Origin of the sequence: Gordonia rubripertincta, from assembly GCF_038024875.1 — a bacterium.
GTDB classification, from domain to species: Bacteria; Actinomycetota; Actinomycetes; order Mycobacteriales; family Mycobacteriaceae; genus Gordonia; species Gordonia rubripertincta.
This window is the reverse complement of record NZ_CP136136.1, coordinates 2,355,963-2,471,305: the sequence shown is the minus strand read 5'-3', so window position 1 is coordinate 2,471,305 and position 115,343 is coordinate 2,355,963. Positions and strand designations below refer to the sequence as shown.

The following is a 115,343-nucleotide window of genomic DNA, read 5'->3' as shown; positions in this document are numbered from 1 at the left end:
CGACGCCGACCCGAGCACACCTGTCGCACAACTGATCTCGTCCGGCCTCCTGGCCCGCGTCGACAATCAGACCGTCGAACTCCCACCCATGGTCGGCGCGGTGATCCGCGACGAACCGGCCTGGCGCACCGACGATCTCACTCCCCCACCGCTGCACGAGGCCGGCCTCAAGCCACGTTTCCCGGCCAAGGCGGTCGACGCCGCCGCGGGCGGCGAGGCACTCGAACTCATCCGTCACCTCACCTCGCTGATCAACATCCTCGGCGCCACCCCCGCAACCGTCCTGCGGTCGGGGGCGCTCGGCGTCCGCGAACTCCGACGCCTGTCGAAGCTCTCCGGCATCGAGACGCAGCGCGTCGCGTTCCTGATCGAGCTCGCCGGCTACCTGCGGATCATCGACGCCGGGTTCCCGGAACCGCCGCCGCCCAACGATTCCGGCGAACAATCCTTCGCGCCGACCTCGACCGCGGACACCTGGCTACACCAGCCGCGCGAGCGTCAGTGGTTGTCCCTGGCCGACGCCTGGCTACACATGCCCCGACGCGCCTGGCAGGTCGGCGACCCCGACCGTGACGGAAATGCGATGGCCACTCTGTCCGCCGAGCTCCACGACGCCTACGCACCGATCCAACGGCAACTCATCCTGTCGACGCTGGCCCACGCCGACCCCGCGGTCGCGGTGACACCCGACGCGGTGCTGGCGAACCTGCACTGGCACCGTCCCCGCCAGATCCGCCGCTTCAGCAAGCGGCTCGTCGCCGAAACCCTGCGCGAGGCACGCGAAATCGGATTGGTCGCCCACGATGCGCTGACCACCGTCGGCCGGGCGTACACCGTCGAACCGCCTGCCGATGCCGATCCCGCCGACGCCGATGCGGCGGTCTTGGCCGCGATGCGCGCCGTGCTGCCCGAGCCGGTGGACCACTTCCTCACCCAGGCCGACCTCACCCTCACCGTGCCGGGCCCGATGACGCCGGAACTCGCGGAGCAGGTCGAGCTCGTCGCCGACCTCGAATCCGGTGGCGCGGCGTCGGTCTACCGGATCACGCCGGAGAGCGTGCGACGCGCACTCGACGCCGGGCGGAGCAGCAACGAGCTGCTGTCGATGTTCACCACGCACTCGAGAACACCGGTGCCGCAGTCGCTCTCGTATCTCATCGAGGACGTCGCCCGGAAACACGGGCAGCTCCGCGTCGGCGTGGCGTCTGCGTTCATCCGCTGCGAGGATCCGACGGTCCTGGCCGCGGTGCTGCGCAGTCCGGCCGCCGAGCCACTTGCGCTGCGGGCACTCGCCCCGACCGTGGCGATCTCACCCTCCGAGGTGCGCGAGGTGATCGATCAACTACGCGCCGCGGGTTTCGCTCCCGCAGGTGAGGATTCGACAGGCGCCGTCGTCGACCTCCGCGAACGCGGCAGCCGCGTCACCGTCTCGCGGGCCCGCCGTCAGGCCCAGCCGCGTCGCAGCGCGCCGTCGGAAGATCAGCTCCGCTCGGTGGTCGGCCGCATCCGCTCCACCGACCGCGCCGCCGCGGCCACCCCGGTCCGCACCACCTCGACGTCTACGACGCCCGTCCGCGCCACCGGCAGCGGCGAGTCGGCGACCGCACTCATCCAGCTCGCCCTGCGCGCCAACCGCCGGCTCCGCGTCGGCTACGTCGACGCCCAGGGATCGGCCAGCCGTCACGTAGTGACCCCGAAGGTGCTCGGTGCCGGGCAGCTGGTCGCCGTCGAAGAGGGCTCCGACACCGAGCAGCGGTTCTCGCTGCACCGCCTGACCAGCGTCGAACTCCTCGACGCCTAGCCTCCGAGGGCCGATCCTCCCCCGCTGCCTGACCAACCACCGGTCGACTTCAACCCGACCGGCAGACCTCGATCGACGTCTGCCGGTCGAGTTGAGGTTCGGCAGTCGGGATCACCTCCGCAATGACACGACCTGTGACATCCGTCTCACAATCTTGGTAGGCTCGCGAGTACTCCGCGCCGAGGAAAGCTGGCTCGTCATGACCGCTGTACGCCCCCTCGCCTCCGCCGACGTGCCCGACACCTATCAGCACGACCTCGTCCAGCGCATGACACCGCCGGCACGGCGCCGCCGCGTGAAACGTCCCGCCGACCTCGTCACCGTCATCGGCCCGACGCTGTCGGTCGCGAACGTGATCATGCAGTTGGCGAACCCGAAGGTCGGGTACGGCGTCCACGAAAGCCGCGTTCCACAGGGCAACGCCATCAAGCGTCCGGTCAAGCGGGCCCGCACGACCGGCACCTACCTGGCCGTCGCACTGATGGGAAGCGACTCCGACAAGGAGTACATCCACAACTGCGTCGGCCGCGTCCACGACCAGGTCTACTCGACCGAGACCAGCCCGGTGCGCTACAGCGCCAACGACTCGCGCCTGCAGCTGTGGGTTGCGGTATGCCTGCTCAAGTACTTCATCGACCAGTACGAACTGATCTACGGTCCACTCTCCGACGCGGAACGGCAGATGGTCTTGGACGACGCACATCCGCTCGGCACCGCACTCAACGTCCCTCGGGACAAGTGGCCGGCCACCTACGACGCACTCCTCGTCTACTGGAACAGCCAGCTGGCCGAACTGCGGATCGACGAGCCCGTGCGGCAGGAACTGAGCAGCCTCGCCGACCTCTCGTTCCTCGAGTTCCGCGCCGGTGTCGTCGGCACCCTCGCCCACAAGACCCTCGGCGGATTCCTCACCTACGCCATCAACGCCGGCCTGCCGCCGGAGTTCCGTTCCATGATGGGCTGGACGTGGACCGACGACGACGCCCGCCGCTACCAGGCGATGCTCTCCGCGCTGCGCGTCGTCGACCCGGTGGTGGCGCCCCTGCTGCGCGGCATCTTCCGACTGAACATCGTCGACCTGAGGGTGCGCCGCCGACTCGGCCTCCCCGTGTTCTGAACCACAAACAGGCCCGTCGCTGACAATCGGCGCTCCTATCTGGACAATGGAGCGGGTGACCGATGGACCCCTGATCGTGCAATCCGACAAGACCCTGCTGCTCGAGGTCGACCACCCCGACGCGCAGGCGGCTCGTCAGGCGATCGCACCTTTCGCCGAACTCGAACGTGCCCCCGAGCACGTCCACACCTACCGGGTCACCCCGCTCGCGCTGTGGAACGCCCGCGCCGCCGGTCACGACGCCGAACAGGTCGTCGACGCGCTGGTCACCTACTCGCGCTACGCCGTCCCCCAGCCGCTGCTGATGGACGTCGTCGACACGATGGGCCGCTTCGGCCGGCTGCAGCTGGTCAAGCATCCCGCACACGGACTGACCCTCGTCAGCCTCGACCGTGCCGTGCTGCTCGAGGTCATGCGGCACAAGAAGGTCGCCCCGATGCTCGGTGCACAGATCGACGACGACACCGTCATCGTGCATCCGTCCGAGCGCGGTCGCCTCAAGCAGGTGCTGCTGAAGGTCGGCTGGCCGGCCGAGGACCTCGCCGGGTACGTCGACGGCGAGGCGCACCCCATCGACCTGGACCAGGGCGACTGGCACCTGCGCGACTACCAGGAGATGGCGGCCGACTCGTTCTGGGCGGGCGGTTCCGGCGTCGTCGTGCTGCCGTGTGGTGCGGGCAAGACGATGGTCGGCGCGGCCGCGATGGCCAAGGCCGGTGCCACCACCCTGATCTTGGTCACCAACACCGTCGCCGGCCGGCAGTGGAAGCGCGAGCTCATCGCGCGCACCACGCTGACCGAGGAGGAGATCGGCGAGTACTCCGGCGAACGCAAGGAGATCCGCCCGGTCACCATCGCGACCTATCAGGTCATGACGCGAAAGTCGAAGGGCGAGTACCGGAATCTCGATCTCTTCGACTCCCGCGACTGGGGCCTGATCATCTACGACGAGGTGCACCTGCTGCCCGCACCGGTCTTCCGGATGACCGCCGATCTACAGTCACGACGACGCCTCGGCCTCACCGCGACGCTCGTCCGCGAGGACGGCCGCGAGGGTGACGTCTTCTCGCTCATCGGCCCCAAGCGGTACGACGCCCCGTGGAAGGACATCGAGGCACAGGGTTGGATCGCACCGGCCGAGTGCATCGAGGTCCGTGTGACCCTCACCGACGAGGAGCGCCTGCAGTACGCGGTCGCCGAGCCGGAGGAGAAGTACAAGCTCTGCTCCACCGCGCACACCAAGGTCAACGTGGTGAAGGCGATCCTGAACAAGCACCAGGGTCAGCAGACGCTGGTCATCGGCGCCTACATCGACCAGCTCGAGGAGCTCGGCCGCGAACTCGACTGCCCGGTCATCCAGGGGTCGACGAAGAACAAGGAGCGCGAGATCCTGTTCGACCGCTTCCGGTCCGGCGAGCTGCAGACCCTCGTCGTGTCGAAGGTCGCCAACTTCTCCATCGACCTTCCGGAGGCATCCGTCGCCGTCCAGGTGTCGGGCACCTTCGGTTCGCGCCAGGAGGAGGCCCAGCGCCTCGGTCGCCTGCTGCGGCCGAAACATGATGGCGGTCAGGCCCATTTCTACTCGGTCGTCTCGCGCGACACCCTCGACGCCGACTACGCCGCCCACCGGCAGCGGTTCCTCGCCGAGCAGGGTTACGCCTACCGCATCACCGACGCCGACGACCTCCTGGGCCCGACCATCGGGGACCCCACCTCGGCGGACTGAGCACTCTTCACACCTCCATCAGGCAGTACCCGATCGACTCGGGCTGGAGGAACGTCCAGCGGGCCTCGCCGGCAGCGCAGGTGACGGTCGACGCGCCTCGCCTGGTCACCTGCGCGAGCACCGTCCGCAACGCGGGTGCACTCGTGCACGGGACCTCGCGGTAGTCGGCCAGCGACCCGTCCTCCTTCGGGATCAGGTAGCAGAGTCCCTCGTAGAAGTTCGGGGTGAGGCACAGCTTCCGGGAGCTGTTCGGGAAGGTCAGCGTCGAATTCTGTTCGCTGACACAGGCAGTCGCAGTGGGGATGATCGACGCGGTGTAGAAGTTCAGGCCTGACGATTCGCAGTCCACCTTCGACGCCAGCACCGTCGTCGACGACCCGGCCTGCATGGCGATGTTGACGCACTCGCCGACCTGCACGTCGTCGGGACCCGTCACCGACAGTGGCGTCGAATCGGTCGTTCGCGCCGCGGGACCCCGACTCGGGGTGGTCGCCGCCGGCGCCGACGCGGTGGTCGACGTCCCCGAAGCGTCGGGCGTCGACGACACCTTGGTCGCCACGTAGACGACGCCGGCCACGATCGCGAGCACGAGGACCAGCGCCACCGCACCGAGCGCGACCAGAACCCCCGAGCCCTTCTTCTCGGACGACGGCGTCGGGTGGCCGGGTTGCGACGGATATCCCTGGTAGCCGCCGGGATACGTCCCCGGCGGGGGTTGTCCGAGCGGATAGCCCGGTGACCCGGGCGAAGAGGCCGCATACGACGGCCGGCCCCCATGCGGCGACTGCGGGGGTTGCGACGGTCGCGGCGGTGGGTTGGCTGCCGGCTGGTGATAGGGGGCACCCCGCGGCGCCGGTTGGGGCGCGGTCAGTGCACGTTCGAGCTCGACACCGAACTCGCGGCACGACGGGTAGCGACGATCGGGCTCTTTGGCGAGTGCGCGGCTGAACACCGCGTCGGCGGCGGGTGAGATCCCGGGACGCAGGCTCGACAGTCGCGGCGGCATCGACTGCAGATGGTGGGCGATGATCGACGCCGTGCTCGCGCCCTGGAACGGGGGCCGTCCGGTGAGGAGTTCGAAAACAGTGGCGGCCAGCGCGTATTGATCGGCGCGGGCGTCGACCGGATCTCCCAGTAGCTGCTCCGGCGCCGCGTACGCCACGGTGCCGAGAAAGACGTTGGTCGACGTCAGGTGGCTGACGTCCTGTTCGGACTTCGCGATCCCGAAGTCCGCGAGCAACACTCGCGGTTCCGAACCGTCGAGGCCCTGGAGCAGGATGTTGGCGGGTTTGACGTCACGGTGCAAAAGGCCGGTGGCGTGGGCACGGTCGAGGGCGGCGCCGACGGATCGGACGACGGCGATGACCGTCTGGGGGTCGAGGCCCTGCGGCGTCTTCCGCAGCAGTTCGAGTGCGTCGATGCCGTCGATGAACTCCATTGCGATCCACAGATGGCCGTCGTACTCGCCGGAGTTGAAAATCGTGACGATCGACGGGTGCACGACGCTCGAGGCGTGTTCGGCCTCTTTGACGAACCGCTGCCGGTACATCGGGTCGCGGCTGAGTTCCGCGGGCAGGACCTTCAGTGCCTCGTTGCGCGGCAGATGCGGGTGCCGGGCCAGGTAGATCTCGCCCATTCCGCCGCGGCCGATGAGTCGGATGATCGTGTAGCCGGCGAAGTGTTCGCCGGGATTCCGCGGCATCGCTCCTCCTTATCCTCCTCCGGGCAGGTTCGCTCAGTCTGCACCTCCGGATCGTGCGCGGCGACCACAACGTGTCCTCGCGTCGCTCAACTCCAACCACCCAGGGGTGGCCTGCTTCCGAGCGCGACGGTGTCAGGCACCCGACAGTGACGCCAGGCAGAACACGCGCGGTTCCGGCTTCTCGTAGGTGGCCTTGACCTGGTTTTCGGCACATTCCATCGACCCGTCACCGACCGTTTCGACGCGGTAGACCACGGACTCGGCGCCCGCTTCGGCGGTGCAGTCGACTTGTTTGAAGTCGACCAGCGACCCTCCCGCCGACTGCGGGATCTCGTAGCACTGGCCCTGGACGAAGTTCGGCATCAGACACAGGCGGTCAGAGGTGTCCGGGAAGGTCAGATAGTTCTCGAACGCGTCACACTCACCGGGAACGACCTGCGACGCGATGAAGGTCATCCCGTCGGCGTCACACTTGGCCTTCGTCGCCTCGACGTTCGCCTGGTCGCCGTCGGCCGACCTGACCTGCACGCACTGCCCGATCGCCACGTCGGTCGGCTTCGAGACGTTGTTGGTCACGCGGTCGACCGAGGAACACGCATCCAGGACGAACAGCGCCGCACACGCCACGATCGCGGCGACCACACCTACCGCGCGACCGTGCTGGTGAACCACTTCCGGCGCTGTCATGCGAGGGATCGTACGCTGCAACGACGTTGCAAAACGCGGGAATCGGGCAGCTCCGACCGAGTCCCGGTTCCACCCCGGGACCGGTGTGCCACCCTGGACGCATGTCATTCGAGAGCAGGACCGCAACCCGTTTGCGGCCGTTCATGACCACGATCTTCGCCGAGATGTCGGCCCTCGCCGTCGAGCACGACGCCATCAATCTGGGGCAGGGATTCCCCGACACCGACGGCCCGGAGTCGATGCTCGAGGCCGCCCGCCGCGCCATCACCGACGGCCACAACCAGTACCCACCCGGCATCGGTGTCCCCGAGCTGCGGCATGCGGTCGCCCGCCACCAGCAGGAGCACTACGGCCTCGACTACGACCCCAACCGGGAAGTACTCATCACCGTCGGCGCCACCGAGGCGATCGCCGGGGCCGTCGTCGGACTCATCGAGCCCGGCGACGAGGTCATCATGATCGAGCCCTACTACGACGCCTACGCGGCCGCCGCCGCGATGGCCGGAGGTGTACGACGCGTCGTGCCGCTCGTCCCCGACGGCGACGGTTTCCGCCTGGACCGCGAACGCCTCGCCGACGCCTTCGGCCCGAAGAGCGCAGTGTTCATGCTGAACACGCCCCACAACCCGACCGGCACCGTGCTCTCCGAGGACGATCTCGCCGAGATCGCGCGACTCTGTATCGAATTCGACGTGATCGTGGTCGCCGACGAGGTGTACGAACACCTGGTGTTCGACGGCCGCACCCACACCCCGATCGCGACCCTGCCCGGCATGAAGGAGCGCACGCTCCGGATCTCGAGTGCTGCCAAGACATTCAACTGCACCGGCTGGAAGGTCGGCTGGATCAGCGGACCGCCCGAACTGGTCGCCGCGACCAAGACCGCCAAGCAGTACATGTCCTACGTCGGGTCGGGCCCGTTCCAGCCGGCCGTCGCACACGCCCTCGACAACGAGCTCGGTTGGGTCCGGGCTTCGGCCGCCGCGCTGCAGAACAAGCGCGACATGATCACCGCCGCCCTCCTCGACGCGGGTTTTGACGTACACCGCAGCGAGGCAACCTATTTCGTCTGCGCCGACCCCCGCCCCCTCGGCGTCGACGACGGCATCGAGTTCTGCCGGTCGCTGCCGGAACGCATCGGCGTCGCCGCGGTGCCGATCAGCGTGTTCGCCGACGACCGCCAACCCTGGCATCACCTCATCCGCTTCGCCTTTGCCAAACGCGACGACGTCATCGCCGACGCCGCGGAGCGGTTGCGCAAGCTCTGACCCTGCGACTCGAGTAACGCCGGCGACGACTACCTCGCTCCCTCAGCGCAGCGCCGGCACCACGTGTTGTTCGAAGAGCTCGAGGTCCTCGCGATCGTGGGCGATGGTCGGGAAGTAGTAGATCCCGTAGGTCATCCCCGCCGCCTCGAGTCCGCGGAGGTTCTCGGCGACGGTCTCCGGTGTCCCGACCGCGGGCATCCCGCGGAAGGCGCCCATGCTGGCCGATGCCGCTTCGGGTCCGACGATCTTCGCGAGCCGCGCCTCGAGGTCCTCGAGCTTGCGCTGCACGTCGGCGTCGGTCTCGCCGAGGATGACGTTGTAGTTCGCCGATCGGACGATCGCGTCGAAGTCGCGTCCGAGGTCGGCGCAATGCTGTTGCAGCACCGATGATTTGTGGGCGAAGCCCTCCGGCGTGCCGTCGAAGTTGGTGTAGTCGGCGAACTGCGCCGCAATTCGCAGCGTCTTCTTCTCGCCGCCACCGGCGATCCACAGCGGCAGCCTCCCCGCGGCCGGCTGCGGCTGACAGATGGCGTCGTTGACGGTGTAGTGCTTGCCGTCGAGGGTGGCGCGGCCGGTCTCCCACGCCTGCTTCATGATCTGCACGCCCTCGTCGAGCCGGGCGAGACGCTCACCGGCCGAGGGGAACCCGTACCCGTAGGCGCGCCATTCGTGCTCGTACCAGCCGCCGCCGATACCCATCTGCACTCGTCCGCCGGAGATGAGGTCCGCGGTGGCCGCGACCTTCGCCAGATACATCGGGTTGCGGTAGCTCATCGCGGTGCACATCTGGCCGATGTCGACGCGGCTCGTCGTCGCGGCGAGCGCCGAGACGAGGGTCCACGCCTCGTGCGTGGCCTCGTCGGTCGGCAGCGGGACGGTGTGGAAGTGGTCGTAGACCCAGACCGAGTCCCAGCCGGCGGATTCGGCGCGGTTCGCGACCGACGACATCACCTCCCACTGGTTCGACGGGTCGATACCCACGAGATCAAGCCGCCAGCCCTGGGGAATGAAGAGTCCGAATCGCATGCCGTCGAACCTACCCCGCCCCGCAAACCCACCGCCTTTCCGTGTTTCCACCCTCCGCGCGCCGGGTGGGTTTACGGAGAACGGGTGGGTAGGCGATCCGGTTCACGACTTACAAGCAGTCCGGACTGTTTGTGTGTTACGCTCACCACTGTGACCGAGCCCACCAGCACCCCGCGACGGCGTACCCAGGCCGAGCGCACCGCGGCGACCCGCACCCGGGTCCTCGACGCCGCGGTCGACGCGCTGGTCGAGGTCGGCTATGCGGCCACCACCACCCAGGAGGTCAACCGGCGCGCGGGTGTCTCCCGCGGCGCGCTGCTGCACCACTTCCCCACCCGGGAATCCTTGGTCGTCGCGGCGGTCGCACACCTCGTCGACCGTCGCCTCGAAGAAATCCTTTCTCGTCCGCGCACCGGCGACGAGGGACTCGAGGTCCTGATCGAGGCGTTCAGCGGGCCGCTGTTCGACGCCGCACTCGAACTCTGGGTGGCCGCGCGCTGCGACGTCGGGCTGCGCACCGCGCTGATCCCGCTCGAGCAGCGGGTCTCCGACGCCCTCGCCGTGGGTTGCGCCGAGATCTTCGGCGACCGCTACACCCCGGCCGAACTCGAACTCTCCATCGAACTCGCACGCGGCCTCGCGGTGTCGCGCATCCTGCGATCCCCCGACGCCGACCGCGAATACCTCGACCGACTGCTGCCCATCTGGAAGGACCTGTTGAACCATGGCTGACATCTCGCTGCCCGACCACGTCGACGTTCTCGTCGTCGGCGTCGGATTCGGCGGCCTCGCCGCACTGCACCGGCTCCGCAAGGACCATCCCGGTCTGACGACCCTCGCGATCGAGCGCGCCGAGGGCGCCGGCGGGGTCTGGCGCGAGAACGACTATCCCGGCGCGGCCTGCGACGTCCCGACCTCGCTCTACTCGCTGTCGTTCGCGCCGAACCCGGACTGGTCCCACACCTACGGCCGGCGCCACGAGATCCACAACTACCTGCGTTCGGTCGCAGCCGATTACGAGGATCAGATCCGCTACAACTGCGCGCTGACCGCCGCTCGCTGGGATGGCGCCGCGCAGGAGTGGGTCGTCGACACGACACAGGGTCGGATCCGGACCCGCTTCCTCGTCGCCGCGCCGGGCGCATTGTCCGAGCCGGGCCTCCCCGAGGTTCCGGGTGCCGACGAGTTCACCGGGACGATGTTCCACTCCGCCCAGTGGGATCACACCCACGACCTGCGCGGACGCAAGGTCGCCATCGTCGGCACCGGCGCATCGGCGATCCAGATCGTGCCCGAGATCGTCGACACCGTCGGACATCTCACCGTCTTCCAGCGCACCCCCGCCTGGGTCGTGCCGCGCCTGGACCGCAACATCGGCCCGATGGAACGCGCCCTCTACAAGCGCGTCCCCGGCGTGCACCGCCTGGTCCGCAAGATGGTGTGGGCCTACCGCGAGGCCTACGTGCTGATGATGGCCCGCAACCCCAAGCTGCTGCCGATCGCGAAAACCCTTGCCCTGGTGCAACTCAGGGTCCAGGTCCGTGACCGCGCCCTGCGCAAGCGCCTCACCCCCGAGTACACCATCGGCTGCAAGCGGATGCTGTTGACCAACAAGTGGTTCCCCGCCCTGCAGCGCGACAACGCCACTGTGACCGGCGCCATCACCCGCCTCACCGCGAACGGCGCCGTCGACGATCAGGGTCGTGAGCACGAGGTCGACACCGTCGTCTTCGCCACCGGGTTCACCCCCACCCAGCCACCCATCGCGAAGGCCGTCACCGGCCGTGACGGCCGCACCCTGGCCGAGGCCTGGCAGGGATCGCCGCGCGCCTACCGCGGCGTCGAGGTCCACGGCTTCCCGAATCTCTTTTTCCTGTACGGCCCCAACACCAACCTGGGCCACAGCTCGATCGTGCTGATGCTCGAGCCGCAGGCGTACTACATGTCCCAGGCGATCGCCGAGGTCACCCGATCCGGGCACTCGACCTTCGAGGTCACCCAGGCCGCGCAGGACGCCTACAACGCCGACCTCGACCCCGAACTGGAACGCACCGTGTGGAATTCGGGCGGGTGCTCGAGCTGGTACCTCGACTCGACCGGCCGCAACTCGGTGATGTGGCCCAAGTTCACCAGCGACTTCCGCCGCCAGATGGCGTCCTTCGAAGCCGCCGACCACCGCTTCGACGACGCCATCCCGGCCGTTCCCGAAACCGTCGACGCCACCGCCACCGACACCGATCCCGAAAGGACCCTCGCCCAGTGAAACGACCCGGTCGCAACGACGTCGACCACTACGACGCCATCGTCATCGGTTCCGGATTCGGCGGCTCGGTGGCCGCACTCCGCCTGACCGAGAAGGGTTATCGAGTCGCGGTCATCGAGTCGGGCCGTCGGTTCGCCGACGCCGACCTGCCCAAGACCAGTTGGCGCCTCAGGGATTACGTGTGGGCCCCGGCCCTGGGCATGTTCGGCGTGCAGCGGATGCACCTGCTGCGCGACGTGCTGGTCATGGCCGGTGCCGGCGTCGGCGGCGGCTCGCTGAACTACGCGAACACGCTCTACCGACCTCTCCCCGCGTTCTTCGACGACCCGCACTGGGGTCGGATCACCGACTGGGCCGCCGAACTCGACCCCTACTACGACCAGGCATCCCGCATGCTCGGCGTGACCACCTACCCGAAGGTCACGCCCGCCGACCGCGTCATGCGCAAGGTCGCCGAGGACATGGGCGCCGGCGACACCTTCGTCCACACCCCCGTCGGCGTCTTCTTCGGCGAGCCGGGCAAGACCGTCGAGGACCCGTTCTTCGGCGGTGCCGGCCCCGCCCGCACCGGCTGCACGGACTGCGGCGCGTGCATGACCGGCTGCCCGGTCGGCGCGAAGAACACCCTGGTCAAGAACTATCTGTATCTCGCCGAACAGGCCGGTGCGACCGTCATCCCGATGACGACCGTCGACACCGTCCGCCCGCTGTCGGACGGCGGGTACACGGTCGGATCGCATCGAACCGGTCGACGCCGGTCGCGTCGAGGCCGCCGTTCGTTCACCGCCGATCACGTGGTGTTCGCGGCCGGCACGTACGGCACCAACAAGTTGCTGCTGAACATGCAGCAGAGTGGCAACCTGCCCGGCCTCTCGTCGCGTCTGGGCAAGGTGGTGCGCACCAACTCGGAGGCCGTCCTGGCGGCGACCGCCACCGACCTGAAGGTCGACTACACCGAGGGTGTGGCGATCACGTCGTCGTTCCATCCGAACGAGCACACGCACATCGAGCCGGTGCGATACGGCAAGGGCAGCAACCTGATCGGGCTGTTGCAGGCGATGCTCATCGACGGTGACGGCCGCCTGCCGCGCCCGCTCGCGGCGATCGTGGAGATGATCCGGCACCCGCTGGTCACCTTGCGTGGACTCTCGGTTCGACGCTGGTCGGAGCGCACGATCATCGCCCTGGTGATGCAGACCGCCGACAACTCCCTCGAACTGTTCGCCCGCCGTGGTCGTTTCGGTCCGATGCTGCGCAGCAAGCAGGGTGACGGCGATCCCCCGCCGACCTGGATCCCCGTCGGCCACGAAGCCGTCCGCAAGATGGCCGACGAGATCGACGGCGACGCCGGCGGTTCCGTCGTCGACTGGCTGAACATCCCGATGACCGCGCACTTCCTGGGCGGTTGCTCGATCGGGCGGTCCGCCGCCGACGGCGTCGTGGATCCGTATCACCGCGTGTTCAACCATCCGGGGCTGCACATCGTCGACGGTTCGACGGTGTCGGCGAACCTGGGCGTGAACCCGTCGCTGACGATCACCGCTCAGGCCGAACGGGCTCTCGCCATGTGGCCGAATGCCGGCGAGGCCGACCCGCGCCCAGAACTCGGGGCGTCCTACGAGCCGGTCGCCCCGGTACCGCCGGCCCGACCGACGGTGCCCGACCATGCGCCGGCCGCGCTGCGGTTGCCGATCACGCCGATCTCCAACGCCGGCTAGGGATTTCGTCGAGGTTGTGGGTATACGGCGTCCACAACGTCGACATCCCGAGTGCCGGTCACCACACCCCCGGCGGCCGCATCTGGATGCTGATCCGGGCGCCGACGCCGCGCACCTTGGGTACCGCATGTTCCCAGGTGCGCTGGCAGCTGCCGCCCATGACCAGCAGGTCACCGGACGACAGGGTGAACTTCAACGACTTCCCGCCGCCCCGCGGCCGCAGCATGAGCGGCCGCGGGGCGCCGAGGGAGATGATCGCGACCATCGTGTCGTGTGTCGACGCTCGGCCGATACGGTCCCCGTGCCAGGCGACGGAGTCGTTGCCGTCGCGGTACAGACTGATCCCGGCGGTCGCGAACCCTTCGGGCAGCTCGTCGCGGTAATACCGCGACAACGATGAGCGCATCTCGGTGATCAACCCATCCGGGAATGGATCGTCCTTCTGGTAGATCGAGACCAGCCGCGGGACGTCGACGACGCGGTCGTACATCTGCCGCCGCTCGGCCCGCCACGGGACATCGCGTCGAAGCCGATCGAACAACTCATCCGGACCGCTGATCCAGCCCGGGCACAGATCTACCCACGCGCCGTCGGTGAGCGGACGCCGCGTCACCGAGGTCGACAGGTCCGACAGGGCCGGCTCCGCGGCCGCCTCGGCGAACAACGATCCCTGGATGCCGATGGACATGCATCCCACCGTACACTCGAATCGAACGCACGTTCGATGATTCACTCCCCGAGTCTTTTCGCGCCGACCCTCGACGGTGAGCGCGAACGACCGAGTGAGCGATTCGCACCATTCGAATCCTTTTCACCAACGAGGCGTCCCTCACATTTTTCAGCAGCACCTCGCCGATCGTCGGCGCAGCTCAGGCCGTTCTCAGCCGGCCTCGGTGGTGGCCCGGCGCCCTTCCGGTCGCCACATGAGCGCTGGTTTGTGAAGTGGCCCACAGCAAGCGTTTCGAGTCGATGCTTTAATCATTCCGTTATAAATCGTTGCAAGGGGGAACTCGATGAAGCGCACCGGTATCGCCGGCCTGCTGGCTGCTGCCGCCATGCTGATCCCGATCGCTCCGGCGACCGCCGACCCGATCGGCGATCTGTTCGGTAGCGCCAGCGGCAGCCTGGACTCCGGAAGCTCGGCGTTCGGCTCGTCGGGCGACAAGGTCACCCACTACGGCAAGCTCGGCCGCCCCGACGCGCGCAACGGCGTGAAGTCCATCAACGTCTGGGTCTACAACCCGAAGGGCGCTCGCGAGATCACCCCGGGCACCTTCCCGAAGAACTCGCGTCTCGGCGTGCGCTGGAACTCCATCATCGACGCCGGCCCCATCGTCGACGGCAACGAGTGCCGCATGGAGGTCCGCCTCGCCGGACCCAAGGTGCCCAAGGAAGCCGCGCTGTACAAGACGCAGGACTGCACCGCGGTGAAGTCCTACTTCTTCAAGGGCGGCGGCAACTTCACCATCCGCGTCACCGACCTGGTCTCCGGCGCGTCGAACAGCATCGCCTTCTCGGTCGAGTAGTCACCGCGAACCCCCAGACACAAAGTGCGGGATGAGAGCCGTTTTCCGGCACTCATCCCGCACTTTCTGTCAGCAGGCGGTCAGCTTGCCGCCACGTCGAACTTCTCCCCGGTCAGCTTCTCCGACTCCGCCCACAGCGCCGCACGGAACTCCGCGTCATCGGCGGCTTTCTTGTACTTGTTCCGTCCGGGTGCGCCGTGCAGCCCGAAGAACTTGGTCGGTCCGTAGTACGTACCCGACGGCAGGCCCGACATTGTCGCGGCGTACAGCTGCGGCAGGGCTCCGTCGGCGGCCGGCTGCGCGATGGGCAGCTTGTTCGACAGCTTCGCCAGGACATCCATGAAGTTCTCGCTCCGGCCCTGCAATTCCGTTGCGGCATAACCGGGGTGGGCGATGAACGACTGCTTCGACGAGCCGGCCTCCGCCAACCGCTTGGCGAGTTCGAGTCCGAACATGAGGTTGGCCATCTTGGAATCACCGTAGGCCTGCCAGCGACGGTAACGACGCTTCTCCCAGTTGAGGTCGTCGAGCTGGATGTTGCCGATCTGGTGCACGCCCGACGACACGGTGACGACGCGGTCGGTGATCTTCGGCAGCAGCAGCGCGGTGAGCGCGAAGTGGCCCAGATGGTTTGTGCCGATCTGCATCTCGAAGCCGTCGGCGGTGCGTCGGAGCGGCACGGCCATGAGACCCGCATTGTTGATCAGGACGTCGGCGCCGGTGAAGCTCGACGCAAACGCACGGACGGACGACAGGTCCGCCAGATCGAGCTGGGCAACGGTCGCGTTGGGTCCCAGCTTCGACGCCACGGCATCGGCCTTGGCGGTGTTGCGACACGCCAGGATGACCGAGGCCCCGGCGCCGACCAGCGCTTTCGCCGTCTCCGCGCCGAGTCCGCTGTTGGCGCCGGTGACCACGACGGTGCGACCTGTCTGATCCGGAATGTTCGCTGACGTCCAACCGTTCATTCGCAGCCCCCTGAGATGGTGTGTGGCCCGGCGTCGTCGCCGAGACCCTGCGGTCCACGCTATTGACGGCCCCGAACGGCGTCAACGATTCGTCTCGAGCACGCGGCCTCGGCGACCTGGTCTCAGCCGCCGAAGAACGTCATGAGCCGGAGCGGGCCGGCGCCGACGATGCGCCGGGCCGGACGCAGCAACTCGGCGATCAGGTTGCGCGACGATGCGAGCCGTTCGACGAGTTCGGTGGGGGCGTAGAACTCGGTGGGCTGGGTGCGGCCACGCATGATGCGGCTGCCGAGGAGTTCCCATTCGTCGGCTTCCTCGGCGGCCGCGTCGATGGCGGCACCGCTGGCGAGGGCGGGGATGCGGCCGGTCTTGGCCATGTCGGACAGGCGGGCGCATTCGTTGACCGGGTCGCCGATGACGGTGTATTCGTAGCGTCGTTCGGCGCCGATGTTGCCGGCGAACACCTCACCGTAGGAGACGCCGATCCCCCATCGGATGTCGAGGCTCTTGGCGAGGCGGTCGGCGAGGTCGCGGGCGGCGGCGAGCGCATGTCCGGCCGGGTCGTCGAGTTCGACGGGTGCCCCGAAGACGGCGAGCGCGGCGTCGCCCTCGAATTTGTTGACGAAGCCGGAGTGCTGGTCGACCACGTCGAAGACGATGCTGAAGAACGCGTTGAGCAGTTCGGCGACGTCGTCGGGGCTGCGATTCTGAGACAGCCGCGTCGAGCCGACGATGTCGACGAAGAGGACACCGACCTCGGTGTTGGTGCCGTGCATGCCGACGCCGTCGTTGATGGCGAGTTCGGCGACCGTGTCGCCGACGTGCCGGGCGAAGATCTCGCGCATGCGGTCGCGTTCGGCGAGTCCCTGCACCATCACGTTGAATCCGTGTTGCAGCACACCGAGTTCCGAGGAGTCGTAGACGGGGACGCGGGCGTTGTAGTCGCCGTGGTCGACGCGGTGGACGGCCCGACGCATCTCGGTCAGCGGATCGGTGATGGCCTGTCCGACCAGGACGATGACGCGGGCGCCGGCGGCCAGTCCGACGACGGTGAGGATCACGGTGGTCCAGTCGACGGCGCCGTAGACGTCGGGCAGCATCCCGGTGAAGCGTCCGGCGTTCACGGTGAGCAGGCCGATCATGGGCACCGCCGAACTCACCGCCCACACCGCGAGCAGCCGGATGCGGACGCCGTTCATGACGTGGTTGGCCGGAAAGTCCTCGAGGACGACGATGGACAGGGGTCGGGCCGCGCGTTCGACGAACAGATAGGTCAGACACGCACTCGACAGGCCGGCGAGCGTGAACGCCACGGCGACACCGGCGACCGTCGCGACGCTGAGGTCGTCGGCGACGAACACATAGAACAGTGCGGCACTGAACCAGGCACCCACGGTGACGAGGAGCTCGAAGGCGGGGAGGCGTTGCACGGCCCGTCGACGCGCATGGTCGGCGGGCCGGCAGCTGACGAACCAGTCCAGCTGGGGACGGAGTACGAGCAGGCCGAGCAGCAGATTCACCACGATGCCGGTGACGATCGCGCCGACGACAGCCGGGAAGTTGGGGGCGCCGAGGGTCTCGGCGAAGGTGAGCTGGCCGCCGTTGAACGCGAGCTGCACGAGCAGGAAGGTCTCGACACCGACCAGCGCGTTGCTGACGACGACGGCGATCATCGCCGTGACGGTCGCGTGGCGGGCGATCCGGATCCGCATGTCCGGGCCGACCCGGGCCCACGCCCTCGGACTCGGCACCGTGGGCAGTCCCCACAGCATCCCGGCGGTGCGGCGTCGCAACCGCATCCACGGCACGACACGGCGGGTGCGGCGCCTGCGTCCCATGGGCTCTCCTGCCTCCTGGCGGTACCCGCAGCCTACCGAAGTCCGTGATGCCCGTGTCCCGGCAAAGGTCCCGATGTGGGTCGTCCTCCCGGCCCGACAAGAACAGACCGGCACCGACGCGGGGGATGCGTGGTGCCGGTCTGTGGGCCGTCCGGGCTCTGGGGTGTCGAGCCCGGCCGGGGGTCTGGGGAAGATCAGGCCTGGAGAGCCTCGATCTCGAGCGTGATGGTGATCTTGTCGCCGACGACGACGCCGCCACCCTCGAGCGGCATCTCGATGTCGATGCCGAAGTCCTTGCGGTTGATGACGGTCTTGGCGTCGAATCCGGCGACCACGCCCTGGCCCATGCCCGGGTTGGTGCCGTTGTACTCGAGTTCCAGGCTGACCGGCTTGGTGACGCCCTTCAGGGTGAAGTCACCGTCGAGGACGTAGTCGTCGCCGTTCTGGCGGACGCCGGTGGAGACGAAGGTGGCCTTGGGGAACTGCTCGGCGTCGAAGAAGTCGGCCGACTTGATGTGGCCGTCGCGCTGCTCGTTCTTGGTGTTGATCGAGGTCACGTCGATCTCGGCCTGCACGGCGGGGGTGCCGTCCTCGGACACGGTGATGGTGCCGGAGAAGGTGTCGAAGGTGCCGCGCACCTTGCTGACCATGAGGTGCTTGACGGAGAAGCCGACGGTGGAGTGGACGGCGTCGATGGTCCAGGTGCCGGCGGGGATCGGTGCCTTGACGGTGGTGGCTGCGGTCATGATTGCGTCCTTCCAGACGAGCGAGTGGTTCTCGGTTCGCGTGGGCCTGTTCGACCCATCGCTACTGTAAACGGACCGTGGTCCGTATTCATTCCCGGGTCTGGATTTTCTGACGTGATCCGCATCACCGCGCTGACCGCCGCGCTCCGGGCTCGAACCCTCGACACCGAAATCGCCGACAAGACGTATCGGCCAGATGAGTGCGGACCGGCTGACCGGACGGCGCCGTGGTGCCGCAGCCTCGCCCCACGCCGCACCCTGCCGAGGGTCTCCGGTGTGCGACGCTGCGGCGGCCTGGCAGAGCTGGACCACGGCATGAAGAATGCGGGTGCCCGGGCTGATGGTCCTCAGCCCGGGCATCCTCGGTCGTGGGTTTGGGGGGAAACCCCGACCGCCCGGTCGGGTATCGGGGGGAGGAACCCGACCGGATCATCTCTGTACCCGGTGCCGCGTCTCTCGAAACTCGCGCCGGTCAACTCGGTCGGGTCCGACCAGACCGGGTCGACGACGCCCGATCCGCTCACGTCGGGTAGGTGGTGTCCGACGCTGGCGGCTCAACGCCGGACACCCCGCCGGGCATCGCGACGTGAGTCAGGGGTGACCGGCTACGGGATCGGTACCCGGTACCGCGGGGGGCCGAAACCACCGATCCAGCGCCTACCCGCCACCGGAATGGGGGACCGTGGCGATCGGTGACCGGCCGCTACGAGGGCATATCCGCGCCCGATGACGAGCGCGGCCACCATGAAGGCGATCACGACGACGGAGATCGCACAGCCCAGCAGGACCTGGTTGCGTGTGGACATGGGCGCGTAGGGATCGTTGTACTCGTAGCGGTACACCACCTTCGCCGGTTCGATCGGCGGCGGCGCCGACCCCGGCGTCGCCGTCCGGTCACGTGAGCGGTCTCCGGCCGACGATTTCGCCGCTGTCTCCGCGTCAGCTGCCGTCTCCGACGAATGGGCGTTGTCCACGTCGGTAATCATGCCCAACCGGCGGGTGACCCGCCAGACAAATCCGTGTCGTCTGTTCAGCGGAAATCCTTGTCGCAGAGCGTATCTGAGAACAGTGAAGTCGAGATGGGACGATCGTACAGCTCGGTCAAATGTCCCGAATGGTGCCTATTTCCAGGCGAAGACGGGTTGCTCGAACTCGTCGACGCGGGTCGGGCGGTCCCGCAGCACGACCTCGGCGAACTGGTAGATCACCGCGGCGGTCGGCGCGTGGACCAGCGCATCGACGATCGGCAGCTGGATCACCGGGCGGTCCGACTGCGGGATCGTCAGGAATCGCGGCTCGACGGCCAGCTCGGCGAAGGTCACGAAGAACAGCTGCGCCACCTCGGCGGGATTCGGGGTCGGCTCCTGGTACTGCTCGGCCCAGCAGACGATCGGGGTGATCACGAACCCCGACCGCGTCGGATAGTCGTCGAGCATCCCGAGCACCGAGCTGGGCGGGAGCTGCACCCCGAGCTCCTCGTCGAGCTCGCGCAGGCCCGCGGTGACGGAGTCCTCCCCCGGGTCCAGCCGGCCGCCGGGAAGTGCGAACTGCGCGGCGTGGCGGCGCATCGTCGGCGGCCGTTTGCACAGCCAGATGCCCTGCTGACCGTCCTTCTCCGAGACCGCCAGCACGACGGCCGCGGCCGCCGCCCCGGGCTGGTCGACGGTTCGGTGTGCGAAGGCGTCGACGCGTGCGGCCGCCACGGCCCGTTCGAGGTGGGTCACACCCTCAGTTGATCACGGGTCCCGTTCGACGCCGTGACCGCCTGCCCGAGGTGGTAGCTGACCACACTGAGCGCGAACAGGCCGATCGCGAGGTTGAGCAGGGCTCCGAAGCCTTCCATCGCGAAGTCGACGAGCGCGTTGCTCAGCAGGAACACCAGCGCGGCGATGCGCAACGTCCGCAGCGGCCCGAGTCCGGCGGTCCCCCGCCGGCGGGCCAGCATGGCGGGCAACGCGAGCGTCAGCGTCGCGATCGCGCTGGCGAACAGGATCCAGGTGGCGATGCGGTTGTCGGCGAGCTCGATGTAGATGTCGAGGTCGTCGAAGCGGTCCTTGGTGAACACGAAACTCAGGGCGCCGACGACGACCCCGCCGGCCGAGGCCACCACGAGGAACCAGCCCACGATCGACACCCACCGCGGGCTGCGCAGGAAGTCCGGGATGAGGGCCACGGCCCGGTCGCGCAGGATCATCAGCCGGTCCGGGGTGTCCCTGCTCGACTCGAGCAGGGCACGGACGTTGCCGATGGTGTCGACGTCGAAGCCGTGGTGGGCGGCGGCAGCGAGGAACTCCTCGGCCTGGCGTCGACGACGCTCGGGGAGGCCGTGGGCGACACCGTCGGCGGCGATCGACGCCGCATTGGCCAGCGCCTCGGCGCCGGTGGGCGGCTTGACGTCCCGGACGATGCGGCTGATCAGCAGCACCAGCACGACGAGCACGTACATGATCTCCGCCGACGGCCCGTAGAAGTAGTCGTTGTCGCGGGTGACGAACTTGCCGACCTCGTCGAGGAACAACCCGAATCCGATGCCGCCCGCCACCACCGCCACCACCCGCGCGGTGGCGCCGAGGAACAACCAGCCGGTGACGAGGGCGACCATCATCAGCGCCCCACCCCACAGGGCGTGGGCGATGTGCAGGGTGCCGCCGCCGACCTGCGGGTAGCCGGTCAGCTGCAGATACAACCGGGTGAGGAGGATGGTGGCGATCGCGATGATGAGGAACCACTCGACGGCCGCGGTCCCGTAGGCACTGCGGACGATCACCGAGGTAGTGCGACTTCTCATGAGGTGAGTATTGCGGGTCGACGATCCGGCACCGCGGCAATCACTGTGCGCGGCACGAAACAGACGACACCGCAGCGCAATGAGCCGGCTCGCTCGGGGGCTCGTCGCGTGCGGTCGTCGATCTCACCTCTACGCCCCGATAAGGGGGCGCGGTCGCGGACCCACCATCGGGTCACGACGTGCCCGACCGACGAACCGGCCGACCGGATCGACCCGTCCGGTGCCGGCGATGGCCGCGAATCCGCTGTGTGCGTGCCGATCTCGTCCCTCGCCCCGCGCACGGGGCGGCGGGTGGTCGGCCACCACGACACCCATCGCCGGGTGCCGCGGACTCCCCCGGCGGGAACCGCGCACCCGCCGCATGCGTCTGAGTGTGGACCGACCGCCCCACCCACGACGTGTACGGAGGGATCGCCATCCCCGCACATCTGACCCCCCGCCGGCCCCGATGAGCCTCACCAAGTACCGGACGGCCACGGGCGCATCCCGCTGGCGGGTGACCTGGCGGCTGCCCGACGGGCGCAGCCGCAGCAAGGCATTCGGCACGCTGCGCGAGGCCCGCGCCTTCGAGGCCGAGGCGATCACCGCCCGCACCCGGGGCGTGGTGTTCGACCCCCGGCGCGGCGACACATTCACCGTCGCCGCGGTGTACGCGTCGTGGCTGGCCACCCGCCAGGATGTGACGCCCAAGGTGCGGCGCGGCTTCACCGACAACTGGCGGCTGCACGTGGCGCCGGCGTTCGGGACCTGGCCGGTGACCAAGGTCGACCGCGAGTCCATCCAGGAATGGGTGAACGCGATGGACTGCTCACCGCGGACCAAGCGGTGGCGGCATTCGCTGCTGCGGATGATCCTGGCGCATGCGGTGCTCGAGGGCCTGCTGGTGAAGAACCCGGCCGAGCGGACGGTGTTCCCGCCGCTGGATCTGGCCGAGCACCTCTATCTCACACACGCCGAGGTCGACGAGCTGGCGATCCGCTGCCGCGCGCAGGGCGACATCGTGCGCATCCTCGCCTACACGGGGCTGCGCTGGGGTGAGCTGACCGGGCTGAACGTGGCCGATGTGGACCTGGTCCGCCGGCGGATCTCGGTCCGCCGCTCGATGACCCAGGTCGGCGGCACCCTGACGACCGGGAAACCCAAGAGCCGGGCCGGGATTCGCACGGTGCCGCTCCCCCGGTCGCTGGTTGCGGTGCTGGCCGCCCGCGTCGACGGTCGGCCCCGTACCGCGCCGGCGGTCACCTCACCGCGCGGGGCGCGGTTGAGCCGGGAGAACTGGGTGCGTGCGGTGCGGTGGCGGGAGCAGGTCACCGCGTTGGGCTATCCGACGCTGCGGGTGCACGATCTGCGCCACACCTATGCGAGTCTGGCCCGCGCCGCCGGCGCCGATCTGCGGCTGCTGCAGGTGGCGATGGGTCATGCCTCGATCACGGTGACCGCACACACCTACGCGGACCTGTTCGACGGGGAGCTCGACGCGGTGGCCGACGCCCTGGATGCCCGCGTGGTGGAGATCACCGAGGGGGTTCCGGAGGACCCGTGACCGGCGTGGGCGCCACCGACCCGAGCTAGGAAACCAGAACAACCCCCCGGATCAACCGGGAGGTTTTCATGGTGGCCAGAGTCGGGATCGAACCGACGACCTTCCGCTTTTCAGGCGGACGCTCGTACCAACTGAGCTACCTGGCCCTAAGAGAACCGGCGCATCCGGTAGAACCGAATGCGCCGGTCATCTCTGGCGACCCTGACGGGACTCGAACCCGCGACCTCCGCCGTGACAGGGCGGCGCGCTAACCAACTGCGCCACAGGGCCTTGTTTAGTTGTTCTGTCCGACTCTCGTTTCCGAGTGCCGTCCAGGCGTACCCCCTACGGGATTCGAACCCGCGCTACCGCCTTGAAAGGGCGGCGTCCTAGGCCGCTAGACGAAGGGGGCCGGTCTCGCTTCTCCGCTGGGAGCTCGCATAGCTTATGACAGGTTTCGAGCAAACCACAAATCGTGTGGTCAGTGGGCTAAAACGGCCGTTGTGGCCCCCTGGTCAAGCCCCGAGTAGTGGTGTAACTCGTTTCTGATCCTTCGGGGGTCAGGCGGGTAGTTGCATCAGTGGATCGGTGGTCGCCTCCGTCGGTGTTGGGGTGTCGGTGGTCAGGGTAAGTCGGCAGCGGCTGAGGACTTCGAGTCCGAGGTAGCGGCGGCCTTCGGCCCATTCGTCGGTCTGTTCGGCCAGGACGGCGCCGATGAGGCGGATGATGGCGTCGCGGTTGGGGAAGATGCCCACAACGTCGGTGCGGCGGCGGATCTCGCGGTTGAGCCGTTCGGTGGGGTTGTTAGACCAGATCTGGCGCCACACGTCGTCGGGGAACCCGGTGAAGGCGAGCAGGTCCTCGCGGGCGTCGCCGAGGTGGTCGGCGACCTCGGGCAATCGGCCGTCGGTGTATTCGAGGAGCCGGTCGAACTGCTCGTGCACCGCGGTGGCGGTGGGCTGGTCATACACGCTGTGCAGCATCGCTTTTACCGCCGGCCACATGGACTTGGGGCACACTGCCATGAGGTTGGCGGCGTAGTGGGTGCGGCAGCGCTGCCATACCGCGCCGGGCAGGTTCGCTGCGATCGCCTCGATGAGCCCGGCATGAGCATCGGAGGTCACCAAGCGCACCCCGCCCAGGCCGCGGGCCACCAGGTCGGCGAAGAAGGTGTTCCACGATGCCTTGGTCTCACTGGTGGCCACCTGCATGCCCAACACCTCGCGGTGGCCGTCGCCATTGACGCCGGTCGCCAGCAGCACGACGGCCTTGACGACCTGCTTGTTCTCACGAACTTTGATCGTCAACGCATCGGCGGTGACGAAGGTGAACGGTCCGGCTTCGTCGAGGCGGCGGTGCCGGAATGCGGCGACCTGCTCGTCGAGGTCTTCGGCCATGCGTGAGACCTGCGACTTCGACAGTGAGTCGATGCCGAGTGTCTTGACCAGTTTGTCCATCCGGCGGGTCGATACACCGGCCAGGTAGCAGTCGGCCACGACGGTGATCAGCGCTGACTCGGCCCGCTTGCGACGTTCGAGGAGCCACTCGGGAAAGTAGCTGCCCGAGCGTAGCTTCGGAATGGCGACGTCGACGGTGCCGACCCGGGTGTCGAGGGGGCGGTGACGGTAGCCGTTGCGGCGGTTGGTGCGTTCGGAAGATCGTGCGTTCCATTCGGCACCGCACACGGCGTCGGCATCCGCCGAGAGCAGGGCGTTGATCATAGTCTGTAGCAGTTCGCGCATCAGATCCGGCGACGCGTCTGCGAGGGCTTGGCCGAGTAGGCCGGCAGGGTCGACAATATGGGGTGCGGTCATCGCGATGACTCCTCGAGGATTCTGTGGAAGGTTGACTCGAAGGATCACGCGGTGGCCGCTTTGCATCGGTCAACAACACAGCGTCAGACACGATCTCGGCCACCGAGTTACACCACTCTATGGGGCACTACTGGCCCCCTAGCTGCCTGAGGTGCGACCCCCCGCTGCCCGAGGTGCGAGGAGCGATAGCGACGAGCCACCAACCCCCCGCCGCCTGAGGTGCGAGGAGCGATAGCGACGAGCCACGAAGGCCTCGCAACAAGCCTCGAAACCAAGTGCCCTCACAGCCCCACCGGACACAGTCCCGCGGCCGGCTCGACACACCCACAGGCCCCCGTTCACCCCGTCGCAGCAAGCTGTAAACTAATCGACGCCCCGGCTCGCCGGGGTACGCCCCTATAGCTCAGTTGGTAGAGCTACGGACTTTTAATCCGCAGGTCCCAGGTTCGAGCCCTGGTGGGGGCACCTCTCTGATCAGGCGGAGCCGACAAGATGTTCCGCCCCCCGAAACGCCTTCGCACCCCTGCGGCAGTGATCATCCCAATGGTGGTCTAGTCGCGGACCACGCGCCGCTGTCGACGGAATCGGCTGTACGCATACCACGGAAACAGCACGGGTAGGTGCAGCCCAAGGCCGCCCATACGGGGACAACAGGACTGCTACCAACGCGAAACGACCTGGCAGGCAAGCCAGACCACCCACACAGAACGACGATTATCAGATCGATGAGCAGGCACCCAGCCCGGTGGGCAAGCTAACGACATGCACCGACTGCACTAGCGACTTGTCCCATGAGACTCCACTACTTGCGGTTGAATCTTAGTCGCCACGTTCCAGTCATGAGCGACAGTCTTCAGATCCATACGCGGAGCGCGCTGGATCCCCGCCACGAATCCCGCCGCCGAGAAGAGAAGCTCGCCAGCTGCGAGCCGACAGTACACGCGATGGGTAAATTGAAGCCCGGCGACACCTGAGGGCTAACGCCACTCCCCCTATATACAGCCGATACTAGGGCTAGCGGTAGCTGTAAGACCCGGGCAGGTTGTGAACGTGTAAGCGTTCGATCGGGGTGAGTCCGCCGATGCCGGTGTGGGCTCGGTGGTGATTGTAGTGGTGTAGCCAGTCGTCGTAGGTGGCTGCACGGGCGGTCTCTGAGCTGTAGAACTCGGCGTAGGCCCATTCCGAGGCCAGGGTGCGGTTGAATCGTTCGACCTTGCCGTTGGTTTGCGGACGGTAGGGACGGGTCTTCTTGTGCTTGATCTCGGCGCCGAGGGATTCTGCGAAAACCTTTGAGCGGTAACAGGCGCCGTTGTCGGTCATCACTCGTCTCACAGTGATCCCATGTTGGCTGAAGAAGGCGTTGGCGCGGTCCCAGAACTGCGCGGCGGTCTCTTTGCGTTCGTCGGTGAGGATCTCGGAGTATGCCAGCCGGGAATGGTCATCGACGGCGTGATGCAGATACGCGTACCCCGGGCGGTGTTTCTTGTTGTGCCGGTTGCCGATCGTGCGCCCGAGTTTGCGGTGGCCGCCGCCTTCAGGGATACGGCCGAGTTTCTTGATGTCGATGTGGATCAGGTCGCCGGGAGCGTCGTGTTCGTAGCGTCGTGGCGGTGTCCGGCGTACCGGAAGCCCGGTGGCCTGGTCGAGGTGACGCAACAGCGGCATCCGATACCGGCGCAACACCGCCTCAACGGTCGATTTCGCTAGCCGCAGGTGCGCAGCGATTCGTGCAGCGCCCCAGCGACGCAGGAACCGCAACTTGATGATTCGACGTTCCCGACGCACCGGGAGCTGATGGGGTGACCAGTAAGAGCGGCTGGACCGATCTGCCATGCCGGCCTCACCGGTCTGCCGGTAGCGGTCGGCCCACTTCTTGGCCGTGGCCGGTGAGCAGTTGAACCGTTCGGCGGCCCGTCGTAGAGGCCAACCCTGGTCGACGACGCACTGAGCCAAGGACAGACGGCCACGTTCGGTGAGAAAGGCATTACGGTGGGTCATGAGGGCCTCTTGGTGATCGGCGTGTGTGTGGTAACCACATCGATACCGGAGGCCCTCACCTGTTGACCGGCACCACGCCGTTCACAACCTCCCCAAGAGTTACAACTAGCACCCTAACCAGAAAATGAAACAGTTCTCGCCCAACATATGAGAACTCCTGGTCAGATTACGGACCGGAGGTCGCCGCAGGTGCCCAACCGTCTACATAGAGGTGGGCAGATCTCGCTTGCGGATAGCCGGAACACCCGCATAAAGACCATTTGGCTCACAATCTCGGATAACGACAGCACCAGCTGAAATTATGCATCCTTCACCGACCACTACCCCGGGAAGGATTATCGCACCGGCCCCAATCCAGCAGTAATCCCCGACGACAATCGGACGCCGACCCTCTCCAGCAGCTCGGGGCATCGGCGGTATTCCAACCTCGTGATCACTCGTAACAAACGAAACCCTCATACCTACCGAACACCGCCGGCCGATCGAGATAGGCGCCAACGAGTCAAAGAAGCAGCCATAGCTAACATAGGTTTCCTCACCTATCGAAACCCTAGTTGAACCGAAGAAAACAGACGATGCGATAGAAGACTTAGACACACCCATCCCGCTCGCCCTCAATGCTCGCCAGCGCAAGGGCTTAGGAAACAATCCCGACGCGAAAATTGTATTCAGTAGAACGTCGCGCCGATAGTTCCTAAAGAATCTGCGTACTTTACTGTCCATTCGAATCACCTATCCGTAAGCATCAGACGAGGCTGAAGGAGCGCCGAGACCCGACTTGCGTAGTCCGCATATCCCTCTGACGTCGGATGCAACCCGTCCTCGGTCAGCTCAATGGGCCAGCCAAGCGCCGAAGCGAAGAACGATCCGTGCACAGACGCAACGAGACGCAGACTGAGGTCGATGGCTGACGTACCGACGGCGTCGACTGACGGAACGACTACTGGGCCCACCACCAAATGATTGACTTCCTTTAAACCTTGGAGGACTTCAAATGCAGCGCCTGTCAAGTCACCGAGACCGACGTCATTTATTCCGCCAGCGACTACCACAACGTCCGGAGACATTCCAACCGCTCTTGAGACGCGTCCAGCGTAGCGGCTAGTTCCGCAATAGCCGCCGTTCAGATAGCCAGTTCGCCCCTCACCAAGAATCGCCACGCGAACGCCCAGAATCTTGGACATCACAATTGGCCAAGCGTCCTCCTTGGGTATACCAGCCCCCGTACCCAATGAGTATGAATCGCCGATTACCGCAACGAGCAACTTTCCGCTACCAAAGAAATCGAACTCGGCAGCGTCCGAGGTAGCTTGCTTACATCGATCGACCTTGGTACTCGGCTTCGTCTCGCGGTCACTAGCAGCGGGAGAGCAAGAGCTGACAATCACAATCAACAACGCCGCGGTCACTACAGCCACGAACCCCCTGGACGAAGACACCTTTCGCATCAAGTCACAGAACACTGTGAATCCGTCACACAACGACACCCATCCGCAACCAGATGAAGATTCCGAAAAACCAGCCGACTCAATTCTCCCAAGCGAGAAACCGCCCTAAACGAGTTCAGATTCCCGAGACTCGCCATAGTACGCGTAGCTATACGCACCTGATGATGATGAAGCATCGTTAAGAACCACCCCGATGGGCGTCGCGTTGGCTTTGCTCAGATTCTCGGTCGCCGCAGTAAGATTTGGTCGCGTGGTCCGCCCCGCACGCGCAACCAGGAGAACACCATCAGCCCACTGGGTGAGAACCACAGCGTCGGTAACCGGCAGGACTGGCGGTGAGTCGATCACCACATAGTCGTATATACTCGCCAACTCACTGAAACACAGGCCAGCACGCTGAGATCCCAGCAGCTCTGCCGGCGTCGGAGGAAGGCTACCGCTCGATAGAGCATCGAGGTCCGACATTCCAGTCTCTTGGACCAAATCGGAGAGCTGTGCAGATCCTGCAAGATACGTTGTGAGGCCAACCTCACCGTTCAAACTCAGTCTCAGTGCGAGCGTCGGACGACGCAAATCTGCATCAACAATCACAACACGATTTCCAGCCTCAGCGAGCGCAGCCGCGAGATTGATTGCGGTCGTGGTCTTCCCCTCGCCCGAACTGGGGCTAGTCACAATGATGACTTTAACCGGCGCATCGACGTTCGAGAAAGACAGGTTCGTTCGAAGGCTACGATATGCCTCCGCCGTCACCGACGAACCGACGGAGAAGTCTAGGGCACCCCGGCCTTCGAGGTCCGTGTCACGAGGTATCACACCGAGCGCTGGCAGTTCAAGGATCTCAAGGTCGTCTGTAGACCGTACCTTCGTATCAAACCGAGCCCTAGCGAGAATCAAAAGAACTCCCAGGAAAGCGCCCAGAAGAAAACCCAGCGCCACGTTTCGGTAGGTCCGCGGACTTACGGGTGACTCGGCAATTGATGCCGGGGTCACTACCGTAAGTTTTGCAAGAGGTACGCCGCCCGCGGCCGGCTCCTCAAGACTAGCTACATAGGCGACAAGAGAATCTGCTACGGCATTCGCCAGCACGTACGCGTGCTCACGATTGGTATCCCTGGCTTCCACGCTCAACAACACAGTGTCAGGGGTGCTGGAAGCAGCAACACGCCCTTGAGCCTCTTCAACCGACATCGGCAGAGATGACGACTCAAGAGCATCCGACAGCACAGAGTCCGATCGAACAAGCATCGCGTACGACGCAACCCGTTGCTGCGACGCAAGCGAGCCCTGCAGCGCAGAAACGGCGTTACCATCCGCTCCCGAGGTTACATACAAGGTCGCGGAAGATTGATAGACCGGGGACTGCATTAGACTAAATCCAAGGGCCAGCAGCGCTAAAACCAACGCACTGACTACAGCAAACCACCAATCCCGCTTTAGAACCGCCACCGATTCTCCGAAAGATCCCGAGCGACGTACAAACGCGTTCTTTGTGCTCATAATGACATTCCTCTCATACGATAGAGCCTAAGCTCCACCCCACACTTAATCGTCGCGGTCAATGCCACATCACCGTGACAAAGCCAACCAAAAACCCGCAGATCAGAGCGCCAATTCCAACTACCCAAACGTCCTTCCATTGTCTCATACTCAGCAGAAGCAGGAGCGCCGAAGAGATCTCGAGGACAATAAACAGGAGCGCCAGCAGAAAGACGTTCAGCTCCCCAGACGCAGAGAGTATAAACGCCAATCCACTTACGCACGCACAGGCCATGATCGTCAGCTTGCTAGACGATGCGGCAAGCGATTTCAACGCCACGCGCTGCACGCACGCGTTTATCGATGCGGCCGCGGCCCAAGCGATGACAAGCGGCATTAGCGGTAAGTACGCGCCACCGTCAGGCCTCCAAGCAAGAGATACAGCAGCTGTTACCGCCTCCGCAAGAAGGCAAAGTCCGACCACGTACCTGATAATTATGAAGGCGCCGGAAGTGTCTGCCCTGTCACGATGCACCAGGCGTGGAAGGACAGCGTTCACGCCGACCGCAACTACGCCGGCAACGAACTTCGCAGAGAACGAGAGCATAGATAGCGCGCTGGCCGGCAGCGCAGAGGCAACAGTCTGCAAAATGACGCCTGTCGAATAGCCTGCGCCGGAGCGGGCCGCAAACCAAGCGCTCTCAGAGGTGAGGTGCTGACGAAGCGAAACTGTATTTCGCCCGCCAAACAGTGACACCCGCTCCGTAAGCACTGCAATCGCCACGAAGCACACGTTTCCTAAAAACATGCACAACGACAGAATTATCGACTTGGCCGACTCACTGCTTAGAAACCAAGGCATTAGGGCGCACGCCAACACCGAGGTTGGAAGCGTCAGTGACGCCAGCAACATTGGGCGTCCAGCTGATGCTGCGCGGAGAGCCATCGCGAATCCGACGGTCGCGAGGGGAGCCGTCAGCAACGAAAAGAATATGATCCAAACGACCGCACCGAAATCGTACTCGCTAGGAACGTAGGCGAGCCGCCACCAGCCAATTCCACCAACAAGCAGCACTGAAGCAGAAGCCGCTAGCCAAGTAAACTGCCTCCCGCCGGCACCAGAACCTCGTGCACGCAACCAGATCGGGAATGCAACACCTTGCAAGATGATCTGACCGGAAACAAGGACCCAAGCCTGCATCAAGAACAACGTGTCGGAATAGTATCCGAATCCTGAACTTAGCCACAAGAAGCCATACTGAGCAAGACCAAGCGCCTGAGATACTGCGGCTACCGCAGGCGCCGCCAAATGCCTCCTCACAGGTGAGATGGAAATCTGGTCTATCCCCATCGGCACATCCAACGGTCAGCAAGCTCACGCCCGTCGTGATCACGGGGTAGCGAATCGAGAATTGATACCGCACGGCACGAACGGTCGAGCGCGCCAACGATTGCGCGCGAATAATCCGAAGCGGACGCATCACTTGGCAGCACGAAATGATCGTGTTCCCGCAACCAATCGGCCAGACCAGTGGAGTCCGAAGTAACAATCTCACAACCCATCGATAGCGCTTCAACGATAGGGAGACCGACCTGTTCCCTCCAATCGGTCGAGGTCCGAGATGGAAGCACAAGCACTGAAGCTTCGGCGAGGGCCGCGTAAATATCGTCACGTGGCGGGTCGATACACACACACGCGGTCGCCGTCTCCTGGCAATAACGAGAGACTTGTTCTGACAAATCGCCCTTACCGATAAAGATCAGCTTAGCATTTGCTGAAACATCTATTTCACGCCACGCATCCATTACGGTGTCGATGCCTTTTCTCAGCTCAAACGCGCCCAGGAAGACCACGACACGCTCCTTCTTTACATTCTGGAGCCGCGGCATATCCAACGCCGGAAATACCTTGTGACGAATCTTCGTCGACAACCCAGGAACATAATCCTTGTACATTCTGAGTGATGATTCGGTACCAAAGGCCACCCTATCTGCAACCCAGAATAGCCACCGACATGCGATCGACCAGAGGGGACGGACTACTGCATTCGGCAAGTGCGTTCGCAGCGAGATAGAGGGGACGGGATCCAGGTTTTCAATGGCATAGAAAACTAGCTGAGGCCGCGCGCCTATCCGTAGAGCACGCGTGAAACAAACCAAGAGCGAGACCGGAAATAATACCGACCATGCCCCGAGTACACCGGGTTCGTTGACCTCGATCACGCGCGGACGCAACCGAAGCACAGCTATCAACGACCCAATTCTGGAGCGCTGAATAACATTGGGGTGGAGGGCGATCTGGAAAGTCGTATGACCGCCGCCTATAAACGACAACTTGATCTAGCTTCGGGATAGCCAGCACCCGCTCGACGTGCGCGGTCCTCGCACGGTCGTACACTCGCAGGACCTCAGTCCTCGGAGCTAGTCGGAGAACACCACGTTCGAATTTGCCTCCGAGGCTACCTTTGCGGACCCGCACTAGACCGTTACCTCGGCATACAGACGCGAGAGCGCCGCTGTTTGCGCCCCACAATCCATGTCTGCCCGTCGCTCCGCCTCGAACACCGAGACCTCTCCCTTGTATGCCTCGTCGAGGAAGTACCGAGCTGCAATACCCCCCAGCTCAAGGGCCGAATCAAACGTCAAGTACCCCAACGAACCGGTCGTTCGGGTCCGCTGCATCATCACCGGTACTCCGTGGACCGACGCCTCAAGCGGCGCGATCGGCGCCCCTTCCCACCTAGCTGTGTGCACATACAAGGACGAACGACGAAGGATCGCACGTACATCCGCATTTGATTGCCATCCGAGTACCAGGACCCCCGCGGTCTCAAGCAGCGCCCGGAGCTCTGGGTCACCGTCGCCAACCCAAATCCAAGAGACATCGCTCGGTCCTCCGGACCGCTTGAAAGCTAGGTAACCTTCGGCGAATATTTCCGGACCCTTCTGGGCGCAGATACGTCCAACGGTCGCGACAGTTCTAGTTTCATCGTCACGCAACAAGCCTGCGACATTCTCGCTCGACGGCATTACATTAGGCAGCAATTCTACTCTGGCGTTTGATGAGATACGGCGCGCTACCGCAACTTCGTACTCACTAACACCAGCCACAACGTGCGGAATGTATCCACAGATCCGCTCGAACCACCGATACAGTAGACGACGAAGCCGAGGTTGGTCCAGCCTTTCGAACGAATAGCAGTGCGGAGTGTAGATGACCTTCCTGCATCTAAGCTTGGGGTGAAGGCGCAAAGCACCAGCAATACTGGAGTGCAGATGAATCACGTCCGCGCGAACATTGTTGACCAACTCTGGAGCGTTCGCGAGAAACTGTGCGACAGAATCTCCAGCTGAAACGAAACTCACGTTGGAGAACTGATCCAGTTCTCCAACGTCGTGCCCAGACCTTGCCCTCGCAATGATTGTATGCTTAGCCCAGGGCGAATTTTGAACATATTGCGCAATTGCAGTCTGGATACCTCCGCCAAAGGCCTCCGTCACATGAACGACATGGATCTTTGCACTAGATAACACCGGCTGCACTTTCCTTACCAATCCCGCCAGCAACAACATTAGACGCTTCAGAGTCAGAAACAACGCTTGGAGAAGCAGCAGTGTTCTTTCCCGGTTCTCGCTGAGGCACCTGCGGTAGCGCAAGAATCACCCACATCACTACGCCGATGTTCCAATCGAGCGGACTAAAGGCCAGCGTCGACCCGACCAGAAACAGCGCGCACGGAAAGCGGCTACGAGATCTGCGGAATACCCCAGATATGAACATCAGCAATAGGACCAGTCCTATTACTCCGGTCTTCGCGAGCGCCGACACCCACTGGTTATCGATGGCAAAGATTCCATTCTGTGCCAAGTAGTAGAACTCGGGACGAGTGCTTAGCTGATCCGGATTACCCCCAAAGACTAGCAAACTAACCGGAGCGTTTAGGAGCGCAAAGAACGCGTCCGCCGAGTCTGCTCGCTGATAATACGACGCTGTGTTATCGACGCCATAAAGGCCCAACGGCTCTAGAATCAAAGACTCAAAGGAGATAGCACTGACGAGTGCTAGTGCTACTGGCACGAAAACTGCTGCGATCTTCGCGGGAATCGCAATGTTTCTCCAACTGATAATCAGGATTGCGACACACGTTAGCGTCACGATTATTAACGCACTCCTCGTACCTGTGAAGACTATTCCCGCGATATAGAGAACAGCGAATATTGACCGCAGCACCCGCGACCGTCCGGATAGCTTTCCAAGCAGTACTACACAGAACGCGAGGAACCAGCCGCAGGCAAGAGGATGAGCAAGTGAGCCAGACCCACGGACAGTCAGCTGTTCAATAAGATTGTGAACCTGCCCCTCCGCGCCCAGCTCCTTACCTAAAATCCCCCACGGCAGGGGAAGAACCTCTAAGGCATTCGCGACTGCCCAAACCGCCTCGATAACCCCGATCCAACAGACTGTCCATAGCAACCGCTCCAAGCGCCGACCGTCCAGTTGAAGCAGGAAGGCAGCGATAGGGAAGACCGTGGCGATCTGGAGAGTTAACGATTGCACGCTCTGCATGGCGCCATAGCTGAGCGCTGAAACTAGCGCGTATATAAAGAAGCCGGCAAGAAAAGCGAGCGGTTTTCCTATCTGGTCCGGCAATCCGAACCGTGCGACAGACACCATCAACAGCGCTGCCAACACACCGGCAAGGGGCGCCTTTACCGATAGCGGAGCACCGAAGTTTGGAATGAGAACAACACCAACGATGCCAACGACTGCACCCACCTCGGCCAAAACATGACGTGGAACAAAGAATGCAAGGACGAGTACCGCATACAACCCAACCGCGGCTGTCCACGTTGTAACCGCTTGGCTTGGGGGAAGATAGCTCGCAATGAGGTAGACGTACGCCACAAACGAACTGAGTGCCAGAAGAACTAGAGGAACCGCGCTCCCTAGACCGTCAGTGAGTGGCGTACGCAATGCGGCTTTGTTCGTCCCACCTAGGCCAGCCATGACTCGACCGCCCGAGCCGCCACACGCTCTTCCCACAGGGTCCAGTTTGCGTCGTACAGCTCCCTACCGACCTTTGCTGCGTAACTCGGATCGGACAGGTATCGAACACACTCATCGATAAACAGATCATCTGAATCACAACCGGTCATATCGAACAATCCAGCGAGCGAGCCCCACCCCGTCGTTGTTGAAACTACGGGTAGTCCTACGCTTATCGCCTCAAGGATCTTCACACGAACGCCACCACCAACCGCAAGCGGCGCAACCATCGCGCGGCTGCTGCTCAACTCGGAAGACAGATCATCAACGAAGCCGGCTTCCTCGACGGACGGGGGGAAATGCCAGGGCCGCCCGTTCGGGTCTGGCTTTCCGATAATCTTCAATCGCGCCCCGGGTACCTGCAACTGGATTCGGGGCCATAGGTACGCCAGTCGCTCAATCGCTTGTCTATTCGGGGGCCATCGTTGGTCACCTACGAAGACCAGCTGCTTCTCGGTACCAGCGACCTTTGCTTTTTCCGCAGGACGCAACGTCAGTGGGAGAAACTGGACGTCCCGGAGGCCGGCCCTCTCATACCTCTGAATCTCGTCCCCGTCGAAGCACGCAATCCGCTTCGCTCGCCTTGCCACACGCAACTCGTCACGTAGAATCAGCGGCGCCATAACTCGTCCGCTAGTCTTCCCGCCGTTTCGGTACACGTCGGACTCGGAGACATGTGTATTTATGTAGAGATTGCGTTGCAGAACGCCTGAAGTCAATGCCGACTCGGCCATATAAGAGTGCTCGGCCACGTAGCTCTGGTCGGGCGATTGCTCAATGCGCCTTGATAAATTCGGTATATCAAATCTCGCATGAACAGGGCTTCGCAACTTTGTAGCCAGTTTGTAAGCGATCGACGTGAGAGAAGGCGGTGGCTTCGGAACCCCGTAAATGCCATTGTGGTTACCGAGCAGTTGAGGATCAACAGTCAAAGCCACCTGACTCACGCTGAAGGATTCAGCAGCCAGCTCCGTCACGAGCTTCGAAACAGTAGTGTCCCCCGTTGTGAACTCATGGGGATTCTTACTCAACAGAAAGCAGACTCTACGCATCTACTACCACCACGGCCTTTCCCGGAATTTGCCGAGGATCAGGACCCGTCTTGCTCTTTATGCCGTGCCAGAAACCTCTTAACGCACCTAAGAACGGATCACTATCTCGCCCGCGAATCGAGGCTCTGGCCGCGCCCCCCATTTTACAGCACAATGCAACCACAGTTCCGAAAAAGCTACTATAAGCCCGAGAGAACAATATCTGATTCCGGGTCTGATAATAGTGCGTGAAGTTTCCAGTCTGCTGGCCAAAGCGCGCAGCGGGCGCTAAGTGAATATCATATCCCGCCAGTCGAACCCTCTGACAAATGTCGTTGTCCTCGTAGTACAAGAAGTACTTTTCGTCAAGCCCGCCGATCTTTTCGAATACGTCCCGTTGAATCAGCATTACTGCGCCATCTACGTAATCGGGTCGTCTTCCGGCTTGCAAATCACCTGCGGAGAGATGCTTCGGGCGCGCACCGGTCAGATAACGTCCGCCGGCAGAATAGACCCTTGTACCCTCTTCGTTGTCCACGAGAAGTGGGCCGATGAGACCGTATCTCGGCGACTCCAAAGCCGCCTCCAATAGGCGCGAGACCGCACCTGGAAATATTTTTACCTCGTGGGTGAGCACCAAAAGAAATTTACTAGGACTTTCGATCGTTTCTGCCGCTCGATTGATTGCACTAGCGTATCCAGGATTATCTAACCGCAAGACATCAATCGGGATATCATGACGCCTCGCAACCCGGCCAGTGTCAAAGTCGCCGCTATTATCGGCCACTACGACACGCGCCGGAGATACTTCAAGTTTATTGATCGATTCCAGGAGGGAATAGATCCTACTATTCTTGTAGTGAACTATGACGATGTCATAATCTGGAAGCGCGCGAGGTGCATCGCTAGGACCTTCTTCGCCTCGCATAAACGACCGTACCCTTCTGCACTGTCTCGAGGAATACAATAAGCTTGTCTATCGGATAAATCGCCAACCCGCGTCACGCCATGCGCTGGCATCGAGGCAGTTCCTGCCGTCGATTACAGTTTTCCTGCGGACTTTCGCCGCGACGTCCGTAGGATCGAGGCGACGAAACTCCTCCCACTCTGTCAAGACCAGCACGATGTCTGCGCCCACACATGCTTCAGCGACGCTGTCTGCATACTCGAGCGTTGGGAACAAAGCCTGCGACGACTGCTTCGCTTTCGGGTCGTAGATGACTACCGATCCGCCTTGCAGTTGCAACTGTCCCGCTACGTTTAGGGCAGGAGAATCTCGAACATCGTCAGACTCGGGTTTGAAAGCGGCGCCAAGAACAGCCACCCTCGTGCCGAGCACTGACCCACCGCACGCCGTGCGAGCTAAATTGACCATGCGATTTCTCCTGCGCATGTTGACGTTGTCAACCTCGCGTAAGAAGGCCAGGGCTTCAGCTGCTCCAAGCTCGCCGGCTCGAGCCATAAATGCGCGGATGTCCTTCGGTAGACATCCGCCGCCAAATCCAAGGCCCGCATTTAGGAAGCGTCTTCCGATCCGATCATCGTACCCAATTGCATCGGCTACTGCCGTGACGTCGGCTCCTGCCACCTCACATACCTCCGCAATGGCGTTAATGAACGAAATCTTTGTCGCTAGAAACGAGTTAGCAGCAACCTTTACCATTTCCGCACTCGGATTATCCATTACCAGAAAAGGTGTGCCACACTCAATAAGTGGTGCGTAGATCTCTCGCACCACTTCCTCGGCGAGGCCATTCGGCTCGACACCTAAAACCAGCCGGTCAGGTCGCAGAGTGTCGTCAATCGCGTGCCCCTCCCGAAGGAACTCGGGATTCCAAGCGATCTCAACTTTAACTTCGTCCTTAGCTGAGTCGTCGATTAGGGTACTCAGACGCGTGGACGTACCTACTGGTACCGTCGATTTCCCAATTATTAGCGCATCTCTTGTCAGCAGCGGCACTAGAGTGCTTACCGCACCATCGACGTAGGAGAGGTCGGCCCCGTACTCGCCCTTTTTCTGTGGCGTCCCGACTGCAATAAAGAACACATCCGCCCATTCAGCAGCATCCTCGTATGAGCCAGATACTCTCAACTTGCCGCTAGTGATGTGCTTCAGAATGAGCTCACGTAGGCCCGGTTCGTAGAACGGTATTTCCCCATCGGCCAGCATGTTACGGCGCCGGTCGTCTAGTTCGATTCCCAAGACTTCGTGCCCGAGCTCCGCCATGCACGCAGCGTGCGTTGCGCCGAGGTAGCCAAGACCGATCACTACCATTTTCATCTAGTACGCACCATCTTTCGCCACTACTGCCTTGACCGTTCGCCATAGGATCAGCGCATCTTGCATGATTGACCAATTTTCAACATACGAAAGGTCGAGGCGCACAGACTCTTCCCACGACAGATCTGATCGTCCCGATACTTGCCACAAACCCGTCATTCCTGGTTTGACCAGCATCCGACGTGCGACCCTTCCGTCATATCGATCCACTTCGTCCGGCAGCGGAGGACGAGGACCAACAAGGCTCATAGTCCCACCCAGAACATTGAACAGCTGTGGCAGCTCGTCGATGCTGAATCTTCGGATGAATGTTCCAACCCGCGTCACCCGCGGATCGTCTCGAATCTTGAACAGAACGCCGGAACCCTCATTTTGTGCTCGGAGTTTGTCTTTCTGCGCGTCTGCATCCTGCACCATAGATCTAAATTTCCACATCGAGAAGGGCGCATTGTTCAGCCCGACTCTATTAGCGCGATAGAAGACAGGGCCAGGCGAATCTAACTTTATGGCTACCGCGACCGCCGCCAGTACAGGCGCTAGGCACGTCAGAATCAGTGCCGCACCAACTCGATCGACCAATGCCTTTCGAAATCGGTTTGCGCCCTCGTAACGAGGTTTGTCAATGTGAAGTAGCGGCAGACCCGCCACTGGTCGCACCATCACACGCGGTCCTGCAACGTCCGTAACGCCAGGAGATACCATCATGTCCACGTCGAGACCTTCTAGGTCCCAGGACAGCGCCTGCATCGCGTCGTGACCAAGTGCCTCTGCGGACGTAACCGCGACAGTTGTTGCTCCCGATTCGAGAACTGAGTTGCTGACGTCGTCGAAGGTCCCGAATACAGAGATGTCGGTGCCCCCGACCGTAACCGAGTCTCGGTAGCCGATACGCGTAGGAAGGCAGATCCCGACCACGCGATACCCGAGATTCGGCTGCCGTAGAAGTCGCTCGATCATCGGGAAGGCTGAGCCTGCGGAGCCAACAACCAGCACATGCTCAAGATTCTTCGACTGCAGTCGTTGCTGGCCGAGTCGCTGCCTCCACAACCATCGCGAGAGAAGTAGAGCTGCGGTACCCACGGGTAATGCGATGGCAACGAACCCTCGCGCGATGTTGAGCCGAAAGAGCAAGTCGACCATCGCCAGGACACCAAAAACCGCCAGGCATCCGGTCACGACTCGGCTGTACTCCTGCGACCCCGAACCGACGATTCTTCGGTCGAGAGTCTGGAAGGCACGAAGTGCCAGAATCCAAGTCAGGCCGAGCAACACGGACACAAGGGCGGCAGGCACCTGCGCAGCTCCGTTCGGCGTCAGCGCGTTATCCGCGCCGAAGCGCGCTAGCTGCGCCACCGTCACCGCGAACGCGACGATAGCCGCGTCGGTCCAAGCCAGTCGAACCACATAACCATGGATCCACGACCGAGACCGGTCACGTCCCCTGCTGACGTAGCGCAGGCTTGGCGTGGTGCGCTCCGAACCTCGCCCCGATCCGTCATAGGCCGGACGATAGGCCACTGCCAACCTCCCACAACACAAAGTGAATGAACTCGAAGGTGGCGATCGGCCCCTACGCCCAACCACCAGAACGTTGACTAACGTTCGACTCCGCAATTGTCTGTACGGATGCTGAGAGACTATTTCAGGATGGTCACAGTTACAACTTGGGAGGTTCTTGTAGTCCGGACGAGCGACATTCGGTGTGCAATTCTGCAGGATCATTCCCGTGGTAAATCGACATTGGCAGTGCGGCCGCCTTCGGCCAGCAGTGCGGCGTAGCCTCTAGGCCACCCAAGCGGCCAGAACATCGCACTTCTCCTGCTGGATTGCGCGTCATGCCAGGGACTTTCGACCCAAGTTACTCTGCGATAGTGTGTTGGTCATCACATTCCCGGTGCTGTGGGCGAGTTGCCTGCCTGGCGCGACAATCCAGCCAGAACATCGTCAGAAATCACGCGAATCGTACGACATTCTGTCGAGATTTGATTTCATTGGATAATGATTGCCCTTCTCAAATCCCATATCGGGCATTCGGGGTATTCGACGTGACATTCTCGTAAACAGTCCCGATAGAGGTTTAACACCCGATCTTCACGGCGCCCGGCTGACCGGGTATCCCGTAAGCACCGCCGTACTTGCTGCGCCGATCGGGGACAATGCAGCGATGCACCCTACCAGTCCGGCGAGGCCATCCCGGTTCCTTACTCGGCGCAACTTCCTGTTGGCGAGTGTCGGAACCGCGACCTCGACGTACTTTGCCGCCTGCTCGTCAGCAGATCATGGATCGCCTTCAAACTCGCTGCCCCAGCACTATTGGGGTTGCTTCCTGCCAGGAAGCGTCCTCTCCAGTGCGGGTTCAGCGAAAGCTATCGATCAACTAGCGCAGCTGGCTGGGACGAAACCCAACATCGTTCATGTGTTTGTGTCGATGAATGATCAGCTCCCGGTTGCAACTCTGGACGTGGTCCAGCGGGTCGCCGCTACTCCCCTCCTCACCTTGGAGCCATGGAATCCGTACGCCGGGCAAACTCAATCCGAGTTTGCTCCGAGAAGAGTCGCCGCCGGTCAGCACGATGCTGCGCTGCATCGGTGGGCCGGTCAGCTTTCCTCGTGGAAGCACCCTGTCTTGTTGAGATTCGCACAGGAGATGAACGGTTCCTGGTACCCGTGGTCCGTAGGTGTAAGCGGCAACTCCGCAGCTGAATACCGGGCCGCTTGGCAGCGGATGTACGCGATCATCAGCAGCGCAGCTTCCAATGTCAGCTTCGTCTGGGCTCCCAACGCAATCACGGAGGGCACTACCGACTTCACCAATTGCTTCCCGGGGCACGAGTTCGTGGACTATCTCGGACTGGACGGCTACAACTGGGGCACGATCCCTGGGCACCAGTGGCAGTCTGCCGACAAGCTCTTCTCACACAGCGTCGCGGCCCTTGACAGGCTTACGCCCAACCTTCCAATCCTCGTGACCGAAGTCGGCTGTGCTGAGGGAAATCAACCAGGACTCAAGGCACAGTGGATCCGAGAGTTCTTCACCGTCATCGAGACAAGCGAGCGAGTCTCGGGGTTCGTCTGGTTCCAGATGGACAAGGAACGCGACTGGAGATTCAACTCGTCATCCGCGAGCACCGCGGCATTCCGCGAGAGTCTCTCTCAATGGACGCACCGCTGACGTAGCTCAGCTCGTGACCCGCTCGGTGGGGAGTATCAGATTAACGGTGTAAGTGGCGTTTTCGATTAGTTGTCCTCGCTGGCCGGCATGCGGTCGGCGAAGGTGATGGCGAATGCGTTGAGTGCTGGTTTCCACCGCATTGTCCATCGTTTCTGTCCGGTGCCGGTCGGGTCGAGCGACCGGGTCACCAGGTACAGGCACTTTAGCGCCGATTGCTCGTTCGGGAAATGCCCACGAGCCCGCACTGCGCGCCGGTAGCGGGCGTTGAGCGCCTCGATCGCATTCGTCGAGCAGATCACGTTGTGGACCTCGATGTCGTAGTCGAGGAACGGTATGAATTCTTGCCATGCGTTGCGCCACAACCGGATAGCTGCCGGGTACCGGTGCCCCACTCGGCGTCGAACGCATCCAGCGCCGCGGCCGCGGCTGCAGCGGTGGGGGCGGTGTAGATCGGTGTGATCGACTTGGCGATAGCATCGCGGTGCTGGCGGCCGGAATAGCGGAATGTGCCTCGGATCAGATGGATGACACACGTCTGCACCACTGTGTCGGGAAAGACCGCCCCGACTGATTGCGGCAGGCCTTTGAGCCCGTCGCAGACGAGGAAGAAGATGTCGGCTACACCCCGGTTCTTCAGCTCGGTAAGCACCGCCAGCCAGTACTTTGCCGACTCACCATCGCCTTCACCTGCCCACATCCCGAGCACGTCACGTTGCCCGGCCAGATCCACCCCGATCGCGGCGTAGATCGGCCGGGGCCCTACCTGCCCATCGCGGATTCTGACATGGATGGCGTCGATGAACACCGCGGCGTAGACGCGTTCGAGCGGACGGGCATGCCAGGTGGCCATCTCTTCGAGCACCCGGTCGGTGATCCGGCTGATCGTGTCTTTGGAAACCGCAGCACCGTAGATGTCGGCGAAATGGGCACTGATTTCACCGGTGGTGAGCCCACGGGCATACAACGACAACACCACCTCATCCACATCAGTCAAGCGGCGTTGGCGCTTCTTCACGATCTGCGGCTCGAAGGTGCCCGCCCGGTCCCGGGGGACATCGATCTCGACCTGCCCACACGCATCAGTCAGCACGTTCTTCGACCGAGACCCGTTGCGCGAGTTGCCACTCCCACGACCACGCTGGTCGTGCTTGTCGTAACCGAGATGCTCAGACATCTCTTCATCGAGCGCCGTCTCGAGCACCGTTTTCGTCATCGCTTTGAGCAACCCATCGCAGACCGGTCAGGCGGACCCCGGCCTCCCGGGCCTGGCGGACCAGCTCGCGGGCTACCTCGAGTTCATCGACGCTGCGGTCCGCAGGCACCTCGACGATCCCGTCATCGTGTTCATCAGATGGCTCCACAGCCACCAGAGTGTCGGTCATGATGCGACCTTCCTGCCCCCGACACACCGAGGGCGGTAAGGCCACTTACACCGTTCTCACGACAGTCCCGCTCGGTGGCGGCGTATTTCTGTTCGACGGCGTCCTTGGCGGGCTGCCACCAGTCGGTGTTGTCGCGGTACCAGTCGATGGTGGCGGCCAGGCCGGCGCGGAAGTCGACGTAGTTGGGGGTCCAGCCGAGTTCGGTGCGTAGGCGGGTGGAGTCGATGGCGTAGCGGCGGTCGTGGCCGGGGCGGTCGGTGACGAAGTCGAACGCATCGGCCGACTGGCCGAGGAGTTCGAGGATGGTTTCGACGACGGTGCGGTTGTCGACTTCGCCGTCGGCGCCGATCAGATAGGTTTCGCCGATCTGACCTTTGTCGATGATGGTCCACACGGCGTCGTTGTGGTCGTCGACGTGGATCCAGTCGCGCACGTTGCGGCCGTCGCCGTAGAGCTTGGGGCGCACCCCGGAGAGCACGTTGGTGATCTGGCGGGGGATGAATTTCTCGATGTGTTGGTACGGGCCGTAGTTGTTGGAGCAGTTGGAGATGGTCGCGGCGACGCCGAAGGAGCGTACCCAGGCGCGCACGAGCAGGTCGGAGCCGGCTTTGGTCGAGGAGTAGGGGCTCGACGGGTTGTAGGCGGTGTGCTCGGTGAAGCGGGCGGGGTCGTCGAGGTCGAGGTCGCCGTAGACCTCGTCGGTGCTGATGTGGTGGTAGCGCACCTGGTGGGCGCGCACGGCTTCGAGCAGGGTGTAGGTGCCCACGAGGTTGGTGTGTACGAAGGCCGAGGGGTCGGCCAGGGAGTTGTCGTTGTGGGATTCGGCGGCGAAATGCACCACCAGATCGGCCTCGCCCACCAGCTTGTCGACCAGGGCGGCGTCGGCGATGTCGCCTTCGATGAGTTCGACGCGGTCGGCGACCGGGGCGAGGGTCTCGGGGTTGGCGGCGTAGGTGAGTTTGTCCAGTACCCGGATCGTCACGTCGGGGCGGGTGGTCAGGGTGCGCAGCACGAAGTTGGCGCCGATGAAACCGGCACCACCGGTCACGAGAATTTGCATGAAGAATCCTTCACAAAGATTAACGAATTGCAGTCACACAAATCGAGGACAATGACTGTGCAGAATTTGTCACAGAGTACCGACCCAGTTCTGCAAATGCTCCATTGGGCGTTTAGCCTGCAGTCATGAAGGGCATCATCCTTGCCGGCGGCACCGGATCTCGGCTCCACCCCATCACCCAGGGTGTGAGCAAGCAGCTCGTCCCGGTCTACGACAAGCCGATGATCTACTACCCGCTCTCGACGCTGATGCTCGCCGGCATCCGCGACATCCTCATCATCACCACCCCGCACGACGCGCCGGCCTTCCAGGGGTTGCTCGGCAATGGTGATCAGTTCGGCATCAACCTCACCTACAAGACCCAGCCCTCGCCCGACGGCCTCGCCCAGGCCTTCACCCTCGGTGCCGACCACATCGGCGACGAGTCCGTCGCACTTGTCCTGGGTGACAACATCTTCTACGGCCCCGGCGTTGGTAGCCAGCTTCAGGGATTTGAGAACATCGACGGAGGCGCCATCTTCGCCTACTGGGTTGCGAACCCCGAGGCCTACGGCGTGGTTGAGTTCGATCCTGACGGCAACGCGATCTCCCTCGAAGAGAAGCCGACCCAGCCGAAGAGTAACTGGGCCGTCCCGGGTCTGTACTTCTACGACAACGACGTCGTCGAGATCGCGCGCAACCTTAAACCCAGCGCACGCGGGGAATACGAGATCACCGACATCAACGCTGAGTACCTCGAGCAGGGGAAGTTGTCCGTGCGAGTCTTGCCGCGCGGGACTGCCTGGCTCGACACCGGCACCTTCGACAGCCTCCTCGACGCCGGCAACTTCGTCCGCACCGTCGAACAGCGCCAGGGATTGAAGATCGCGGCGCCAGAGGAAATTGCATGGCGTCAAGGGTTCATTGGCGATGAAGAACTCCGTGCACGAGCTGTGAAGCTGCAGAAGTCGGGGTATGGCGACTATCTGCTCGAAATCCTGTCACGGGGTCGAGCGTTCTGAGCTCCGCGACGCTCACAGTGTCCCCCGGCCCGGGGACACAAGCGAGGCATGGATACTGATCGGATGCCTGGCCACCCCGTCGACCCATCGGTGTTCCACGCGCTGGTGCTACTGAACCTCCTATTCGTGACCGGCGCGTGGTGCCTGGCGCGTCCGACGTACCGCGCCGCCGCGGTTCTGGCATTTCTATCCGTAGCCTGGCTGTTCGGGAACGGACCAATCGAAGGTCGGGTGTTGGTGACGATCACCGTCGACCACGGATTCACCGAATCGGACATTCTCTCGATCATCGGAGTGGGCATCGCCGCAATCACTTTCACGAAGACTCGAGAACGGCGAAGGTACGACGAGTAGTTGGATCGGGTAAGAAGTAGCTTCGGCAGTGCGTCTCCATGCGCGGACGGAGCTGTTTTCCCAGGATACGTCCGCCAAGCTCGACGGATCGACGCCGCAACCACTCCCATCACCGTGCGCCGTGCAGCCGCCGACGTCAGGCACGAGTGCGTGGCATTAACCGACCTCTAACTGGTATTGGAACTGCCAGTCACGGTGCGCCGAAGCGTCGTCCGAAGCTATTCCAGCAAGAAGCCTCGATTTGCTGCGTGCAGTAGCTGTACCGACCTCAATGTGGTCCCGCCATCCTTACCATCCGCAGGGTGCTGGAAGGGTCCGACAGCACTATCACAATCGAGCGACGCCCACGCTCGATGTGCTTCAACCCATTTCCCAGACAGCCGATGTAACGGCCGAGAGTACGACCCTTAGCGCGCCTTCGGAACGTCATCGCCTGTCACGTCTTCTGGCGCCCCTCACCCACCGAAACACCAGCCCTTGCCTCAGCACATGAAACAGCTGCCGCAGACTCAACCACGTGAACCTAGCTGTAACTCTTGGGGAGGTTGTGAACGGCGTGGTGCCGGTCAACAGGTGAGGGCCTCCGGTATCGATGTGGTTACCACACACACGCCGATCACCAAGAGGCCCTCATGACCCACCGTAATGCTTTTCTCACCGAACGTGGTCGTCTGTCCCTGGCTCAGTGCGTCGTCGACCAGGGTTGGCCTCTACGACGGGCCGCCGAACGGTTCAACTGCTCACCGGCCACGGCCAAGAAGTGGGCCGACCGCTACCGGCAGACCGGTGAGGCCGGCATGGCAGATCGGTCCAGCCGCCCTTACCGGTCACCCCATCAGCTCCCGGTGCGCCGGGAACGTCGAATCATCAAGTTGCGGTTCCTGCGTCGCTGGGGCGCTGCACGAATCGCTGCGCACCTGCGGCTAGTGTCCTGAGTCATTAATTCGTGTGCAGTAGTGGGCGATGGAGTCGAGGATCTGGTCAGCGGTCTTGACCCACACGTAGGGGCGGGGGTTGTCGTTCCAGGTCTCGATCCACGCTCTGATGTCGGCATTGAGTGCTCGTACGGTGCGATGGGTGGAGCGTTGGAGTTTCTTGGTGGTCAGTTCGGCGAACCAGCGTTCGACGAGGTTCATCCAGGATGAGCTGGTGGGAGTGAAGTGGACAACAAACCGCGGGTGCGCGGTCAGCCATCGCTTGACCGCGGGTGTCTTGTGGGTGGAGGCATTGTCCATGACCAGGTGGACGTCGAGCTCGTCGGGTACCTCGGCGTCGATCTTGCGGAGGAATCCGATGAATTCCGTTGCGCGATGCCGTGAGTGAAGCGAACCGATGACTTTGCCCGACGCGATGTCCAACGCCGCGTACAGGCTGGAGGTGCCGTTGCGCACGTAGTCGTGGCTGGCCCGTTGCGGGGTGCCCGGGAGCATGGGAAAGATCGGCTGGGTGCGATCGAGCGCTTGGATCTGGGTCTTCTCGTCAACGCAGAGCACCAGGGCACGTTCGGGTGGGTTCATGTAGAGCCCGACGACGTCGCGGACCTTCTCGGTGAACATGGGATCTTTCGACAGCTTCCACGAATCCTGTTTGTGTGGAGCCAATCCGAACGCTCTCCATACACGCGACACGGTTGACTGTGACATGTCGAGATGCTCGGCCATCGCCCGCGTCGACCAGTGTGTCGCATTCGTCGGAGTGGTCTCGAGAGTCGCGGTGATCAAGTTTTTGATCTGCTCGTCGTCGACGGTGCGAGGTCGCCCAGGCCGGGGTTCGTCGAGCAACCCCTCGCAGCGGTGCTCGACGAACCGGCCTCGCCAGCGCCGCACGGTACCTCGGTTGAGGCCGAGTCGTTGTGCCACTTCAGTATTCGAACCGCCATCAGCGGCGGCGAGAACGATTCGTGAGCGCATCGCCAAACCCGAGGCCGTCGTTCGCCGACGCGCCCACCCTTCGAGCTCACGGCGCTCGTCATCAGTCAGAACAATATCCACTGCTCGCGGACCCCGGGTTGCCATTCCCTAGCCTAACAACCGAACGGAAATTAATGACTCAGGACACTAGCAAAATCGACCGTTGAGGCGGTGTTGCGCCGGTATCGGATGCCGCTGTTGCGTCACCTCGACCAGGCCACCGGACTTCCGGTACGCCGGACACCGCCACGACGCTACGAACACGACGCTCCCGGCGACCTGATCCACATCGACATCAAGAAACTCGGCCGCATCCCCGAAGGCGGCGGCCACCGCAAACTCGGGCGCACGATCGGCAACCGGCACAACAAGAAACACCGCCCGGGGTACGCGTATCTGCACCACGCCGTCGATGACCATTCCCGGCTGGCATACTCCGAGATCCTCACCGACGAACGCAAAGAGACCGCCGCGCAGTTCTGGGACCGCGCCAACGCCTTCTTCAGCCAACATGGGATCACTGTGAGACGAGTGATGACCGACAACGGCGCCTGTTACCGCTCAAAGGTTTTCGCAGAATCCCTCGGCGCCGAGATCAAGCACAAGAAGACCCGTCCCTACCGTCCGCAAACCAACGGCAAGGTCGAACGATTCAACCGCACCCTGGCCTCGGAATGGGCCTACGCCGAGTTCTACAGCTCAGAGACCGCCCGCGCAGCCACCTACGACGACTGGCTACACCACTACAATCACCACCGAGCCCACACCGGCATCGGCGGACTCACCCCGATCGAACGCCTACACGTTCACAACCTGCCCGGGTCTTACACCTAGCGCTCACGTTCCTCCAAGGGAAGGACATGCACTCGTTTCTCGGTCAGGTAGCATCCTCCAAAATCAGACGTACGTACGAACACTAGGAGGCCGCGCTGCCCGATCTCTCGCACTGGCACAGGTTTCGCCTCAGCGAAACCACAATCCTGGATACCAAACACTGGATAGTCGCGGTACGTCCTCGACAGATCACCATAGGGAGCTGCGTACTCCTACTCAAGCGTGACGCACCCCGCCTGCCTGACTTGACCGGAAAAGAAATGCGAGACCTTCAAAAGGTCGTGTCCGCTTACGAATCGGTCGCGTCACACGCATTTCAGCCAGCCCACTTCAATTACGTAGCTTCTATGCAGAACGATCCCTCCGTGCACTTCCATGCGATACCGCGCTATAGCACTCCTGTCAGGTTCGGCGGAGTCTACTGGCACGACGATGATTGGCCATTCTTTCTCGATTTCCCGCGCTCCTCCCAGGACACCGCCCCCCACATGCTTAACACTGTAACCACCAAGCTCAGAGAGTCAGCTAAGGCAAAGAGGTACCGAAGATAGTGAACCCGACCAGGGAAGAACTCCGAGAAAGAATTTCGGAAATCATAATGAAGTCGCCGAACATAGTCGCCGCACTACTAGTTGGCTCGCATTCCATCAACTCTCCAGATGACCTCTCCGACCTTGATTTCTTCCTTTTTGTAGACGACATCGACGATTGGAACCGAGATCGGTTAATTGGATTCTTCGGGGAGTGTGGAATCACTCCTCAGACGGTGTACTGGAATGGCCTAACAAAATTTCACACCATCGTAGATCTGGTCGGAGTTGACTTTTCAATTCTCGATAGATCTCGCCAAGACGAGATTCGGCGTTGGCCGACATTATTCTACGCACGTGACGGAATTTTGAAAGATACAGAAGGAACCGTCAGGCTGTACACCGAACAACGGACCGCAGCAGCACAGTCTGGCTTATACAACACACTTGATGGCTTACTCTACCATTCATCGAATGTCTCAATACAGCTGCGCAGGGGCGAGTATCTAAATGCCCGCTGCAGACTCACTGGGGTGGTCGAGTCGCTCCTTTGCCTATTGGAGAAACGAACTCTAGGGAAGCCAAACTTCCGAGAACCATCAAGAAAGTTTGAACTAAGAAACAATTCCAAGGAAGGTCTGGCGTCCCAGGTCGCTTTTTCCGAATCCCCCACGCAAATCATCCAGAATCTACGCGAGACTCTCCGGTGGGTCGAATCTGAACACCACACCCTTATCACCGACGAAGCCCAGTTAGTTATCCAGAATATATATCACAACCTACAGGAAGCGGCAACAAAGTGTGGAAACCCGTCCTCGCGCTCGATCTCGGCGGAGTCCTTCTAAGCGATCCAACCCGCGGAGGCTTCTGGCTCGAGATATCCTCGGGCGATCAACAACTCGCCTTTCGCGCGAAGGACATGTGGACAGAAATCCTGAAGGTTCCGTTCGAAATCGGGGATTTGCCCGAGGATGAGGTTTGGGGTGAACTATCTAATCTGACCAAGAATAGCGCGACGTTCATCCGCAATTCATTCCTATCCGGTTTCCAAGAGATAGAGCACGGCGTCAACGCTCTCCGATATTTCGCCGACAGCGGGGCAAAGACCGTCTTGGCGACAAATCATTACGCCCCTTGGCTCGATATTTGGAGAGCTAAGTTTGAGTGGTTTAGCTTGCTCGACGAAGTCGCATGTTCATCGGAGATGCATTGCCGAAAGCCAGAGGCAGAGTACTTTCGCCTACTTATAGATATGGCCGGCGCGACGGCCGAGTCCATGATCTTCGTTGACGACGATTCAGAGAACGTGCGGGCCGCAGAAGTAGCCAACATCAGAGCTATCTATGCAGATCCTTCCGGTCTGTGGACGCAGACTCTGCACAAGTCCGAGGGGAACATGTAGATGCCGGAAACCTCGCGAGAGATTGTGGACCACGTCAGGAAGGAACTATCGTCATACATAGTAGAAATTCCTGTCGATGAACAGTCTGACCCTAGAGTCCAACAGTCTATGGAATGGCTGATCTCCTCCCAGCTTCCGTCAGGGGGTTTCGGCAATAATAGCCCTGCATATACGGCCATGGCCGTCAAGACGATTCGGCAATGGCGGCCTGCTTGGCGCCAGAGCGACGGATTTGAACGTGCAGCTCTCCATATTGTTTCTTCAGCAAGTGGTGGACGGCTCGAGACGGTATGGGATACCGCCATCGCGGTTAGCGCACTGGAGGGATCGGCGGCCGCACACCCATTCGTCGCTGCTGCAACCAACTATCTCACCCAGATAGGTCCGTCCACGCAACTCAAGCCGCACCACGCAGCACAGCTTGTAATTACGCTCGTATCTGCACAGCCAGGATGCTCAACCATCCCGTCTTGGATCGCGATGTTACGGACCCAACGCGTTCACCCTGCAACGCCCTACGGGCTTGGCCAGGTTTCCGCAGCACTTGCTAATGCGTCTGATGCGAGCGTAGAGCTACGCCGACAATGCGATGAACTATCAGACTGGCTCGGCAGCGTTGAAATAACAAAAGCCAACTTCGTCGAGTATTGTTCCGCGCTCATCGGTCTTTCTGGCAGTTCGCACCCCGCTCACGCGGCTCGAGTTTCGGCCTGTATCGACGACCTCTTCAATGATGGACGCCGACTAGATGGGAGTTGGTACCACGACCCGTGGGAAACGAGTTGGGCACTTGCGGCATTACGACTAGCCTCGGCACGAAAGACCGTCTCAATGCCCGTTCATGATCTCGCCTTGGTTCTTGAAGACACCGAGTCGCTTGCTGACTTGCTTCAGGAGGAGTACGACCAGCAGATCGCCCGACTCGGATCAAAGTACTTTTGGCGCGTCCTCGCATACAGCCAGGCTGTGCTAGTTCTTATCGGATTGGCTATCTACGGAATCTTCTTATCTTCGGACTCCGGATGGTATATCGGGTTTGTATCACTTCTGCTAGTCCCCGGAATCCCTGCTGCAACCCGCCTGTGGCAACTCCACAGTCAGACATCAAGAGTGGACGCTTGATGAAAAGGAAGACGACGCTCAACCGAGGCACGCGTGTATCGAGCGTCTCACTTCAGACGTTCCTGCATCAGGCACAACGAAACGGGCAAATACGGCAGTTCTCTGCCAGACTTACCCCTGAACACTACTCACAATGAACGCAACCGCGTCGCGATCTATGTGCGAATCGGGAAGTCCACTGATTGAATTAATGCGCCCCTCCAGAAGAAGAACCGCGTCGTACACGTAAGACCCAGTTACGAGGGCATCACTTTGACTGTCGGTGATTCCCGATTCGGCAAGCCGCCCACCAGGGCTTTCAAATACACGTTCAATGGTGTGTCCAGTCGACGAGTCACGGGTTCTTTTCACTACCAACGAACCGTCGGACGCATATACGCGATGCATAACTGGAACCGCAATCGCAGCGAACTTAATCCGCCCCTGAGTGTCGCGCTGAATGACCGATATCCCGCAGTCATACAGCCCCGCCAAGACATTCGCGTGTCCGGAAATCGGATTGGACTCCCACGTACGCGCCGACTGACCACTACGACTCATGTGGGTTGATTCGAAATTGACTTGCGCCGTACGAAGAATGTCATCGACCGCATCTCCGGCCTCGGCCAGCCGAGACGCCCTCGACTCCGTCGAGGGCAAAGACAGGATGTCCATACAGTATGAGGACGCCATGTCCAGCGCATCCACGACCGAGGAGTACTCCCAGCGTACGACCGTTGGTCCGATCACAAGTCACCGCATTCAAGTAGCCGATTTGTTTGACAAAGCACCTTAGCACAACACCGTTCTCTACGGCCGCCGCACAGCGTCCCGTACGTGGCCTCGCTGTTGTGAACATGTGTTGCGCCTCGAAAGTTGTCGCTGCAGAGGCGTAACGTACGTAGGTGGCAACGGCGGTGGCAACAAGAGGAACTATCGCGCGTTGTAGTCGAACCTCTGCTTATCCAGCTGCGCGCGTAGCGCCGGCTCGAGGACCCGCGCGGCGGTGGCGGTCAGATGCGAGTCGTCGCGGTAGAAGAGGATCTTGTTGTGGGCGGCGAAACACGAGTTGCCCTTGCACAGCAGGTCGTTGACGCTGACCGTTGTCACGTCCTGGTATTCGTCACGTGACACGACGTCGGTGATCGGCTCGATGCGCGGGTAGTCGTCGAAGCTGAACTCGCACTGGGTCCAGTCGTCCATCGATCCGGAGATGCAGTCGGCCACCTGGAAACCTGGGTAGGGCGTGTCGGCGATGTAGACGAGCTTGGCGCCGGTGTTCCGCAGCTGGATCATCGTGTGCGTCCACGCGGCCTCGGCGACCACCCGATCCGGCACATACGTCGACAGCGACGAGACAAAGATGATCCGCGGGCCCACCTCGGCGATGCGCTTGAGCGTCTCCTCGCGCCACTCCTGGCAGTCCGCCTTCACGTACGGGTCAGGGATGCGTGGCTGCGGCCGCAGGTGCTGGGCCGGACAGGCGGCCTTGGTGAACTGGTGGATGCGCCAGCCGTGGTCGGCGCCGAGGTTGCGGATCGCCTCCGCCCACTGGTCGGCGTGACTGTCGCCGAAGAGCACCACCGGGATGCCGTCGGTCGGACCGAAAACGCAGTCGGTGCGGGGCGCGGTGTCCCCCACCGGGATCAGGCACTCGAACGGTTCGGGCCGGTCGTCGAACGCCTGGAACGGGTTGGGCGTCACCGGGCCGGACTGCTCACCGCTGTCGGTCCCGAAGACCGACTGATACGTGAGCGCCGCGTTCGCGACGGTGTCGCGGCTGGCCACCTGCACGGTGATCACGCCGGCGGTCATCGTGACCGCCAGGGCGGCGACCACGCCGGTCAGGCCCAGCGAGATCGACGCCGAGTCATTGCGTTTGAGTTCGCGGTTGCGCAGTAGCGGTTCCTCGAACAGCAGCGTCGAGATGGTTGCGAGCACCAGCGATCCCGCCGACACGGCCAGCAGTACCGGCCAGCTCGACGACCCGACGACCGCCTCGTACAGCACGATCGCCGGCCAATGCCACAGGTACCAGGCATACGAGACCCGCCCGAGGAACTTCAGCGGCGGCGTCGCCAGCAGCCGTCCGACGAACACCGACCCCGTCCCCACCGCACAACCGGAGGCGATGACCAGCGCGGCACCCGCGGTCGGGAGCAACGCCGCGGTACCCGGATACGGGGTGTGGGCGTTCACGATGAACGCCGCGACCACGATCCCGACCAGACCGGCCCAACCGAGCACGAGGACAACGGGACTGATCGCCCGCTTTTCACCGAGTCGTGCGAGAGCCGGCATCCCGATCGCCACCAGGCCGCCGACGCCGAACTGCCAGGCGCGGGTGTAGGTGGCCATGTAGGCGGTCGCGGGGTCGGTGGGCGTCAGCACGATCGCCCACACCAGCGACGCCACGCTCACCAGCAGCACCGCGATCCCGACCGACCAGCGAACCGACAGACATTCCCGCAGCCGCGTCCGGGTCGCGAGCGCACCCGCACCGATCACCAGGAACGACCAGATGAAGTACAGCTGGGCCTCGATGGCGAGCGACCAGAAATGCGTCGCCAGACTGCCGTCGATCGCACCGGCCAGATAGTCGGCGTTCTGCTCGATGAAATGCCAGTTCGCCATCTGTGCTGCCGCGGCCAGCAGATCGAAGGCCTGCTTGAACACCTTCAGCAGCGGCATGAAGATTGCGGCGCCGATGATCGACACCACGATGACCAGCGCGGCCGGCGGGATGATGCGGCGGGCGCGTCGGGCGAAGAAGCCGCGCAACGAGATTCGTTGGTGGCGCTCGTACTCGCGGACCAGCAGCCCGGTGATCAGGAATCCGGAGATCACGAAGAAGACGTCGACGCCGACAAAACCGCCGGTCAGGTACGGGACGTGCGAATGGAACAGGACCACGAGCAGCACCGCGATGCCCCGCAGGCCGGCGATGTCGTCGAAGAAGGTCTTGGGCGCCACGCGCGCCTCCGGAGAGTCCTGCGTCGACGAAACGGTGAGTGCGCGCATCGGTTTCGTCGGGGCCTCGTACGGCATCAGCTGCGCCGGCCGATCACTTCGTGTCCCACGGGAGCATGAGGTCGAACCAACCGAGTGCCACGGCCGCGATGAACAGGATCACCAGCGTGTATCCGATGACCTCCCACACCGAGATGCGGTTCCAGTTGGTGGGGGTCGGCCGTTTGGGAGTGGCTGCGGGGCGGGCGTCGTCGGGTGCGGGACCGAACGGCGTCATGAGGCGATCTCCTTCGGGTCGATCTTCCTCAACTGCACCGTCTCGGCGTCGGCGTCGTCATACTTCGCGTCGCCGTTCGCGTCGATGTCCTCGGGGTCGACCTCGGCGCTGCGGTTACGACGCCGCGGCATCAGGATCTTCACGAACTCGACGAACAGCGGCAACGCCAGATACGTGTAGGCCAGCACCAGCCCGACCATCATCCAGAACTGGGCAAGGCCGTACACCATCACGTCCCGCACGATGAACACCCAGAACGCCAGCAACGACGCCCCGAGCACGGTCGCGCCGAGCCAGGCGATGGAGCGGGCCAGCGAATTCGACTTGCCGATCACGCCCGTGGGCACCCAGCCGATCTCGCGGCCGATGACCTTGTGCCAGATCGCCACCGCATGCGCGTAGCTGTACGCCATCTGGATGCGCAACACCTCGAACCGCCAGCGGGTACGCGACACCAGCGGGAACAGCACCACGTACACCCACAGACCCAGCAGGAACGGGACCAGCTGCACGGGCCGGACGTCCTCGGGATAGAAGGCGGCCATGATGACGCCCGGCAGGAAGAGCAGGAAGACGTTCAACGCGGTGGTGATGTAGTACAGGACGCCCGCCCAGCGGGCGATGCGTTGGCGGAGGCTTTGGGCCTGCCCCTTCGTGACGGCACTCCGCAAGCTCCGTGCCTCCTCAGGGAGCGAGGGAATACCTGGTTGCCGCATCTCTGGGATCGAGCGAATGCGCGTCAACGTCCCCTGACACCAGCGGTACTGCTGATTCAGGAAGCCGGCGAGGTCCGACGGGCACAGGCCGCGCGACAGCACCACCGGCACATAGCGGATCGTGTACCCGGCCTGCTGCACATGGCGGCCGGTGTGGAGGTCCTCGCTGTGCTCGATCTCGGCGAAACCGCCCACCCGGTCGAGCGCACCGCGCCGGTAGATCGCCGAAGTGCCGACGCAGTTGGCGGCGCCGATCCGATCCCGCGACGGCAACACCCAACGGTAGAAGAACTCCTGCGTAGCGCCGGCGGTCCGCTGAATCCAGCCCATCGACTCGGTGGTCGCGAAGCATTGCGGACTCTGCACAATAGCGACCTGCGGGTCGTCCAAATAGGGGACCAAATGACCGAGGAAATCGGCGCGCGGACAGAAATCGGCGTCGAAGATGACAATCAATTCGCCCCGACTGATCCGGCAGGCGTTTCGGAGATTGCCCGCCTTGCGGAGGTGTCCCCGGTCCGGACGAACGACGTAGTCGAACCCGAAAGACGCTGACAGATCGTGAACTTCCTCGCGCGCAGCGTCGTCGAGCACGTAGACCGACAACCGCCCCGGCCAGCTCATCGCGACGACGTGCTCGTAGGTGTTTCGCAGGATTTCCAGGCTTTCGCCACACGTGGGGAGAAAAATGTCGACGCTCGGGTAGCGGCCGTCGTGCGGATTCCAGGATGTGACGCGTTGCTGATGCGACGCCCAGGTGACCCGTCGTTTGTTCATACCGGTGAACAAAGAAAATGTGTTGCCGATCACATTCAAGACGAGAATGAACAGTACCGGCGTCAGCCAGACGTGGGTCGTGGCAAATGCGACAAGTGAGACAGCGACCAGCACGAATGCGGCGATCAGAACCAGCTGAATCCAGCGCATCTGCGGTCCGAGATACTCGTAGACTTCGTCGTCGTCCGGTGCGGTGACGAACAGAGGGTTATATTGCGGCGCAGGCGGTTCGGCGTGGCGTCGAGCAGTCGGCCGGCGGGCTGGGTCGGCGTCGGTGAGCACCGGGCCGTCAGCGGACGACGCACCTGTTCCCCGGGTCCCGACGGTCAGCTCCACACCCCCAGAATCATTCAAGCAATACGTCGACGCAAACCGCAGGAATCGACGGGTTACCGTTTCCGGGTGAATTTAAGGTGGGGTCGAGCGCGGAACGTCGGCATATCCATTGCCGTCGTGTCCGTTTTCGGTGTCGGGATCTCGGCGTGTTCGTCGTCGTCGGGGGACGATTGGACGGCCGGCACATCGAGCTCGGCGGCGTCGTCGACGTCGGTTGTGCTGAGCGCGGAAGCCGTCGAGCAGCGCGGGCAAATCGTCCAGGCAGACGACATTCCCGGTTCCTGGACATTGCCGGACGGCACCGTCGGAAAAAGGCTGGTCTATCGGTCCACCTCGGGGGTCGACGGGACAGCGACGAATGTGAGTGGCGCGGTCTTCGTTCCGGGTTCCACTCCCCCGGCCGGCGGCTGGCCGCTGATCGCTTATGCGCACGGAACCACCGGCATCACGCCCGACTGCGCGCCGTCGGACCAAGCGGACATGTTCGGCGACCTGACCGCGGTCCGGGACTTCCTCGACACGGGATATGCCGTGGTCACCACCGATTACCAGGGACTCGGCACCCGCACCGGACGCCAGCCGCCGCACCCGTATCTCGAACCGCGCACCGCCGCCTACAACGTCATCGACGCCGCTCGGGCGGCTCAGTCCGCCGGCCTCGGCATCAGCCCTCGCTGGCTGGCCGCGGGACGGTCGCAGGGTGGTGCGGCGACCTGGTCGACTGCCGAGGAGTTCGCCGGTTACGGCGGCGGCAGCGGCGAACTGCTGGGCGTCGTGGCCGTCGCACCGCTGCTCGATCCCCGGTACTTCGCGACGCGCGCGCAGGAGAACACACTCACCCGCGCACAACAGCATCTGTATCCCCTGGTGGTGCACGGGGTCTCGCAGGCCGATCCGGCGGTGAAGCCCGGCGATCACCTCTCCAACCTCCACACCTCCGCGGCACCGACGTGTGCGGACGACCGGACCGCGGTGTCGTTGCTGTCGGTGCCGGCGCACACCTCCCTGGGCGCCGTGACGCCCGAAGCCGCCCGAATCCTGCACGCGCGCCTCGCGGCCTACACCCTGCCCCGGACCGCGACCAAGGTGCCGATCCTCGCGGTGTACTCGGCCGCCGATGACGTCATTCCCGTCGATGTGATGGAAGACACACTTCGACGCGCATGTGACGCCGGGGATCGGGTACTGAGTGACCGTCACGAACAACAGGGGCATATCGTCGACCCTGGCCCCGCTATGGCGGCCTGGGTCCGCGACCGAGTTGCCGGATTGCCCGCACCGAGTAATTGTTGAAACAAACGAACCCGACGCCTCGCGCGTGGTCGGTAATAGGCCGCTATGGTGACTAAGTCGCCAGACGAGAAACGTGGGTTGGGAGACTGGGTTTATGTTCAATGCCGTAAAGCGCATTGTGGGTTCTGCACCGATCTGGGCATGGATCGTCATGGTTGTGTGCGCAGTGGTGCTCGTTGTCGGTCTCATCGTGTCGAGCAATCGAACCGCTCCGACGACCGACTCGGCGGCGGCAATGACCCCCACCAACTCGACCCCGCTCGAGCAGCCCGCCACCCTCGCCTTCATCGAGGACGCCAAAGCGCATGCTGCTGAGCCCAGAACGATTGTGCTGCTCGGCGATTCGACCGGAGCCGCCCGCGACGGCTGGGCACCCAAGGTCGGCAGCGCGATCAGCCAGACCCTGCAGCGGCCGATGGCGACCAAATTCTGGAACACCACGACCAATGACTACGGCGCAATGGTCGGGCTCGGCGACGGCCCGAACGGACCGATCGGATTCTGGAATGCCAGCGCTTCCGGAAAAGATGCGAATTACGCACTCGAGAATCTCGGCAAGATGATTCCTGCAGATGTCACGCCGGATTTAATCATGCTTAATTTCGGACATACGCAGGATGCCGAAACCCCGCTCGCCGAACAGCTGCAGCCGCTCATCGCACAGCTCCGCAAGCAATACCCGAACGCCGACCTCGTCGCGATCAAGCAGAGCCCGGCACAGGGTAAGAACACCGGTGAGCGGACCGCCGGCTTCGCGTCGGCCATGGACGCCGAGGGCATCCAGGTCATCGACGTCTACTCCGCCTTCCCCACCGACGACGCCGCGCTCGCTCCGCTGCTGAAGGACACTGTCAACCCGAGCGCCGCCGGGCAGCAGATCTGGACGACGACCGTTCTCAAGGCTTTTGAGGTTCAGGCGTAGGTTCGAACCTTCATCGCGCGATCGCGTCCGCCTCGCCCGCGAGGCGGTAGCTCCGGTGGCCGGAGGGGATCGGCGTCGACCGCCAACGGCCCGGACCCGCATCCGCGCTGGGGGCCGGCCCGCAAGTTTTGTCGGAGCCCCGGGGTACAACTGCGGGCACAGTCATTGATGACGGAACAGCGGCCGACGACGGGTTCTGCTGGCCGCGGGACGCGTGCGCGGTAGGAATCCTGGCGATCGATCCGGTCAACAGGTTCTGTCAGACCCCCGAGGTACAACTGAAGACACACGAAAATCCATGACAGAGCAGCAGTCAACGACGGTCCCACTCAACCGCACTACACCTCAGAAGAGGAATGGTTGCCGTCATGATCGACACCGACACGACTCCACTCGACTCGATCCTCGACCTACTGGTCGAGATCACTCCGCCCACCGACGACCCCACCGGTGTCAAGACGTACTCACTGCTGCGCCGATGGATACAGGTGCGCAACCTCGCCGATCACCGCATCGCGTCTTGCACAGCACGAACCGATGCTCTCGGCGTCGCAGCAAAGGCCGGCTCCACCTCCAAGAGTCTGTTGATCGAGATGGGGCTCCCACCCGCATCAGCCACCCGCACCACCCGCATCGCCGACGCCCTCGGCACCCTGAGCAAGGTCGAGGCCTGCGCAGCTGACGGCCGCCTCGCGGGTGAAGTCGTCGACGCCATCGTCCGCGGGCTGTCCACGATCGAGAAGCGCTCCCCCACAGCACTTTCCGACGAAGACCGGGCCATCTACCAAACCGAGCTCCTCACCCAAGCGCTGTCCGGTGCCACACCGGCCGAGATCCAGAAACACGCCCAAACGATCAGCAACACCATCGCTGACTTCGAGGACGGCGTCCCCGCCTGCGACGACCGATCCCTGGACACACTGTCTCACGCAGTGACCGACGACGCCCGGATCGAGATCCGCGCCAACGTCACCCAGACCGTGGGCGAGAAGTTCATCGCCATGATCGACGAACGCTCCATACCTCGCCCCGAACCCGACGGCGCCGAGGATAGGCGCTCCGCCGAACAACGACGCGCCGACGCCCTCGAAATACTCCTCGATCAAGCCGCAGTCGGAGCCGCCATGGACACCATCGGCACACCCCAGAACTCAGTTGCTGCTGACCATCCCCGCCGACGGCACCGATCCCGCACACCTCCCCTGGACCGGACCGGTCACCCAGGCGGCCGCGAAACAACTGTCTTGCGACGGGACGCTCACCGAGATCATCATCGACGGCGAGACCGTGCCCCTGGCCATGGGCCGCGAACAACGATTGTTCCCACCGCATCTGCGTAAATCGATCATCATCCGGGACCAATGCTGCATCAAATGCGGTGCGCCACCCTCACATACCCAGTGCCACCACATCCAGCACTGGTCCGACGACGGTGAGACCGAACTCGACAACGGATGCCTACTCTGCCAACGCTGCCACACCCCAAGTCCACCACCACGGCTGGGGCGTGATCATGGGATTCGATCGGCATCCCTGGCTCGTGCCGCCTGCCGACGTCGACCCACTCCGAAGACCACTGCCCGCCTACAACCGCCGCACCATGCGCCTCGACGACGCCGCCTGACACAGACTCACGCGCAGCACCTTCCGCACCCGGCATAGCCGGGACCGCATCCGTACCTTGACAACTCCACAGTGAAACGCCGGCTGGGGTTCCGCGGCTTCGAGGATTCAGCCGCCGTCGATCCGGTAGATACGGAACTGCGGGGTCCCGCTGGGACTCGTGACGGTCATCTCGAGCGTGGCGATCCCCGCCCCGTCGTCCCACAGCGTCGGATAGCGGACGTTGATCGCGTCGAGCCGGCCCAGACCGGTGGGCCGGGGCGACAGGATGTACTGCACACCCCGTGCCGCAGGTTGATTGAGCTTCGCAAAGAAGTCGAAGTCACTGCGGATGACGAACTGCTCCGGGCGATCAGAGAAGAGCCAGATCCGGGAGATCCCGAAGGTGTCGACCAGAACCGACCCCTCGGGCAGGTTCTGGTCGTCGAACCAGCCGGCGACATTCCGTGACACCTCGCCGAACCAGTAGAACCAGAATCCCGACGGCGGATAGCGGTCCGGCCAGAAGGCCGAGCGCAGCCCGTATTCCTCCTTCCCCAGCGACGGGTTGAGCATCGACGTGGCGGTGACCGGGATCGACGTGACGAGGACGGCGGTCATGAGGAGCGACAACCCTTCGATACGCGGTCTCCGCAAGCTCCGACCGCTACTCAGGGTGCGGGAGAGACGCAACTCCGCTGCGCCGCCTCGGTTTCCGGACACCACCAGGACGGCGACCACCACCAGCGGTGTCGCCGCCATGTAGAAGCGGAACCAGCCGAAGGTCGAGCCGAGGATCACGGCCGACATCTGGAACAGCAGGACCGAACCGAACACCACGCCGACCACCGCGGCGTCGAGGCGGCGCGACCGGAGCGCGACCCACCCCACGATCGCCAGAACCGCGGGTAGGAGTGGCTGCATACCGAGCAGGTTGCCGGCGATCACCTGCGCGAGCGGTCCCGCGCCGACGTCCTCGACGGAGATGATGCCGGCCGCGGCGACCTGAGAAGCGTTGCCGTACTGCGACGAGAACTGGGCGAACGCGCTCCCGTCGAGGAGCCAACCGCACACCGCCCACAGGACGAACGCGAACGCCACCGGCAATGCGACGATCGTGGCGTCGTGCACCCCGAACGGCACACCCGCTCGCCATGCGGCCCGGCCCGCCCGGCTCCGACTGCGGTTGCGCAGGGTCGACACCACGAACACCCCGAGTGTCACCGCCGCCGCGACCGGCAGTGCTTCGTACCGGGTCAGGTAGGCCAATCCCAATGCCACACCGGCGATCACCAGGTCGATGATCGCGAAGCGGTTGATCCAGAGCAGGATTCGACGACACGTCCACAACAGGAAGAACAGGAACGGCGCCTCACTCATCCCGATGCCGGCGTAGAGCACGACCATCGGGTTCAACGCGAAGGCGGCGACAGCCGACCAGCGCAGCACCGCACCGCATCGGTAATCGATCGCTATCCGCCGAACCTGCCAACCCGCACCGGCCATGAAGAACGCGCTCATCACCGCACCCGCGAAACCGACACCCCGCAATTCCGGCCACCGGTTCAACGGCCAGTGCGCGCTGAGCTCCACGAGGGGGATCTCGACGAGACTCGGCAACGGATTCCACACGAACCCGATGGCCCCCAGGTGCGGGTCACGACTCCAGATCGTGAACGCCGCATTGCCCACCCGACTGCTGGCGTCGGGATTGATGTAGCCCACCACCAGATACAGGTAGACGCCGACCGCCAGGTATCCGGCGAGAAGCACGACGAACAGCACTGTTCCCCAACGCTGTTGCGGCGTGAATCGCGCACGGGGCCGGACTGGCCTGTCGACCGTGCGGTCCGGGACCGCCGGGGCGCGTTCCGCGGTCGCGATCGTCATGGGGTGCGGTCGTCGTCACGATCGCCAGGGGCCGTGACTCGACGCCGGTACACGGTCGCGCCCGCGGCGACGAGAACGGCGACCGCGACCACCGCGATGCTGACACCCAGCCAGGTCAGCCAACCGGTCCCGACCTGTTCGACCTCGGTGCGCGGACCGTCGGCTCTGATCGACATCAGGTCGGTCTGCCCCGCGCGACCCGCGACGAGCACATCCCCACGGAGATTGGCGAGCTCACCTTCCTGCTCGTCGAGGAACGCGAAGATGGAGTCGACCAGATCCCACGAGCCCGATGTGCTGACCAGCACAACGCTTCTCGAGTTCTGGGCGAACGCCTGAATTGTGCCCAGCCCGTCGGGGATGTTGATCCGCACCTGCGCGGGGAGGTCGACGAGGGTCGCCGATTCCTCGGTGTTGATCGGCGGGTCGAGGGCCTCGGCGTTCGCCGCATCCGCGACCACGAGGGCACCGGTACGACTGAAGACCGCCTGCTCGATCGGCACCAGAACCGGCGACAGCGCCACCGCCGACGACCGCTGCACCGAGGCGATGAGTTGTGCCGCGGCGTCGAGCTGTCCCGGGTCGGTGCCGTCGAGCGCGACCTGGACCGTCGGTTGCCAGCCCAGCGGGATCGACGAGAAGCCGCCCAGTCGAACCGGAGTCGTGTCGCTCGACGCGGTCGACGACGGATCGATCTGGAACGTCATCGGGACGCTCCGCGGATTGCACGCCCCGGGTGCCGGTTCGTAGGAGATCCGGAACTCGAGCGGTTCGTTGGCCGCCACCTGCGCGGCGGGGATGCTGAACCGGGTGTCGAGTGTGCCCGACGCGTCGAGGACGATCGTCTGCAGCACCTCACCGCCGCTGACCGCCAGTACGCTGGCGCGCTCGTTCTGCACCACCGGCGTGTAGCGGGCGAGCAGGTGCACGTTGACCCGGCCGGGCCTCCCCAGGGACAGCGCGGTCGGATCGAAACCCGGTACCAGCGTGGCAGTTCCGAGGACGTCAGCCGTGAGCCGGTCGGAGAACTGGCCGAACGTCACCGTGTCCGAACCCTGGATGTTGCGGTCCGCACCGGACTCCACCGCCGCACTCGACGTCTGCGTCAGGCCGGTGAGACCGGCACGGAACAGCGCGACCTGATCCGGCAGCGAGGACCGATCGCCGCTGACGACAAGTGTCGCGTCCGGCCCGCCCGCACCGTCGAGCCGGATGCTTCCGGGACCGCTCTGCTCACGCACCACAACCACGCGAGTGAGCGGGTCCGTCGCACGCGGCAGCGGCCCGTCCGGGGTGTCGACGACGTCGATCGAGACCCGTTGCGGCCGGTAATGATCGGCGATCGCGGCGACCAGCCCCAGCGTGGTCTGTGCTGCCGCGGGACTCGGATTCCGTGGCGTGTAGACGGTCACACCGCTGATCACCGATCCGAAGACGTCGGCGATGGTGCCGGGCACCTGCGCGGCCCCGGTGAAGGACACCGCAAGGTTCGTGAGGGCAACGTCGGGGTCGGGGCCGCAGACGGCGTCGGCGTCGTTGGTGCGCAGGGTCAACCGGAGGTCGGCGCGCCCCATGGCGACCGGGACCTGCGTCAACGGTACGGAGAACGGCGTACTGAGCTGCTGCGGACCGAACTGCGGGACGTCGATGGTGCCGATGACCGTTCCGTCGCCCCGCGCCACCTGCACGAACGAGTTGCTCACGTTGGTCGCCGAGGCGACCACACCGGTCAGCCGCGTCGGGGCCATGCCCTCGGGCACCGGGACACTGACGCTCACCGGGGCATCCGTCGCGTCGATCTGCACCGACGTCCCCAGACCGAGCTGGCGCCACCCCAACGTCGTCGACGCGTCCGGCACCGCAGCCGCCGGAGCGGCGACGGCCCCGCAGGCGACCACGAGCGCCATCGCACCCCACAAGCGGAGCAGGCGAGCACTTCTACGGCTGGACATTTCCGGCCCCTTTCGACGGGCGCGAGACTCCCGGCATGGCGGACAGGCCGTGCACGGTCTTCTCCCAGTAGGACGGCTTGTAGACGAGCTGCGCCATGCTCTTGACCGCGGCCATCGACTGCAGAAACCAGTAGCCGGGCACGAGCAGAGCGGCACCGAGCAGATGCGGCTTGCCCCGCGTACGGGCGGAGACCACGCCGAGCAGAACGGTCGCGAGATTCCCCACCGTGAACATGAAGAGGCACAGGTAGAACACCGGCCCCGGGAACAGTCCGCACATGAAATCGGGTTTGCCCGCGAACCACACCAGCAGCAACGCCCAGAACGCGAGGTTGAGGGTGTTGGCGATCGGCATCCCCGCCGTCAGGTTCGCGATCCGCAGCGTCGGCACCACCCCGAGCTCACGGACCATCGCAGTGGGATGCCGGGTATGCACCAGGAAGGTCTGGAGATAGCCCTTATACCACCGCGATCGCTGACGGACCCAGTTCACCACGTCGGCGTTCGCTTCCTCCTCGGTCAGCGAGTCCAAGACCACCGTGCGATATCCGAAGCGCGCGAGGCGGATCCCGAGGTCGGCGTCTTCGGTGACGTTGAAGGCGTCCCAGCCACCCACCTCGCGCAGCACCTCGGTGCGGATGTGATTGGACGTACCGCCCAGGGGGATCACACATTTCGACGCACTCAGCGCCGGCAGCATGTACGAGAACCACTGGTCGTACTCGATGGCGAACCACCGGGTGAGCAGGTTGTCCCGTTCGTTGAAGTAGCCGAGGCGGGCCTGGACGGAGGCCACGTCGGGCGCCTCGGCCGCGAACACCGCCGCGGCGCGTCGGAGCTGAAGCGGATCGGGGATGTCCTCGGCGTCGTAGATGGTGACGAGCTCGCTGCGCTCCGACGGCAGGCTCATCGCGTGATTGCAGGCCTTGGGTTTGGTGCGGGGCTCGCTCGGCGGCACGAGGACCGGGGTGATGCCGGCGAGATCGGCGTCCGCGATGGCGTCGAGGGTCGCGTGATCGTCGCTCTCCAGGACCAGCAGGATGTCGAGTTTGTCTGCCGGATAATCGATCTGACCGACACCGACGACGAGATTGGTCACGATTTCCGGTTCGCCGTACACGGGGAGCAGAACCGTGTACACCGGCAGCTCGGCGTCGGGGATGGCGCGGGCCTCCTCGTCGGACACCCTGATGACGCCGCGTCCGGACATTCCCCGGGTGACGAGGACGAACTTGTCGAGACTGGAGATCACGAAGTAGACGGCACAGATACTGAGGGTCGCCGACAAGGCTGTGCGCCAGTCGATCACGAAGCCCACGGCGACCATTCCGGCCACGATCAGCAGACCCACCCGCTGGACCCGGCTCAGCGGCCGGCGCGCCGACATGTCATCGGGCAGCGTCGTCGTGGCGCCACCCGGGTCGAGGTCGGTCACCGCGGGGTGCTCTCACTGGACCGGACGATCTGCCAGGCGAGGCCGGTCAACGCGGTATCGACGGCGTCGACGGCGGAACCCTGATCGGCTGGGCGACGATCACCACCGCGGATGAGCCACTCGATGGGTTCGACGACGGTCGTCGAATAGCTCGGCGGTTGCGGTTCGACCACGTCGGCGGCCCGCGGGTCCTGGTTCGCCAGGAGGTAGACCGCTTGGCTACGCGGCCCGTGCGGGGTCTGGACTTCCCAGGCCCAGAACCGGGCGGTCCAGAGCGAGTCGTCCGCGGTCCGGACCGCGTCCACCGTGTTGGCGATGGAACCGATTCGGGTGTGCACGGCGTCGGCGGACGCCGGCTGCGAACTGATGTCGGCGGGCGGGACGGTCTGATACCAGATCCCCCGACGGTAATTGGCGAAGCGACCCCGCTCGGCGGTCGTGTAGACATCGACATACGCCGTCGTCAGCCCGCCGTCGGACACACCGGTCCGCAGCGGCAGCGTGATGCGGTAGCGACGAACATCGCCGCCGCTGCCCATGACCCGCGGACCCCAGTCGAAGATCTGCGGGTCGGCGACGATCAGGCCGTCGCCCCGGAGTTCGGCCACCCAATCGGCCGTCGCGGTCACGGCGTTGGGTGCGAGGAGCGTCGGGGGATGCGGTGCCAGCACAAGGATTCCCAGGGCGGCAACCCAGGTGACGGCGTGCGTCGCGATCGAATGCTTCGGCAGCGCCACAGTGGACGGCGTCGCATGCCCGCAGCGAAGACGAACGACCATCGCGGCCACCGTCACCACTCCCGCCGGCACGGTGTAGGCCAGGGCAGGACGGTCGGCGAACCAGAACACCATGGCCACCCCAGCACCCGCCGACGCCAGAGCGGCGCCCACCGCGAACCGCCACCCGACACTGCGCAACGACAGATAGATCGCGATCGCCGCGAGAGCGACGGTCAGGGCGCCGATCACCGTCGTCGTCCCGCCCAGTACCTGGCCCGCCAGCAGGAAGTTCGGTGGGAAGCAGACGAGGACGAACAGCCATACGCGGTAGTCGCTCACCACTCGCCGGATGCCGAAGATCACGATCGACGACGCGAAAGCCCAGATCAGCATCGGGATCGCGTCCGCCCGCCAGAATGCGGCAACAGCCGGAACCCGCGGGATGACGAGCATCGCCACCAGCGCCAGACCACCACCGACGACGACCACCAGGATGCGATCGAATTCGGAATCGTTGATCTGTCGTCCGGAACCGGAGTCCAGACCGAACGCGATCAACAGGCTCCAGACCGGAACCAGCAGAAGGTATGCGGTGGGCGATCCCTCCATCGATGCGTCGACCGTCATCAGCAGGGTCGGGGCGAACGCCAGCATCGCCGCGCCGAGAGTGGCGAGGTAGCGGAATGCGAGGCGCGTCTCGCGGGGGGTCGTCAGCCACGCCCGGAGGCGACGCGCCTCGCTCTGGCGGGTTCTTCGGTGCCGGGCCCTGGACTGCGGAGTGCCGGCGTCCGCTGCGGAGATTGGCAGCGTATATGCCTCTCTCGCAAAATGATTGGATGATTCGACGTTGTGAACGCCGGCGTCGAACAGCGATACGTCAGGCACGACGATGTGCCGTGATTCGGTCACAATCCCTCCCCAGGACCAAAGCACACGGGCACCCCTCTGGGCCCTGCGCTTCTCTCCGCGAAACCGCGTCAACCCCGTAGGGCCTCCCCTGACGCGCGAATTGCGAAGCTTCGCAAGCCTAACGCCAGATTTGTGCCATTGCACGACCGCTTGCGCCGATTGGTCCGAACGGGTGAATGCGGAGTCCAGATACCGACGGCCGTTGTCGCGCTTGGCGGACGACACGACGAGAGCGACGGATCACCCCGCGGGTGCGGCCGGCCGGACGGGAACTACCGGGTGCCGTAGGCCGCCCACTGGGCACAGGATTGCGCCCAGATGCGCGAACCTGTTGCGTATGGGATTTCCGTTCACCGATGGTGCGACGATCCTTCACGCGCGCGAAAGAAGCTGGCATGCGGTTTCTTTGACCTGACCAGAGGCTGTGGAGAAATCTGGCAGTCGAACAATTGTTCGAGTACATTGGAGTCATGGCGGAGCTCACCACACTTCTCGACCACCTCATCGAGATCACCCCACCGACCGGGGACCCCACCTGCCGTGCGATATGCGCACAAGTGGAGACCTGGCGGTTGATCCGCAACATCGTCGATCACCAGATCGCCTCTCACGCAGCCGCACTCGACGATCTGCGGGTCGCAGAGGAGGCGGGTTCGACCACCAAGAAGCTACTGATCGAGATGGGGTTCGCACCCGCGGTGTCGACGCGCACCACGCGCATCGCCGGCAGTCTCGGAGTGCTGGGCAAGGTCGAGGCCTGCGCCGCCGACGGCCGGGTCTCCGGCGAGATCGTCGACGCGATCGTGCGTGGCATGTCCGTCATCGAGAAACGATCACCCACAGCAATTTCCGACGACGACCGGGCGGTCTACGGGTCCGATCTGCTCGCCCAAGCCCTCTCCGGTGCCACACCTGCCGAGGTGCCCGAACCCGACGGCTCCCCCGACCGACGCTCAACAGCCCAGATCCGCGCCGACGCCCTCGAGGTACTGCTCGATCAAGCCGCAATGGGTGCGGCGATCGACACCATCGGCACGCCGCGAACCCAGACGGTGCTGACCATCCCCACCGACGGCAGTGATCCCCCGCATCCCCGCCCTGGACCGGACCTATCATGCAGGCCACCGCCTAGCGGTTGTCGTGTGACGGAACCCTGATCGAGATCATCATCGACGGCGAGACCGTGCCGCTGCAGATGGGACGTGAACGACGACTGTTCTCGCCACACCTGCGCAGAGCGATCATCATCCGCGACGAGTTCTGCATCAAACGCGGTGCCCCACCATCACATACACAGGTCCACCACATCCAGCACTGGTCCGACGACGGTGACACCGAACTCGACAACGGCTGCCTGCTCTGCCAGCGCTGTCACACCCAGGTCCACCACCACGGCTGGGACATCATGATCGGCTTCGACCGCCACCCCTGGCTCATCCCACCGGCCGACATCGACCCCCAACGCCGCCCGCTACCCGCCTACAACCGCCGCACCATGCGACTCGACGACGCCGCCTGACCCCACAGACTCACGCGTAGCACCTTCCGCACCCGGCGATCAGCCGGGACCGCGTTCGATCTTTGACAAGTCCACAGTGTGAAAGTGGGTCGCCCGCACGGCGCTCACGGATTCGGTTCCCGCTCACCGCTTTTGCGTGAGCGGGAACGGAATCGGTGAGCGAGAGCTCGCAACGGTCACCGCTGGCCGAGTCACCCTGCCGGCGGCACCTTCACTGCTGCCCGCGAGCTCACCACGTCGAGGGCCTCGGTGAACGGCGGGATGAAAAAGCGGGCGCCGAGGACGCAGCAGGCGTGCCCGCCGTCGACCTCGAAACGCTGCGATCCGGGGATTCCGTCGAGCAGCAGTTGCTGGCGTTCGGGTTCGACGACCCGGTCGCGGGTCGACACGACCACTGCGGTGGGCACGTCGATCTCGGAGAGCCAGCTGCGGGAGTCGAACTGTCCCAGACCGTTGCCGAACTCGCCGAGATGCGACAGCGGCGTCGAGAAGAACTGGCGCAGCGCCCAGACAGACGTGTGGGACGTCGTCTTGTTGAGGCTCTTCTCGGAGACACGCGGGAGCATTCGGTACAGCGGCGTCAGGATGCGGCCGGTCCGTTCCGACGACCGCCGGTGTCTGGGATCGCTGGTGCTGAAGAACGGGCCCGTCGAGCAGAGCACCAGCCCCGACACCCGCTCGGGGTGTCGACGCCACACCAGCTGCGCGATGCCGCCGCCCATCGAGAAGCCGGCGGCGACGAACCGGTCGATGCCGAGGACGTCGGCGACGGCGACCACGTCGTCGGCGCAGTCCCGGAGGTCGAAGGTCTCGGACTCGATGCCGCGGCCGTGCCAGCGGGCGTCGAGGGTGATCACCCGATACCGGTCGTTGATCGCCGGGATCGTCGGATACCAGCACAACAGGCCGGTGGTCAGCACCGAGTGCAGCAGAAACACCGCCGGTGCGTCGCGGGGTCCCGAATCGGTGACGAAGGCGCGTCCACGACCGGGCAGGTCGAGCATCTGACCTTCGGGAATGTCTGTGGCCGGGTGGGGCGAGAAGACGTGGCGAACCGCTCGGGCGGCGCCATTGAGAAACTCGGGGATCACGCAATCAACGCTACGTGAGATGCTGGTCACATGATCGACATCGCCCGACCGAAAATCGAGGGGTCAATCGCCGTGGCCGACGGTGATCGTCGCATCGGGTTCGCCGAGTACGGATCAGCTACCGGCCGGGCCATCATCTGGCTCCACGGGACGCCCGGAGCACGTCGGCAGATCCCCGTCGAAGCCCGCGGATATGCCGCTGAGCGGGGTGTTCGCCTGATCGGGCTGGACCGGCCGGGCGTCGGGTCGTCGACGCCGCACCGGTACGAGAACATCGCCGCATTCGCCCCCGACCTCGAGACCGTGCTCGAAGCACTGGGCATCGGCGAGTTCGCCATCATCGGCCTCTCCGGCGGCGGGCCGTACACGCTTGGTGTGGCGCACGCGATGCCCGACCGCGTCGTCGCCGCAGGCATCCTCGGCGGCGTCGCCCCCACCGTCGGACCCGATCGCATCCCCGGTGGCGCGATGCGACTCGGATCGTTCCTGGCTCCCGCCGTGAACGCGGCGGGCTCACAGATCGGGCAGGTCCTGAGCATCGGACTGCGATTCGCCCGACCCATCGCCGAGCCGGCCATCACCGTCTACGGCCACTTCTCCCCCGAAGCCGACCGGGAACTGTTGGCACGACCCGAGTTCCGGGCCATGTTCCTCGATGACCTGCTCCACGGCGGACGTCGCGCGATGGAGGCACCGTTCGCCGACGTCGTCGTCTTCGCCAAGGACTGGGGCTTCCGCGTCCCCGACGTCCAGGTGCCCGTGCGCTGGTGGCACGGCGACCACGATCACATCATCCCGTACGCCCACGGCGAGCACATGGTGTCGCTGCTGCCCGACGCCAAACTGTTCGAGATGCCCGGCGAGAGCCACCTCAGCACGCTGCACATGGCCACCGACATCATGGACGAGCTGCTGGCGATCTGGGATCAGTCGCGGGGTTGAAGTAGGCGGTCAGGGCGCGGTCGCCGACAGTCCAGCGGCCAGACCCAGCACGACGGCCATCAGCGCCAGCTCGACGGCGGCGTTGCGGATGGACGCGGTCTCGGTTTGACGATGGCGTTCGACGGCCGGCACCCAGCGTCGCCGATGCCAGGCGGCGACACCCACCAGCGCGGCCAGCATCCCGACCTTCGCCAGCAGAATCCGGCCGTAGCCGGTGGTGACCAGCGCTGACAGGCCGTCGATCTCGGTCAGTGCGGCGACCACGCCGGTCACCGCGATCACGCCGACCGCCCAGGGCGCCCGCCGGGAGAACACCGGCAGACTCCGAGCCCACCCGGACCTGCCCCGCACGGAGAGGACGATCGCGGCGAGCAGGCCACACCACCAGGCGGCAGCCAGCGCATGGGCGCCGACGAGGAACGGGCCGAGCGCGTTGTTGCCGGCGTGACCGGCGATCGCGGTGGCGAGCACACCGATCGACGCGAGCGCCCCGACCACCAGGACGGGGATCTCGACGGCGGTCAGCAGGTCGAGTACCGCCCACGCCACGATGAGCAAGCCCGTGACCAGCGCGACCATCTCGGAGGCGCCCGAGGTCAGGACGTCACCGAAGTCGCCGGCACTGACCTCGAGCACGTCCTGGCCCGACCGGTCGGCGGTGCGCAACCAGGCACTGATCAGCGTCGCCACCACCCAGACCCCGGCGAGTGCACCGATCCATCTCGACGACGGGTCGGCGTCGACGGTCGGCAACAGGGCGAGGCCGAGCGCCACCACGGAGGCGCCGAGCGCGAGGGTCGCGGGCAGTGCCACCGGATCCGGTCCGTCGGGGCGGGCGAGCAACCAGCTCACCAGCAGTCCGGCGAACAGGACCGGGACACCGGCCACGACCCTCACGCGTCAGCTCCGTGTCTTGGGGCGGGTCAGCCAGAACACGACCCCGAGACCCACGACCAGGACAACGACGGCCCCGACGATGAAGTACCACACCGGGATTCCGTCGTCGGACTGATCAGCGGAGGCGTCGGCGAGCGGGCCCGGCTCGCCGTTGCCGGCGACCGTGAGCTCGAAGCTGCGCTGCCCGCTGACCACGTGCCCGTCGGCGGAGGTGACCCGGTAGTTGATCGTGTACTTGCCGGTCGGTCCGAGCTCCCGCATGCCGACGCTCACCGTGCTGCCGTCGACCTTCGGGTCACCGGATTGCCAGAAGTGATCGTCGGGTCCGACGACGTTGAGCACCGCGTACGCGGACTGGATGCCCTCGTTGAACGTCAGCGTGACGGTCTGGGGACCTGCGGGCAGGCTCGCGCCGTCGTCGGGATCGGAGGACACCAGGCGCGAATGCGCTGACGCCGCGGGCGCCGACCAGGTCCCGACCAGCCCGAGACATGCCAGCGCCGCCAGGACCAACAGCAGCGAACGCTTACGCATTGCCGCGACCGTTGCGTCGGACCACCATCAGAGCCGCGACGCCGAAGACGGTGCCCAACGCACCGACGACCAGTCCGATGCCGCCGAGCCAGCGGGCCGCGGAGTCGGCCTGGGAGGTCTCCGCCGCCTGGGACTGCGGAGCATCGGCGCCGGTCGCCGGGGCCGCGGCGTGGTGTCCGCCGTGTCCGTCGCCGCCCGCGGCGAGGGTGATGGTCGGCGCGGGCTTCTCGGGTTCGGTGCCGTCGGCCGGGGTCGGCTGGTTCCAATCGGCCTCCTCGCCGTCGGCGTAGGTCTGCAGCGCCGGAAGGGCGACGGTCTCCTGCTCCGGGAACGGGCCGCCGGAGAAGCTGAACTGACCGAACTGACCGACCGGGATCCCGGGCGACCCGGGATCTGCAGTCCAGGTGATCTCGGTGACCAGGTCGTCCTTCTTGGTGACGACCGTCTTCCAACCGCTCATCACCTCCGGTCGCGCCGACTTCAGACCGGGCAGGGTCACGCGCAGCGCCGTCGTCGGAGCCGACTCGGACTCGTTGGGGACGACCAGCGTGACGACGCCGTAGCCGCCCTGGGGTGACGGTCGGCGCGTTGGCGGTCACGTGCGCCGACGCCACGCCCACCCCGGTGAGCGAGGAGACGCCGACGACCGCGGCAGCGGAGACGGGCAGGATGAGGCGACGGGCGATCGTGGCCCGCTTCGAGAGGTTCTTCATCTGGGTTCTTTCTCAAGTGTTCGGATCGTCTGTGCGTGGCGCGCGCACGACAGCACCGAACCGTCGTGGGTTCGGTGGAGTGGCGCGGCGTCAGAATCCGAGCGGAGGTCCGCGAACACCGGTGCCGCCGACGGCGGGACCGGGGACAACAGCGGGTCGAGTCCAGAAAACCAGGGGCGTACCGGGCACCCGCGGAGCGGCAGGCGGTGTCAGCGACGCGATGACCGACCCGATGACGGCCAGCAGCTGCGCACCGACGACGATCAGTACCGCGCTGAGCGGGATCGCGACGAGGTGCGTCAGCAACATCGGCAGCGCCGGAGCGTCGTGGGTGACGTGCGCGGCATCGGCGGCGAGCGACCAGTGGCTCGCGACCTGCGCCGCGGTCAGAACGCCGGCGGCCGATGCAGCAGCCGGGACCAGGCGCCGGCCCCGGGTCGCCAACTGCAGGACCATCGCCGCGACCACCCCAATCGCGACTGTGAGCACCACGCCGCCCGAGCTGAGCGTCTGCCCGCCGGCGGCACCGTGCGCGGCGATCGCGACGGTGGGCACCACACCGGCCGCGGCGACGCGCGTGAACGCGTCGGGCGTGCGGACGGTGCGTGACATGGCCCCATCCTAAGGAGTGGGTCCGGGTCGAACGGACTCGCCCAACCCGGCCAACTCCCGCCGGACGCGGTGAAACAATCGAGGACATGTCGCATTCACCGGCTCCTGTCGAGGTTCGCCCAGTGAAGTCCAGCCCGGTCGAGGTTCGCGAACTGTCCTCCCCCGACGAGCTCGAAGAACTGATGCGGGTCTTCGACGACGTCTGGCGGCCGGACCCGACGAGACGTCCGGTGGGCATCGACATGCTGCGGGCGCTGTCGCACTCGGGCAACTATGTCTCCGGCGCCTTCATCGGTGATCACCTGGCCGGTGGGAGCGTGGCGTTCCTGTCGGCGCCGGCCGGTGAGGCCCTGCACAGCCACATCACCGGGGTCTCGCGACGCGGCCGCGGCCACCATGTCGGATACCTGCTGAAGATGCACCAGCGGAAGTGGGCGTTGGAACGTGGACTGACGACGATCACGTGGACCTTCGATCCGCTGGTCGCGCGGAACGCGTACTTCAACATCACCAAGCTGGGCGCCGAGCCGGTCCACTACTACGAGGACTTCTACGGCGAGCTCGGCGACGAGCTGGGCGGCGGCGCCGACTCCGATCGGGTGCTGATGTCGTGGGCGCTGCACGACGAACTGCCCGGGAGCGTGGACGGCGTCGGGAGTGTGGAGGCGCTGATTGCCGACGGTGCGGTGCCGGTGATCGACGATTCCGACCGGTCGCGTCCGATCGCCCACCACGAGCGGATCGAGCCCGACGCGACGGTGGTGGTGGCGTTGCCGCGGGACGTCGAGGCGATGCGGGTGAGTCATCCGCTCGATGCGGCCCGGTGGCGGATCGTGTTGCGGGATGCGATGTCGCCGTTGCTACTCGACGGTGATGCCCGACGGTCGGTGCGCTTCCTGCGATCGGGTCACTACGTGTTCGGTCCGGCGGGGTCGGGGGTGCGGTGAGCGTCGAACCGGCCCCCGGCGAACCGACACCCGACGACTGGGCGCGATACCCGCACACGCTCGCCGATGTTCTGCCGGCAGCCTCTGTCGCCCTGGGGTGTTTCTCCCGACTCGGGTCTCGTCGTGCCGCCGGGTGATTCGGTGGTGGTATTGCTGATCGACGGGCTCGGTGCGACATTGCTCGAGGAGTACGCCGAGTCCGCGCCGACCCTGCGCGAGCTGACCGCGACCACCCTGCGTGCGGGATTCCCGGCGACGACGGCGACCAGCATCCTGAGTCTGACTGTCGGTGCGCCCTGCGGCGTGCACGGGATCATCGGTTACAGCTTTCGGCCCGACGACGACTGCCGGACGCGCGGTTCGCGCCGGGTGTTGAACTCGCTGCGCTGGAGTCTCGACGACGCGCAGGGACCGTCGGCACTGGTCACCTATCCCCCGTCGCTGGTGCGCACGCATCCCGGGAGTCTGGAAGCGCTTGCGGACGAAGGCGTTCGGGTGACGTACGTGATGCCCGGCGAGTTCCGCGGGACCGGTCTGACCCTGGCGGCGTTCCGCGCGCCCGGCCAGTACGTTCCGGCGGTGACGCCCGACGGGGTGCGCGAGGGCGTACTGGCGGCGGTGCGGGGACACAGTCGACATCGCCGATTCGTCTACGCCTACTACAGCGAGCTCGACACCGCGGGACACATCCACGGCCCGGGGTCGGCGGCGTGGCTGGAGAAACTCCGGCTCGTCGACCGGTTGGTGGCCGAGCTCGCCGCGGAGTTGCCCTCCGGCACAACACTGCTCGTCACCGGTGACCACGGCATGATCACCGCCGACCGCGCCGTCGACATCGACACCGCGCCCGGCCTTCTCGACGGCGTCGAGGCAGTCGCCGGTGAGGCGAGGGCACGGCATGTGTACGCGTCGTCCGGTGCTGCGGAGGATGTGCTGAAGGCATGGTCGGGGTATCTGGGCGACGCCGCGCACGTCGTGTCACGAGAGCAGACCCTCGACGAGGGGTGGTTCGGCCCCGAGGTGGCCGATGCGGTGGCGAACCGGATCGGGGACGTCGTCGCGGTGGCACGGGAGTCGGTGACGCTGACGCGGTCGAAGAACGAGACGATGGAGTCGATGATGATCGGCCACCACGGCGCCTGGACGGCCGCCGAACAGCTTGTGCCACTGCTGGTGGCGCAGGGTTAGCCAGTCAGTTCTCCTCGTCGGTCACCAGGTCGAGGCGCACGCCGAGGAGACGGACCGGGCGATCGATCTCGAACTTGGTGAGCAGGTCGGCGACCACCGCTTCGAGCTGATCGAAGTCGAGACTCGGCGCAGGGAGTTTCCGGGACTTGGTGCGCGTGTAGAAGGTCGTGGTCCGGACGGTCACCGCGACGCGGAACGGTAGGCGTTCCTCGGCGACCACCTGGTCGAGCAGCTCACGCAGCAGTTCGGCAGCCGCGGTGCGCATCTCGGACTGTTCCGCGATGTCGGTGGCGAAGGTCCGCGACTTGGAGTGCGACCGGGCGAGCCACGGTTCGGAGGTGATCGTCGAATCACCACCGCCGCGGCACAGCACGTACAACCAATTTCCCTGGTGCGGACCGAAGGTTGCGATCAGGTCGTCTCGGGGTGTCGCGATGAGGTCGTTGACGGTCGCGACACCGTTGGCGGCGAGCTTGGCCGACGTCTTCGGCCCGACGCTCCACAGGTCGCGAGTCGGCCTCTCCCCCATCAGGTCCAGCCAGTTGCGGTCGTCGAGCAGGAACACGCGCGGCGCGCCGACGGCGTCGTCGGGTGTGGCGCCGGGCGGCCGCTTGGCGAAACCCGTGGCCATCTTGGCCCGCTGCTTGTTGTCGCTGATGCCGACGCAGCTGGTCAGGCCGCACCGGTCGAGGATGTCGTGCCGGACCCGTTCGGCGAAGTCGACGATGGCGGCATCGTCGAACGGCTCGACCTCGGCGCCCCGCACACTGACGCCGAGGTACGCCTCGTCCCAGCCCCACACCTCGACGGGGTGACCGGTTCCGCGCAGCACGTCCATGACGTCGGCCGACGCGGCGTCGTACGCCCCCATGTCCAGGGGGAGGTACACCGCGTCGGGCAGCTTCTTGTAGGCCGCACGCAGCGGCATCCCCGCCCGCACGCCGACGTCCCGCGCCTCATAGGACGCGCAGGTCACGACCTTGCGGGCCTCGGTCGGATCGCCGTTGCCGCCGACGATGACCGGGACACCGACGAGCTCCGGACTGCGCAGTCGCTCGACCGAGACCTGGAACTGGTCGAGGTCGACGTGCAACAGCCACCGGTAGCGTTGCGAAACCGACGTGGTCACCCCGCCAGGGTAACCACGGACCGACTGTCAGACGCCGCAGTCAGCCGGCGATGCGGACGTCGATCTCCCTGAGGCCCACGCTCTGACACGACGTGCGCAACGAATGCGGGTTGTACCGCAGCACCGACAAGCCGCGCTGGGTCTCGGTCGACCAGCCGGCAAACGACGCACTGGCCTCCGAGATGTACCCGGTCAGCTCCGCGATCGACGCCTCGTCGAAGGCAGCCACCGCGTGGACGAGCACCTTCTCGAGCAGCGCACGGTCGCGGTGCAGCGGCGGTGGCACGAGATTGAGTGAGGGAGAGGCGGTTCCGCAGTTCGTCGGATCGGTCAGCGCATGCACCGCGACGAGCAGGAAGGCCAGCGAGACGATCGCCCGCGAGGCCGGATCCCCGAGGCGAGCCGGGTGCGACTGGATGACGTGGCACACCTGCACCGGCCGCGGCGGCGTGACGCCGACGGCCTCGGCCCGGCTGGGCTCGAGAAGCCCCAGCGCAGCCAGCGCCTCCTGATGTGCGGACGAAATGGTCTCTGCGGCAAGAGCATCCGCATGCATCCGCCGCAACCGGGAGACGATCGCCTGATGGCGTCCCGCCGCGTCGTCGATCTCCCGGACCAGGTGTTCGGTCAGGCCGAAAGTCGACGAATAATGGGTCAGCGCCTGATATCCGGACAACACGATGTGCTGCTCGATGGCGATGGCCTCGGCGATTGCCGACGGTTCGAGAAATTTTCTGGTGCTTCGCTTAGATGCGCGCGCCGAAAGAGTACTGGTCAACTGAGCCCTCCACACACGTAGACCACAAACGCTCCGGTGTGGAATCTGCCCACCCCGGTGTTGACCCCCTACGCTCCGAGCACCCCCTTCGATGCCGTTAACGAAGCGCACGATCACCATAGCCCGAACTACGGAAAAGTATGAGTCGAACGACTGATGACGAAGAAAGGGGTCGCGGACAATCCGCGACGGAAGACCCTTCCCTTTGCGCGCCCGACGGGTTTCACTCAAATCAGAGGGCTTCGACGGAGGGACTCTTCATGCTGCGCTTCCTCTCCCGTGAGTTGCACAGCTGGCGCCTCATGCACGCCTCGTCGAACCGGCTCGTCAGACCGATGGACCGGCTCGAATCGCTCGTGCTCGTGGCGCTGCTCGTGTCGGCGCTGGCGGGCCTGCTCGTCTCCCTGACCATCGGCGGCAACACCTACGCGGCACACAAGGCGGTCGCGGAGGTCCAGGGACCGCGCCACTCGGTGAGTGCCACCGTCATCGGGACACCTCGGCAGGACGACGATCCGACGGTCGTCGCGTGGCGACGGCCCGACGGCGCCCGCCTGACCGCCGAGGTGGACGCCGAGCGGCACGACCGAATCGGCCGGGTCCGCATCATCTGGCTCGACGACGAGCAACATGTGGCAGACCCGCCGGTCACCCACACCGATGCCGTCGTCGAGGGTGTCATGGCCGGGCTCGGCGTCGTGATGCTGACCGCGATGGGCTGGTGGGGCCTGGTCCTGCTGGTCCGGGCGGCCGCCGACCGGCATCGGATGCGGCGGTGGGAGGCCGAGTGGCGCGAGTTCGACATCGACAGCCACCGGTGAGATTCCCCGGACCGTCCTGCTCAGCTGTCCTCGGCGTCCTCGAGGTCCCGTGTCGACAACCAGGCCTGCGAGTCGTCGATGCCGACATGCGGCGGCAGCGGAGGTAGACGGGTCCCGAACACCTCGTGCGTGAGTTTGCTCAGGGCCCGGCATTCCTCCGCCCAGGACATCCGGCCGGCCGGGGTGGTCTCGTAGGTCCGACGCCCCGGATACCCCGCCGGCGCCTCACAGACGCCGACGAGCCCCCGCCCGACGAGTTCGTCGAGCACCGACCGGAGCTCACCCGGCCGGACGCGATAACCGCGGCGCTGGAGTTCGTCGAGTATCAGATGGTCTGACGCGTCTCCGTTCAGGCCGATACCCAGGATGTGGACACGAATGGCGGCGCGCTCAACAGCTCTCATCTGCCATCCTCCCTTCGCTCAGGAGACCGCCGCGCGGGGCAGACGAAATCGGGCACGTCGGCCTGCTCACGCGCCGGTGAGGTACACGATCCTCCTCACGAGCCGCCGACAACAGGGTCGCAATGCCTCCAACTGCGCCGAACGACCCGTCGAGGTCTACCGCCCCGGTCTGTCGAGAACGGCCTCGACGAGCAGTCGCTGTTCGGCCCGGGCGACGTGCACCCGAGTGGTGGCGATGGCGTCGGGATTCACCGACACGGAAGTGATCCCCATCCGCACGAGGCGTTCGGCGAAATCCGGGTTGGTCGACGGCGCCTGCCCGCACAGCGACGAGGTGATGCCGCAGCGGCGGGCAGTGGAGATGATCGTCGCGATCGCGTCGAGGACGGCCGGGACGCTGCCGTCGAACAGTTCGGCGCAGGATTCGGAATCGCGGTCGACGCCGAGGATCAGCTGGGTGAGGTCGTTGCTGCCGATCGACACCCCGTCGATGCCGGCCTTGACGTATTCGGGGAGCCAGTACATCACCGACGGCACCTCGGCCATCACCCAGCGATGCAGGCCGCGCTGGCGGCCGAGCGGACTCTCGTCGATGAGTTCCAGGCAGCGTTCGAGCTCCCAGCGGGTCCGGACGAAGGGCAGCATCACGTGCAGGTTGGGGTGCGTCTCCCGGGCCCGCGCAAGCGCCGTGAGTTCGAGCCGGAAAACCTCGGGTTCCGAGACGTAGCGATAGCAGCCGCGGAAGCCGATCATCGGGTTGCGTTCCTCTGGTTCGAACTCCGCTCCGCCCTCGAGTCCGCGGAACTCGTTGGTGCGCAGGTCGGTTGTCCGGTACACCACCGGCCGGGTGCCGAACGGTCCCGCGATGCGTCCCAGCGCGTCCGCCATGGCCGAGACGGCCGCCTCGGTCTCGCCGGCGGCGATGACCGCGCGCGGGTGACGCCCCGCCAGCGCCTCGGTGAGCATGAACTCGGCGCGGAGCAGACCCACGCCGTCGATGTCGGTCGCGCCGACCTCGGCGGCATGCTCGGGCGACCCGAGGTTGACGTACACCTTGGTCGCCGTCACCACGGCAGGTTGCCCCTGGGACGGGGATGATGCCGGGGCCTCGGAGACCGTCGCCCGCTGCGGGGCGACGCGACCGGACCTGACCTCACCGGACCCACCGTCGACGGTCACCACCGATCCGGCCGTGAGAACCTTGGTGCCCGTTCGGGTTCCGACGATGCACGGGACGCCGACCTCGCGGGCGACGATCGCCGCGTGACAGGTGATGCCACCGCGGTCGGTGACCACGGCCGAGGCGCGGCGGATGGTCGGCAGCCAGTCGGGGTCGGTCATCGGCGCGACGAGCACCTCGCCGTCGACGAGTTCGTGCCCGTCGCGCGGCGAATGCAGGACGCGGACCTCACCGCTCGCGATGCCCGGGGCGGCGGCGAGACCGCGCACCAGGACCTGCTTGGGCGATTCGTCCTGGGCCTCCACCCCGGTGGTGATCGGCCGGGACTGGACGATCCAGATCCGGTGCTGCGGGTCGATGGCCCACTCCATGTCCTGCGGGCGCGCATAGTGCCGTTCGGCCCGCAGTGCCATCCGCGCGATCGTCTGGACGGTCGTGGTGTCGATGACCGGCGTGGTCCTCCCCGGCGCCACCGGCTCACGGCGGTCGTGGCCGTCGCTGCCCCGCACGATCCGGAACTCCTGGTTGCCCATGCTGGTCTCGAGAACCGAACAGTCCGTCCTCGCCACCAGGAAGGTGTCGGGGGTGACCGCACCGGACACCACCGCCTCGCCGAGCCCTTCGACGGCCTCGACGACGAGATGGTCGCGGTCGCCGGTCACGGGGTCGGCGGTGAAGACGATCCCGGCGACCTCCGACGCCACCATCTTCTGCACCACCACCGCCATGAGCGGATCCGACGACAACCCCTTCTCGGCTCGATAGGAGACGACCCGAGGGGAGAACAGCGACGCCCAGCACCGCACGATCGCGCCCAGGAGTTCGTCGGCGGAACCGACATTGGTGAACGACGCGTTCATGCCCGCGAACGATGCGTCCTTGCCGTCCTCCCCGACCGCCGACGATCGCACCGCCACGTTGGCGCCGGGCCCGTTCGCGTCGGCCCCGTGCGCTTCGGAACCGGTGTCGAGGTCCCGGTATGCGGCGAGCGCCTCGTCGACGACCCGCGGGGTGATGCCGACCTTCGTCACCATCTCGGCCATCCGGTGGCTCAGGTCGGCGAGCCGGGCATCGTCACCGACCGCCGACAGGGCCTCGCGGTGGGTGGCGGCCAGGTCGTCGTACACCCCGCCGTCCCGCATCGACTCCGCGAACGCGTCGGCGGTCAGCGCGAAACCGTCAGGTACCGGCAGCCCGGCCGTGACGAGTTCCCCCAGGTTCGCGGCTTTGCCGCCGACCACCATCATCTGCTCGAGTCCCAGCTCGGCGAAGGTCAGTACATGCCTCATACGCTCACGATTCTCTTCTCGCGGCGCGAACCCTAGTGACCAACGGCGACGACCGTGGTGACCAAGGTCTCTTCGTCGTGGTGCGTTCGTGGCGTCGAATGTTCTGTGTCGGGTCTTCGCGGAGACGTCGGCGAGAAGACGGTGCAGAAGATGTCCACCCCACAACCGCTCCCATGGCCGCAGGCGTTCGCCGCCGTCGGACGATGCCTGGTGGACGTCGCGAGGTCGCTTCGGCAGCGGCGACTGCATCAACCGTCGACGAACCTCGGTCGCGTCATCGCCTTCGCCGACGGAACGCAGGCCACCGTCTACCGGGAGACCGTTCACGACAACGGCCCGGTCACCGAACCGGTCAGCCTCATCGTCGCGTTCCGGTTGCGCTGGGTGGGCGGCAACCGGGTCGCGCATCGGCTGTTCCGGCTCGAAAGTGTCTGCAACACCGTCTTGTTCGCCGGTTTCGACGGATTCGTGACCAAACTGTGGATGACGGCCGACGCCAACCACGTGTACCGGGGCATCTACGAGTGGGACGGCTACGACAGCGCGATCGACTACGTGCGTGCCCTCTGGTGGCCGCTCATGATCGTGAGTCGACGGGACTCCATCCGGTTCCACGTCGTCGGCGACAGCACGCGGGAATCGCTGCTGGACGGTACGCCCGGCGAACCAGACGGGTCGTGGTGGCGGCCGGTGTGATCCGACGCGACTCAGCCGCCGTCGTCGACGATCTGTCGGGTCCAGTGCTCGATGTCGTCCCAGTCGCGGGCATCACCGTAGCGACCACCCATGAGACGGAACAGGATTCGCCCGAACCCCGGCCAGTACCCCTTGCCGATGGCGCCGGCGAAGGCCCGGTGCGAGCGCAGGACCCCCTTCTCCTCGATCGCCGCGACAGCGCGTGGCAGCGGCGTGTGCGATCGGAGGAAGCCGGCCATCCGGGGCGACAGGAAGGTGGAGGTCGCTCCGACCGAGGAGACCGAGAACGCCCACACGGGGCCGTCGCGTTCGTTCGACACCATCTCGGCGAACCGCTCGGCCTCGGGCAGCCACTGCCCGTTGTGGATCGCACTGCCGATGACGAGATGGTCGGCGCCGAGGGCGGTGTGGTCCGGCGGACCGGCGGCGGTGAGATCGCACAGTTGGACCGTGGCTCCACCGGCACGCAGGCCGTCGGCGATCCGGTCCGCGATCTCCTCCGTCGATCCGTGCGCACTCGCGTAGGCGACCACGGTGCGCTTCGCCGTCACCACGTTCTCCGCATCAGGGGGCGGTGTGGGTGACCATCACCGGGCACTGCGCGACCTGCAGGACCGCCCGACTGGTCGATCCCAGCAGGAGACCGCGGATTCCGCCGCGGCCACGTGTGCCCACGACGACCAGCTGGGCGGTCTCGGCGGCATCGACGAGAGCGTCGGCGGGAGACTTGATCTCGACACGGCGCTCGATCTTGACGTCCGGATAGTCCTCCGGATATCCGGCGAGCTGCTCGCCGAGCAGTTCCTCCGCCTCGTCCCGGAGCTGCCGGATGATCTGGTGCTGGTCACCGTAGAACGCGGTCCCGGAGAAGCCGCCGAACGTGTGCACCGCGAGCAGGGACGTCTGCAGCAGGTCGGCCTGCCGGAAGGCGTGGCCGATCGCGGCGGTGGAGGTCGGCGAACCGTCGACGCCGACCACCACGGGGCCAGCGGTCGGCGACGGGCCGCCCACCACGACGACCGGGCATTCGGCATGGATCGCGGCGTCGTTGCTCACGGAGCCGAGCAGCAGTCCGCGGACGCCGCCGACACCGCGTCGACCCACGACCAGGAGGTGCGCCCCGCTGGACGCGTGCCGGAGTGCGAGGAGCGGCGAACCGCCGACGACCGTGCCGTCGACCGGCACCTCGGGCGCCGTCTCCTTCGCCGCCGCCGTCCCGGCCTCGACCGCGCGCCGGGCATCGGACTGCATCGCCTCGACGACGACATCCGACGTCATCATCGCGGTGGGCGCGTACGCCCCCGGGATGATGCCGACCGCGGACAGCACACGCAGCGGACGCTTTTCGCGGGATGCGGCCGCCGCAGCCCAGCGGACGGCCATCAGTGCACAGTCGGAGCCGTCGACGCCGACGACGATCGGTGCGGTCGAATCGGTCATGGTGATCTCCTTCGTAGAGCGGTCTGCACGATGACGACGACCATCGCGATCGCGGTGCCGGCGATGCCCACGGCGAGGACGACGCGCACCACCGTCGACCAGGGGGTGTCGGTGTCGCCGAAGTCGAAGGGGAAGACCTGCCACAGCCTGATGAGGGCGACCAGCCCGATCGCGTCGACCACCAGTTCACCGACGGCGCGGATCGCCGGCGAGTCGGTGACGGCGTAGACCGAGTTGCTCACGATCCCGGCGCCCAGCGCGGCAACGACCCAGCCGACGATCTGCCGGAAGTCGTCGGTGAGGAATGGGACCGCCTCCCAGCCCGGCCAGCCGACGACGGCGACCAGCAGGACGACGTTCACGGCGACACTCACCGAATAGCCGACTCGCCTGTTCCGTGCCTCGACCCGGCGGTCCGACAACGACTTCGAGGTGGTCACGGCTGCTCCGAGGGTTCGACGACGCCGGCACCTCTCATCGTCGTCGCGACCTCGGCGCCGAACCTGAGTCGAAGGTCATCGCGGGCCGTCCAAAGGTCCCGCGACCGCGGTACTCAGCCGGAGGCGAAGCTCCAGATGAGAAGCGCGATCCACGCGATGGTGCCGAGGATGTTCACGCCGAGTGCCGTCATCAGCAGGGCGCCGCGCTCTCCCTCCGCCCGGTTGATGCCGATCACGGTGACGGCCATGCCGACGATCGTGCCGAGACAGATCGGGAACCCGAGGATGCCGAGGATCAGTCCCACCAGGCCATAGGTGTTGATGCCCGACGACGCCGGAACGGGCTGCGCCGCAGCAGGACCGACGGGCGGGTAACCGGGTTGTCGCCCGGGTGCTGGCGGTGGCTGTGCATACATCGGCTGCGGTTGCGCATACACCGGCTGGGGCGGTGGCACCGGCTGCGCGGCGGTGATGCCGGCCGGGGCACGGTGGAGTTGCGACCACTGTTCGGGCCGGAGATCGGCCGGGCCGACGGCGCCGAAGACGACGCCCGGCTGGGCGACGACGCCGGGACGCAGGTCGAGTCCGTGCAGGGTGCCCGCCGCCGGGGCGTCGACCGTCAGCCGGCCCGACGGCGAGTCGAGTGTCGCCAGCGGCTCCCCCGCGCGCACGACCTGACCGGTCCGCGCGAGGACACCGGAGACGACGGCGCCGGGCGGGAGGGTCGGGAATGCGATCCGGCGTGCGGAGGCGTCGACCGCGGTCGCCGGCATCGGCGGATCGGCGGGGCGGGCCGCGTACTGCTGGGCCCCGGCGGCGTCGTGGACGTCGACGTTGGTCGACCGCAGCAGGCCGCCCTGGGCGACGACGACCTTGGGGTCGCCGATCCGGGCGACACGACCCACCGACGACAGGGCCGACTGCAGCATCGGGATGCTGCTGGTCCCGCCGGTGACGTAGACGATGACCGGCCCCTTCGGCCCGGTACCGGCGGCATCGGCGCGGGCGATGGCGTCGCGGGTCAGTTCGACGGCGCGTTCCACGAACGGCGCGATCATCGACTCGAACTCGCGGCGGGTCAGCAGCAGCGTGTGCCCGGTGCCGGGCAGTTCGATGACGGCCTGCGCGGTGTCGGAGAGGGCTTCCTTGGCGGAACGGACATGGTCGGCGAGGGCGATGGCGGCGGCCGGGGCGCGAAGGCGGGCCGGGAGTTCGGGGTCGAGTTCGGCGGCTTCCTCGAGCACCCACCGCGTCATGCGGGCATCGAGGTCGCGGCCGCCGAGGTTGTTGTCGCCGCCGGATCCGGTGACGGTGAAACCGTCGGCCCCGGCGCGGATGAGGACGGCGACATCGCAGGTACCGGCGCCGAAGTCGAAGACACACATCCGCTCGTCACCCGTGACGTCGTGTCCGCGGTAGACGTAATACCAAGCGGCGGCCAGGGATTCCGAGGCGATGCGCAACCGGTTGGCGGAGATGCCCGCGCGCTCGGCGGCGCGGCGGAGCACACCCTTGCGGCGTTCGCTCCACTTGTCGGGGTGGGTCAGGATGATCGAGTCGAACTCGGGGAGTCCGCTGTGGCGCAGCGCAGTTCGGTGCACGTGCCGCAGGACCGCGCCGATGAGGTCCTCGATCGGCCAGAACCGGTCGCCGAGTTCGACCTCGCCCTCGTCGATCCGCGACTTCGGCGAGTCCTCGTAGGCGTCGGGTGCCTGCACGCGGCGATGCACGGCGTCGTGCCCGACGACGATCCCGGCGTCGTCGGCGAAGACCGCGGACGGCATCGCGGGACCGCCGGCACCCAGCGGCACGATGACCGGTTCGGCCAGCCCGACGCGGTACGCGGCCGCGGTGTTGCTCGTACCGAAGTCGATACACAGTCGACGGCGGCTCTCCTGCGTCACCTGACCACCTCCCACCATCCGCCCTGGGGCACATGGTTACACAACCGACCGGCGTTCATCCGGTGGGCGCCCGAAGAACTCGGGCGATCGCTTTGCGGACGTTGTCGACCGCCACGATCTGGGTACGCAGATCGGCGGCGGTCCGCTCCCGGTCGGCAGCCGACTTCTTGGCCTCGACCGCGGCGTCGTTGAGGATCTTCGTCGACTCGGCCAGGAGTCGTTCGAGCAGTTCGTCGTAGGCGATCTGCAGGTCGGCGCTTGCGTCCGACTTGATCGACTGCAGTTGCGACCGGACGTCGGCCTTCATGTCGTTGACCGCCTTGGTCAGCCACTTCCGGTGGTTCTCCTTGCCGACCTTCGACGCCCGGAAGCCGACCACCACACCGGCCCACACCGGCACGGCCACCACGTTGACCACCGGGATGATGGCCAGCGGGCCACCGGCGGCGACGATCGACAGCAACACCGGGTCGACCATGTTCTTCCACGGCGAGATCTTCTCCTGCTCCCGCAACTTGAGGTCGGACACATTGCCGGAGATCCGGTCGACGAGGTCGCCGGAGATGGTGGCGTCGGCGAAGAGGTTGTCGGCGATCCGCTCGATCCCGGCGACGAAGAATGCGCTGACCTCGCGGGCCGCGGCCTCGAGGTCGACGGTCATCTGACCGATCAGTTCCTGTCCGGCGCGATGGGGTTCGTAGAAGCGAAGCTTGTCGATGCGCGTCGACCACTGGCCGAGGAGTTTGTCGAATCGGTCGCGGATCAGGTCCTCGGTCTGCAACGACGCGGCGGTGATGTCCTGGTTGAGCCGGGCGCGCCACTCGCGTCGGCGATCCTTGAGGCGCTGCAGGCGATCTCGTTCGGCCTCGATGTCGGCGCGTTCGGCGGGGGTCGCGGTGGCGGCCTTCATCTCCAGGACGAGCCGTTTGCGGACGTCGTCGAGTCCGGCGAAGGTCAGTTGCAGCGCATTGCGTTCCGGCGACGCAGCACCCTCGGCGACCATCGGGGTGAGTGCGTCGACGAGTTCGGGGACGCCCGACGCGGCGAAGGCGCGGTCGTGGCGTTCGGGGTCGGTGATGGCGGCGGCCTGTTCGGCGATGCGGTTGGAGATGCCGATGATCGGGATGTGCGCGAAACGAGGGGCGTTGGCGCCGATCAGTTTTCGGTTCTCGGCGACGATGGTGCGCCACTGCCGCATCACCAGATCGGTCTTGGTGACCACCAGGACCACCGAGGCGACCTCCTCGCTGACGCTGGACAGGAAGGCGAGTTCGGGGGCCGACAGCGGGGCCGTCGCGTCGCATACCATCACGAGCACCGATGCGCCGCGGGCCGCGCTGACCGCGGCTTCGACGTGTTCGGGGACCAGCGATCCGACGCCCGGGGTGTCGACGATGGTGACTCCCGGGAGTAGTGGCGAGTCGATGGCGACGCGAGCCGAGACCGGCGGCACGAGAACGGAATCCACCGGGGCGCCGGGGGCGAGACGTTCGGCGGGCACCCCCGCGGCGTAGTGGCCGCCGACGGTGATCCAGTCGGCGAGGTCGGCGACCGGGATGCGATGTGTGGCACCGGGGAACTCGATGAGCGCCGAACCGACGGGGAGGTCGTCGGTCGCGGGGGTGAACCGGACGTAGACCGAGGTGGTGATCTCGGTGTCGACCGGCGCCAGTCCGCTCACGCCGACAAGGGTGTTGACCAGCGAACTCTTGCCGCGGCTGACCTCGCCGATCACCACGATGGTGCCCTGCGGGGCGGGTCGGTCCCGCACGCGGAGAGCACGATCGGCGATGGCGTCCTCGCCCTGTTTGCGCAGCATGTCCACGGCGGCTCGTAGCGTCGTGTCGGGGGTGGGTGCCGCGGACTTGGCGGGTGTCTTCTCGAGAGTCATCGCCGCACCACTGTTCCCCGGCTCATGTGGTCCACCGTCCGCGGCGCACCAACTGGTAGGTCTGTTCGAGCACCAGCAAGGCCTCCTTCTCCGCCGACGTCGCGGCGAAGGCGCGTCGCATGCGGCAGTCGGTGGCGCGTTCCTTCGCGGCGTCGGCGATCTGCGGTGGCGCGGCGTCGGGCGGCAGCGACAACAGCAGGCGCACATCGCGACTCGCGACGACGAGGTTGAGCTCGCCGACGAGGTCGCTGTCGGGTTGCCAGCGCGCGAGGGCCTCGAGTGCGGCGACCTCGCGCAACCGGTGGAGCTCGGGGGCGGTCTCGGCCTCCTCGATCGCCTCGAGGAAGACGTCGCGTCGCGGACTGCGATACGCGGCCTCGCGCAGTTCGGCGAGCACGGTACGGGCCTTGAGGATGTCACCGACCGCGAGGAAGCGCCGGCCGATCGCGAGGCGCAGTTCGTCGATGCCCGAGACCCGGTGCAGCCATTCGCAATACGCACGCGCACCCTGACGGGCGATGTCGGCGCCGGCGTCCATCGCGTAGGTACCGACCAGTTCCTCGAGTCTGCCCAGCAGGTCGACGTCGAGTCCGGGTGGCGGCGGCGCCGCGCCGTCGAGGATGGTCAGCAGCTCCCAGGACTCGAGGAGTCCGCGTCGGGAGATCTGTGCCGTCTCGCGTTCGGTGACGCCGCAAACCCCGGCCTCGGCCATGAGCCCGGACACCGCGACCACGGCACCCGCGATCGCCGGGAAACGGCGCCAGACGCGTCGGGCGATCTCCTGCGCCTTGAGCATCGGGCTGTCGGCGGCGATGAGGTCGGCGTGGGAGATGACCAGGATCGTGTTCTGCGCCGACGCCCCGGCGTCGGCGAGGAACTGCACCTCGTCGGTCTTGGGGCCCGCGGCGTCGTCGAGGAGGAACAGGACGACATCGGGTCGCGGGAGGCGGCCTTCGCCGGAGAAGACGCGGCGGGTGGCGATCTCGGCGGTGTCGGTGAAGCCGGACAGCCCGGGGGTGTCGATGACGCGGAACCGCTCGCGGAGCAGGCGGGACGGGGTGTACACGACGGCGTGATCGATGTCGTCGGGTGTGCGCCCGAGGTCACCGCGCATGGTTCCGGGGATCTCGGTGACGGTGCCGTCGAGGCCGACGACCTCGACGCGCTGCGGGTTGCCCTCGGTGTAGAGGGCGGCGACCTTCGTGCACTCGGCGCGGTCGGTGGGTGCGACACGGTCGCCGACGAGTGCGTTCAGCAGCGTCGACTTGCCGGCGCTGACACGTCCGACGAGCGCGACGGTGAGCGGGTTCGCCAGTTGCGCGCGCAGGGAACCGATCAGCGCGGGGTCGGGTGCGAGCGGCGCGACCTCGTCGAGCAACTGCTCCACGCGACCCCGCACGGTCAGGTGTTGCTCCACTGATAGGTCCTCCAGTTCACGGACATCGCCTCGTGACGCTGCGTCGTATCGTCGGCGCCGGGAACATTTGCGCGTCGTCGACACTCCTAGTCACGTGACGAGAATTGTCCATGACTGTCGCCGCCCTGACAGTCGACCGGATGACGGTATCCGGGTTGACGCCGCGCGCGTCGCAGATCCGAGCAGGAGCCGAACACCATGACCGACACCAACACCAGCTGGGACGACCCCCTCGACGAGGACGGCTTCGAGTCGTGGCTGCGCGAGAGCGACCCGCCGAGCGAGCTTTCCGTACCGGCCGCGACCTGGGATTCCACGCTGGAGACCGCTTTCGACCCGTCGCACGAACTAGCCGAAGATCTGACCGCCGCACCCGGCCCGGACCCGCTCGACGAGGAACCGTCCGACGGGTCCGAACCGGTCGGGTTCGATGACGATCTCAACCCGGGCCTGAACGACGCCTTCGACTCTCCGGACGTCTTCGGCAGCGACGACGACGTGAGCGACGAGTCATTCGGGGAAACGACTTTCGACGACTCGTCGCTCGGCGACGACTTCTGAGGATGGACACTTCGGAGGTGTATTCGTTGATCGACGAATCCGATTCGGGCGCCGACCTTCTCGAGCGTGCGCGCTCCGGCGACCAGCAGGCCTTCGCCATGTGCGTCGAACAGCACCGGGATCGGTTGTGGGCCATCTGTTTACGCATCACGGGCAACCAGCACGACGCCGAGGACGCGCTCCAGGACGCACTGGTCGCCGCATGGCGCGCGATCGGCAACTTCCGCGGCGACGCACAGTTGTCGACGTGGCTGTACCGGATCGGGTCGAACGCGGCGCTCGCGCGCATCCGCAAACGATCCGACGCCGACGACATCGACGACCACGACCCGATGAGCTCGCTCGACGTCGCACAGCAGGTCGTCGTGTCCGATCGCATCCAGGAGGCGTTGTCGCAGGTCCCGGACGCCTACCGGGCCACCTTCGTGCTGCGGGTCTACGGCGAGCTGAGCTACTCCGAGATCGCCGCGGCACAGGGCATCGGCCTGCAGACCGTGCGCAGCCGCATCTCACGGGCACGGTCCATCCTCTCCGAGCTGCTCGCAGATCTGCGCTAGTGGTCATTGCCTACTGTTAACGAATCACTTTCTGCCGCGCCATGTTTCAGCCGGTTGAATTATGGGTGGGCCACCTGGTGCGGGATTACGCTCATCCTCGTGCTCATCGGCGGGCCAGGTCATCTCATCGGATGATCGACTCCACCCAGGGAACAAACACCGCCGAGTTCGTCTCCAAGTAACCAGAGCACGAAAAACCACCACCCACAGCATTCCCTGGAAGGAAACATCATGAGCGAGATCCCCGCAGACGCAGTACTCGTCGACACCGACGGTGACGGCAGCACCGACGCCGCCCTGACCGACGTGGACGGCGACGGCGTCACCGATGCCGTCCTCGACACCGACGGCGACGGCCAGGCCGACTCCATCGCCTACGACACCGACTCCGACGGCGAGATCGACGTCATCGAGGCCGACACCGACGGGGACGGGTACACCGACCTCGCGGTCGCCGACACCGATGGCGACGGCACCTTCGACACCGCCGTCGACGACGAGGGCAATGTCGAGGTCGGCGACTTCGGCAGCATCGACGACGGCGACGCGGTCTGACGCCCCCCGAGAAATCCCGGTCGCGCATCGCGGCCGGGGTTTCGCCCTTTCTAGACTGTCCGAGTGCGAACCGACCTGAGCAAGCTGGCCGACCCCGATCGCGGCAACATCGGAGCCCTGGAGTTCGCCATACCGGTGTGGGCGACGGCGACCGCGCTGGTGCTGGTCCTGATCGTGGCCTGGCTCTTCGGTTCCGTCGCGAAGTGGCTGCTGCGTCGACGGGCACGGCTGAACACGACCACCTGCATGGTGCTCTCGATCGTCGGCACCGCCGTCGGCCTGTTCATCGCCGGCGCCGTCGACCACCGCATGGACATCTGGAGCGCGATGACCATCGTGCTCGGACTTGTCAGTTCGATCGTCGCGGTCGGCGCCTACGCGTTGATCGCGGCGCGGCTGCAGACCCCTACCGACATCTCGGTCGCCGAACTCCTGGAGTCCGGCGAATCCGAACGGGTCGAGTTCAAGTCGACCGCCCGCATGAACCTGCGCACCAAGCAACGCGATCCCGCACTCGAGGCGGTGATCGTCAAAACGGTGGCCGCATTCCTCAACTCCGACGGCGGGAACCTGCTGATCGGCGTCGACGACGACGGCACTCCCCTGGGTCTCGACGCCGATTTCACCCTGCTCCGCCAGCCCGACGCCGACCGGTTCGAACTGTGGCTGCGCGACCTCCTCACCACGATGCTCGGTCAGAGCACCGCCGCCGAGGTGGGCATCTCCTTCGAGAAGGTTCCGCGCCCCTCCGGGGGCGCCGACTCCGAGGGTCCGGCCGAGGTCCTCGTGTGCCGGGTGGAGTGCACCCCGTCGCCCCGCCCGGTCTATCTGCGCGGCACGAAGAACAACGCCGTACCCGAATTCTGGGTGCGCGCAGGCAACTCGAGCCGGCAACTGAGCGTCGACCAGGCCGCCGAATACGTCATGTACCGCTGGCCGCTCGGCGTCGGACGCGCTGTTGCCGCTCAGGTGCAGGCGGCGGTGCGGTTCTCGGCGAGTTCGTAATCGTGCTCGCATCCCCCTGACGGCACACCGAGGGCACAGTGCCCTCGGATGACAACCACGGGGACACCAAACCTGATCGGGCGCATCGCCTGCCGCACGAATCGTGAAACCCGGCGGCAGCCTGGTGCGTCCAAACCGGTATGGGCACCGAATCAGGCGTTTTCACGCTCGCGGAATTGACGGCGATGGACTGGTCGCGAGATGACATCGCACAGGCACGCCGAGCCGGCACTCTCATCTCCGTCACCCGCGGCTGGGTCCGATCACCTGGCGCCGACTCGCGGGTCGTATCCGCGGTGACTGCCGGTGGAGCACTCTCGTGTGTCAGTGCGCTGCGGTTCCATCAGGCGCATGGAAGCCCCGGGATCTGGATTCCACCCGGGCACAGTGAGACGCATGTTCGGCGCAGCAAACACATGAAATCCGCCGCTCGGCCCACAGGACCGTTCCGGTGGTGCCAGGGCTTCGGACGCCCACTGCCGGTGACGACGGCGGTCGATGCGATCCCGACAGCGCTCAACTGTGCTGCCCGGTGCCTGGGTGCCGAGGAATGGATCGCGGTGGTCGACTCGGTGCTCAACACCACCGAATGGACCGTCCCCGACATACAGGCCCAGATGGGAATCGTGTCCAAGACCGTGGCAGCGATGTTCGCCAGGTGCGACGAGCGCTCGCAGTCCGGCACCGAATCGATAGCCCGGCTTCGACTGCGGGCAGCGGGTTTTCGTGTCGACGTCCAGCCGTCGATCGGTGGCCGCGAACACGCCGATCTGCGGACCGGGGCGCTGCTCATCGAGTGCGATGGCCGGTCCTACCATTCCGACGAGAACGCCTTCCGGAATGACCGACGGCGGGACCGGATGACGACCATCGACCGGTGGATCACGATGCGCCTGACCTACGACGACGTGCTCTACGGCTGGGATCAGGTACTCGAAGACATCCGCGCGGTCACCCGCCCCGACCGGCACCGCATTCGTCGTGGCAACGACCCCCGCCGCGCCCACCTCGCGTCCCCCTGAGCATCCACCGGGGGCACAGTGCCCTTCGACGCCCGTCAGCGGGACGCGAAGTATCACCGGGACTGCGAGGGGGTCGATCGTTCGACACCGTCTCCGGAATGCCGTGAAATGCGGACCGGAATCGTCCTCGATACCTGGGATCGTGAGTCTCAGACCGAAAGCCACGACATCAGGAGGAACCGTGAACTGGACGCTCGAAGTCGTCACCCTGCCCGTCACAGACGTCGATCGCACCAAGGCGTTCTACGAGTCGATCGGATTCAACCCCGATCACGACCACACCGTGAGTGACGAGATCCGCTTCGTCCAGATGACCCCGCCCGGGTCGAACTGCTCGATCGCGTTCGGCAAGGGCATCACGGATCGAGCGCCCGGGACCACCGGCCCGCTCATCATCTGCGTCACCGACATCGACGCCGCCCGTGAACAGCTGCTCGCCGCGGGTGTCGAGGCCAGTGAGGTCGACGTCCAGCCGTGGGGTCACTTCGTCTACTTCACCGACCCGGACGGCAACCAGTGGTCGGCGCAGTACCTGCCCTACCGAGACAACGCCGGCTGACACGATCGACGCAGCTACGGTGGGATATGCGATCCCCCATCGACGACTATCTCCATCAGGTTCTCCGGGACTGCCGCGACGACGACGCCGGGGACGTCATGTCCGGCAATCGTGAACTCGAGCGGGCGGATCCGTCGTCCTTCGGCATCGCGCTGGCAACCGTCGACGGGACCGTCTACACCGCCGGCGACGCCGACCACGAGTTCTCCATGCAGTCCATCGCGAAGCTGCCCGCCTACGCACTCGCGCTGCGGGATCGGGGACTCGACGGCGTTCTCGACCGCGTGGACACCGAGCCGTCCGGTGACGCCTTCAACGAGATCTCCCTCGAGGCCGAGACCGGCCGCCCGCGCAACGCGCTCATCAACGCCGGCGCGATCGCCGTCCACGGCATGGTCGACGGCGACGGCGCCACCGAACGGGTCGACCGGATCGCCGACCTGGTGGGCACCCTCGCCGGGCGCGAACTGTCCATCGACACCGAGGTTCACTCCGCCGAACTCGCCTCCGACGACCACAACACCGCGCTCGCATATCTGTTGCGGTCTGCGGGCAAGCTCGAATACGAACCCGACGAGGTCGTCGACGGGTACGCCGCCCAGTGCGCGATCAAGGTCAGCTGCCGCGACCTCGCGGTCATGGGTTCGGTTCTCGCCAACGGCGGCCTGTCCACCACCAAGGGCGACGAACGTCTCCTCGAGGGCTGGATCACCCGGCACCTGCTGTCGGTGATGGCCACCTGCGGCATGTACGACGGCAGCGGCAGCTGGATGGCGAGGGTCGGGATACCGGCGAAAAGCGGTGTGAGCGGAGCGATCCTGGGTGTCCTCCCCGGTCAGGTCGGGGTCGCGGTGTGGTCACCGCGGCTCGACGAACAAGGCAACAGCGTGCGCGGTGTCGCCGTGTTCGAAAGGCTTTCCCGCGACATGGAATTGCACATGATGCACGTCGCTCCGTCGGGCATGCCGGCGCTGCGTTCGGTCCACGAAGACGACGGCGCCACCGTCGTCGAACTCCAGGGCGACGTGCGCTTCGCGGGTGCGGAGATCATCGCAAGCCGTGCGTGTGAAGGCTTTTCGACCGATAAGGTGGTCATCGACCTCACCCACGTCCGCGTCATGGACGACGCCGCACGCGGACTGCTGCGCGAGGTCGCCAAGCGGCTTGAGGACGACCACGACACCCACATCGAGGACCCGAACGAACTGATGGACGAGGGCCCCGAAGACCAGGACACCGACGAGAAATGATGAACCCGACACTGTTCCGCGTGCCCTGGATCGCGACCCTCGCCGCCATCGTCGTGCTTTTCGGGGTGACACCGGCAGCCGTTCCGGCCGCGCCGGCCACGCGTCCCGTTTTTGTGTCGTCGTCGGTGGCCACCGAGTGCGCGGGCAAACCCGTGCGGGTCGACACCCGCTGGTACTTCCCCGCCGGCCGGCCCACCGCTCTCGTCTGGCTCCAGCACGGCTTCTCCCGGACGGCGGCCAATCTCGACGCCGTGGCCCGCGCCTACGCCGACGCCGGGTTCCTCGTGGTGAGCCCGACACTCGACTCGGTGAACCTCGGCGGGTGCGCCGTCGCGTACAACATCGCCGACAACGCGGCCTTCGCCCGCACCATCGGCGGGGTGTTCGGGTCGGGCCGGGACGCCGACAGCCCGCTCGGTGCCAGTCTCGTCCGGGCGCGGGACGCCGCCCACCGGCCCGACGTGACGATGCCGTACCGGATGGTGTTCGCCGGCCATTCGGCCGGCGGCGAATTCGTCGTGGTCGCGGCCGACGCACTCCGCCGAACGGACCCGGTCGCCTACCGGCGTCTGGCCGGGCTCATGCTGTTCGACCCCGTCAACTCCTTCTTCGGCGGCCACTTCGCCTCCGCGGCAGCATCTCTCGGCGCCGACCGGCTCCCCGTCCGGGTGATCGCCTCCCAGCCGTCGGTGTCCAACTCCTTCGGCTCCGGGGTGGCGGTCCTCGAACAGACGACACGGCAGGAGTTCCTCGGCTCGCGACTGGTCACCGGCATCCACATCGATGCCGAAGGCGAGTCCACCGACCTGATCGGTGAAGCCTCCGAACTCGCCGTGCCGCGACCCCGCAACGGCCGGGTCATCCGCACCCTGGCCACCGGATGGTCGTCGGACATGGTGGCCGGCACCGTGACCCCGACCTACTACCCCGGCGGACGCTACTACGACCTCCTCCTCCTCTCGACCCGCACCGTCACCACCCTCCCCGTGCGCTGAGATACCCCGGACAGCGAAAAGCCCTCGCACTCAGCGAGTGCGAGGGCTTTTCAGCTGAATTACGGCTTACCGGTATTCGTTGGAGAAACCGTAGTCGTCCAGCGGCACCGCAGCGCCGGCCGGAGCACCGAAGGTGCCGTCCGGGCTGTAGTAGGTGTCGTCGTACGACGGCACCGCGTAGGCCGCGGCACGTGCCTCTTCGGTCGGCTGAACCTGGATGTTGCGGTAGCGGTTGATACCGGTACCGGCCGGGATCAGCTTACCGATGATCACGTTCTCCTTCAGACCGATCAGCTTGTCGCTGCGGCTGTTGATCGCCGCGTCGGTCAGGACACGCGTGGTCTCCTGGAACGACGCCGCCGACAGCCACGACTCGGTCGCGAGCGAGGCCTTGGTGATACCCATGAGCACCGGACGTCCGGCTGCGGGCTCGCCACCCTCGGTGACCACCTGACGGTTGGCCGCCTCGAACTCGGCACGCTCGACGAGCGAACCGGGCAGGAACTCGGTCGCACCGTGATCGATGATCGTCACGCGACGCAGCATCTGACGAACGATCGTCTCGATGTGCTTGTCGTGGATCGACACACCCTGGCTGCGGTAGACCTCCTGGACCTCGTTGACCAGGTGGATCTGCACCTGACGGGGACCCATGACACGCAGGACCTCGTGCGGGTTGGCCGAGCCCTCCATGAGCTGCTGGCCGACCTCGACGTGGTCACCGTCGGCCAGGAGACGCTCGGAGCCGTCCTCGTGCTTGAACACGCGCAGACGCTGACGCTTCGAGATCTTGTCGATGACGACCTCTTCGGAACCATCGTCCGGGATGATCGTGATCTTGTAGAAGCGGTCGTCGTCCTCGAGGCGAATCCGGCCGGAGACCTCTGCGATCGGCGCGACGCCCTTGGGGACGCGAGCCTCGAAGAGCTCCTGGACACGCGGCAGACCACCGGTGATGTCGTCACCGACGCCACCCTGGTGGAACGTACGCATCGTCAGCTGGGTACCGGGCTCACCGATCGACTGGGCCGCGATGATACCCACGGCCTCGCCGATGTCGACGAGCTTGCCGGTGGCCATCGAACGGCCGTAGCAGTGCGCACACACACCGGTGCCGGTGGCACAGGTGAGGACCGAACGAACCTTGACCTGGGCGATACCGGCAGCGAGGAGAGCCTCGATGGCCGGGTCGCCGAGGTCGTGGCCGCGCTCGACGACGACGTTGCCGTCGGCGTCGACCGCGTCTGCGGCCAGGGTGCGTGCGTAGGCCGAGGTCTCGACATGCGCGTCGCGGATGATCGAGCCGTCGGGCTGCTTCTCACCCAGCGGCACGTTGATGCCGCGCTCGGTGCCACAGTCGGTCTCGCGAACGATGACGTCCTGCGACACGTCGACCAGACGACGGGTCAGGTAACCCGAGTCGGCGGTACGGAGAGCCGTGTCCGCCAGACCCTTACGGGCACCGTGCGTGTTGATGAAGTACTCGGCGACGGTCAGACCCTCGCGGAACGAGGACTTGATCGGACGCGGGATGAACTCACCCTTCGGGTTGGTCACCAGACCCTTCATGCCCGACAGGTTACGAACCTGCGTCAGGTTACCGGTGGCACCCGACTTCGGGATCATGATGATCGGGTTGTCCTCGGGGTAGAACTCCTCCATGGCCTTACCGACTTCTTCGGTGGCCTGCTTCCAGATCTCCACCAGTGCGTCGCGACGCTCGTCCGGCGTGAGAGCACCGCGCTGGAACTTGCGCTCCAGACCGTCGGCACGCTCCTCGTAGCGGTCGAGGATCTCTGCCTTCTGCGGCGGCACGAGCACGTCGGCCATCGACACGGTGACGCCCGAACGGGTGGCCCAGTAGAAGCCGACGTCCTTGAGCTTGTCGACGGTCTGCGCGACCACGATCATCGGGTAGCGCTCGGCGAGATCGTTGATGATCGCGGCCTGACGCTTCTTCGGCATCTGCTCGTCGACGAACGGGTACTCGATCGGCAGCAGCTCGTTGAAGAGCACGCGGCCCAACGTGGTGATGGTGGTCCACGGCTGACCGAAACGCCATCCCTCGGGGAACAGCTCGGCCTCGACCTCGGCCGGCGGACGCTGCCCGGTCAGGCGCACCTTGATGCGCGACTGCACGGTGAGCTGTCCACGGTCGACGGCCATGATGGCCTCGGCGGGGCTCGAGTAGACACCGCGCTCGACGTCGTCGGCGGATGCCGGGGTGTACTCGCCTGCCGCGCCCTCCTTGAGGGAGGTGAGGAAGTACAGACCGGTCACCATGTCCAGACGCGGCATGGCGAGCGGGCGGCCCGATGCCGGCGACAGGATGTTGTTCGACGACAGCATCAGGATGCGGGCCTCGGCCTGCGCCTCCGCGCTCAGCGGGAGGTGCACGGCCATCTGGTCACCGTCGAAGTCGGCGTTGAAGGCCTCACACACCAGCGGGTGCAGCTGGATGGCCTTGCCCTCCACCAGCTGCGGCTCGAAGGCCTGGATGCCGAGGCGGTGCAGCGTCGGTGCACGGTTCAGCAGCACCGGGTGCTCGGAGATGACCTCTTCGAGGACGTCCCACACCGCGGGGCGCTGACGCTCGACCATGCGCTTGGCCGACTTGATGTTCTGGGCCTGGTTCAGGTCGACCAGACGCTTCATCACGAACGGCTTGAACAGCTCGAGAGCCATCAGCTTCGGCAGACCACACTGGTGCAGCTTGAGCTGAGGACCGACGACGATGACCGAACGGCCCGAGTAGTCGACGCGCTTGCCGAGCAGGTTCTGACGGAAACGACCCTGCTTGCCCTTGAGCAGATCGCTCAGCGACTTCAGCGGGCGGTTGCCCGGTCCGGTGACCGGACGGCCACGACGACCGTTGTCGAACAGGGCGTCGACCGACTCCTGCAGCATCCGCTTCTCGTTGTTCACGATGATCTCGGGAGCACCGAGGTCGATCAGACGCTTGAGGCGGTTGTTGCGGTTGATGACGCGGCGGTACAGGTCGTTCAGGTCGGAGGTCGCGAAGCGGCCACCGTCGAGCTGAACCATCGGACGCAGCTCCGGCGGGATCACCGGCACGGCGTCGAGGACCATGCCCAGCGGCGAGTTGCCCGACTGCTGGAACGCGGCGACGACCTTGAGGCGCTTGAGAGCACGGAGCTTCTTCTGGCCCTTGCCGCTGCGGATGGTCTCGCGCAGCGACTCGGCCTCGGCGTCGATGTCGAAGTTCTCGAGGAGCTTCTTGATCGCCTCGGCACCCATCGAACCCTGGAAGTACTCGCCGTAGCGCTCTTCGAGCTGGCGGTACAGCTTCTCGTCGATGATGAGGTCGCCCGGGGCGAGCTTGACGAACTTGTCCCAGATCTCCTCGAGACCGTCGAGCTCACGCTGAGCGGAGTCGCGCATACGACGCATCTCGCGCTCGGCACCGTCGCGCACCTTGCGGCGCACGTCGGCCTTGGCACCCTCGGCCTCGAGCTCGGCGAGATCCTGCTCGAGCTTCTGCTGACGCTCGTTCAGGTCGGCGTCGCGCTGATCGGCGACGGCCTTCTTCTCGACCTCCATCTCGGCCTCGAGGGTCGAGAGCTCGTTGTGACGCAGTTCGTCGTCGACAGCGGTGATCACGTAGGCGGCGAAGTAGATGATCTTCTCGAGATCCTTCGGCGCCAGGTCGAGCAGGTAGCCCAGCCGGCTCGGCACACCCTTGAAGTACCAGATGTGCGTGACCGGTGCGGCCAGCTCGATGTGGCCCATGCGCTCACGGCGCACCTTGGCCTTGGTCACCTCGACGCCGCAGCGCTCACAGATGATGCCCTTGAAGCGGACGCGCTTGTACTTACCGCAGTAGCACTCCCAGTCGCGGGTGGGTCCGAAGATCTTCTCGCAGAACAGGCCGTCCTTCTCGGGCTTGAGCGTGCGGTAGTTGATCGTCTCCGGCTTCTTGACCTCACCGTATGACCAGTTGTGGATGTCGTCGGCCGTGGCCAGGCCGATCTTCAGTTCGTCGAAAAAGTTGACGTCGAGCACTTGTTACCTTTCCAGAGCTCTGTTGTCAGTGGTGAGGATCAGTTGGCGAGGTCGTCGACGGTCGCCGACTCGTTGCGCGACAGGTTGATTCCGAGGTTGGCAGCAGCGCGCTCCAGATCCTCGTCGTCGGTGTCGTGCATCTCGATGGCGGCACCGTCGGAGCTGAGCACCTCGACGTTCAGGCAGAGCGACTGAAGTTCCTTCAGAAGCACCTTGAACGACTCGGGGATGCCCGGTTCCGGGATGTTCTCGCCCTTGACGATCGCCTCGTAGACCTTCACGCGGCCCACCACGTCGTCCGACTTGATGGTGAGCAGCTCCTGCAGGGTGTAGGCGGCGCCGTACGCCTGCATCGCCCAGCACTCCATCTCACCGAAGCGCTGACCACCGAACTGCGCCTTACCACCGAGCGGCTGCTGGGTGATCATCGAGTACGGACCGGTCGAGCGAGCGTGGATCTTGTCGTCGACCAGGTGGTGCAGCTTGATGATGTACATGTAGCCGACCGCCACGGGGTACGGGAACGGCTCGCCGGAACGACCGTCGAACAGCGTCGCCTTGCCGTCGCCGTTGACCATGACCTCGCCGTCGCGGTTGGGCAACGTCGAGGACAGCAGTCCGGTCAGCTCCTCCTCACGCGCACCGTCGAACACCGGGGTGGCGGTGTTGGTGTCGGGTTCCGCCGAGTACATGTCCTCGGGCAGGTTCTCGGCCCACTCCGGAACACCGTTGGCGACGTCGATGTTCCAGCCGGCCTTGGCGATCCACCCGAGGTGGGTCTCCAGGATCTGACCGATGTTCATACGACGCGGGACACCGTGGGTGTTCAGGATGATGTCGACCGGGGTGCCGTCGGGCAGGAACGGCATGTCCTCCTGCGGGAGGATCTTGCCGATGACGCCCTTGTTGCCGTGGCGACCGGCGAGCTTGTCGCCGTCCTGGATCTTGCGCTTCTGGGCCACGTAGACGCGGACCAGCTCGTTGACGCCGGGCGCGAGATCGTCGTCGTCGTCGCGGCTGAACACGCGCACGCCGATGACCTTGCCGGTCTCGCCGTGGGGCACCTTCAGCGAGGTGTCGCGGACCTCACGGGCCTTCTCACCGAAGATGGCACGCAGCAGACGCTCTTCCGGGGTCAGCTCGGTCTCGCCCTTCGGGGTGACCTTGCCGACCAGGATGTCGCCGTCGCGGACCTCGGCACCGATGCGCACGATGCCGCGCTCGTCGAGGTCGGCGAGGACCTCGTCGGAGACGTTCGGGATGTCCCGGGTGATCTCCTCGGCACCGAGCTTGGTGTCGCGGGCGTCGATCTCGTGCTCCTCGATGTGGATCGAGGTGAGGACGTCCTCTTCCACGAGGCGCTGCGACAGGATGATCGCGTCCTCGTAGTTGTGGCCCTCCCACGGCATGATCGCCACGAGCAGGTTCTTGCCGAGCGCCATCTCACCGTTCTCGGTGCAGGGGCCGTCGGCGAGGACCTGACCGGCCTCCACGCGCTGGCCCTCGTCCACGATCGGACGCTGGTTGGCGCAGGTGCCGTGGTTCGAACGCGCGAACTTGCGCATCCGGTAGGTGTCACGGGTGCCCTCGTCGGACATGACGGTGACGTAGTCGGCCGAGACCTCTTCCACCACACCGGTCTTGGACGACACGATGACGTCACCGGCGTCGACGGCGGCACGGAGCTCCATGCCGGTACCGACCAGCGGCGACTCGTTGCGCACCAACGGCACGGCCTGACGCTGCATGTTCGCACCCATCAGGGCGCGGTTCGCGTCGTCGTGCTCGAGGAACGGGATCATCGCGGTCGCGACCGACACCATCTGACGCGGCGAGACGTCGAGGTACTCGACATCGGTGGCGCCCACGAACTCCACCTCGGAGCCCTTCTTGCGCACCAGCACACGCTCGTCGGTGATACGGCCGCTGCCGTCGAAGTTGGTGTTGGCCTGACCGATGAGGAAGCGATCCTCCTCGTCGGCGGTCATGTACTGGATCTCGTCGGTGACGACACCGTCGACGACCTTGCGGTACGGGGTCTCGATGAAGCCGAACGGGTTGACCCGCGCGTACACCGAGAGCGAACCGATCAGACCGATGTTCGGACCCTCAGGGGTCTCGATCGGGCACATACGGCCGTAGTGCGACGGGTGGACGTCGCGCACCTCGAGGCCGGCACGCTCACGGCTCAGACCGCCCGGGCCCAGCGCCGACAGACGACGCTTGTGGGTCAGACCCGACAGCGGGTTGTTCTGGTCCATGAACTGCGACAGCTGGCTGGTTCCGAAGAACTCCTTGATCGCCGCCACGACGGGACGGATGTTGATCAGGGTCTGCGGGGTGATCGCCTCGACGTCCTGGGTGGTCATGCGCTCACGCACGACACGCTCCATACGCGAGAGGCCCACGCGGATCTGGTTCTGGATCAGCTCGCCGACGGTACGCAGACGACGGTTGCCGAAGTGGTCGATGTCGTCGACCTCGACGGGAACCTCCACACCACCGGGCACGGTCATGTAGGTGGTCGTGTGCGGGTCGGCCTCGTGCAGACGCACCAGGTACTCGACGGTCGCGATGATGTCTTCGCGGGTCAGGGTCGACTCGCCGAACATCGGGTTGTCCGTCAGGCCCAGCTTCTTGTTGACCTTGTAGCGGCCCACGCGGGCGAGGTCGTAGCGCTTGTCCTTGAAGAACAGGTTCTCCAGGAGGTTCTCCGCGGACTCCTTGGTCGGCGGCTCACCCGGACGCAGCTTGCGGTAGACCTCGAGCAGCGCCTCGTCCTGGTTGGCGGTGTTGTCCTTCTCCAGGGTCGACATCATGATCTCGGAGAAGCCGAAGCGCTCGGTGATCTCCTCGGTGGTGAAACCGAGGGCCTTGAGCAGCACGGTGACCGGCTGACGGCGCTTGCGGTCGATACGCACACCCACGGTGTCGCGCTTGTCGACGTCGAACTCCAGCCACGCACCGCGACCCGGGATCACCTTGACGGTGTGCAGGGTCTTCTCGGTGGCCTTGTCGATCGACGCGTCGAAGTACACGCCGGGGCTGCGGACCAGCTGGCTCACCACGACACGCTCGGTGCCGTTGATGATGAAGCTGCCCTTGTCGGTCATGATCGGGAAGTCGCCCATGAAGACGGTCTGCGACTTGATCTCACCGGTGTTGTTGTTGATGAACTCAGCGGTGACGAACAGCGGCGCCGCGTAGGTCATGTCCTTGTCCTTGCACTCCTCGACGGAGGCCTTGACCTCGTCGAAGTGCGGCTCGGAGAACGACAGGGACATCGACCCGGAGAAGTCCTCGATCGGGGACAGCTCGTGGAGGATGTCCTCCAGCCCGCCCGTCGGGTTCTCTTCTCCGCGGGCGATCGCCTTGGCGCGCCACTCCGGGGACCCGACGAGCCATTCGAAGGAATCGAGTTGGAGGTCGAGGAGGCCGGGGACCTCCAGCGGCTCGCTGATCTTTGCAAACGACGCGCGATGCGGCGCGCCGGGGATTGTTGAGGTGGACTGGCGGTTGACTGCCAAGATGCGTCCTTCCAACACGACGTTATTCACAACCTAGATGTGCGGTGGCTTGATGGGCCGTTCGCTGGTGACACCCTGAGATCGGCGATCACCGCAGCACACACAACTAAGAGTGGCCGTAGAAGGATCGATTGATGGACAGGAGGCAGCCAGCGCAACGTCCAACTGTAGCAGAAAATAGACGCACTTTGTCAAGCCCGTCAAGAAGCGATTTCGCACGGGTGGCTGCCTGCACGTCGACCGCTGGTCACAGCCTGGCCCGACAACGCCCAAACGTCAAGCGGTACGCGCCAATTTCGCCAACTTGTCCCGCGAGTCACCCGTCTACCTGGCGCTCACGCGGCGATCAGAAGGGCTCGACGCCCTGGATCCGCCACGTATCCCCCTCCTTGACCATCGCGAACTGGACACGCGGGGCGAGACTGTTGGTGGCGATGCTGTTCTGTGTCTCGCTGATGATGAGGTTCGCGATGACCGTCGCACGCGCGCCGTCGCCTGCGCCGGACAGGTTGGTGACGCCGACCGCGTCGACCCGGCATTCGGCTCCCGACTTGGTCTGGGTGATCAGGTCGCGCTGGGTCTTCAGCGACTCGTCGAATTCCTTGCGCGCATCTCCGGTGAGCGCGTTCTGGGCGCGTTTCGCCCAGCCGTCGAGGTCGGTGTGCTCGTGTCCCCACACCGCGCAGATCTGCTCCTGCGACTGGCCGATGAGCTCGGTGGTGGCGCTCTGATCGACGAACGCCCGGTTCTCCCCGAGGCCCGGCCGGAAGGCCAGGATCACCGCGGCGACGCCGAGCAGCACGGCCACCCCGGCCAGCATCGCGGTCAACAGCAGCGGATTGCGCTTCTTCGCCGGTCCCCGCTCGGGGGCCGGCCGAGACGGCCCAGAACCGGTCGACGACGGACCGTCCGCGCCTGTCTGCGTTCCGCTGGGACGCAGGGTCGAAACCCGCGACACCGGGCGGGTCCTGGTCGTGGGCGGGGTGGGTTCGGCCCCTTCGAGGCCCGGCGTCTCCGCTCCTCGCTCCTCAGCGGGCACGGAGACTTCCGCGTCGTCGGACTTCGACAGGGACACACCGGATTCGGTGGCCAGCTCGTCGGCGTCCGAACGCGCGGCACGGGTGTGTCCGGCGACCTTCGGCGTCGGACGTCGCTTGCGCGGGGGCTGGTTCGGGGTCGGTGCCATCAGTTTCCGCCTCCCGTCGCGGGCGCCTGGCCGGCGTCGGCGTACTCGATGCCCTCGAGACCGGCGACGTTCTCGGCCTTCCAGGTGTCTCCCTCACGGGTCATGCTGACCTGGAAGCCGCGCGTCTGGTCGACGTTCGGCTCCCCGGCGCGCTGGAGAGTCGTGAGGACGTAGACGAGGACCTTCGCCTTGCCACCCTCGTCGTCGACCTCGCTCGGCGCACTGCGCAGCAGCCGCGCACTGAGCTTCGCGGTGTTCTCCCCCGCCTCGGCGAGCACGTCGAGGACGTTGCCGGTCTCGCCGGCCTTCTCGTCGCCGGCCTTCTCATCGCCGTCCGTCGCGTCGCCGAGGACCTCTTGCTTGGCCTTGCCGGTAAGCGAACCCTCCGCGCGCTGACGGAAGTCGTCGATGTTCGCCGGGTCGATCGTGGTGATGTTCAGGACGGCCTGCTCGGCTGCCTGGGTCGCCTCGTCGCGCGCGTCCTTGGTGGCGTACGCACCCATGGCCTGGACACCGAAGACCGCCACGCACACGAGTGCCGCGATCACCGCGACCACGGACAGCGCGAGTAGTCCCACGCGGGTCGTCGTCGAACCCGAGGAATCCGGGGTCTCGGGGCCGGTGATTGTCGAGGTGCCAGTCATAGCAGAAGACACTGTATAGATCGCTCCTGAGCACAGCCTAAGTCCCGATCGGCCCGCGCTGGGCGGGGCGTCGGGCTCGGCAGGCCGCGCGTCGTTACTTGGGCCGCACGCCGAGCAGCGCACTGAGCTGCATGGCGAGCGGGTTGAGGTTCAGCTTGTCCGGGTCCTTCTTCGGCGTGTTGTCCCACGGCTGCGGGTACGCCGGGTTGGCGTACTGCGCACGGTCGGCGCCGCGCACACCCGTCGGGTTCCCGAACGGCACCTTGCATCGGGCCTCGGTGTTGAACGGGAACTCGTCGTAGTGGACGTCGAAGTTCGGGTTCTTGCGCTTCATCTCCGCGATGATCTCCTGGGTCCCCTCGTAACCGCGGGTACACGAGGCCGGGTTGTTGGTCTCCAGGACGATACCGAAGTGGATCTGACCGTCACCGGGAGCCGGCGAGTGACTGCCCGCAGACAGTGCCGACAGCATCGCGAACGTCATCGACGTCGTGTAGGTGACCGGCTCGATCGTGCGCGCCACCTCGGCGAGATCCTTCACCACCTTGGAGATGTCGTTGCCGTTCTTCTGGATCAACTCGGAGATCTGCGTCGCCGACAAGGTGCCGGTGGTCAGCAGCCGGCGCAGATCCGGATCCGACGACGCCAGGGTCGCGGTGATCAGGTCGAGGTTGCGCGACCAGCTGAGGATTGCGTCGGACTGGTCGGCCTGTGTCGCCAGGACGACGTTCGAATCCTGGATCAGCCCGACCACCTCGCTCAGGTTGTCGACGCCGGCCCGCGAGAGCTTGCCGAGGGAATCGACGAGCCGGGTGAGGTTCTCCCCCTGGCCGTTGAATGCGTTACCCAGTTCGGTGATGACGGTGTGCAGGTCGTCGACCGGGATCGACGAGGTGAAGTCGACCGCGGACTTGACCACGTCCTCGAGCGGCTCGGGCAACCGCGATTCCCGGATGGTCGAGCCGTTCTCGAGATAGGGCCCCGACGCCGAGGTCGGCTGCAGGTCGACGTACTGCTCACCGATCGCCGAACGCGATGCCACCACGGCCACCGCCGACGCCGGGATCTTCGGTCCGCCCGAGTCGAGCTCGAGCTTGACGTCGACACCCTCCTGGGTGAGGTCGAGCGCACCGACCCGGCCGACCGGCACACCCAGGTAGGTGACCTCGGCGTTGGTGAAGATGCCGCCGGAGGCGGGCAGCTCGGCGGTGACGGTGTACATGCCGACGCCGACCAGCTTGTCCAGCCGTGCGTACTTCGCGCCGACGTAGGCCAGTGCGACGAGGCCGACGATGACGAAGGCGATCAGCTGGATCTTGACGAGCTTGCCGATCATCGTCCTGCTCCTGTCGGTGACTCAGGGGCCTGGGACTTGGGGGCCAGACCCATGGCCGCGAGCGGGCTGTCGAGAACCCCCTGGCCGGGCGCCGCCGGTACGGGCGCCGAGGCCGGGTAGGTGCCACCCGACGGTGGGGTGTTGGGTCCCGGCCGTGAGTTCGGGGCCGGCGGGAGCAGCGTGATCGTCGGCCAGCCGTACCGCGGCCCGTTGCCGTTGTAGTACGGGTTGCGCGGATTGACCGGCACCTTCACGCGGGCCGGCGGCGAGTACTTCGGTGTCCCCTGCCCGACGCCGAGGGCCTCGAGCTGGTTGAGGATGCGCAGGTCCAGCGTCATGAACAGATTGGCCGAGTCACCGTGGAAGGCCGGGAGGACCCAGTCCGGGAACGGGAGCGTCAGCATCAGCGGCGCCGCGGTGATCAGGTCCGGTGCGGCCTTGGTCAGCTCGCTCAGGATCGGCCGCAGCGCCTTGAGATCGTTGATCAGCGCCGTGCGGGACTTGCCCAGCACATCGGTACCGACCTGACCGAGCTGATCGAGCTTGGTCAGCAGGTCGACGAACTGCGGTCGCTGTTCCTCGAGCACCTCGATGCCCTCGGGGAGCTGCTTGAGGATGCGGTCGATCTGTGCGGTCTGCTTCTCGGTCCGTGCGGACAGATCCGCGAGACCGTCGATCGCGGCGACGATGTCGTCGCGCTGACGATTGAGCCCCGCGATGAGTTTCTCCGTCTGATCGATCAGGCTGCGCACCTCGTCGGTACGGCCGCCGAGCGTCTTGTTCAGCTCCGAGACGATCGGCTGCAGCTGGTTGATGCCACCGCCGGTCAGCAGCAACGCCAGGGCTCCGAGAACCTGCTCGATGTCGGTCGCGGTACGCGTGCGGTCCACCGGGATCGGCTCGGCGGGATTCTGCCGCGGCGCGTTCGCGCTGTTGTCCGGATCGCTCAGCGACACGAACTTCTCACCGAGAAGCGAGGTCTGTTGGACGCTGGCCTGCGCCTCGTCGGACAGGTCGACGTCGTTCTGGACCTCGACGGTGACCTGCGCGAACCAGGCGTCGTTCGGCACCTCGACCTTGGTGACGCGCCCGACGGGGATGCCGTCGCGTTTGACCATCGACTGCGGCACCAGGTCGAGCACGTCGTCGAACTGGATCTTGTATGTGCGCGGGCTGCTCCCGGTGTCGACGCCGCCGGGCAGCGGGATCGACTGGATGCCGCCGGACATACAGCCCGACACCATCACGGTCAGCGAGAGCGCGGCGCCGGCCAGGGTGGTCCGTACGGAGCGTCGGTTCATCAGTTGCCTCCCCGGGGTCGCGGGGCACTCGAGCTCGGTGACGGCTTCGTCGACGGGGTCTTCGTCGCCGACGGTGCAGGCGTGTTGATCTGCGGGTCGGGGTTGCCCGGAACCGTGCCCGGAACCGGTGCCTTCTGCAGCTTGTTGTTGCTCATGATGCCGAAGGGCAGCACCGGTAACACCGGCTCGAGCACCCCGTCGGTGATCTGCTTGCCGATGGCCTCACATTGGTTGATCAGCGGGCGCAGAGTGTTGCTGAACTGCGTGAACTGCGGGTTTCCCGGCATCAGCGCGCCCAGATCGAGCAGGCGGCACTGCGCGCCGATCAGGTCCTGCAGCTCCGGGATCGTCAGACGCAGGGCCAGCGTTCCCGACTCCGCGTCGTAGGCGTTGATCAGGTTGTTCATGGCCACCGGCAGGACCGTCAGGACCTCTTTGAGGTTGTTCTTCTCATCGAGCAGCGCTTGCGTGGTCGGCTGCAGGTCCTTGACCGTCTCCCCGATCTGCTCACGGTTGTCGGCCAGGAAGCCGGCCACATCCCCGAGCGCGATCGACAACTTGTTCAGCGCGGCTGCGAGTTGTTCGCGCTCACCCGCGAGGAACCTGTTGAACGACGCCATCTGGGTGTTGAACTGCCGCACCTGGGCGTCGTTCTCGCGCAGCGCGCCGACGAAGGTGTTGAGGCCCTTGACGGTGTCGAAGAGGTTGTTCCGCGAATCGCTCAGCGTCGTGGAGGCCTTCGACAGGTTCTCGATGGCCTTTCCGAGCTTCTCGCCGTTGCCGGCGAGGTTCTCGGCGCCCGTCGCGACGAGTTCACTCACCGCGCCCTGGCGTCCGGTGCCGTCGGTCTTGTTCGCGCCGTCGGGCCCGAGGGCGTCCGACAGTTCCTTGACGCTGGCGTAGAGCTCGTCGACCTCGACCGGGACCATGGTCTGGTCCTCGTTCAGGGTGATGTCGCGACCGGCCTTCGGGCCTCCCGAGTAGGCCGGGGTCAGTTGCACGAAACGGTCGGCGACGACCGATGGGATCATCTGCACGGCACGGACGTTCTCGGGCAGCGTGATGCCGCGGTCGACCGTCATGGTCACCTTCACCGTCTCACCCTGCGGCGTCACCGAATCGACCTTGCCCACGGCCACGCCGAGGATGCGGACGTCGGAACCGGAATAGATGCCGACCGAACGTTTGAACGTCGCGGTGATCTTGGTGGTCCCGATCGCGGAGAACACCCACCACAGGGCGCCCGCGACGACGAGCGCGAGAATCAGCCCGAGGATGAGCGCGACGATGTGCCGCGGGGTGAACCAGCGGCCGGGGCCGGAGATCTGTGTCAGGTCTGGTGCGGTCATCAGCCTGCCCCCGTTCCGCCGTTGTTTTCCATCGCCATCTTGTTCGGCGGCCGTGTGGTGTTCTGCTGCGGCAGCGCCGGCGGCAGTAGGTTCACCACGACCTGATCGAACCAACGGCCGTTGCCGAGGACGTTGGCGTACAGGCGGTAGAACGGCGCCATGTTCTTGATCGTGTCGCGGATGTTCTGGTTCTGACGCTGCAGCAGCTCGTTCACGCCCTTCAGCGCGTCGAGCGCCGGGCCGATCTGCTCCTCGTTGTCGCGCACGATGCCGGTAAGCGAGTCGCCGAGGCTCGTCGTGCTGGCCAGCAGAGCGGAGATGGACTGCTGCCGGTTGTTCAACTCGTCGAGCAGCTGGCCCGCGCCGCCGATCAGGCGCACGAACTCCTCGTTGCGATCGGCCAGGAGCTTCGAGGTGTCCTTGGTCGCGGCGAGGAGCTTCTGCACCTCCTGGTCGCGGCTGGCGATCGTGTTGGACAACCGCGCGAGACCGTCGAGCGCGGGTCCGGTGTTGCCGGCCGTACCGGAGAAGGCATCCGACAGCACGCGCATCGACTCGGCCAGCTGATCGTTGTCGAAGTCCTCGATCTGCTGCGCCGCACCCGAGAACGCCTCGATGACGTCGTAGGGCGAGACCGTGTCGGTGAGCGGAACGTCGGGGTCGGCCGGTTCACTGCCACGCGGGTTCAGTCCCAGGTACTTCTGCCCCAGGATCGTCTTGATCTGGATCGATGCCTGTGTCTGGTCGCCGATCCAGGTGTTCTCCACCTTGAAGCTGACGTCGACGCGGTCGCCGTTGAGCTTCACGCTCTCGACCTCGCCGACCTTGACGCCTGCCACGCGCACCTCATTACCCGCCCTGAGTCCGGCGGCCTCGGTGAACTGCGCGGTGTAGCGGGCGCCGGCGCCCAGCAGCGGAACCTCGGTCAGGTAGAAGGCACTGAGTCCGAGCATCAGGAGGATCAGGACACCGATGGCGCCGATGCTGACCGGGCTGCGTCGTCCGCCGAAGCGGCGATGCGGGTGCTGCGCCGGCTGCTTCGCGGCGTCGTCGTCGCCGTTGTCGTCGGCGCGGTTGTTCTCGTCTGCCATCGTGGTCACCCCCCTGGCTTCTCGTCAGCCCAGCAACGGGTGGCCGCACTGGTGTAGAGCACGTGATTGATGTCGGGCAGCGGCACCAGCGGCTGTGTCAGCAGCGTCGACTTGCCGTTGCCGGCGACGACGTCGATACCGCACAGATAGAACTGGAACCAGGAACCGAAGGTCGCGGCCCGGCCGACCTTGCGCAGCTTGACCGGGAGGTTGGTCAGCGTCTCCTCGATGTCCTCGTTGCGCTTGTTGATCTCGTCGGACAGCGACTTCAGTCCGGCGATGTCGCCCTGGATCGACGGGCGCGTCGCACCGAGGATGTTCGCGGTCACCGAGGTCAGATTCGACACGGAACTGATCGCCGATCCTACCGAACCGCGTTGCGCGGCAAGCCCGGTCACCAACTTCTCGGTGTTGTCGAGGAGGCTGGTGAACTGCTCGTCGTTGCGGTTGACCGTGTCGAGGACCTTGGTGAGGTTGCCGATCAGCTCACCGATCACCTTGTCCTTGTCGGCGATCGCGTTCGTCAGGTCCGCGGTGTCGCTGACCAGCCGCGTGATCGAGCCGCCCTGACCGTCGAAGACCGCGATGATCTCGGAGGTCAGCTTGTTGACGTCGTCGGCCGACAGCTGTTGGAACAGCGGCCGGAACCCGTTGAACAACTCGGTGAGGTTGACCGGCGGGTGGGTGGAGTCGTCGTCCTCGTCCAACCCGAACGTGTGACCCTGCGACACGGTCCGGGCCGGGTCGCCGGCGCCGCGTTCGAGCGCCAGATACCGCAGGCCGGTGAGGTTGCGATAGCGGATGTAGAGCTGGGTCCCGTCGGGCAACCGGTCGCGGTCGAGGTTGAACGAGACCATCGCCCGGTTGCGGTCGTAGACCTCGACTTTCTCCACCTGTCCCACTCGCACGCCGGCGATGCGGACGTCGTCGCCGGAGTTCAGCAGGGTGGCGTCGTCGAAGACGGCCTTGAACTTCGCGTCTCCGCCGCCGCCGGCGTTCGCGATGGTGATCGCGAGCAGGCTGGTCGTCACGACGGTGACGACCGCGAAGATGATCAGCTTGACCAGGGGCGCGATTATCGACCTCATTTGATCTCGACCTGCGCTCCCTGGAGGGAACCGCCGGCGATCATGGTCACCCAGGTCGGCACCGACTCCGGCGAACGGCCGCTCGTGGCGCCGTAGATGACCTGCAGCTGCTTGCGGTAGTCCGGATCGTCGAACGGGTTGGACCGGACCGATGCGGTACCGGCAGGCACGCCGCTGAACTGCGGCTGCGGCAGCTTCTGAACGTTGCGCGGACCGGCGTTGCGTGACGGCGGCTGGTAGCTGCCGTCGGCGAGACTGCCACCCGGATACTGCGGGAACGGGCGACCGTCGGTGGGGGGCTCGTAGCAGACGGCGGGTGGGTCGAGATCCATGAAGCGGGGTTCGTCCTGGTTCGGTAGATAGCGGCCACGAGGATTGATGAACTGCAGGTTCACCCGCACACCCGGGTTCTTGGTGCCCTCGCCCACGATTCTGCGTGACTCGGGGATCAGACCCACGAAGTTGCGGAACGTGCAGACGAAGGTCGGCGACTGCTTCGCGAGTCCGACGAGCAACTCTTCCGAGTCGACAGCGAGGTCGATCAGGTCGGTGCGGTTCTGGCGCAGCCAGCCGGTGAGGTCGTCGGATGCCACACCGAGGGTCGCGATGAGCGTCCGCAGATCTGCCTGCCGTTCGACGATGGTGTTCGACGTCGTCCGGAACGAGTCCAGCGCGTCGACGACGTCGGGCAGCGCCTGCGAGTAGGTCTGCGAGAAGGTCGCCAGGCCCTCGAGGGTGCCCTCGAGGTCGGGCAGGTTCTTGTTGACCTCGACGAAGATCTGGTCGAGCTCTTCGAGCGTCGTGCCGAGCTGCTCACCGCGGCCCGACAACGCCTTCGACAGCGCGGTCAGCGTGGCGTTGAGATCCTGCGGCGGGATGGCGTCGAGGACCGGAAGCAGCTTGTCGAACAACTCCTGGACCTCGAGTGCGTTGCCGCTGCGATCGGTCTCGATGGTCGCGCCGTTGGTCAGCGTCGGTCCGGTGTTGTCCTCGGGGACCTGCAGCGCCACGTACCGCTCGCCGAAGAGCGTCTTCGGCAGGATCCGCGCGGTGGTCTTGTCCGACAGTTCCTTCGCCTTGTTCGGGTCGAGGCCGAGGATGACCTCGACCGACCCGTCGGGCGCCGGCTTCACCTCACGGACCTCGCCGACGACCATGCCGCGCGCCTTCACGTCGGCGTTCGCGGGCAGCGCGTTGCCGGTGGAGTCGGTCATCAGGGTGACGTCGGTGAAGTCCTGGAACGTCTTGTTGAACTTGGTGATGGTCGCGGTGAGGAACAGTGCGACCACGAGAAAGAAGACCAGGCCGAGCAGCCTTCTACGCAGGACCGACACCGCTAACCTCCCACTCTGACCGTCGTCGTGGTGCCCCAGATCGCGAGTCCCAGGAAGAAGTCGAGGATCGCGATGAGGACCAGTGCCGAGCGGACCGCGTGACCGACGGCCACGCCCACACCTGCGGGTCCACCCGATGCGTAGTAGCCGTAGTAGCAGTGCACCAGGATGATCACGAAGGCGAAGACCAGCACCTTGCCGAACGACCAGAGCACGTCGGCCGGCGGCAGGAACAGGTTGAAGTAGTGGTCGTAGGAACCGCCTGACTGTCCATTGAAGACCGTCGTGACCACCCGAGACGCCAGGTACGCCGACAGCAGACCGAGCACGTACAGCGGGATGACCGCGATGAACCCGGCGATCACGCGCGTCGACACGAGGAACGGGATCGACGGCACGGCCATCGTCTCGAGGGCGTCGATCTCCTCCGAGATGCGCATGGCGCCGAGCTGGGCGGTGAAGCCACAGCCGACGGTCGCGGACAGGGCGAGGCCCGCCACCAGAGGCGCCACCTCACGGGTGTTGACATAGGCCGACAGGAAGCCGGTCAGTGCCTGCGACCCGATCTGGTCGAGTGCCGCATAACCCTGAAGGCCGACGACGACGCCGGTGAAGCCCGACATCAGCACCATCACGCCGATGGTGCCGCCGATCACCGCGAGTCCGCCCGAGCCGAAGGCAACTTCGGCGAGTAGGCGCAGGACCTCACGGGTGTAGTGCACCAGCGTCTTCGGCATCCACGCGAGCGTGCGGCCGTAGAACGACATCTGCTCACCGGCGCCGTCGAGCACCTTGAGTGGTCTGCCCAGCTGTTTGCGGGCCTCGTACATGTAGTACTCGGGCCTGCTCTTGGCGATCGTCACGCCGCCGCCACCATCGGTCACGACTAGCTCCCCTTCGGTGGGACGATCTGCAGGTAGACCGCAGTGATGATCAGATTGGCGAGAAACAGCAGAAGGAATGTGATGACGACGCTCTGGTTGACGGCGTCACCCACACCCTTCGGGCCGCCCTTGGGATTGAGGCCCTTGTAGGCGGCGACGACGCCGGCGAGGACACCGAAGACCGCGGCCTTCAGCGTCGACACCCAGAGGTCGGGCAGCTGGGCGAGGGCACCGAACGACGCCAGGTAGGCGCCCGGGGTGCCGCCCTGCATCACCACGTTGAAGAAGTAACCACCACCGATGCCGATGACGGCGACCAGACCGTTGAGCAGTATCGCGACCAGGACCATGGCCAGCACACGCGGGACCACGAGTCGCTGGATGGGGTTGATGCCCAACACTTCCATCGCGTCGATCTCCTCGCGGATGGTGCGCGAACCGAGGTCGGCGGCAACCGCCGACCCGGCCGCACCCGCGATGAGGAGCGAGGTCACGAGTGGTGACCCCTGCTGGATGACCACCAACACGCTGGCCGCACCGGTGTACGACTCGGCGCCGAGTTGTTTGATCAGCGAACCCGTCTGCAAGGAGACGATCGCGCCGAACGGAATCGCGATCAGGGCGGTGGGCAGGATCGTCACACTGGCGATGAACCACGCCTGCTGGATGAACTCCCGCCACTGAAACGGGCGCACAAAGGTCTGGCGTGCAACATCGACGAAGAGCTGAACGATATTGCCGGTCTGGGCTAGGGCGCCCGTTCCGGCCTGCGCGATTCGGTCGACGCCACGCGTGGTGGCATTGGTCATCCCTGGATCGTCCGCCCTTCGTTTGCGTCTGAAGCACGATGACTGGGCTTGGTCAGTGCGTCGCCGCCACCGGGCGTCTGCCACTGCTCTGTCGGCGCATCGCTGCCGCCGTAGTCGATCACGTCGGTCTTGGCGTCGGCGACGGCCAGGTTCCCCGAGGAAGCGCTCGTCCACTCGTTGTCCCCGCTGTGGCGTCCGTTCGCCACATCCTCGGCGTGGGCGCGGCTCTCCTCGCGGATCTGGTCTTCCTGCTCCTGGCTGCGACGGATGGCCTCCTGCGCGTTCTGCGGCAGGCCGGGCAGCATCGCATGCACGCGCTCACGGTGACGGGCGACCGCCTTGCGTTCGGGCATACCCGGATTGGGCTGGACCTGCGGGATGATCTCGGTGAAGTCCTCCTTGGTACCACCACCGGAGATACCCGCGGCCTGCATGGCCTCTTCCTGCTTCTGGACGGCCTCGTCCTTCTCCTCCGACATACCGATCGGACCGAACCGGTCACCGGAGAGGAACTGCTTGACCACCGGCTGCTCCGAGGTCAGCAACTGCTCACGCGGACCGAACATCACCAGCTCCTTCCGGAACAACATGCCGATGTTGTCCGGGATCGTGCGCGCGATGTTGATGTTGTGCGTCACGATCAGGATCGTCGCATCGATCTGGGCGTTGATGTCGATCAACAACTGGCTGATGTAGGCGGTACGCACCGGATCCAGACCCGAATCCGGCTCGTCACACAAAATGATCTGCGGATCGAGCACCAACGCGCGCGCCAGACCGGCACGCTTGCGCATACCACCGGAGATCTCACCGGGAAGCTTGTCCTCGGCACCGGTCAGACCGACCAGATCGATCTTCTCCATCACGATGTCGCGGACCTCGTTCTCCTTCTTCTTCGTGTGCTCACGAAGCGGGAACGCGATGTTGTCGAACAACGACATCGAACCGAACAGGGCACCATCCTGGAACAGCACACCGAACAGCTTGCGGATCTCATAGAGCTCTTTGGCCGAACACTGCGTGATATCGGTGCCATCGACGATCACCGACCCCTGCTCGGGATGCAGCAACCCGATCAACGTCTTCAAGAACACCGACTTACCGGTACCCGACGGACCGAGCAGCGCAGACACCTCACCCTCAGGGAGGGTCAGCGTGACATCACGCCAAATATTCTGCGAACCAAACGACTTCGTGAGCCCCTCGACACTGACCTCAACACCCACAACTTCCTCCAGACGATCGCTGCCCCCGAAGGCGGCCACGGTGTGACCGCACACCAACCGGTGGCATTTGTGGTTGGGGTCACTGTAACCGACCAGCGACCGCTCACAGAGCGACCGGCACCCTCAGCGTTGGCAGCGGCGGAAGCTACCGGCAGGTAACCACGCCGCGTCGATGACATTAGCTGATGTTAGGTGGTGAGGAAAGTCGGACACCGACCCCGTTGTGACGCCCGACGCAGAGTCCCAGGTCACTCCGGGAGTGTCCGTTTCGGGGACGCATTGAACGGAGATGACGCGTCGTGCGTCCAATCCCCATGACATGGTTCCCGACCGATCGATACGGACTCATACGGCGCGAATCGACGCTGCGGGTCGGCATCAGCGACGACACCGTCGCGGCGGCGGTGGACAGCGGGGACTTGATCCGGTTGGCCCCCGGGGTCTACTTGGAGGCCGATCCCGACGCTGCCGATTCCACCGCGATCCATCGGCTGCAGTCCATCGCAGTGGCGACCTCGGCACGTGATCGCGGCAAGGCGACGCTGAGCCATGATTCGGCGGCAGCCGTCCTCGGGCTCGAACTACTCCACCCCGACCGCGAGGCTGTCCATCTCACCAAGAAGTCCACCGCGGGCGGTTTCGTCCGCGGCCATCGGCACGTACACAACGGCCCGCTGACATCCGGCGACATCAAGATGGTCGACGGGATCGAGGTGACCACGCTCGACCGCACTGCGGTCGAAATCGCCACGAACGGCAACTTCGCGCAAGCACTGGTGGCCTTCGACCGAGCACTGGCGATGAAGGCCGATTCATCCGTCATGACGGCCATCCTCGACGCGCGTCTACGGCGACCCGGGACCAGCACCGC

89 protein-coding genes, 4 tRNA genes and 8 pseudogenes (2 of these 101 cut by a window edge) are annotated in these 115,343 nt (G+C 65.2%); 35 read left to right on the top strand and 66 right to left on the bottom strand.

The genetic code is table 11. The features are described from left to right. The 3 genes from RVF83_RS11205 to RVF83_RS11195 form a co-directional block, all read left to right on the top strand. A protein-coding gene (locus RVF83_RS11205; RefSeq protein ID WP_005196716.1) for a helicase-associated domain-containing protein crosses the window boundary here: on the top strand, window positions 1–1,801 show its 3' portion. The gene continues 551 nt to the left of window position 1, outside the view; the window shows 1,801 of its 2,352 coding nt (coding positions 552–2,352); its start codon lies beyond the left edge, outside the window; the stop codon is at window positions 1,799–1,801. Window positions 1,802–2,000: 199 nt separating this feature from the next. Then, window positions 2,001–2,918, top strand: a complete 918-nt coding sequence (locus RVF83_RS11200; protein WP_005196714.1) for an oxygenase MpaB family protein — start codon at window positions 2,001–2,003, stop codon at window positions 2,916–2,918. A 55-nt stretch (window positions 2,919–2,973) separates the two neighbouring features. Then, window positions 2,974–4,644 (top strand): DNA repair helicase XPB, encoded by a 1,671-nt coding sequence (locus tag RVF83_RS11195; RefSeq protein ID WP_005196712.1) that lies wholly within the window; start codon window positions 2,974–2,976, stop codon window positions 4,642–4,644. Window positions 4,645–4,651: 7 nt separating this feature from the next. Here the strand turns inward: RVF83_RS11195 and RVF83_RS11190 are convergent, their stop codons facing one another. Continuing rightward, the gene (locus RVF83_RS11190; RefSeq protein ID WP_005196711.1) at window positions 4,652–6,346 is read right to left on the bottom strand and encodes a serine/threonine-protein kinase; all 1,695 of its coding nucleotides are present in this window, start codon (window positions 6,344–6,346) and stop codon (window positions 4,652–4,654) included. A 132-nt stretch (window positions 6,347–6,478) separates the two neighbouring features. Beyond that, the gene (locus RVF83_RS11185; RefSeq protein ID WP_005196710.1) at window positions 6,479–7,033 is read right to left on the bottom strand and encodes a hypothetical protein; all 555 of its coding nucleotides are present in this window, start codon (window positions 7,031–7,033) and stop codon (window positions 6,479–6,481) included. A 101-nt stretch (window positions 7,034–7,134) separates the two neighbouring features. On the opposite strand from RVF83_RS11185, the gene RVF83_RS11180 reads away from it, so the two are divergent. After that, window positions 7,135–8,301, top strand: coding sequence for a pyridoxal phosphate-dependent aminotransferase (locus RVF83_RS11180; RefSeq protein WP_039880197.1), 1,167 nt, complete (start codon window positions 7,135–7,137; stop codon window positions 8,299–8,301). A gap of 42 nt (window positions 8,302–8,343) precedes the next feature. Here RVF83_RS11180 and RVF83_RS11175 read toward each other — a convergent pair whose 3' ends face one another. After that, the gene (locus tag RVF83_RS11175) at window positions 8,344–9,327 is read right to left on the bottom strand and encodes a TIGR03560 family F420-dependent LLM class oxidoreductase (protein ID WP_005196708.1); all 984 of its coding nucleotides are present in this window, start codon (window positions 9,325–9,327) and stop codon (window positions 8,344–8,346) included. Between the two features lie 150 nt (window positions 9,328–9,477). Between RVF83_RS11175 and RVF83_RS11170 the strand changes: the two genes are divergently transcribed. The 3 genes from RVF83_RS11170 to RVF83_RS11160 are packed head-to-tail and all read left to right on the top strand — an operon-like array spanning window position 9,478 to window position 13,308. Further along, window positions 9,478–10,059, top strand: a complete 582-nt coding sequence (locus RVF83_RS11170) for a TetR/AcrR family transcriptional regulator (RefSeq protein WP_039880196.1) — start codon at window positions 9,478–9,480, stop codon at window positions 10,057–10,059. Further along, complete coding sequence (locus RVF83_RS11165) at window positions 10,052–11,590, top strand: flavin-containing monooxygenase (protein ID WP_005196706.1); 1,539 nt, start codon at window positions 10,052–10,054, stop codon at window positions 11,588–11,590. Before RVF83_RS11170 ends, RVF83_RS11165 begins: the two co-directional genes overlap by 8 nt. Further along, window positions 11,587–13,308: a GMC oxidoreductase gene (locus RVF83_RS11160; RefSeq protein WP_168432644.1), complete on the top strand. Its 1,722-nt coding sequence runs from the start codon at window positions 11,587–11,589 to the stop codon at window positions 13,306–13,308. The genes RVF83_RS11165 and RVF83_RS11160 overlap by 4 nt, the downstream gene beginning before the upstream one ends. A gap of 58 nt (window positions 13,309–13,366) precedes the next feature. Here the strand turns inward: RVF83_RS11160 and RVF83_RS11155 are convergent, their stop codons facing one another. Next, window positions 13,367–13,996: an alpha-ketoglutarate-dependent dioxygenase AlkB gene (locus RVF83_RS11155; protein WP_005196692.1), complete on the bottom strand. Its 630-nt coding sequence runs from the start codon at window positions 13,994–13,996 to the stop codon at window positions 13,367–13,369. Between the two features lie 325 nt (window positions 13,997–14,321). On the opposite strand from RVF83_RS11155, the gene RVF83_RS11150 reads away from it, so the two are divergent. Further along, the gene (locus RVF83_RS11150) at window positions 14,322–14,834 is read left to right on the top strand and encodes a hypothetical protein (protein WP_005196689.1); all 513 of its coding nucleotides are present in this window, start codon (window positions 14,322–14,324) and stop codon (window positions 14,832–14,834) included. An 80-nt stretch (window positions 14,835–14,914) separates the two neighbouring features. Here RVF83_RS11150 and RVF83_RS11145 read toward each other — a convergent pair whose 3' ends face one another. The 6 genes from RVF83_RS11145 to RVF83_RS11120 all read right to left on the bottom strand — a co-directional run bounded on the left by RVF83_RS11145 (window position 14,915) and on the right by RVF83_RS11120 (window position 21,153). Next, window positions 14,915–15,802 (bottom strand): oxidoreductase, encoded by an 888-nt coding sequence (locus tag RVF83_RS11145; RefSeq protein WP_005196688.1) that lies wholly within the window; start codon window positions 15,800–15,802, stop codon window positions 14,915–14,917. A gap of 122 nt (window positions 15,803–15,924) precedes the next feature. After that, entirely contained in the window at window positions 15,925–17,640 is a 1,716-nt protein-coding gene (locus tag RVF83_RS11140) for an adenylate/guanylate cyclase domain-containing protein (protein WP_005196686.1), read from the bottom strand. A gap of 194 nt (window positions 17,641–17,834) precedes the next feature. Next, complete coding sequence (locus RVF83_RS11135) at window positions 17,835–18,386, bottom strand: YceI family protein (RefSeq protein ID WP_005196684.1); 552 nt, start codon at window positions 18,384–18,386, stop codon at window positions 17,835–17,837. A 605-nt stretch (window positions 18,387–18,991) separates the two neighbouring features. Continuing rightward, entirely contained in the window at window positions 18,992–19,360 is a 369-nt protein-coding gene (locus tag RVF83_RS11130) for a hypothetical protein (protein WP_247602464.1), read from the bottom strand. Window positions 19,361–19,507: 147 nt separating this feature from the next. After that, entirely contained in the window at window positions 19,508–20,110 is a 603-nt protein-coding gene (locus RVF83_RS11125) for an NUDIX hydrolase (protein WP_005196680.1), read from the bottom strand. Further along, window positions 20,107–21,153, bottom strand: coding sequence for a hypothetical protein (locus RVF83_RS11120; RefSeq protein WP_005196677.1), 1,047 nt, complete (start codon window positions 21,151–21,153; stop codon window positions 20,107–20,109). The genes RVF83_RS11125 and RVF83_RS11120 overlap by 4 nt, the downstream gene beginning before the upstream one ends. 469 nt (window positions 21,154–21,622) lie before the next feature. Between RVF83_RS11120 and RVF83_RS11115 the strand changes: the two genes are divergently transcribed. After that, window positions 21,623–22,717 (top strand): tyrosine-type recombinase/integrase, encoded by a 1,095-nt coding sequence (locus RVF83_RS11115; protein ID WP_005196675.1) that lies wholly within the window; start codon window positions 21,623–21,625, stop codon window positions 22,715–22,717. A 69-nt stretch (window positions 22,718–22,786) separates the two neighbouring features. Here the strand turns inward: RVF83_RS11115 and RVF83_RS11110 are convergent. The 4 genes from RVF83_RS11110 to RVF83_RS11095 all read right to left on the bottom strand — a co-directional run bounded on the left by RVF83_RS11110 (window position 22,787) and on the right by RVF83_RS11095 (window position 24,510). After that, a tRNA-Phe gene (locus RVF83_RS11110) sits at window positions 22,787–22,863 on the bottom strand. Between the two features lie 47 nt (window positions 22,864–22,910). Further along, window positions 22,911–22,987: transfer RNA gene (locus RVF83_RS11105), tRNA-Asp, on the bottom strand. A gap of 48 nt (window positions 22,988–23,035) precedes the next feature. Next, a tRNA-Glu gene (locus tag RVF83_RS11100) sits at window positions 23,036–23,108 on the bottom strand. Window positions 23,109–23,256: 148 nt separating this feature from the next. Then, window positions 23,257–24,510 carry an IS256 family transposase gene (locus tag RVF83_RS11095; protein WP_005199596.1) on the bottom strand — a complete coding sequence of 418 codons (1,254 nt, stop codon included), beginning with the start codon at window positions 24,508–24,510 and terminating at the stop codon, window positions 23,257–23,259. Window positions 24,511–24,902: 392 nt separating this feature from the next. Here RVF83_RS11095 and RVF83_RS11090 point away from each other — a divergent pair. Next, window positions 24,903–24,975 (top strand) — tRNA-Lys (locus tag RVF83_RS11090). A gap of 549 nt (window positions 24,976–25,524) precedes the next feature. Here RVF83_RS11090 and RVF83_RS11085 read toward each other — a convergent pair. The 13 genes and pseudogenes from RVF83_RS11085 to RVF83_RS11040 all read right to left on the bottom strand — a co-directional run bounded on the left by RVF83_RS11085 (window position 25,525) and on the right by RVF83_RS11040 (window position 39,312). Next, window positions 25,525–26,508, bottom strand: coding sequence for an IS481 family transposase (locus RVF83_RS11085; RefSeq protein WP_005195429.1), 984 nt, complete (start codon window positions 26,506–26,508; stop codon window positions 25,525–25,527). A 201-nt stretch (window positions 26,509–26,709) separates the two neighbouring features. Next, window positions 26,710–26,919, bottom strand: a complete 210-nt coding sequence (locus RVF83_RS11080; RefSeq protein WP_247602466.1) for an acyltransferase — start codon at window positions 26,917–26,919, stop codon at window positions 26,710–26,712. Between the two features lie 317 nt (window positions 26,920–27,236). Beyond that, complete coding sequence (locus RVF83_RS23730) at window positions 27,237–27,956, bottom strand: SGNH/GDSL hydrolase family protein (RefSeq protein WP_369281078.1); 720 nt, start codon at window positions 27,954–27,956, stop codon at window positions 27,237–27,239. Between the two features lie 105 nt (window positions 27,957–28,061). Beyond that, window positions 28,062–29,081: a polysaccharide biosynthesis tyrosine autokinase gene (locus tag RVF83_RS11075; protein WP_255220631.1), complete on the bottom strand. Its 1,020-nt coding sequence runs from the start codon at window positions 29,079–29,081 to the stop codon at window positions 28,062–28,064. Window positions 29,082–29,225: 144 nt separating this feature from the next. After that, window positions 29,226–29,456: pseudogene (locus RVF83_RS23725) on the bottom strand (Wzz/FepE/Etk N-terminal domain-containing protein); the annotation flags it as partial. A 58-nt stretch (window positions 29,457–29,514) separates the two neighbouring features. Next, window positions 29,515–30,636 (bottom strand): hypothetical protein, encoded by a 1,122-nt coding sequence (locus RVF83_RS11070; protein WP_157226817.1) that lies wholly within the window; start codon window positions 30,634–30,636, stop codon window positions 29,515–29,517. 140 nt (window positions 30,637–30,776) lie between these two features. Then, window positions 30,777–31,391 (bottom strand): glycosyltransferase family 4 protein, encoded by a 615-nt coding sequence (locus RVF83_RS11065; protein ID WP_157226816.1) that lies wholly within the window; start codon window positions 31,389–31,391, stop codon window positions 30,777–30,779. A 522-nt stretch (window positions 31,392–31,913) separates the two neighbouring features. After that, the gene (locus tag RVF83_RS23720) at window positions 31,914–33,008 is read right to left on the bottom strand and encodes a glycosyltransferase family 4 protein (RefSeq protein ID WP_083877502.1); all 1,095 of its coding nucleotides are present in this window, start codon (window positions 33,006–33,008) and stop codon (window positions 31,914–31,916) included. Then, window positions 32,959–34,341: an O-antigen ligase family protein gene (locus RVF83_RS11060; protein ID WP_157226815.1), complete on the bottom strand. Its 1,383-nt coding sequence runs from the start codon at window positions 34,339–34,341 to the stop codon at window positions 32,959–32,961. The genes RVF83_RS23720 and RVF83_RS11060 overlap by 50 nt, the downstream gene beginning before the upstream one ends. 89 nt (window positions 34,342–34,430) lie before the next feature. Next, window positions 34,431–35,513: a glycosyltransferase family 4 protein gene (locus tag RVF83_RS11055; protein ID WP_157226814.1), complete on the bottom strand. Its 1,083-nt coding sequence runs from the start codon at window positions 35,511–35,513 to the stop codon at window positions 34,431–34,433. Window positions 35,514–35,526: 13 nt separating this feature from the next. Next, window positions 35,527–36,441, bottom strand: a complete 915-nt coding sequence (locus tag RVF83_RS11050) for a glycosyltransferase (protein ID WP_005195411.1) — start codon at window positions 36,439–36,441, stop codon at window positions 35,527–35,529. 48 nt (window positions 36,442–36,489) lie between these two features. Further along, window positions 36,490–37,794 carry a UDP-glucose dehydrogenase family protein gene (locus RVF83_RS11045; RefSeq protein WP_005195409.1) on the bottom strand — a complete coding sequence of 435 codons (1,305 nt, stop codon included), beginning with the start codon at window positions 37,792–37,794 and terminating at the stop codon, window positions 36,490–36,492. Continuing rightward, entirely contained in the window at window positions 37,795–39,312 is a 1,518-nt protein-coding gene (locus RVF83_RS11040; protein ID WP_005195408.1) for a sugar transferase, read from the bottom strand. It lies immediately after the preceding gene. A 910-nt stretch (window positions 39,313–40,222) separates the two neighbouring features. Between RVF83_RS11040 and RVF83_RS11035 the strand changes: the two genes are divergently transcribed. Next, window positions 40,223–40,966 (top strand): glycoside hydrolase family 26 protein, encoded by a 744-nt coding sequence (locus RVF83_RS11035; RefSeq protein WP_247602462.1) that lies wholly within the window; start codon window positions 40,223–40,225, stop codon window positions 40,964–40,966. A gap of 65 nt (window positions 40,967–41,031) precedes the next feature. Here the strand turns inward: RVF83_RS11035 and RVF83_RS11030 are convergent. Together RVF83_RS11030 and rfbB are read right to left on the bottom strand one after the other, a co-directional pair. Next, window positions 41,032–42,348 (bottom strand): annotated as a pseudogene (locus tag RVF83_RS11030) (IS256 family transposase). After that, window positions 42,314–43,408 (bottom strand): dTDP-glucose 4,6-dehydratase, encoded by a 1,095-nt coding sequence (gene rfbB / locus RVF83_RS11025; RefSeq protein WP_005195396.1) that lies wholly within the window; start codon window positions 43,406–43,408, stop codon window positions 42,314–42,316. Before rfbB ends, RVF83_RS11030 begins: the two are co-directional and overlap by 35 nt. Window positions 43,409–43,533: 125 nt before the next feature. Here rfbB and rfbA point away from each other — a divergent pair, with 125 nt between their 5' ends. The 3 genes and pseudogenes from rfbA to RVF83_RS11010 all read left to right on the top strand — a co-directional run. Then, entirely contained in the window at window positions 43,534–44,409 is an 876-nt protein-coding gene (gene rfbA, locus RVF83_RS11020) for a glucose-1-phosphate thymidylyltransferase RfbA (protein ID WP_005195384.1), read from the top strand. 63 nt (window positions 44,410–44,472) lie between these two features. Continuing rightward, window positions 44,473–44,763, top strand: a complete 291-nt coding sequence (locus RVF83_RS11015; protein ID WP_005195381.1) for a hypothetical protein — start codon at window positions 44,473–44,475, stop codon at window positions 44,761–44,763. Window positions 44,764–45,395: 632 nt separating this feature from the next. Continuing rightward, window positions 45,396–45,689, top strand: a pseudogene (locus RVF83_RS11010) (leucine zipper domain-containing protein); the annotation flags it as partial. On the opposite strand, the gene RVF83_RS11005 reads toward RVF83_RS11010, so the two are convergent. Continuing rightward, window positions 45,687–46,778: an IS630 family transposase gene (locus RVF83_RS11005; RefSeq protein WP_341262019.1), complete on the bottom strand. Its 1,092-nt coding sequence runs from the start codon at window positions 46,776–46,778 to the stop codon at window positions 45,687–45,689. The pseudogene RVF83_RS11010 and the gene RVF83_RS11005 sit on opposite strands and share 3 nt — an antisense overlap. A 42-nt stretch (window positions 46,779–46,820) precedes the next feature. Here RVF83_RS11005 and RVF83_RS11000 point away from each other — a divergent pair. The 3 genes and pseudogenes from RVF83_RS11000 to RVF83_RS10990 all read left to right on the top strand — a co-directional run. Next, window positions 46,821–47,507: pseudogene (locus RVF83_RS11000) on the top strand (IS481 family transposase); the annotation flags it as partial. Window positions 47,508–48,836: 1,329 nt separating this feature from the next. Beyond that, window positions 48,837–49,439 carry an HAD family hydrolase gene (locus RVF83_RS10995; protein WP_005199718.1) on the top strand — a complete coding sequence of 201 codons (603 nt, stop codon included), beginning with the start codon at window positions 48,837–48,839 and terminating at the stop codon, window positions 49,437–49,439. Window positions 49,440–49,547: 108 nt separating this feature from the next. Further along, on the top strand, window positions 49,548–50,561 hold the full coding sequence (locus RVF83_RS10990) for a hypothetical protein (protein WP_247602348.1): 1,014 nt from the start codon (window positions 49,548–49,550) through the stop codon (window positions 50,559–50,561). Window positions 50,562–50,672: 111 nt separating this feature from the next. Here RVF83_RS10990 and RVF83_RS10985 read toward each other — a convergent pair whose 3' ends face one another. The 4 genes from RVF83_RS10985 to RVF83_RS10970 all read right to left on the bottom strand — a co-directional run bounded on the left by RVF83_RS10985 (window position 50,673) and on the right by RVF83_RS10970 (window position 55,616). Further along, window positions 50,673–51,248 carry a hypothetical protein gene (locus RVF83_RS10985; protein ID WP_157226856.1) on the bottom strand — a complete coding sequence of 192 codons (576 nt, stop codon included), beginning with the start codon at window positions 51,246–51,248 and terminating at the stop codon, window positions 50,673–50,675. A 225-nt stretch (window positions 51,249–51,473) separates the two neighbouring features. Further along, window positions 51,474–53,588 (bottom strand): acyltransferase family protein, encoded by a 2,115-nt coding sequence (locus RVF83_RS10980; RefSeq protein WP_005199715.1) that lies wholly within the window; start codon window positions 53,586–53,588, stop codon window positions 51,474–51,476. 16 nt (window positions 53,589–53,604) lie between these two features. After that, complete coding sequence (locus tag RVF83_RS10975; protein ID WP_005199714.1) at window positions 53,605–53,787, bottom strand: hypothetical protein; 183 nt, start codon at window positions 53,785–53,787, stop codon at window positions 53,605–53,607. Continuing rightward, a complete protein-coding gene (locus tag RVF83_RS10970) occupies window positions 53,784–55,616 on the bottom strand; it encodes a glycosyltransferase family 2 protein (protein WP_005199713.1) in 1,833 nt (610 codons plus the stop codon). The genes RVF83_RS10975 and RVF83_RS10970 overlap by 4 nt, the downstream gene beginning before the upstream one ends. 108 nt (window positions 55,617–55,724) lie before the next feature. Between RVF83_RS10970 and RVF83_RS10965 the strand changes: the two genes are divergently transcribed. The 3 genes and pseudogenes from RVF83_RS10965 to RVF83_RS10955 all read left to right on the top strand — a co-directional run bounded on the left by RVF83_RS10965 (window position 55,725) and on the right by RVF83_RS10955 (window position 59,455). After that, window positions 55,725–56,909: a lipase family protein gene (locus RVF83_RS10965; protein WP_157226858.1), complete on the top strand. Its 1,185-nt coding sequence runs from the start codon at window positions 55,725–55,727 to the stop codon at window positions 56,907–56,909. Between the two features lie 94 nt (window positions 56,910–57,003). After that, the gene (locus RVF83_RS10960) at window positions 57,004–57,831 is read left to right on the top strand and encodes an SGNH/GDSL hydrolase family protein (RefSeq protein WP_039880828.1); all 828 of its coding nucleotides are present in this window, start codon (window positions 57,004–57,006) and stop codon (window positions 57,829–57,831) included. 356 nt (window positions 57,832–58,187) lie between these two features. Then, a pseudogene (locus tag RVF83_RS10955) lies at window positions 58,188–59,455 on the top strand (DUF222 domain-containing protein). 107 nt (window positions 59,456–59,562) lie between these two features. Here RVF83_RS10955 and RVF83_RS10950 read toward each other — a convergent pair. The 4 genes from RVF83_RS10950 to RVF83_RS10935 are packed head-to-tail and all read right to left on the bottom strand — an operon-like array spanning window position 59,563 to window position 66,338. After that, entirely contained in the window at window positions 59,563–61,323 is a 1,761-nt protein-coding gene (locus RVF83_RS10950) for an ArnT family glycosyltransferase (RefSeq protein ID WP_005199709.1), read from the bottom strand. Beyond that, window positions 61,320–63,275 carry a hypothetical protein gene (locus RVF83_RS10945; RefSeq protein WP_051989328.1) on the bottom strand — a complete coding sequence of 652 codons (1,956 nt, stop codon included), beginning with the start codon at window positions 63,273–63,275 and terminating at the stop codon, window positions 61,320–61,322. The genes RVF83_RS10950 and RVF83_RS10945 overlap by 4 nt, the downstream gene beginning before the upstream one ends. Further along, the gene (locus RVF83_RS10940; protein ID WP_005199707.1) at window positions 63,262–64,710 is read right to left on the bottom strand and encodes a glycosyltransferase family 2 protein; all 1,449 of its coding nucleotides are present in this window, start codon (window positions 64,708–64,710) and stop codon (window positions 63,262–63,264) included. Before RVF83_RS10940 ends, RVF83_RS10945 begins: the two co-directional genes overlap by 14 nt. Beyond that, entirely contained in the window at window positions 64,707–66,338 is a 1,632-nt protein-coding gene (locus RVF83_RS10935) for a hypothetical protein (RefSeq protein ID WP_005199706.1), read from the bottom strand. The genes RVF83_RS10940 and RVF83_RS10935 overlap by 4 nt, the downstream gene beginning before the upstream one ends. 470 nt (window positions 66,339–66,808) lie before the next feature. Between RVF83_RS10935 and RVF83_RS10930 the strand changes: the two are divergent. Then, a pseudogene (locus RVF83_RS10930) lies at window positions 66,809–67,857 on the top strand (DUF222 domain-containing protein). A 191-nt stretch (window positions 67,858–68,048) separates the two neighbouring features. Here RVF83_RS10930 and RVF83_RS10925 read toward each other — a convergent pair. Further along, window positions 68,049–68,948, bottom strand: coding sequence for an alpha/beta fold hydrolase (locus RVF83_RS10925; RefSeq protein WP_174351903.1), 900 nt, complete (start codon window positions 68,946–68,948; stop codon window positions 68,049–68,051). A 30-nt stretch (window positions 68,949–68,978) separates the two neighbouring features. Here RVF83_RS10925 and RVF83_RS10920 point away from each other — a divergent pair, with 30 nt between their 5' ends. After that, on the top strand, window positions 68,979–69,890 hold the full coding sequence (locus RVF83_RS10920; protein ID WP_005199701.1) for an alpha/beta fold hydrolase: 912 nt from the start codon (window positions 68,979–68,981) through the stop codon (window positions 69,888–69,890). 9 nt (window positions 69,891–69,899) lie between these two features. On the opposite strand, the gene RVF83_RS10915 is transcribed toward RVF83_RS10920, so the two are convergent. From RVF83_RS10915 to RVF83_RS10900, 4 genes and pseudogenes are all read right to left on the bottom strand, one after another. After that, complete coding sequence (locus RVF83_RS10915) at window positions 69,900–70,787, bottom strand: copper resistance D family protein (RefSeq protein WP_005199700.1); 888 nt, start codon at window positions 70,785–70,787, stop codon at window positions 69,900–69,902. Between the two features lie 3 nt (window positions 70,788–70,790). Continuing rightward, window positions 70,791–71,321, bottom strand: a complete 531-nt coding sequence (locus RVF83_RS10910) for a copper resistance CopC family protein (RefSeq protein ID WP_005199699.1) — start codon at window positions 71,319–71,321, stop codon at window positions 70,791–70,793. Continuing rightward, window positions 71,314–72,034 (bottom strand): annotated as a pseudogene (locus RVF83_RS10905) (YcnI family protein). The gene RVF83_RS10910 and the pseudogene RVF83_RS10905 overlap by 8 nt, the downstream one beginning before the upstream one ends. A gap of 90 nt (window positions 72,035–72,124) precedes the next feature. After that, window positions 72,125–72,646 carry a hypothetical protein gene (locus RVF83_RS10900; protein ID WP_005199697.1) on the bottom strand — a complete coding sequence of 174 codons (522 nt, stop codon included), beginning with the start codon at window positions 72,644–72,646 and terminating at the stop codon, window positions 72,125–72,127. An 86-nt stretch (window positions 72,647–72,732) separates the two neighbouring features. Here RVF83_RS10900 and RVF83_RS10895 point away from each other — a divergent pair, with 86 nt between their 5' ends. Continuing rightward, a complete protein-coding gene (locus tag RVF83_RS10895; protein ID WP_042375399.1) occupies window positions 72,733–73,593 on the top strand; it encodes a GNAT family N-acetyltransferase in 861 nt (286 codons plus the stop codon). Next, window positions 73,590–74,781, top strand: a pseudogene (locus RVF83_RS10890) (alkaline phosphatase family protein). The gene RVF83_RS10895 and the pseudogene RVF83_RS10890 overlap by 4 nt, the downstream one beginning before the upstream one ends. 4 nt (window positions 74,782–74,785) lie before the next feature. Here the strand turns inward: RVF83_RS10890 and RVF83_RS10885 are convergent. Continuing rightward, a complete protein-coding gene (locus RVF83_RS10885) occupies window positions 74,786–75,910 on the bottom strand; it encodes a DNA polymerase IV (RefSeq protein ID WP_005199694.1) in 1,125 nt (374 codons plus the stop codon). Window positions 75,911–75,950: 40 nt separating this feature from the next. After that, complete coding sequence (locus RVF83_RS10880) at window positions 75,951–76,688, bottom strand: hypothetical protein (protein WP_039880826.1); 738 nt, start codon at window positions 76,686–76,688, stop codon at window positions 75,951–75,953. A 260-nt stretch (window positions 76,689–76,948) separates the two neighbouring features. On the opposite strand from RVF83_RS10880, the gene RVF83_RS10875 reads away from it, so the two are divergent. Further along, entirely contained in the window at window positions 76,949–77,509 is a 561-nt protein-coding gene (locus RVF83_RS10875; RefSeq protein WP_005199692.1) for a hypothetical protein, read from the top strand. A 20-nt stretch (window positions 77,510–77,529) separates the two neighbouring features. Here RVF83_RS10875 and RVF83_RS10870 read toward each other — a convergent pair whose 3' ends face one another. Further along, a complete protein-coding gene (locus tag RVF83_RS10870; RefSeq protein WP_005199691.1) occupies window positions 77,530–77,913 on the bottom strand; it encodes a helix-turn-helix transcriptional regulator in 384 nt (127 codons plus the stop codon). A gap of 156 nt (window positions 77,914–78,069) precedes the next feature. Continuing rightward, the gene (gene ppsA, locus RVF83_RS10865; RefSeq protein ID WP_039880823.1) at window positions 78,070–80,382 is read right to left on the bottom strand and encodes a phosphoenolpyruvate synthase; all 2,313 of its coding nucleotides are present in this window, start codon (window positions 80,380–80,382) and stop codon (window positions 78,070–78,072) included. 150 nt (window positions 80,383–80,532) lie between these two features. Here ppsA and RVF83_RS10860 point away from each other — a divergent pair, with 150 nt between their 5' ends. Continuing rightward, a complete protein-coding gene (locus tag RVF83_RS10860) occupies window positions 80,533–81,078 on the top strand; it encodes a hypothetical protein (RefSeq protein WP_210735177.1) in 546 nt (181 codons plus the stop codon). An 11-nt stretch (window positions 81,079–81,089) separates the two neighbouring features. On the opposite strand, the gene RVF83_RS10855 is transcribed toward RVF83_RS10860, so the two are convergent. The 6 genes from RVF83_RS10855 to RVF83_RS10830 all read right to left on the bottom strand — a co-directional run bounded on the left by RVF83_RS10855 (window position 81,090) and on the right by RVF83_RS10830 (window position 88,170). After that, window positions 81,090–81,632: a flavodoxin domain-containing protein gene (locus RVF83_RS10855; RefSeq protein WP_005199688.1), complete on the bottom strand. Its 543-nt coding sequence runs from the start codon at window positions 81,630–81,632 to the stop codon at window positions 81,090–81,092. Between the two features lie 10 nt (window positions 81,633–81,642). Then, window positions 81,643–82,518 carry a universal stress protein gene (locus RVF83_RS10850; RefSeq protein ID WP_005199687.1) on the bottom strand — a complete coding sequence of 292 codons (876 nt, stop codon included), beginning with the start codon at window positions 82,516–82,518 and terminating at the stop codon, window positions 81,643–81,645. Then, window positions 82,515–82,958 carry a hypothetical protein gene (locus RVF83_RS10845; protein ID WP_005199686.1) on the bottom strand — a complete coding sequence of 148 codons (444 nt, stop codon included), beginning with the start codon at window positions 82,956–82,958 and terminating at the stop codon, window positions 82,515–82,517. The genes RVF83_RS10850 and RVF83_RS10845 overlap by 4 nt, the downstream gene beginning before the upstream one ends. Window positions 82,959–83,071: 113 nt before the next feature. Further along, a complete protein-coding gene (locus RVF83_RS10840) occupies window positions 83,072–84,862 on the bottom strand; it encodes an Hsp70 family protein (RefSeq protein ID WP_005199685.1) in 1,791 nt (596 codons plus the stop codon). A 55-nt stretch (window positions 84,863–84,917) separates the two neighbouring features. Next, window positions 84,918–86,753 carry a dynamin family protein gene (locus RVF83_RS10835; RefSeq protein WP_005199684.1) on the bottom strand — a complete coding sequence of 612 codons (1,836 nt, stop codon included), beginning with the start codon at window positions 86,751–86,753 and terminating at the stop codon, window positions 84,918–84,920. Between the two features lie 22 nt (window positions 86,754–86,775). Beyond that, complete coding sequence (locus tag RVF83_RS10830) at window positions 86,776–88,170, bottom strand: GTPase (RefSeq protein ID WP_005199683.1); 1,395 nt, start codon at window positions 88,168–88,170, stop codon at window positions 86,776–86,778. A gap of 198 nt (window positions 88,171–88,368) precedes the next feature. Here RVF83_RS10830 and RVF83_RS10825 point away from each other — a divergent pair, with 198 nt between their 5' ends. The 8 genes from RVF83_RS10825 (at window position 88,369) to RVF83_RS10790 (ending at window position 94,674) form a co-directional block, all read left to right on the top strand. Then, a complete protein-coding gene (locus RVF83_RS10825; protein ID WP_005199682.1) occupies window positions 88,369–88,731 on the top strand; it encodes a hypothetical protein in 363 nt (120 codons plus the stop codon). A 2-nt stretch (window positions 88,732–88,733) separates the two neighbouring features. Then, window positions 88,734–89,288 carry an RNA polymerase sigma factor gene (locus tag RVF83_RS10820; protein ID WP_005199681.1) on the top strand — a complete coding sequence of 185 codons (555 nt, stop codon included), beginning with the start codon at window positions 88,734–88,736 and terminating at the stop codon, window positions 89,286–89,288. A gap of 231 nt (window positions 89,289–89,519) precedes the next feature. After that, window positions 89,520–89,843: a hypothetical protein gene (locus RVF83_RS10815; protein ID WP_005199680.1), complete on the top strand. Its 324-nt coding sequence runs from the start codon at window positions 89,520–89,522 to the stop codon at window positions 89,841–89,843. A 63-nt stretch (window positions 89,844–89,906) separates the two neighbouring features. Next, a complete protein-coding gene (locus RVF83_RS10810) occupies window positions 89,907–90,848 on the top strand; it encodes a helix-turn-helix domain-containing protein (RefSeq protein WP_005199679.1) in 942 nt (313 codons plus the stop codon). 140 nt (window positions 90,849–90,988) lie between these two features. Further along, a complete protein-coding gene (locus tag RVF83_RS10805; RefSeq protein WP_005199678.1) occupies window positions 90,989–91,870 on the top strand; it encodes an endonuclease domain-containing protein in 882 nt (293 codons plus the stop codon). 181 nt (window positions 91,871–92,051) lie between these two features. Further along, window positions 92,052–92,429 (top strand): VOC family protein, encoded by a 378-nt coding sequence (locus RVF83_RS10800; RefSeq protein WP_005199677.1) that lies wholly within the window; start codon window positions 92,052–92,054, stop codon window positions 92,427–92,429. A gap of 26 nt (window positions 92,430–92,455) precedes the next feature. Further along, the gene (glsA, locus tag RVF83_RS10795; RefSeq protein WP_005199676.1) at window positions 92,456–93,679 is read left to right on the top strand and encodes a glutaminase A; all 1,224 of its coding nucleotides are present in this window, start codon (window positions 92,456–92,458) and stop codon (window positions 93,677–93,679) included. After that, entirely contained in the window at window positions 93,679–94,674 is a 996-nt protein-coding gene (locus tag RVF83_RS10790; RefSeq protein ID WP_005199675.1) for an alpha/beta hydrolase, read from the top strand. Before glsA ends, RVF83_RS10790 begins: the two co-directional genes overlap by 1 nt. A gap of 66 nt (window positions 94,675–94,740) precedes the next feature. On the opposite strand, the gene RVF83_RS10785 is transcribed toward RVF83_RS10790, so the two are convergent. The 13 genes from RVF83_RS10785 to RVF83_RS10725 form a co-directional block, all read right to left on the bottom strand. Further along, complete coding sequence (locus RVF83_RS10785; RefSeq protein ID WP_005199674.1) at window positions 94,741–98,697, bottom strand: DNA-directed RNA polymerase subunit beta'; 3,957 nt, start codon at window positions 98,695–98,697, stop codon at window positions 94,741–94,743. 38 nt (window positions 98,698–98,735) lie between these two features. Continuing rightward, window positions 98,736–102,242 carry a DNA-directed RNA polymerase subunit beta gene (locus RVF83_RS10780; protein ID WP_174351902.1) on the bottom strand — a complete coding sequence of 1,169 codons (3,507 nt, stop codon included), beginning with the start codon at window positions 102,240–102,242 and terminating at the stop codon, window positions 98,736–98,738. A 328-nt stretch (window positions 102,243–102,570) separates the two neighbouring features. Further along, window positions 102,571–103,410 carry a hypothetical protein gene (locus RVF83_RS10775; RefSeq protein WP_005199672.1) on the bottom strand — a complete coding sequence of 280 codons (840 nt, stop codon included), beginning with the start codon at window positions 103,408–103,410 and terminating at the stop codon, window positions 102,571–102,573. After that, complete coding sequence (locus tag RVF83_RS10770; RefSeq protein WP_210735179.1) at window positions 103,410–104,054, bottom strand: hypothetical protein; 645 nt, start codon at window positions 104,052–104,054, stop codon at window positions 103,410–103,412. The genes RVF83_RS10775 and RVF83_RS10770 overlap by 1 nt, the downstream gene beginning before the upstream one ends. 94 nt (window positions 104,055–104,148) lie before the next feature. Beyond that, a complete protein-coding gene (locus tag RVF83_RS10765) occupies window positions 104,149–105,390 on the bottom strand; it encodes an MCE family protein (protein WP_005199670.1) in 1,242 nt (413 codons plus the stop codon). Beyond that, window positions 105,387–106,691, bottom strand: a complete 1,305-nt coding sequence (locus RVF83_RS10760) for an MCE family protein (RefSeq protein ID WP_005199669.1) — start codon at window positions 106,689–106,691, stop codon at window positions 105,387–105,389. The genes RVF83_RS10765 and RVF83_RS10760 overlap by 4 nt, the downstream gene beginning before the upstream one ends. Continuing rightward, on the bottom strand, window positions 106,691–108,040 hold the full coding sequence (locus RVF83_RS10755; RefSeq protein ID WP_005199668.1) for an MCE family protein: 1,350 nt from the start codon (window positions 108,038–108,040) through the stop codon (window positions 106,691–106,693). The genes RVF83_RS10760 and RVF83_RS10755 overlap by 1 nt, the downstream gene beginning before the upstream one ends. Beyond that, window positions 108,040–109,131 (bottom strand): MCE family protein, encoded by a 1,092-nt coding sequence (locus RVF83_RS10750; protein WP_039880842.1) that lies wholly within the window; start codon window positions 109,129–109,131, stop codon window positions 108,040–108,042. The genes RVF83_RS10755 and RVF83_RS10750 overlap by 1 nt, the downstream gene beginning before the upstream one ends. A 5-nt stretch (window positions 109,132–109,136) precedes the next feature. Continuing rightward, window positions 109,137–110,219, bottom strand: a complete 1,083-nt coding sequence (locus tag RVF83_RS10745; RefSeq protein ID WP_005199666.1) for an MCE family protein — start codon at window positions 110,217–110,219, stop codon at window positions 109,137–109,139. After that, window positions 110,216–111,553 carry an MCE family protein gene (locus tag RVF83_RS10740; RefSeq protein ID WP_005199664.1) on the bottom strand — a complete coding sequence of 446 codons (1,338 nt, stop codon included), beginning with the start codon at window positions 111,551–111,553 and terminating at the stop codon, window positions 110,216–110,218. Before RVF83_RS10740 ends, RVF83_RS10745 begins: the two co-directional genes overlap by 4 nt. 2 nt (window positions 111,554–111,555) lie before the next feature. Then, window positions 111,556–112,383 carry an MlaE family ABC transporter permease gene (locus RVF83_RS10735; RefSeq protein WP_081598192.1) on the bottom strand — a complete coding sequence of 276 codons (828 nt, stop codon included), beginning with the start codon at window positions 112,381–112,383 and terminating at the stop codon, window positions 111,556–111,558. Window positions 112,384–112,439: 56 nt separating this feature from the next. After that, entirely contained in the window at window positions 112,440–113,246 is an 807-nt protein-coding gene (locus RVF83_RS10730; protein ID WP_005199661.1) for an MlaE family ABC transporter permease, read from the bottom strand. Then, window positions 113,243–114,472 carry an ABC transporter ATP-binding protein gene (locus RVF83_RS10725; RefSeq protein ID WP_005199659.1) on the bottom strand — a complete coding sequence of 410 codons (1,230 nt, stop codon included), beginning with the start codon at window positions 114,470–114,472 and terminating at the stop codon, window positions 113,243–113,245. The genes RVF83_RS10730 and RVF83_RS10725 overlap by 4 nt, the downstream gene beginning before the upstream one ends. 299 nt (window positions 114,473–114,771) lie before the next feature. On the opposite strand from RVF83_RS10725, the gene RVF83_RS10720 reads away from it, so the two are divergent. Further along, on the top strand, window positions 114,772–115,343 hold the 5' portion of the coding sequence (locus RVF83_RS10720) for a type IV toxin-antitoxin system AbiEi family antitoxin domain-containing protein (protein ID WP_005199658.1). Its footprint extends 370 nt past the window's final position; the window shows 572 of its 942 coding nt (coding positions 1–572); it begins with the start codon at window positions 114,772–114,774; its stop codon lies beyond the right edge, outside the window.

Bases quoted from the DNA above. Each gene is read 5' to 3' on its own strand.
- RVF83_RS11045 (WP_005195409.1), bottom strand. From the start codon at position 37,794: ATGAAAATGGTAGTGATCGGTCTTGGCTACCTCGGCGCAACGCACGCT.
- RVF83_RS10945 (WP_051989328.1), bottom strand. From the start codon at position 63,275: ATGTCCAGCCGTAGAAGTGCTCGCCTGCTCCGCTTGTGGGGTGCGATG.
- RVF83_RS10730 (WP_005199661.1), bottom strand. From the start codon at position 113,246: ATGACCAATGCCACCACGCGTGGCGTCGACCGAATCGCGCAGGCCGGA.
- RVF83_RS11115 (WP_005196675.1), top strand. From the start codon at position 21,623: ATGAGCCTCACCAAGTACCGGACGGCCACGGGCGCATCCCGCTGGCGG.
- RVF83_RS11070 (WP_157226817.1), bottom strand. From the start codon at position 30,636: ATGCAGGCTTGGGTCCTTGTTTCCGGTCAGATCATCTTGCAAGGTGTT.
- RVF83_RS23720 (WP_083877502.1), bottom strand. From the start codon at position 33,008: ATGTTGTTGCTGGCGGGATTGGTAAGGAAAGTGCAGCCGGTGTTATCT.
- RVF83_RS10950 (WP_005199709.1), bottom strand. From the start codon at position 61,323: ATGACGATCGCGACCGCGGAACGCGCCCCGGCGGTCCCGGACCGCACG.
- RVF83_RS10975 (WP_005199714.1), bottom strand. From the start codon at position 53,787: ATGACGCCGTTCGGTCCCGCACCCGACGACGCCCGCCCCGCAGCCACT.
- RVF83_RS10820 (WP_005199681.1), top strand. From the start codon at position 88,734: ATGGACACTTCGGAGGTGTATTCGTTGATCGACGAATCCGATTCGGGC.
- RVF83_RS11005 (WP_341262019.1), bottom strand. From the start codon at position 46,778: ATGGCAACCCGGGGTCCGCGAGCAGTGGATATTGTTCTGACTGATGAC.
- RVF83_RS10900 (WP_005199697.1), bottom strand. From the start codon at position 72,646: ATGTCACGCACCGTCCGCACGCCCGACGCGTTCACGCGCGTCGCCGCG.
- RVF83_RS10765 (WP_005199670.1), bottom strand. From the start codon at position 105,390: ATGATCGGCAAGCTCGTCAAGATCCAGCTGATCGCCTTCGTCATCGTC.
- RVF83_RS11095 (WP_005199596.1), bottom strand. From the start codon at position 24,510: ATGACCGCACCCCATATTGTCGACCCTGCCGGCCTACTCGGCCAAGCC.
- RVF83_RS10805 (WP_005199678.1), top strand. From the start codon at position 90,989: ATGGGCACCGAATCAGGCGTTTTCACGCTCGCGGAATTGACGGCGATG.
- RVF83_RS11200 (WP_005196714.1), top strand. From the start codon at position 2,001: ATGACCGCTGTACGCCCCCTCGCCTCCGCCGACGTGCCCGACACCTAT.
- RVF83_RS10980 (WP_005199715.1), bottom strand. From the start codon at position 53,588: ATGCCGTACGAGGCCCCGACGAAACCGATGCGCGCACTCACCGTTTCG.
- RVF83_RS11080 (WP_247602466.1), bottom strand. From the start codon at position 26,919: ATGCCCCGAGCTGCTGGAGAGGGTCGGCGTCCGATTGTCGTCGGGGAT.
- RVF83_RS11145 (WP_005196688.1), bottom strand. From the start codon at position 15,802: ATGAACGGTTGGACGTCAGCGAACATTCCGGATCAGACAGGTCGCACC.
- rfbB (WP_005195396.1), bottom strand. From the start codon at position 43,408: ATGCAAATTCTCGTGACCGGTGGTGCCGGTTTCATCGGCGCCAACTTC.
- RVF83_RS11065 (WP_157226816.1), bottom strand. From the start codon at position 31,391: ATGTACAAGGATTATGTTCCTGGGTTGTCGACGAAGATTCGTCACAAG.
- glsA (WP_005199676.1), top strand. From the start codon at position 92,456: ATGCGATCCCCCATCGACGACTATCTCCATCAGGTTCTCCGGGACTGC.
- RVF83_RS10870 (WP_005199691.1), bottom strand. From the start codon at position 77,913: ATGAGAGCTGTTGAGCGCGCCGCCATTCGTGTCCACATCCTGGGTATC.
- RVF83_RS10895 (WP_042375399.1), top strand. From the start codon at position 72,733: ATGTCGCATTCACCGGCTCCTGTCGAGGTTCGCCCAGTGAAGTCCAGC.
- RVF83_RS10815 (WP_005199680.1), top strand. From the start codon at position 89,520: ATGAGCGAGATCCCCGCAGACGCAGTACTCGTCGACACCGACGGTGAC.
- RVF83_RS10770 (WP_210735179.1), bottom strand. From the start codon at position 104,054: ATGACTGGCACCTCGACAATCACCGGCCCCGAGACCCCGGATTCCTCG.
- RVF83_RS11190 (WP_005196711.1), bottom strand. From the start codon at position 6,346: ATGCCGCGGAATCCCGGCGAACACTTCGCCGGCTACACGATCATCCGA.
- ppsA (WP_039880823.1), bottom strand. From the start codon at position 80,382: ATGAGGCATGTACTGACCTTCGCCGAGCTGGGACTCGAGCAGATGATG.
- RVF83_RS10990 (WP_247602348.1), top strand. From the start codon at position 49,548: ATGGAATGGCTGATCTCCTCCCAGCTTCCGTCAGGGGGTTTCGGCAAT.
- RVF83_RS10850 (WP_005199687.1), bottom strand. From the start codon at position 82,518: ATGACCGATTCGACCGCACCGATCGTCGTCGGCGTCGACGGCTCCGAC.
- RVF83_RS11155 (WP_005196692.1), bottom strand. From the start codon at position 13,996: ATGTCCATCGGCATCCAGGGATCGTTGTTCGCCGAGGCGGCCGCGGAG.
- RVF83_RS11135 (WP_005196684.1), bottom strand. From the start codon at position 18,386: ATGACCGCAGCCACCACCGTCAAGGCACCGATCCCCGCCGGCACCTGG.
- RVF83_RS10760 (WP_005199669.1), bottom strand. From the start codon at position 106,691: ATGAACCGACGCTCCGTACGGACCACCCTGGCCGGCGCCGCGCTCTCG.
- RVF83_RS10750 (WP_039880842.1), bottom strand. From the start codon at position 109,131: ATGGCAGACGAGAACAACCGCGCCGACGACAACGGCGACGACGACGCC.
- RVF83_RS10920 (WP_005199701.1), top strand. From the start codon at position 68,979: ATGATCGACATCGCCCGACCGAAAATCGAGGGGTCAATCGCCGTGGCC.
- RVF83_RS10775 (WP_005199672.1), bottom strand. From the start codon at position 103,410: ATGGCACCGACCCCGAACCAGCCCCCGCGCAAGCGACGTCCGACGCCG.
- RVF83_RS10755 (WP_005199668.1), bottom strand. From the start codon at position 108,040: ATGACCGCACCAGACCTGACACAGATCTCCGGCCCCGGCCGCTGGTTC.
- RVF83_RS10875 (WP_005199692.1), top strand. From the start codon at position 76,949: ATGCTGCGCTTCCTCTCCCGTGAGTTGCACAGCTGGCGCCTCATGCAC.
- RVF83_RS10825 (WP_005199682.1), top strand. From the start codon at position 88,369: ATGACCGACACCAACACCAGCTGGGACGACCCCCTCGACGAGGACGGC.
- RVF83_RS11180 (WP_039880197.1), top strand. From the start codon at position 7,135: ATGTCATTCGAGAGCAGGACCGCAACCCGTTTGCGGCCGTTCATGACC.
- RVF83_RS10735 (WP_081598192.1), bottom strand. From the start codon at position 112,383: ATGTACGAGGCCCGCAAACAGCTGGGCAGACCACTCAAGGTGCTCGAC.
- RVF83_RS10910 (WP_005199699.1), bottom strand. From the start codon at position 71,321: ATGCGTAAGCGTTCGCTGCTGTTGGTCCTGGCGGCGCTGGCATGTCTC.
- RVF83_RS11165 (WP_005196706.1), top strand. From the start codon at position 10,052: ATGGCTGACATCTCGCTGCCCGACCACGTCGACGTTCTCGTCGTCGGC.
- RVF83_RS11185 (WP_005196710.1), bottom strand. From the start codon at position 7,033: ATGACAGCGCCGGAAGTGGTTCACCAGCACGGTCGCGCGGTAGGTGTG.
- RVF83_RS11015 (WP_005195381.1), top strand. From the start codon at position 44,473: ATGCCTGGCCACCCCGTCGACCCATCGGTGTTCCACGCGCTGGTGCTA.
- RVF83_RS10745 (WP_005199666.1), bottom strand. From the start codon at position 110,219: ATGAGGTCGATAATCGCGCCCCTGGTCAAGCTGATCATCTTCGCGGTC.
- RVF83_RS10860 (WP_210735177.1), top strand. From the start codon at position 80,533: ATGTCCACCCCACAACCGCTCCCATGGCCGCAGGCGTTCGCCGCCGTC.
- RVF83_RS11085 (WP_005195429.1), bottom strand. From the start codon at position 26,508: ATGACCCACCGTAATGCCTTTCTCACCGAACGTGGCCGTCTGTCCTTG.
- rfbA (WP_005195384.1), top strand. From the start codon at position 43,534: ATGAAGGGCATCATCCTTGCCGGCGGCACCGGATCTCGGCTCCACCCC.
- RVF83_RS11050 (WP_005195411.1), bottom strand. From the start codon at position 36,441: ATGCGAGGCGAAGAAGGTCCTAGCGATGCACCTCGCGCGCTTCCAGAT.
- RVF83_RS10960 (WP_039880828.1), top strand. From the start codon at position 57,004: ATGTTCAATGCCGTAAAGCGCATTGTGGGTTCTGCACCGATCTGGGCA.
- RVF83_RS11175 (WP_005196708.1), bottom strand. From the start codon at position 9,327: ATGCGATTCGGACTCTTCATTCCCCAGGGCTGGCGGCTTGATCTCGTG.
- RVF83_RS23730 (WP_369281078.1), bottom strand. From the start codon at position 27,956: ATGCGAAAGGTGTCTTCGTCCAGGGGGTTCGTGGCTGTAGTGACCGCG.
- RVF83_RS11150 (WP_005196689.1), top strand. From the start codon at position 14,322: ATGAAGCGCACCGGTATCGCCGGCCTGCTGGCTGCTGCCGCCATGCTG.
- RVF83_RS10790 (WP_005199675.1), top strand. From the start codon at position 93,679: ATGAACCCGACACTGTTCCGCGTGCCCTGGATCGCGACCCTCGCCGCC.
- RVF83_RS11140 (WP_005196686.1), bottom strand. From the start codon at position 17,640: ATGGGACGCAGGCGCCGCACCCGCCGTGTCGTGCCGTGGATGCGGTTG.
- RVF83_RS11035 (WP_247602462.1), top strand. From the start codon at position 40,223: ATGAATGATCAGCTCCCGGTTGCAACTCTGGACGTGGTCCAGCGGGTC.
- RVF83_RS10835 (WP_005199684.1), bottom strand. From the start codon at position 86,753: ATGACTCTCGAGAAGACACCCGCCAAGTCCGCGGCACCCACCCCCGAC.